The organism is Bacillus sp. FSL M7-0558, from assembly GCF_038003245.1.
In the GTDB taxonomy this organism is placed as follows: domain Bacteria; phylum Bacillota; class Bacilli; order Bacillales; family Bacillaceae; genus Bacillus; species Bacillus pumilus.
The window spans coordinates 2705188-2819007 of the sequence record NZ_JBBOOU010000001.1 but is presented as its reverse complement, the minus strand read 5'-3'; the positions used below and the strand labels follow the sequence as shown (position 1 = coordinate 2819007).

The following is a 113820-nucleotide window of genomic DNA, read 5'->3' as shown; positions in this document are numbered from 1 at the left end:
GTTTGTTCTCTTTTTACTCGTCCTGCTATTAATTGGATTGAATATCCTTGTTTTCATGAAAACATCCTTTATTTTCACACCGCTCATTGTACTCGTCAAAACCATCGCCTTACCGATTATTTTAACGGGGGTCGTGTATTATTTATTAAATCCAATTGTCAATTTGTTAGAGAAGTTTAGAGTCAAACGGATCTTTTCGATTTTGCTTTTATATATTGTCATTATTGGCATTATTACAGTGACGATTGTGTCTATTATTCCGTTTTTACAAGCGCAAATGATGAGTCTGTTTCATAACCTTCCGAAATATGTTGATACGGTAGAAGATCAGATTAGACAACTAACGGGAAGCAACTTCATTAATCAAGCGCAAAAAGCGATGAATTTTAACGTTTCTGAATTGGTGAGCAAAGCGTCAAGTCAAGCGACGAAAATTTTGGAAAGTACCTTTACCGGAGTGGGGACATTCCTAGGGGCGCTTACTGAAGTCATCATTTCAATCGTGACCGTTCCGTTCATTCTGTTTTATTTATTAAAAGACGGCAAAAAATTGCCTGACTATTTCCTGAAATTTATTCCGAATAAGTTTAGAGAACATACACATATCGTGCTTCACGAAATGAACCATCGCCTGAGCTCTTATATTCTCGGCCAGATCATTGTCAGCTTCTGTATCGGTTTTCTTCTCTTAATTGGATACATGATTATCGGGTTAGACTATGCCTTACTGCTGGCCATCATTGCTGCTTGTACAAGTATCGTGCCTTACCTTGGGCCAACGATTGCCATTACACCAGCGATTGTGATTGCCCTTGTCACGTCACCAATTATGCTGTTAAAATTGATCATTGTTTGGACGGTTGTCCAGCTGATTGAAGGGAAATTCATTTCTCCACAGGTCATGGGGAAAAATCTTCACATCCATCCAATCACCATCATTTTTGTTCTTTTAACAGCCGGTAAACTGTTCAGTGTGGTCGGCATCATTGTCGCTATTCCGACGTACGCCGTGCTGAAAGTCATCACGACTCACTTATTTGATTGGTTTAAAATGCGATCCAATTTGTATAAAGAAGAAAAGGTTTGATGTCATAATCTTTTTTTGAAAAAAATATAGTATCATAAAGACGAGCTTTCGAAATAGGAAGCTTGTCTTTATGTGGACATAGATGGTTGCCTGTTCAAAAGATCAGAATTGAAAGGAAAGAAAATCATGAATCTATGGGATTTATTCGTGGCACTGGTTTTAGGAATTGTCGAAGGATTAACAGAGTATGCACCTGTCTCGTCTACAGGTCACATGATCATTGTCGATGATCTATGGTTAAAATCAAAGGAAATCATTACGCCAGAGGCGGCAAACACATTTAAAGTCGTGATTCAGTTAGGCTCTATTTTAGCTGTCATGATTGTGTTCAAGGATCGAATTTTGAACTTGTTAGGCTTAAAGAAAAATATCACTGAAGAACAAAAGCGCAGCGGGCATAAACTGACCATTGCTCAAATTGCAGTAGGACTCGTCCCAGCCGTCATTTTAGGATTCTTATTTGAAGATTATATTGATAAATACTTGTTTGACGTGAGAACAGTTGCTGTCGGTTTGATTTTAGGCGCAGTGCTGATGCTTGTCGCTGACTGGATCAATAAACGTAAAACAGAAACAAGCTCTGTCGATAACATGACGTATAAACAGGCGCTTTATATCGGACTGTTTCAATGTTTGGCATTATGGCCAGGCTTCTCTCGCTCAGGTTCGACGATCGCAGGCGGGGTTATTCTTGGTTTGAATCACCGTGCGGCAGCTGACTTTACATTTATCATGGCGATGCCGATTATGGCGGGGGCAAGCTTGTTAACACTGGTGAAAAATGCCGAATATTTAACAACAGACATGCTGCCATTCTTTATCGTCGGCTTTGTGAGTGCATTTGTTGTGGCTCTCTTCGTTGTTCGATTCTTCCTAAAACTGATCAATAAAATCAAACTGGTGCCTTTTGCAATATATCGAATAATCCTAGGTGTGATTTTATTTATCCTATTCATGTAATGCTGAAAACTACTCTTATTAAAGAGTAGTTTTTTGTTGTTTCAACTATTTTAAACAGTAAAATCACCCTCTTATTTGGTAGAAAAAGAAGTTTTTTCATAAATTAGTGTTTAAGAGACAGGAGAAGGGGTAGTACATAAACATACCAATTAAAGGAGGAGTTAGAAATAATGAGAAAAACAAGCAAATTCTTTGTTAGTTCTGTGATCGCTATGTCAATGGTTGCTGCCCCTCTATCTCTTACGACTTTTGGTCAAACGGCTGAAGCTGCAACGACAACAGGTGTTGATGGAAGTGTCTCGATTGATCCAGTAGCCATTGCCGATAAAATTGAACAAGCAGTAAAATCATCTCAAAATCGTGATGGATTCGTTAAAAATGCGGCGTACAGCGCCTTCTATGAAGCAGGTCAAAACTATAACGTCGTTGTCCAAAACTTAAGCCAAGACCATGACTTTAGCGGACTGAACAATGTGGTTTACTATGATAGTGTTGAATATGATGGTATTACGTTTGGTATTTGGGTATTTGAAGATGGGACGTTCGTCAATAATGGTGACGGCGGCTATATTAACTGGACATTTGTTGGCAGCTTTGACCGTGAGGAAGGAAGCGGCACTGTCGACTTCCATAAAAGATTCTAATCTTATAGTTAAAAGTCTGCCGATTCACCGGCAGACTTTTTTTATAACGCACATTCTTCTATGTCAAAACCTAAATCTTCAATGATGTGATGATCCGTTTGAACCTGCTGACCTTTTGTTGTTAAATAATCGCCTACGAAAATGGAATTTGCGGCATAAAGGGCGAGCGGCTGAAGCGTCCGTAAATTGAACTCTCTGCCTCCAGATACTCGAATTTCCTTGGTTGGATTGACAAACCTCATGAGTGCCAGCATTTTCAATGCTTTGATCGGATGTGTTCGTTCTTGATGCTCAAGTGGTGTTCCTTCGATTGCATGAAGAAAGTTGACTGGAATGGAATCCGCATCAATGGCTCTGAGCGCAAAAGCCATTTCAACAATTTGCTGGTTGGTTTCACCCATTCCAATGATAACCCCTGAGCAAGGAGACATGCCTGACTGTTTGACCTCCTCAAGGGTCGACAAACGGTCATGATATGTATGAGTTGTCGTAATGTGAGCATGATGATCTTGATGTGTATTGATATTGTGATTGTACCGATGAACCCCTGCTTCCTTCAGCCGCTTTGCTTTTTCTTCATTTAATAACCCAAGACATGCACACACCTTCAAAGGCATGGTCTCAGTGATCTCTTTTACTGCTGCGGTCACCTCATCTAATTCTCTGTGAGAAGGTGCTCTGCCGCTCGCGACAATACAATAAGTCCCCGCTTTTCTCTTGAGCGCCTCACGCGCGCCAGCCACAATCGTTTTTTGATCAAGCATTGTATATCGTTCAACCGATGCTTTAGAAATGATCGACTGTGAACAATAACCACAGTTTTCAGGACAATAACCGCTTTTTGCGTTAAAAATCATATTTAATTTCACCTTATTTTGAAAAAAATGAAATCGTACTTGATAGGCTGCATGCATGATAGATAATAATTCTCTATCGTCAGCTTCAAGAAGATCTAGACCTTCTTGAAGAGTGATCCGTTCATTTTTCAGCGCTTTTTCTGCTATCGCTTCCCAAGACAAAGATATGTGTTTTCCCATCATAAGCTCCTCTCATTATGTTAACTTATTTTTATTAAAAGTTAACATAATGGATAGTCGTTGGCAAGCATTGGATAAATGAAGTCTACAAAAATACTTGAAGACACACAAAAAGGCGATGATCATGAAGTCATCGCCTTTTTATATGTAAAGCCTTATAGCTTATCGAACAGTAATATAGTTAATCACAAGCTCGCCTAGTGAATTATAGTAAGAAACTGTGACAGAACCACGTTGTACGGCACGAATCCAAGTGAAGTTCGGAGCTGTTTGATCTAATTGAATGGCATATGTTGCGCCTGACACAGAAATTTGACTTGCTGGAAGAGAGACGGCGATTGAAGAACCTACAGTAAGCGTACGGTTCACTGTAATCACTTTATTCATAATAGGAGCTTTTGCTATAACTGGTTCTTTTGGCTGTGCAGCTGCATGTGCACCTTCAGTTTGGAAGAACGTAAGAGCACCTAAAGCAGCTAAAGACAATGTACAAGCTTTCATTAATTTTTTCATCGGTAACACTCCTTTTTTTGGCATATACATATATTAATAATAATAGTATTATATGTCAATTAAAATATGTGGAAAAAAGAGTATTTATGGTGAAAATTGTCACATATTATTCATGAGCCTTCTCTTTTTTAGGGGAAAAAGAGGCATAAAAAAAAGCTGGGCGTATCCCAGCAATGTAAAGCTTTATGAAAAGAGATGCTCAATCGTCGTCTCGCTGTTTTGGCTGACGGCCTTTTTGCTTCTCTTTTTCTTTAATGTAGTGAATAAAATCGATGGTTTGTCTTCGTGCTTCTTCGGAAAAATCGGAGGCAGCCTTAAACGCAATTTGCAAATCAGGATCGTCTGCAAGGTCGCCACCAGTTCCGCCTTTGTCCTTACCTGTGAGAAGATAGTCCGTTGAAACTCCGTATAACTCGGCGATTTTCACAATCATTTCACCGTCGGGCTTTCTCAAGCCATATTCCCAATTTGCATAAGTGGACATCGCCTTTAATCCGAGTTTTTTAGCAACCGTTGACTTGCTCCATCCATGCTTCTCTCTTAATTCAGTTAAAATCTTCCCAGTCAAATTATCCATTGGAAACACCTTTTTTCATGTTATGAGTAAATTTTATCATGAATTACACGGAAAAGATAAATAATTACACAAAAAGAATAAAAAATGATTGACTTACTCGTTTTGTGTATATTATCATAATGAATATAACTTACACATATTGAGTAAGAGGTGAAAAGATGAAACTTGAAAATTTACGAGAAGAACGCATTTTACAAGGAAAAACACAAACCTATATGGCGAAAAAGTTAGGGTATAAGTATACGAGCGGCTATGCAAATATAGAAATGGGCAGAACGAAGCCCAGCTTAGAAATAGCAAAGCATATTGCAGATTTGCTGAATAGGGGTGTTCAAGAGCTTTTTTTGACCAAAAGTTACACGAAATGAGTAATTCTTTAAAGGAAGAGCACTTCTTTGAAAAGGGGAGACGAACAAAATGAATATTGAACATCCAATGGTAGCGCAGATGAATGACTTTGGATATCCAAAAAGCTATTGGTCATATGACATGACACGTTATGGGTATCAAGTTGAGATTGAAGAGAGTCTGGAGGGATTTGAAGAAGATGAAACATCAGATGACGTTTGATGCCAGAAAGGAAGCGCAGCTCTGTTTAGTCCAAGCTGGCGGCTGGATGACCTTTCATCACCAGAAACCGGTGTTTGTTTTTTCCACATCAGAAGACAAGCAAACATACATGACCCTCTTGGCGGAAAAGGTCGCTGAAGCAAAAAAGGAGGGATCAAGACGACATGAAACGATGGAAGAAAATCCTGACAATCCTCAAATGCTTGCTCAAAGCGAGTAAAAACGAACAAAACATTCGTCAGTGGGAAAAGGATGACGGGAGATCATAACATGGTCATCCATTTCATCATTGAGACAGAGTTATTGTTCACAAAAGATACATTGATAAAAAGAATACGAGCAGCTGCAAAAGCGCAATGCCCGCAGAAAATAAAAGACGCACTATCACTCGAGATTCGTTTATTTGACGACATGCCGCTTGACATAGCTGATTGTCAAATCAAGCGTACATACGCAGAGAAAGGTTTGATACGCCCAGTGAACGTCAGCATCTTTCAGCCGCGGCTGCACCATATTCAAGAAGCACTTCATTCTATTGCGGATAGGGCCTCTCTACAGATCGTTGATTTAAGAGTTTCCCAGTTTTATAGTATGCGTCCAAGAATTGAAATCATTTTAAATACGATAGGTGATGGCACGAAGTCCTCACCAATTAAGGAGACAAGCATATGAACGAGCCAAAACAATTATTCATTCAAGAAAACCAGACATTTGTCGGTGAGATGGAAACAGGAAAAATTCAAGTCATCGTGTTAGATGGGAATGTAGGAACAGCTTATCAGATAGATGTACCTGAACATGGAAAAACCATTATCCAAACGGCAAAAGGTCATTTTGCAAGAGTAGATCACGAGATTGGTTTTAAAATCAGCTAGATCACTGAACAGATCACACAACATCATACGTCCAAGACGGAAAGCCTGCGGACACTGATCAAGACCCTATGAAAAGGGGACTGATTGGTGTCCGTTTTTTATTTTCTTAAAAAAGGGAGAGAGCCAATATGCAAGATTTACTCATTGAATACAAACGAGCATTAAAGGATGCTAGAAAACAATATGAACCATTTAAAGAAAAAGACGAACATCAGCTGTCCGTTCAAGACAAGCATGATAAAAAAATGATCGCCAGTATGGTGAGCGATCTCGAATACGTAGTAGAGTGGCTTCAAATTGGAAGAGAGCCAGGCGCACGCAGAGGATTAGACAGACGTTCAGTCTATCAGCGCACCATTCTAGCAAATCCAGAAGTGTTAGAGGCTTTATCACATGAATATACAATCATCCAAGAAAATGAAAAAGAATTCAGTGAGCGGGACAAGAAACGAATTGATGAAGCCTTGTCCGTTTTAACGGACCGAGAAAAGGACGTATTTTTCATGCACACAACGCAAGGATTATCGTTTAGCGAGATTGCGATCATGCTGGATGTGAAGAAAGGAACTGTCCAAAAACATATGGAGAGAGCTCGGACAAAGATGGCCAAAAAAGTACAAGAACGCCTATTCGAAGTAGCTGAATAGGCGTTTTTTCTTTTACAAAATAAATGGAGCAACACTTGTCTTACAGTTGCCACCTATAGTTAGAAAGACCAAACGGATGTTTGCTAGCCCTACACAAATGATTCCTTCACAGGAAATCGTTCGAATTAAAAGGAGGCGGCAGGTGAATGTAAATGAAAGATAAACGGATAGAAGCCAAGCAAGATTATATGAAAGGGATGACGTACCAGCAAATTGCTGATCATTACAATGTCTCGATCCATACCGTGAAATCTTGGAAAAGACGATACGGATGGCAAAGGCAAAAAGGTTCGTCAAAGCAGGCACACTCGATCTTCAATCAGTTTCTTTCAGATGAAACAATTGAAATCATGGAGAAAATGGGCGGGCGTACATCGCTTGATTTAATCTGGGATCAAATTCAAATTCAATATGCTGCCATTATTCGGGCGCAGCGAATCATGTATGTGTCAGATCAAGATGACATGATCAAAGAGCTGAAAAAGGCAGCATACATGCCTTCTTCATTAGAAGAAACAGTAGAAGGCATTCAGCCAGAACAAGAAATCAGCACAGAAGAATATTCGTTTCAATTTTCATGGGATCGGCATGCCACCTTTTTAAATGCCCAATCCCGTGCAATGGGAGAGCTCAGGCGTCTCATTAAACAGTTTGAAGAGCTTGCACATGCGAAGGATGAACGAAGATTAAGGCTAAAGCAAATTGAACTGAACATCGAAAAAACAAAAAAAGCAGTGCGCGAAGAAAAAGAGGAAGATCTTCACATCATGATCAAGCGAAAAGAGGATAACTCATGACGCCATTGATTGAAAAAGAAGTCAATCCTCACTTTGAACACTTTCTATTCGATTGGAATCAAAAGTTTCAATTTTTAGTAGGCGGCTACGGCTCCTCGAAAAGCTATCACATTGCGTTAAAACTCATTTTAAAGCTGCTGGAAGAAAAACGGACAGCACTTGTCATTCGAGAAGTATATGATACGCACCGCGAATCAACATTTTCTCTCTTACAAGAGATCGTAAGCGATCTTGGCATCGATCATGTGGTGAAGTGCCGCAGTTCGCCGCTTGCCTTGACGTTTCGAAATGGCAGCAGCATCTTATTCAAAGGGCTGGACAAGCCTGAGAAATTGAAATCGATTAACAACATCTCGATGATTTGGATTGAGGAGTGTTCAGAGGTTTCTTATGAAGGCTTTAAAGAGCTGCTTGGAAGGCTGAGGCACCCGTCCTTACCGCTTTATATGATGTTATCGACCAATCCTGTTGGTCAAGATAATTGGACGTACAGACATTTCTTTCGAGATGAACATTTGAAGCGATTTGTCCTAGATGACGAAACCTTATACAAAAAACGCACCGTTGTGATCAAGGATACGTACTATCATCACTCCACAGCGGAAGATAACCTATTTCTCCCTAAAAGCTATGTGGAGCAGCTGGATGAGCTGAAAGAATACGACCCAGACCTCTATCGAATTGCGAGGAAGGGCTATTTCGGCATCAACGGCACAAAGGTTTTTCCTCAATTTGAGGTGAGAAGCCATTCTGATGTATTAGAAGCCATTCAGCAGATGGACCGGCCGCTAAAACGAGCAGGCATGGATTTTGGATTTGTTGAATCATACAATGCGCTCATTCGATTAGCCGTCGACCATGAAAAAAAGTACTTATATATTTACTGGGAATATTACGACCGCGGGAAAACAGATGATGAAACAGCTGTTGACCTAAAAGAGTTCATTGAATCAAAGGAACTCATCAAAGCCGATGCAGCCGAGCCTAAAACCATTCATTATTTTCGGCAGCGTGGATTTCAAATGGTGGCAGCACATAAGTTCCAAGGCTCTCGTTTGCAGTATACGAAAAAGATCAAACGGTTTAAAAAAATCATTTGCTCTGATGCTTGTCCATACACAATCTATGAACTTCAATCACTGACCTATAAGGCAGATAAGGATGGACGTTTAGAGGAAGATGCATTTCAAATCGATCCGCACACATTATCAGCGATCTGGTATGCGCTGGATGATTATGAAGTGACGGATTTGAAACAGACCGCCTCAGAGCGTGTCCGTCCAAACAGAGAGAGGAGGTCCATACAATGAAACAATTGAAAGCAACGATTATGAAGGCAAACATGTCTGATCATACAAAACAAATGTATGCAGATGAATTTTCCTATGAAAAAGATGACATTGTTCCCCCGCCTTACAACATCAATGAATTAAAAAGCATGGCAGAATATTCAACCATTCTTCAGCAATGTATTGATGCGTACAAAACGAATATTTTGGGTTTTGGGTTTGGGGTGGAATATGCCTTTGACTTTAATGCAGAAGGTGTAAAACCGGCAAAAAAGAAAGCCGCAGAAAAGGAATGGACAAGACTTGAAGAGTTTACGAAGTACATGAACTATGATGAGTCCGCTGATGTGATTCTTGGCTATGTCCTCGAAGACCGAGAGAAAACGGGTAATGGCTTTTTAGAGGTGCTGAGAGATGGACAAGGAAAGCCGGCCGGAATCGAGTATTTAGATGCGCTCCATATCCGCATTTGCAAGCTTAGTGAGCCAGTCGACGTTGAATTCAGTTACACAGAAAATGGCGAATTAAGAACAATGAATCGAAAGAAACGATTCCGCAAATATGTGCAGGTGATCAACGAAAAGAAAGTCTTCTTCAAGGAGTATGGTGATCCGCGCATTTTGCACTGTGAAACAGGCAAGTACGATGACACCACACCAGAGCCGCTTCGCGCAACAGAAGTAATTCATTTTAAAATTGGCAGCGGAACGTATGGGATTCCCCGCTGGATTGGCAACATCGTCAATATGTACGGAGCACGCAAGGCAGAGGAGCTGAACTATCTTTATTTTAAACAAGGGCGGCATGTACCAGGTGCCATCATTGTCGAAAATGGGATGCTGTCAGAATCCTCTTATCAGCAGCTTCAAGATTATATGGACGATATTGAAGGATCTGATCATGCACATAAATTTCTATTGCTTGAAGTTGAAGGTCTGCCGACAGAAAAAGGGTTAACGGGAGAAGAAGATGTCTCAAATGTCAAAGTAAACTTCAAATCTCTAGCCGAGATCCTGCAAGAAGATGCGCTCTTTTTAGAATACGATGAAAAAACAAGAAACAAAATCCGCTCTGCGTTTCGCCTTCCACCAATTTACACAGGTGAGTCTCAAGACTATAACAAAGCGACAGCAGATACAGCGCGTAAAACAACTGAAGAGCAAGTATTTCAGCCGGAACGGCATCTCATCACAGGAAAACTCAATACTCTTTTCCTGCCGGATCTTGAAATTTGGCATGTCCGTTTTCTATTAAATGGTCCTGATTTTAGAGATCCATTAGAGATTGCCAAAGTACTGACACCATTTATTCAGGCGGGGGCAGTGTCACCTAACGATTTGCGCGATTTAGCAGGAAGAATCCTCGGAAAAACGCTAGAGGAATGGCCTGAGGAACTGTATCACCGCCCTTTAGAAAGCCGCATGAAATCAGCTGAAGAAAAGCCTCAACCAGAGCCGGACCAGCTGACGAAATAAACAGAAGCGGGTGCGCTTTTTTGAAAGGGGGTGAACATATGCCAAGAGAACTAAAAAACGCTAAAATTACGCATGTTTCCTACGTGGACAAAGCAGCGAACAAGAAGAAATTCTTTTTGATGAAAGCAAAGAAAAAGCGGCCTGACTTTCAAAAGGAGGTCAGTGTCCTGACAAAGGCAGAAGATGCTCATCGCCTCGTGTACGGTGTCGTGTATGAGCCGAATACACCTGATGCACATCAAGACTTTATGACAGCCAAGGAAATTGAAAGAGCGGCACACGGCTTTATGAAGGATGCCCGTCATATTGACAAGCAGCATGATTTTCAGGATGGTGTTGGCGAAGTGGTTGAATCATATATTGCTCCGACTGATGTTGAAGTGGGCGGGGAGCTGATTCGCAAAGGATCTTGGGTGCTTGTGACAAAGGCTTCCCAAGAGATTTGGGATCAAATTCAAAAAGGCCACATTACAGGTTATTCAATGGCCGGAACGGCGGACATCGTCGCCATAGAAGAACAAGATCAGCTTCTATCTCAAGACACAAATGAGAGAGGTCTTTTTTCTTTGCTGAAAAATTTCTTTTTAAAAGAGGAAGGTGCAAACATGTCACAACCATTTTGGAACGTTTTAGACCATCTGCTGGAAACCTTACAGTCAAGTGATGGTGATGAGGCGGATGTAAGAGCTACCTTAGAACAGCTCATTCCAATCATGCAGGACATTCTGAAGACAGAGGATGTACTTCAAACGATTGGTGAAAGGCCAGCAGACGTACAAAAAGAAGAGGCCGCTTTGACGACGGATCAAGTGCGAGAGCTCGAAAAGGCAAAAAAGGCCATCGAAAACGTCTTGCAGCAGGCTGAAAAGCAGGAAACAGAACAAACAGGGGAAGAACCTGTCCAAAAAGTGCTCGAGCAAGTCGTTGCACCGATTCGTCATCAGCTCTCTTCCTTAGAGAAATCAGCCAGCAGAGAAAAAGCAGCGATGCAGGAAGTGCTTGAGCAGCAGCTTTTGCCTATTTCAGAGCGGATTCACATGCTCGAAAAGGCAAGGGGCATATCAAAACAAACAATCCACGATACACAAAACAACACGACAAAACCCATATGGGATGGCTTACTATAAGCCGAAATAAGGAGGAAACAGTGTGAGAAATCAAGAGTTGATTCGTAAGGCTGAAATGACACTTGCCAGCTTAAAAACCGGCGGTCTCATGAACGCAACCCAATCCAACACATTCATTAGAATGATGCAAAACACACCAACCGTTTTAAATGATGCACGCATCATTCCGATGGAAAGTGATTCACAAAAAATCGAAAAAATCGGCTTTGGCCAGCGTATTTTGCGCCCGGCAGAGGAAGGCAAAGCGCTTGATGCGAAAGACCGTGTTGTCCCAGCGACAAGCACTGTCCAGCTAAATGCAAAAGAGGTCATTGCAGAAATTCATATGACCTACGACAGCATTGAAAACAATATTGAAAAAGACGGAATTCAGCAGACGATTATGCAAATGCTTGCTGAACGAGCGGCAGTTGATATTGAAGAGCTCATCGTCAATGGGGATACGACTTCAGCAGATCCGTTTTTAGCCCAAATGGATGGCGTCAGAAAACAAGCGGTATCTCATATTGTAGATGCAAATGGAGCGGAAATTAGCCGTCAAATGTTTAAACAAGCCTATAAAGCGATGCCGTCAAAATATTTACGTGTACCTCAGGATTTCCGTTTCTACACATCCCCAAGTTTAGAGGTGGAATGGAAGGATCAAGTAGCAAACCGTCAGACAACTCTCGGAGATGCGGTTATTCAAGGCGGACTTTCTTCTGCATTCGGTGTGCCAGTCAAAGGCCTTGCCAATATGCAGCCATATGACGAAGCGGGAACAGACGTATCAGATATTTTGCTGACACACCCTAAAAATATTATCGTAGGTTTTTCTCGTCATATTCGAATTGAAGTAGAAAAAGATATTCGCAGACGTAAATTTATTATTGTCCTAACAGCGAAGCTAGACAGCAAATTTGAGGAAGAGGGTGCTGTAGCAAAAGTGATGAAAGTGAAAGAGTAGGTGACATCAGGCCATGATTATTTCTCCTGAAGAACTGCAAGCCTATTCTGTATTTGAGCGTGTGAAAAATCGATCTGTAGAAAGACTGACAGCAGATATTATCGAAGCAGAAGCTGCGGTATTTCAAATCGTAGGTCATGATTTCTCAAGCGAAAAATATCAGCCCCTCCCTGAAAAAGCAAGAATCGCATTATTAAAAATGGCCCAATATTTTGCCATGCTGAATGATGATGAATCTATGATGAAGGGCTTTACGTCAGAAAAAATGGGTGATTATTCATATGCGAAGGCAGCTGATCAAGTGAAAGGCAAACCTTATGTATATGCCCTGCTTGTCGATTACATTGAACCATCATTTACTGGCGGCAGTACCAAATTAAAGGTGAGATCATTATGAGTTATCAATCTCTCTTAACAGATCGCTGTGATCTTTTTCACCTTGAACATCAGGAGGCTTCCCGAGGAAAATTCGGGATTCCAGCTGATGACTTACAAATGACTCTTTCCTATCCCGATGCGCCTAGCCTGACAGATCTGGCTTGTTATGTCATAGAAAAGAATCAGTCGCTTGTGCAAGAAGAGCCGAATACAGTGATTTATCAGTCCTATCTTGTCCATTTTCCTTTAGCAAGTGATATTCGCCTGCATGACAAAATGGTGTGGAACGGCGTCTCACTTAAGTTGCAGCAGCCCAAAATAGTGAAGAATCATCACATTGAAGTGATGGCAGTCAGGAAGGAAAATCTATGAAAATTGATGGACTTGACCGGCTGCTTTCACAGCTGGAAACAGCGTGTGCCGGCGGCTTAAAAGCAGAATATCAAGATTGGCTAGAGGACATGGGCCTAGAGCTTTTGGACATCATTCAGGATGAGTTAATCAAGGAGAATACTGTCGATACAGGTCGGCTTCTAAGCTCCTTTACGCAAGGAGACAAGGAGAATCATTTTCTCATGTCAAAAGGTGGTCTCACACTTGAAGTGGGAACGAAGCTTGAATATGCCTCCTATGTCAATGACGGACATGCTACTTCTTCAAGTGGAGAGCGAAGATGGGTGCCTGGCAGATGGGCTGGCAGCCGCTTTGAATATGATCCGAATGCAAAGACAGGAATGATGCTTGCCTCTAAATGGGTAGATGGAAATGGCTACTGGGATCATGCTGTCATGCTCTATGAGCAAATGTTTGAACAGTCGCTGGATCGAAAGCTTCAAAGCTGGTTCGATCGACATTTTGGGAGGTGATGAAATGAATCAAGAAGTCGGGGCAATCATGCATTATATTTACACACACTTTCCTGTGACAATGTATGATCGACTTTTGCCAGAGCGTTTTCAAGTGCCATCCGTTTATGTGCCGCCCGTAACAGTCATCAGCGGTCCAGATACGGTATCTACATTTATGAAATCTTATTCGCTGCAAGTGAAAGTGTTTCATATGGATTCAGAAAAAGCACATGGCGCGGCAGAAATAATTGTTGATGCATTGCTTGCTGATCGTCAAATGATTCAGATGATGAGTGAAGATGGAGAGGTGCTTGATGATTATGTCCGCATAAAAAGAGTGGAAACCAGAATGTTAGATCAAGGCGTAGCAGCGATTGTCCTGACGTGGGATAGCAGTTATTGGTACAACCGAGACAAACAAGCGAGCCTTGAAGACATCAACTTTTCAGATGGGGTGATCAAACGTGAGCAAGACTAAAAAAGCAGAGCCTGCTCAAACAGCTGGCGAAGAAAAAGAATTTGGCTTTTCATTTGAAGCCTTAAAGGAGCACAGTAAGGATCTTTTTGGGGTTAAACCAGAAATCCTTGAAGGTGCTCTTTTTTATATCAAACATCAACCAATTACAAAAACAGAAGCGAAAAAGCACATTGATGCTTTTTTGTCCAAGGAGGTTTAAAGGATGAACGGAGGCACATTTACACCAGGTACAGAGAAAAAGCGTCCTGGCATTTACTTTAATTTTAAAACAACAGCAGAGCAGCGAATTACTTTAGGCGATCGAGGTACGGTGGCACTTCCTCTTGTGATGAGCTGGGGAGAACCAAAAACCTTTATTTCCGTTTCCAATATGGAAGACTTAAATAAAAAGGTTGGACTCAACATTGATGACAAGTCTCTTCTTCTTTTCCGTGAAGCAAAGAAAAAAGCGCAAACGGTCTTGCTTTACCGCCTAAACGAAGGGGTACAAGCCAAAGCGGAAATCGCAGAAAAATTTGTGGTCACAGCCAATTATGGCGGTCAAAAAGGAAATGAGATCACTATCCAAGTGGCAGAAAATGTACTCGACAGCACAAAACGTGACGTCATCACTTATCTTGGAACAGATATTGTCGATAAGCAGGTTGTCACGGATGTCAAAGATCTTGTAGAAAACAAATATGTTCAATTTTCTGGTGAAGGTGAAGCAGTTATCACGGCTGGTGTGGCACTAAGCGGCGGAAAAAACGGTGTGGCAAGTGTCGCAGATTATACAGCTTTCCTAGAAGCAGCTGAAACGGAATACTTTGATGTCATTGCTCTCCCAGTCGATAAAAGTGAGCAATTAAAAGCGACATTCGCTTCCTTTATCGAGCGTTTACGTGATAAGCAAGGACGTAAGGTGCAAGGCGTTGTGGCGAACTATGCAGCTGACCAAGAAGGCATCATTAATGTGACAAGTGGTGTTGTGCTGGAAGATGGAACAGAACTAACACCTGCTCAAACAACAGCTTGGGTCGCAGGGGCAAGTGCAGGTGCAAACTTCAATCAGTCACTCACCTTTGTTGAATACGAAGGAGCAGTAGATACATTAGAACGCCTTGATAATGATCAAGTAGAATACCGATTATCACAAGGGGAGTTCATCTTCACTTTTGATGCGAGAGACCGCACGGTGAGTGTTGAAAAAGATATTAACTCTTTAACAAGCTTCACAGCTGAAAAGAATCAGCAAATGGCGAAAAACAAAATCATTCGTGTGCTTGATGCCATCAACAATGATTTAACGTTCGAATTAAAAAATCTGATTAAATTACGCAAAGCCAATGGCAATGACATTCCAGCATCTGATGATGGAGTGCAGCTTGTGAAAACACTGATTACACAGTATCTCACACAGCTTCAAGATGGCAGCGGCATTACAGGCTTTAACTCAGAAACAGATATCGTCATCGGTCTCAATGAAGATCGTGATGGATTTATTATCGATCTAGCTGTTCAACCAGTAGATGCAGCAGAAAAATTCTATTTCAACGTGGAGGTGAAGTAAGATGGCTTTTAAAGCGCAAAATACAATTTCAGGTAAAGAGGGTCGTCTTTTCTTAGAAGGTGAGGAGCTTGCCTTTATCAAAACGTTTGAAGCAAACGTGGAGAAAAACAAATCAGAAGTCAACGTGATGGGCCGAAGAATGACTGGTCATAAAACAACTGGGGCAAACGGAACAGGAACGGCAACATTCTATAAAGTCACTTCACGTTTCGTACAACTCATGCTCAACTATGTGAAAAAAGGGGAAGATCCTTATTTCACTCTTCAAGCGGTGATTGATGATAAATCATCAGGCAGAGGCACAGAGCGTGTGACGTTATTCGATGTCAACTTTGATTCGGCTAAAATTGCTGGATTGGACGTCGATTCAGAGGCACTTGAAGAAGAAGTTCCGTTTACGTTCGAGGACTTTGATCTTCCTGAAAAGCTGAAGAATTCCTTTTAATGAACAAAAGGCATACAAATGACGAAAATATATGTTATTTTTATTTTATTCAACGATATGGTATAATTTTTCATAGTTACAGAGTAGCTACAAAAGTGTTACTGTGTAACCCCAAAAAGTTTTTTAGAAATATGTTTACATGCAAAGTACTTTGCATAAAATAAAAAGAAGCCAGGATGCGTCAACATCCCGGCAATGTACAATTTGGCCCTCAAGGGGCTGGCTTATCAATTAGATAGTTTTTAAGGATAGACTTTCCCTTCAACCGTCCAAAGCTCAAGGGGAGTCTATTTTTTGTCTATATACGTCAACAAAGTAAAGATAAACATCCCGAATAAAAGCATTAGGGAAATCGCTTCAAATGTTGACATTGGCATCACCCCCTTCCTATCGGGGATGAGCCAGACACCCTTGAGCAAGCCGTTCAATTGTACAATTTAGATTATACATGAAAAGATTGGAAAGCACATTCAAAAAATGGATGTGCTTTTTTGCATTCAAAAAAACATAACAAAGGGAGTTTTTATACATGAGCGAAAAACAAACATTTGATCTTTCATTTTTTATGCCAGGAAAAACAGTAGAAGCGGAAGAGGTCAAAGTACCAATTTCTAAGCGTTTTGTTGATAAAAAAGGGAATGTCATCCCTTTTGTCTTTAAAGCCATTACAACTGAACGCATTGATGAACTGGAAAAAGAAAATACGACCTTCAAGAATGTCAAAGGCAGAGGCCGCGTGAAGGACTTAGACAGCCAGCGTTTCTACGCACGAATTGCCATTGAATCGACTATTTATCCAGATTTCCGCTCGAAGGAATTAAGAGAAGCCTACAGCACACAAGATCCAGTTGAAGTCGCAAAACGTGTATTATCTGTCGGCGGTGAATACGCAAACTGGTTAAACAAAGCGATTGAAATCAACGGATTCGAAGACGAAATTGAAGATTTAGAAGACGCAGCAAAAAACTAATAAAAGATGGGGATAAGGAAGCCGTGTTTTTATATTACGCCATGCACGAGCTTCACTATTCCCCATCTGAACTCCTAGATTTATACGAATCACCAAGACCATTCAAAGCACTCCTATTTGGACTCATCAGCTACAAACTCGACATGCTAGAAAAAGAAGCAAAGAAAGGAGGGAAATAATTGGCGAAACTCACTGCACGATTTGAATTAGAAGACAAAGTATCGAAGAAGCTGCTGCGCATACAAAAACGATTTCAAACATTTGAGAAGCAGCTCAAACCATTTAGAAAACCGGTGAAAATAAACCTGGATATAGATGACAAGAAATTAAGAAACTTTAGTTTATCGCTTCGGAAAATGTCAGTGATTTCCATGAGACTGGATCAAGAAATCTATAGTGATCTTAAAGCATTAAACAATCAGTTAAATATGTTCCCGAATCAATTGGTCATATCCATTCAAGCGAAGGGATTAGATGTCATTAAATCGAGCATAAATCGTTTAAAGCAAGCGGGAACAAGCCCCATTATGCTGACGTTTAAACTAAACGATCAATTGTCAGGTAAAATGTCATCAATCAAAAAATCTATCTTTCAGCTCATGAACAGAACGTACTATATGAGATTAAACATGGTTGACCAAGCCACCGCTGCAATTCAACGAATCAAAAAGACGCTCAAAAGCTTGACGATGTCTAAACATGAAATCAGAGTGTCTGTTCAAGACAATGCAAAGAGTAAGTTGAAAAAACGAGATCAAGCAGAGTCGGTTGTGAAAGAACAAAACATAAAAAAAGAACCTGAGGCTGTTAGTCCGTCAGTGAAAACAGAAGATCCTAAACAGAGCTGGCTCCAGAACCTTGCCAATAAGGGATTAAGTGAAATTCAAAAATATGCAGGTGACGTTGCAGATAAAGTGAAGGAAAAATTGAGTCCTAGAAAGTTTTGGGATGAAAAAGCACTTCCTTGGGTTGAAAATAAAATAGAAGAGTACAAGCAAGATGTGATCGGAAGAATTAAAGAGAAAATTAAATTTAATCCTGAAAAAAAACTAGATCAATTGGTGACTAATGTATTAGATCGGTTCTTAGGTGCAAGTGATCAATCAAGTGAAAGTACCACTCAGGCACCAACAACAGCACCAACAACAGCACCAACAACAGCACCAACATCAACACCATCAAATCCAGCTCCCAAAACGAAACCTCAGTCGCGAGGTGGAAAAGGCTTGTTTCGCAATAGTTGTTGCCCCTGCTGTGCAAGAGGTTTAAGCAGGGGAGGATCTACTAAAACTAAAAATCGAAATGGTCGCTCACCAAGACAGACAAGAAATCCAAATGCTACTTCAAGGGCCGAAATGAATAGAAGACCTCCAAGTAGATTAGGGAAACTGAAAACAAATGCAGGTAAATTATTTGGAAAAATCCCTACTGGACTAAAGAAAGGTGCGGGTATCGCAGCTTCAGCTGGCGGACTTACGGGTTTAGTGAAAGGTAGCAAGGGGTTAAGTGGATTAGGGAATGCAATGAAAAGTATAGGTAAAGGGAGCGGAAAATTATTAAAGAAAGTACCTATTCTAGGAAGTGTACTTAGTGCAACAAATCTAATTGGTATGAACAAAGAGAATGCTGGTGAAAAGATTGGTACGACTGGAGGCGGCATCGCCGGTGGAATGGCAGGTGCTGCAGCAGGTGCAGCTATTGGAAGCGTAGTCCCAGGGATAGGTACAGCCATCGGCGGTCTAGTAGGCGGCATCGCTGGAAGTATGGGCGGAGAATCTATCGGTGAAACAATTGGAAAATGGTTTGATGGCGGCGGATTTGAAAAGATTGGCCAAAAAGCCATTGAAATCAAAAATCAAATTGTCGAAGTTTGGTCAACAGTCGCGGCTTGGTTCACAGAAAATGTATGGACGCCACTAAGTGATACAGTCGTTACAGTAGCAACGACCATCTGGACAAATCTAGTCAATGCCTGGACATGGATTCAAGAAACATTTAGTGCAGTTGCAGGCTGGTTTATCGAAAACGTATGGACGCCACTAAGTGATACAGTCGTTACAGTAGCAACGACCATCTGGACAAATCTAGTCAATGCCTGGACATGGATTCAAGAAACATTTAGTGCAGTTGCAAGCTGGTTTATCGAAAACGTATGGACACCGCTCAGCGACACAGTCGTTACGGTAGCAACAACCATCTGGACAAGTCTAGTCAATGCCTGGACATGGATACAAGAAACGTTCAGTGCAGTTGCAGGTTGGTTTATTGAAAACGTTTGGACACCACTGAGCAGTACAGTTGTTACAGTCGCTACAGGGATTTGGACAGCATTATCAAATGCATGGAAAAAGATACAATCAATCTTTGGAGCTGTATCGTCATGGTTTATGGAAAATGTGTGGAATCCACTTGTAGATACCGTAGGAACCATTAAAGACAGTTTCGGGAAAAAGTTCGAAGAAGCGTATAAAGTGGTGACAGATATATGGGATGGATTATCCAAATGGTTTGAGGACAACATTCAAAAGCCGATTGTAAAAGTAGCAGAAGCTATTGGTGATGGGTTTTCTAAAGCGTTTGGGTGGGTCAAAGATTTGTTTAATAAGGCTGGCGGTGGGGTTGATTTTGTATTGAAACATGTCTTTGGAGACCCTGATAAAAAAGCCACAGGCGGCTATATCACCCAGCCAACCTTATCATGGGTCGGTGAAGCAGGTAACGAATTTGTCATTCCAACTCAAAATAACCGAGGGCGCGGGAAGATGCTGCTTGCTCAGGCTGCTTCTCATCTTGGGATGTCTGTTATGCCAAGCGGAGCAGCTGGACATCAAGTATCAAGCTCTCCAGCTCCTACAGCAGTAGCTTCATCATCTTCTGTCGGTTCAATAGACGGATCGGTCTCGATGACTGGGAACATTCAAGCCTCCAGCATAGGCGAGCAATTTAATAAGGATTTTGAACAAGGATTAAATCAAAAAATGATTACACTTGATCAATGGAAACAAAAGAATATTCAGCTGCCTTTTGGTCAATTGACCTCAGACTCAAATAAGTACGGTCAGCAAACAGTTGCTGCTTTTGCGAATGGTCAGCAGATGACACCAACAGGAACAGATAGCTTTTTGCAAAGTCGTGTAAAAGCACCATACCAACAAGTGATGACAGCATCGCCAACTTGGGGTTCTGGAACGGTTAGTGGTTTTGCCACAGGTCAAAATGCCACATCAGTTGGTACTAGCCAATACGTAGATCAGCACATCAAACAACCATTTCTACAAGCAAAACAAGAATCACCAGGCTGGGGCTCAGGAATGATGGATGCCTTTAACAGTGGCATGCGTTCAAAAGCAAGTGAAGTCACACAAGCCGCCAAAGAAATGGCGAAGAAAGTAGAGCAGGCGTTTAGAGAGGAATTAGATATTCATTCCCCTTCACGCGTCATGATGAGTCTTGGGAAATTCGCATCGATCGGTGTCGTCAAAGGACTCGACTCAGTTGATGTGAAAAAGTTTGCTGAAAATCAGGCTGGTTCATTAATCGGTGCCTTCAGCGGTATGAGGGCTTCAGGTCTTAGTGTTCAGCAATGGCTCATGGCAGCTCTCATGGCAACTGGCACATCGATGAACTGGCTTCCAGGACTTATGACCATTGCGCAGCATGAATCGAATGGAAATCCGAGAGCAATCAACTTATGGGATTCTAACGCCAAGAAGGGAACGCCTTCTAAAGGCTTAATGCAAACCATTGGAACGACGTTTAACTCTAATAAAGGCAAGGGCATGAATGACATTTGGAACCCAATTCATAATGCCGTAGCAGCCATTAACTACATTAAGGGCAGATATGGAACAGTCTTCAATACACCGGGATTACGAAGTATGAGAAGAGGCGGGCCTTATAAAGGCTACGCAAATGGTGGACTGATTACTCAGGAGCAGGTTGCTAGAGTTGGTGAAGGAAACAAACGCGAATGGATCATTCCTGAAGAAAGAGGCATACGCGGAAGGTATTTATTAACCCAGGCAGCCAAGGCACTTGGAATGCAAGTATATGATCCAGCAAATGCGTCTGCTCCTTTACCAGAATCACAAATGCAGCAAGTCACCTCAGCTCAGTCTTCTAGTCGTACAGCATCGTCAAGTAATAAGCAAATCACCATTCAATTCAATGGGGACCAGCATTTCCATAATGGACAAGATCAGCAATCGCTTGTCGAAAAAATTAGACAAATGCTCGTAGATGAACTGGAAGTAGAGCTTCATACAGGAACGAAGGGGGTCGTGATTGATGGGTAAATCAGTGTATCAATTGTGGATTTCCCAAGGAAAGGACAAGTTGCGATTCCCTGTCCTTCCATCCGAACTTGAAATCACAAATAACGTACAAAATGAAACGGTAAAGGTTGCCTCTTTTGGAGAACTGACCTTTATTGATGTCCCATCGGCTAAGCAAGTATCATTCACTTCATTATTTCCTAAGAAATATTCGCCAATTGCTGAATATAAAAGCATTCCATCACCGGAGAATGCGATAGCGAAAATAGAACGAATGATGCGTTCAAAGAAGTCTGTGCGGCTGATTGTAACGGGGACAAAAATCAACATGACGTGCAGCATTGAAAGCTTCACCCATAAAGAAGGATCGTATGATATTGGCGATCGTGAATTTACGATCGAGTTAAAGGAATACAAAACCGCATCGCCTAGGAAAATTAAACGAAAGAAAAAAGCAAAACAAACGAAAAAGAAAAGGCCTTCAAAAACACCGCCAAAAATGTACACCGTCAAAAAAGGGGATACGCTATGGGCCATTTCAGGCAGGTTTTATGGCGACAGTACAAAATGGCGGCGTATTTGGAATGCCAATAAATTAGCGATGATTAAACGTAGCAAACGCAATATTAAGCAGCCGGGGCATTGGATTTTCCCTGGACAAAGGTTAAAAATACCACAATAGGGGGGCTGGCATTGATCGAGCTTTTTGCCATCAGAAGCGGCACCATGTATGAGCTTGTCACAGAGAGTGTGACACTTCAGGGGCAAAGGTATCAAGCCCCTCGCTCTATTCAAGCAAATATTATCACAAAGCAAGGGAGTCAAACATATTACCGTGTCTCAGAAGGGGACACGGTTCTTTTTAAATGGAAAGGAAAAGAGCTGTTCAGAGGCATTGTGTTTTCTAGGACGCCTGCTGAAGGGAAACTGACCTTTACCGCATACGACATGCTTCAATATTTGGTGAAAAACCAAGATGTCTATGTTTTTTCAAAACAAAGAGCAGATCAAATCTTGAGACGGATTGGAGCTGACTTTCAAATTCCCATGACCTCCATCGCCAATACAGGTCATGTCATAAAATCACTAGTGTTTAAAAACGATACGAGCCTATATGACATGATTCTGAAAGCATTAAAAGAGACAAAGCGGCAAACCGGCAGAAACTATCAAATCTATTCTGCTAAAGGAAAGATGGGGCTGAGAGCTTGGCCAGATCCAGAGGACGTATGGGTCATTGAATCAGGTGTCAATCTCATTGGCTATCAGTACAGCACCTCGATTGAAGAAACAGCCACTCGTGTCAAGCTGCGCACGTCTGCGGATGAACAGGGGAAAAATAAGAAAAAAGGTAGCAAATCAGAGATTGTAGTGGTCGAACAGGATAAAGCAGGTCAGAGTAAATACGGTATTTTACAGCATGTTGAGACGGTTACAGGGCAAATCAACCAGCCGCAGCTGCAAAAAAGAGCCAAAGTACGGCTGGCAGAGAAAAAAGGCGTGAAACAAGAAGTCAAAAGCATCCAAGCGCTAGGCATTCCTGAACTGCAAAGCGGGCTTCCAATCTATTTGAAAATCCCTGAAATCAACGTAAAAAAAACGTACTGGATCGATCAGGACAAACATGAATTCAGTGGGGTGAAACACACCATGACAATTGATGTCGTTGAGAAAAATTCCATTCCAAAGGGTGATCAAGCGTGAGGTTAAGTGAAGCGATTAAACGATTAGCAGTGAATGCTGTAGACGCCGCCTCTCCAATTGATCTGGTGATTGGAGAAGTCACGGCAGTTTCTCCTGTAAGCATCCGGTTAAATGAAAACCATAAGCTAATCATCCCGGAAGAATTACTGATTTGGCCAAAGCGCCTAAATAAGGGTGAGGATGATGAACTGAAAAGGGGAGACAGCATTATGGTGCTGGCAATGGCAGGAGGGCAATCCTTCTACATCATCGACAAATTGTAAGGGAGGTGATGAACGTGGCACTTTCACCAGAGGAAGAAATTGAGGAAACAGAAGAAGACGAAGAGGTGGAAACCTCGACGACGTATCGAATAGATGTTGAAACTGGCAGATTGACAGGTGAAACCATTTCAGGCATTGAAGCAATTCGTCAATTCGTTTATATGACACTTAGGACAGAGCGGTATGCACATCCTATTTACAGCCACGACATTGGCACTGAAATTCAGGAGCTCTTGACGGATACAGAAGCCACGGATGAATACAAAGAAATGGAGATTCCGAGGCTGCTAGAGGAAGCATTGATTGTGGACGAACGGATTGATCATATTGAAGAGATAGAGGTCACAAAGGAAAATGACTCGTTTCATGTCAAGCTAGCTATTGTCACAGATGAAGGCACATTAGAAATAGAGGAGGTGATGGAGAGCGATGTTTGAGGAACAAACGTATGAAGCATTAATGGAAAGAATGCTAGACAGACTGCCAGATGATATAGATAAAAGAGAAAACAGCGTCATTTGGAATGCCTTGGCACCTGCTGCCGCTGAACTGGCCCAGTCCTATATTTGGCTTGATCAAGTATTCGAGCTGGTCTTTGCAGATACAGCACAAGGAGAGTTTCTAGATCGACGGGCCGCTGAAGTAGGAATTGAAAGAAAACCAGCGACTAAAGCGGTTTGGTCCGCAGCTATTCAGCCGGAGGATATCAACATCCCAGCTGGCTCACGGTTTTTTATTGAAGACGTCTATTTCCAATATTCGAACGATGGCACGCTAGAATGCGAGACACCTGGCAGGATCGGCAATGGTCAATTAACAGATCAGCCGCTACTATCTCTTGATACAATCCCGGGGCTTGAATCAATTATCATGAAAGATTTGGTAATACCCGGACAAGAGGAAGAAGATGACGCTTCGTTATATGATCGCTACTTAATACGTGCTAGGCGAGAGGCTGTCAGTGCCAACAAGGCGCATTATAAAAAATGGGCTGAGGAAGTGACAGGGGTTGGCAGAGCGAAGGTATTCCCGCTTTGGAATGGAGAAGGAACAGTCAAGATTGTCATCACAGACGGCAATCTAGATGTTGCATCAGATCTGCTTGTTAAAAGAGTACAGGAATATATCGACCCAGTACCAGGCGAAGGAGAAGGACAAGCGCCTATTGGTTCAAAAGCGACCGTCGAAAGCGCCAAATGGCTGGACATTGACATAGAAGTAGCCGTCGAACTTCAAATGGACTGGACCCTTGAAGGAGCGCAGAAAGAAATAGAAGAAAAGGTCAAAGCGCTGTTGAAATCAATTGCATTTGAAAAGAGTACCATTCGAATGTCCGCATTAAATGACATTCTGTACCATTCAGAAAGTGTATCAGATTATGCAAACGTGTTATTGAATGGGGAGTCAAAAAACTTAGTATTACAGGACATTGAGATACCGCGTCTGAGGCAGGTGAAGGTTATTGAGCAAACAGGATGAAATGAAAAACTACTTGCCGCCATATTTTACAGAGATTTATGAAGTTGATCACCTGCTCAAAACAGAAGCGCCAGAGTTTGAGCAATTGGATGAATCCATTTTCGATTTAACGGATCAGCTCTTCCCTTTGACAGCGACATGGGGATTGAATAGATGGGAAAGAATGCTGAAGGTGCAGCGAGAATCAGATGATTCCATTGAACTTCGCAGAGCACGCTTACTCAATATGATGTCAAACATTCCACCGATCACGTATCTTTCTTTAGAGAAATCGGTGAATCGCTTTCTCAAAAATCCAAGTGCCATCATCCGTCTGACCACCAATCGCTACCATTTCGCCTTACGTGTGAATCTAGATGATCTGCAAAACACTAGATATATTGTAGAAATACTTGAAACGTTAAAGCCAGCTCATTTGGCTTATACGTTCACTGCATTTCATCATACCGATGTACATGAAATAAATGATCATCACGGGAGGCTCACACTGCGAAGCAGAGTGGGTTTTTTCGATCATATCCCGATTTTACTCAATGGTGAATTTGTATTAAATGGGTCGTTTTATTTGAGCGGAACTCGAGGGACAACCGATGTACCTGCTCGTTTTCGGCATTCGTTGAAGATGAGAATGCCGCTTCAGCATAAGTCAGAGAACACATACCGAATGAATTATGTCATGACTGGAGCGGTACATGAAACGAAGCAAGGAGCGGCATTGACTTTACGCACTAAAAATCAGCTCCAGCATCAAACCAAGAAGAAGATGACGTTCCGTATGCCAGTACATGTTCAAACTGAGCAGGGTGGAAGCTTACTGATCAAGGATCATTACTGGATTCTAGATGGATCTATTCCGCTCGACGGATCAAAAATGCTAGCAGCTACTTCTCAAAAAATAGAACTATAAGGAGGATCACAATGGCTGATCAATTAACCGTAACAACATTATATGCACGTCAACAAATGGCAAAGGCAAGAGCCGAAGGAACAAAACTCACAAAAGTCGTCAAAATGGCATTTGGAAATGGTGGGACGAAGGATGGGAAACCGATCTCACTAGACGGCACTGAACAAAAACTCAAAAAAGAACTCGTCCAAAAAGAGATTGATTCATTTACCTTCATGGAACCAGCAAAAATCCGCTACATCTGCACGATTGCCGAAGGAGAACTTGCAGGAGAAGTCATCAACGAACTAGCACTTGTCGACGAAGCCGGCAAATTCACCGCCATCCGCACTATGACAGACAAACAAAAAGACGGCGACATCGAATTTGTTTTTGAGATTGATGATATTTATTAATGGAGGGGAATGAAATGGACATCAAATCACCTTTACCGTTTGAAACCTCTGACAAAGCACATGCCAGCTTATTTAACCGGATGGTCGACACTCTAGTAGAGAATGACAATGCGCTCAGGCTACAAATAGAAGGAATCACAAATGAAAGCTTATTTAAACTAACAGGCGATCAAGCCATTCAAGATGCATCAGTCAGCGGTGAGGAATATCCTAATGGCATTACGTTCATGGATATTGGACAAGCGAATGATACCGGATATCCTACGAGATTTGGCTTTGTGAAAAATGAAAAATATAGTAACTTTCGATTTGTTCAATATTACTATGGGACTGGAAACGAAGCGGGCAGTTATTTTGATAGCACAGGTACGTGGTGCCGTCATTGGTGGACTGGATCTGGTTGGACCGACTGGCATAAGCTCTCTGGATTCTGTCATGCCAATATAGGTACAACTGGAAAACAGTTATTAACCAAAGGTGAGTATCAAAAAATCCTTTTTAATCGAAAGATAAAAGACAGTCATAACAATTTTGATATCAAAAATAATCGCTTCATCTGCCCTGAAAACGGAATGTATTCAGTGAATGCAGGTGTTTATATTGAAACCTTTCAACGATACGCAAACTTTGAATTATCGATCTATTTAAATGGAAAAAGGTATAAAAATATTGCACATCAAAGACAGAGCCCGACCAGCCCATCTGATACGTTGAGCTTTAGTATGGGACTTTATGGTGCTGCGAATGTACCGGCTAATAAAGGGGATTATTTAGAAATTTACATGTATGCAGGATATGACGGAGATGTTAGTCGTTATGTATCTGAAAATTCAGGCTGGTACAACTATTTTGATATTACAGAAGTAGGCGGCAGAAATTTCCTGAGAGGATAGGAGGATTCTATGATTTTATATGAAGCCATTAAGTATAAATACCCCGATGCGGATCCGCAAAAGGACTTTGAACTTAGAAATGATGGAGACGGTTCTTACATTAACGAGTGGCATCTAGATGTGCCAAAGCCAACGGCAAAAGAATTGAAAGAATGGTGGGACGAATCTCAAATCAATCCAAGGTATCAACCGCCTCTTCCGCTAGATTATCTAGCACAAGAAGTAGCCAAAGAAAAGCTCATGAGAAAACAGCTTGAACATCAATGTGATCATCTAACAAACGAAATAAAAGCGCTAAAAAATGAGATCCTTTTATATAAAGGAGAGCGTGAATCATGAATTATTGGGTGATGGCGTTGTATTTTAAATGGGTGACTCCTGAATTGGTCAAGCAAGCGGTGGAACTAGGCGATTGTTCAATGGAAGATTTAAAAACAGGATATGAGCAAAGGATGCTCACTCTAGAGCAGCTACAAGAAATGGAACCAAGCATCAAAGCAAGGGAGTGAAAACTGAATGGAAATAAAACAACCAAAACCTTTTGAAGTAAATGATAAAGCACATGCTGATTTGTTTAATGACATGGTCAAAGTACTTCTTGAAAATGATCATGGATTAATAGAGCAGTTCTTAAAACATACAAATGATGCGAGAGTACATGCATCTGAAACAGAAAAGAAGAAATGGAATAATTCACAGAACTATAAGATCACAGCAGATAGTGGAAGACAGCTGATTAATGTATCTGCTGATGGCAGAATATTTGATGCGATAAAAGATAAAGGAACATGTACTTTTTATGCAGCTGCTGGTGTGGAGGATTCTCCGGCCTCATCGAATATGTCAATTAGAGGGCTGCAGACAGTAGGTCAAGAAAATATTGGCTCTGGTTTTGCGATGGATAGTTCAGGTAATGCTTATTTTTTCTATTACGAAGCCGGACATACGTCGATTAAATGGACAAAGCTGCCTACAGAAAGCGATAGAAAAAGATGGGATAACGGTCAATTAGTAAAAATCACACAAGATGATGGAAAGCCCTTTTATCATGGATTTGCTAGTGAAACAGACTACAATACCCTTACGGAGACAGGGATGTATCTTATATATAATACTGGAGTGAATGGTCCATCGCCTTCCCATGATCGAGTGTTTTTGTTGGTCATGAGTTATGGCAGTACATTAGTACAAATAGCATATGAATCTGTTTATGGGAAGAACACATACTTTAGAGTTCTTAGACACAAAGCACAATCATGGACACCATGGGAGAAGCAAATCACGCTATCAGATCTATTAGAAGGTTCATGGGAAACACCTAAAGAGATTAATGGCAATTGGAAGGAATATGACCCTATTAATTTGCCAGTGAAATATCGAAAGAATCTCTTGGGGGAAGTTGAGATGGTAGGTGCTATAAAAGGTGGGATTTTAGGAAATAACCCTGTGTTTATTTTGCCTGAAGGATATCGGCCACAGCAGGCGATCCATTTTGTAGGTATCGCTTCGAGTATAGGGACACCTGGAGTACCTCAATTCCATCGAACCTTAATAGATAAGAATGGGAATGTATGTGTGCAATCATCTTCAAATAATGCTAATCCAACTGAGTTTATTACATTTGGTTTTAAGTTCAGTACAAGATAATTCCATAAACAATGTGAAAGGAGAATCACATGGAGATAAAGACACCACGTACTTTCAAAACAAGTGATAAAGCCCATGCAGATCTGTTTAATGACATGGTAAAGGTTATTATTGAAAATGATGCTGAACTATTAAATCATATCAATCAACACGAAAATGATGTAACATCTCATGCATCTAAAACAGAAAAGCAGAAATGGAATCAATCTCAGCTATATAAAATGACGAATGATAACGGATCCCAGTTGATCAATATCCCATCTGGCAGCAGTATTTATAACGGGATAAAATCGTTAGGTGCCTGCTCATTTTATGCTCCAGGCGGTTCTGGGGTAGTTGATTCTCCTGCTATAGGTAATGCTGCATTAAGAGGCTTTCAGCTTGTTGGTCAAAATAATATTGGTGTAGGAATGGCGATTGACACATCAGGCAATGCATTTTGTTTTTCCTATCATGTGAATGACCTTGCGATCAATTGGCTGCAAATACCTAGTCAAAATGAAAAAAACAAATGGGACGCAGGACAACTATCTAAAATTACCGCTGACGATGGAAGAGCATACGAAAGAATTAATGCAAACGATCCTAGTATTTTGGATAAACTCATCAAATTACCAGGCGTGCATTCTTGGTATATCCACGAAGCACATCCTGATTTGCCGACAAGAAGTTCTATGAGAGCCTTATCAGTCTTTAGTGAAAATACCTATGGCTGGATTATTGGGGCAAATAATACAGGTGATGTGTACATCAATCGTTCCACGACAGATGTTTCGGGTACTCAGCAAGAATGGAGCGGATGGAAGAGGTTGAACGAGCATCCGTTATTGAAGGCGAATGGAAATAGAATGCTTATCCCTACTGGTACAGATATATTAACGCTGCCATCTGGCTTTTATTATGTCTCTGGAACGAACGCAGTGAATATGCCATCAACGACCGATGCTTCTTGGTTTAATGTAGATATTATAGAAACGGGAAATAACCGCAAAACATTTCATGTGAGTCGAAGCTATGATAATAGTCATTGGTACGGAACGACTCATACAGATGGGGGGTTCAGAGGCTGGAAACAGCTAATGACAAATACTGAGTTTGAAAATGTCACGTGGCAGAGTGTGACCTTAGACAAAAGTTCATCTATAGGGGATAGACCAGTTGAATATGTAAAATGGGGAAATTTATTATTGCTAAGAGGCCACCTAAAAGCAAATAGAGAAATCATCTGTGGATGGATTCCAGCCGCGGGTTTATCAGAGAAAGGTCTTGTAGTGTCAGTGCCTGTATCAGGTACAACGGGTCATAGTAAATTACTTATATATAAGACAGGAGAGCTAAAGCTAACTGGTTTACTGGCAGCGAATGAAAGTGCCGTAACTGGCTACTATTTAGACACGGTCGTCCCATTAAATTAAGGAAGTGATAAAAATGATACTAGCTTATGAATACAATCATCAAAATGAATTGGTCAGACCTATCGAAGTGTTCGAAAGAGATGATGAAGGCAATTATGTCATTCCAGATCAATGCACAACAATTGCACCACCCAATCATCCTTCTTTTTATAAAGCTGCATTTGATGTGGAAAAACAACACTGGTATGAATCAGCGACACAGGAGTATATAGATAGCCTAAAGCCAGCCCCTCTCCCGCCAAGTGATATAGAACTTTTAAAGAAACAAAATGCTTTGTTATCAAAACAATTAACGCAGTTATTGGCTATGCAGAAAGGGGGAAATTCAGAATGATGTTTCCAACTGTAGCAGATATCAAACAATTCTGGGACTGGCAATGTTACGGACCAGAGGACATTGCATTTTATGTAAGCATTGGCTGGATCTCGGCAGATGACTATCAAGACATAACAGGAGAAAAATACGAAGCCTAATGGCTTTATTTTTTTGCTGTTCTCTTTAGCTGGATTCTATCTTAATCTCATTGAAACAACTTATGCAATGGTAGAAAGGTGAGAATACATTGGATCTAAAAATTCCTCGTTCTTTTGAAACGAGTGATAAAGCTCATGCTGATCTATTCAACGATATGCTGAAAACATTGCTTCATAACGACACTGGTATATCAGAACAATTGACGAATCATATTGATGATTCGAGACAACACTCTTCAGAAGTAGAAAAAAAGAAATGGAATGAGTCGCAGCTGTATAAAATTACAGGTGACAATGGAGTCCATCTTTTAAATATTCCTGTCAACTCAAAAATCTTTGACTCAATTAAAGACAAAGGGACTTGTACATTTTATGCGCCCAGTGGAATAGAGGATAGCCCTTCACAATTTGCAATGCGAGGGATGCAGACGGTGGGACAAAATAATATTGGAACAGGTTTTGCGATAGATACATCAGGTAATGCATATTACTTCCACTATAATGCTAGCCATATATCTATCAATTGGACACAGCTTCCGACAGCAGCTGAAAAAGATAAATGGAACAATGGACAGCTGTATAAATTAACCCAAAACAATGGTAAGCCTATTTATAAAGGGGTAAGTGAGACCACCGACTATAACGAAATGACAGAAACAGGAATGTACCTCATTTATAATGCCGGTCTTAATGGTCCAAAAGAGATCAGACGGGCATTTATGATAGTGATAAGTTATGGGAATACCCTATTATAAACTATATATGATGCAGTCAACGGTCTTAATTCTTTTTATAGAATTAGGAAGACTGATTTTACATGGACTGAATGGGAAAGGCAGCTCACAACGACAGATTTAAAAGTAATTCAAGCATTTCCTATTACTGATATCAATGGGCAAGGTAAGTTTTACATTAGTAATGCAGACGATTTCCATGAAGTATTACAAAAGTATCAAGGTTTAGTTCATTTTGTATCTGCAAATGCACCGACCAATGGACCTGGTACTGCGTTAAGAGGGATTTGGACTTGTAATAGCACAGGTACGTATGGGCAGGCAATAGGCTTTGACAACTTAAACCGAACGTGGCGTAAGACAATGGCGAATGGCGTGTGGTCAAAATGGGAACGTTTGTTAACCAGTGCAGAGCAAATAGAATGGAAGTTTCCGACAACAATAATAAACGGATGGAAACAATATGGCACTCAAAAAGTGCAATTTTATAAGAATCCATTTGGAGAGGTAGAGTTAATTGGTTCTATTACAGGGGGTACTATCGGTTTTGCAGTACCTGTTTTTACATTGCCTAGTGGTTATCGTCCTATACAGGATATGCATTTTATAGGGGTAGCATCTAGTATCGGCACTGGTTCAACACCACAAACACACAGAACACATATTGATACTAAAGGTAATGTGTATATACAAAGCGTCTCCAATTCAACAAACCCAAATGAATTTATCACGTTCGGCTTTAAATTCATGGCGGCTCAGGAGGGATGAAAGTGAAATGGATATATAAATACGATGAAAAATTCAATTACCTTCCAGGAGAAGAAATAGAAATTGAAGAGCACGAAGACATCCCAAAAGGATATACAGATGTAAGACCTCAAGATGGTTTGTACAAAGGTAAATACAATGAAGAGAAAAGGGCATGGTATGAGTCGGCAACACAAGAATACATCGATAGTTTGCAGGCAAAGCCGCTGCCGCCATCAGCTATTGATTTATTAAAACAGCAAAATGCTGATCTGCTTCAGCAACTGGCAGAGTCAGAAAAGAGAGCAGAAAATCAATCGAAAAATATATCAGAACTTATCATGCTGCTGACGGAAAAGGAGGTAATTTAATTGGATTGGTTCCGTAGTATTTCATTGTTCTATCAATGGAAATGTTATGAAAATGAGGACGTAGCAAAATTTGTTCGTTTCGAGAAGATTACGCCGAAACAATACAAAGAAATAACAAACGAAGAATATCCAACTAACGCTGAATAGGCGTTTTTATTTTGCCTTCTTTCAGGGTGTGCAAAGTGAGGGAGTAGGTGAGTGTAGTGGAAATGGATTTGACACAATATTTAATGACACAAGGGCCGTTTGCGGTGTTGTTCTGTTGGGTGCTGTTTTATGTATTAAACACAACAAAGGAAAGAGAAAACAAGCTCAATGAACAAATCGAGGCGCAAAATGATGTGTTAGCAAAGTTTAGTGAGAAGTATGATGTTGTGATCGACAAACTCGACAAAATTGAACGGAATTTAAAATAGGAGGAGAAATCATGAAAACATTCGACAAAGGCACTGTGATTCGCACAGTGCTTCTTTTTATTGCGCTCATCAATCAAACACTTGTCATGTTTGGACAGACGGTGCTACCGATTAGTGAGGAGCAAGTACAAACCGCTGGTGAGGCACTATATGTAGCAGGTTCCACCATTTTTACGATGGTGACAGCCATTATCGCTTGGTTTAAAAACAATTATGTGACCTACAAAGGTCAATTACAAAAAGATACCCTGAAACAAAGAGGGCTAACAAAATAATCGTTGAAGGAGAAACAATATGGTCAATATCATTCAAGCCTACATTCCAAAACACAACCGCAACAGACCAGGAAATACGATGAAGCCGCTCTATATTACGGTGCATAATACCTCTAACACGGCAAAAGGTGCAAATGCGGGGAGTCACGCTGCGTTTGTTGCCCGTTCAAGTACCGGAGTCAGCTGGCATTACACTGTCGACGATCAGGTGATTTATCAGCATTTACCGTTAAACGAGAACGGCTGGCATGCAGGAGACGGCAGAGGCAATGGCAATATGAAATCAATCGGAATTGAAATTTGCGAAAATACAGACGGCAACTTTGAACAAGCAGTCGAAAATGCCCAATGGCTCATTCGAAAGCTAATGGGCGATTTGGGAATTCCTTTATCAAATGTAGTGCCTCATAAACATTGGAGCGGGAAAGAATGTCCAAGGAAATTGCTCGGACGGTGGGATCAATTTAAAGCTGGAATAGCCACAGCTCGTACCGGCAGCAAAAGCACAAGAAAGCCAGTTCGAACAGAGAGCTTGAGTCACAAAGCACCAGTTACCAAACAGAAATCGTCAAATCTGCCATCTGGCATCTTAAAAATAACCAAGCCCTTAACAAAAGGATCACAAGTCATAGCCGTGCAAAAAGCCTTATCCTCACTCTATTTCTACCCGGACAAAGGGGCAAAAAACAACGGAGTTGATGGCTATTATGGACCAAAAACAGCGAATGCGGTCAAGCGGTTCCAGCTCATGAATGGTCTAGCGGCAGACGGGATTTACGGTCCGAAGACGAAGAACAAAATGGAACAATTGCTAAAAAAGTAATCATTCATAAAGGGCTATCAGCAGGTGAATGGAATTTCCCTTGCTGATAGCTAGCAAAAAATGACATCATTTGTGATATAATCGACCGAATCACTATCATGAGGGGAGAGTAAAATGAAAAAGGAACTGTTCCAAGTCATCATGCTGTCAGTGCTGCTCATCTATTTCTTTTATCACGGAATGACGAGTGATTATCCTGTGTCTTACACAATCATTCTCATCACGGCTTATGTCTCTGTGATCGCGTACCGCATCATAAAGATATTAGGCTCAAGAAAAAACAAAGAACAAACAGAGCTGTAAGAAATAAATACATAAAAAAACCATCCTTGATTTCTCAAGAATGGTTTTTCGTATGGAGCATAGCGGGATCGAACCGCTGACCTCTACGCTGCCAGCGTAGCGCTCTCCCAGCTGAGCTAATGCCCCGATGTGTTACGACATAATTTATTATAATCAATCCTCCTGTAAAATTCAAGCTTTAAAACGCACACACATCGTCTATTTATCTTTCAGTTCAATCGGGATATAGTCAAAGATTTCCCCTGAATGAACAGAGTCTGCTAAGCGTCTCAGCCAGTCATAGTAGGCTTTTGAGCTTTCAAGCTGCTCTATGAGCTGCTGCGCCTCCTCTCTTATATGTTCCTCCAGCTGATCATCACGAGCCACCTCTTGAAGCCGGACTTGCGCTTCTTCTATCGCCGCTAAATTGACCTCGACCTCTCGTTCCCACTTTTGTGGAAAGAAGTTCATGAAAAACTTAAAAAAGTCTTTTTCAGCAACAAAGCTATGTTTTCTTCGTCCTCGGTGAAAGGTCTTTTTGACAATATTCATGTCTTGCAGTTTTTTCACACCCGTACTCATACTTGGCTTGCTCATTTGTAGCTCTTCACGCATTTCATCCAGCGTCATTTCCTCATTTAAATACATGGTCCCATAAAGAATACCAGCACTTCGTGTAATTCCATAGAGATCCATCGTTTCAGCTATGGAATCAATGACTAGATCTTTAGCAGCTAAAATACGCTCTTCTGCTTGCAGCTGTTCCTGCTTTTTCATCTTGTCCCTGCTTTCTATTAAGAGAATTCAATACGTTCAAAAAAATCTTTATGGACTATATGTTAACGAAAGAATGCAAAATGTCAAAAGAAAATGAAGCATATCTCCCTTTGACAGAAAAATTTGAACATGATACGTTAATTATGTTCAAAACGTTAAATTTTTATTTAACAAACTTACCAAAGAGAATCAGAGGAGGTTCCTTCTATGAGTCAAACACTATTTATAGATGGACAATGGGTTGGCGCCAAAAGTGGCGACACGCGGGATATCATTAATCCATTTAATCAAGAAGTGATCGCGACAGTCAGTGAAGGATCAAGAAATGACGCGCAGCTCGCCATTAAAGCAGCGAGAAAAGCCTTCGATCAAGGTGACTGGGCAAACTTGCCTGGACTTGAAAGAGGAAATATGGTGTTTAAGATTGCTGAATTGATTAGACGTGATCTTGATGAACTAGCCAAATTAGAATCGCTTGATACTGGTAAAACAGTAGAGGAAAGCAAAGCAGACATGGACGATATTGCGAACGTGTTCCAATATTACGCCGGTCTTGCCGACAAAGATGGCGGGGAAATCATTGCATCGCCAATTCCGAACTCTAAAAGCGAATTGGTCAGAGAGCCTGTCGGTGTATGCGGGCAAATTACTCCATGGAACTATCCATTGCTTCAAGCAAGCTGGAAAATCGCTCCTGCTCTAGCGGCGGGGAATACAATCGTATTAAAGCCAAGTGAAATCACACCACTTACCACGATCAAAGTATTTAAACTCATGGAAGAAGCAGGCATTCCAGCAGGGGTTGCGAACCTAGTCCTTGGGCCAGGTGCAACGGTTGGTGATGAGCTTGCTGTAAATGATCAAGTCGATTTGATTTCATTTACAGGCGGTATTGAAACAGGTAAGAAAATCATGCAGGGAGCCAGTGGGAATGTGAAGAAAATCGCCCTTGAGCTCGGCGGGAAAAATCCGAATATTGTGTTTCAAGATGCTGATTTAGACGTAGCGGTTGACCAGGCAATGAATGCTGTGTTTTTCCATGCGGGGCAAGTGTGTTCAGCAGGTTCACGTTTGCTAGTGGAAGAATCCATTCATGCTGAATTTTTAGAAGAACTGGTGAAGCGCACGAAAAAAATCAAGCTAGGCAACGGCTTTGATGAAGAAACCCAGAGCGGACCGCTCATCTCAGCTGAGCATCGAGAAAAAGTAGAAAAATACGTCAGCATTGGGTTAGATGAAGGCGCCAAATTAGAAACAGGCGGAAAAAGACCTGACGCAGAGGAGCTTTCAAATGGGTTCTTCTACTTGCCAACGATTTTCTCAGGCTGCACGTCAGAGATGCGGATTGTCCAGGAAGAAGTCTTTGGCCCAGTATTGACAGTTGAATCCTTCCGTACAGAGGAAGAAGTGATTGGGCTGGCAAACGATACGATTTATGGATTAGCAGGAGCCGTGTGGTCTACTGATATCAGCAAGGCCGAAAGAGTCGCTCGTCAATTAAGATTAGGCACAGTTTGGATCAATGACTTCCATCCTTATTTCGCTCAAGCACCTTGGGGTGGATATAAGCAATCAGGTCTAGGACGTGAATTAGGACGCACCGGTCTTGAGGAATATACGGAACTGAAGCATGTATATCGTAATACAAAACCTGAAGCGATTCGTTGGTTTCAATAAAAATCACACATTTGGAGGAGATTCTATATGACATTAAATATGAAAATTGAAAGCATGCAGAAATTCCATACATTTGAAATTCCGACTGTCATCAAACATGGCATCGGTGCAGTGAAACATGTTGGGGAAGAAGTAAAAGCATACGGTGTCTCAAAGGTATTACTTGTAACAGACCCAGGTATTTACCTGGCGGGCGTGGTAGATCCAGTGATTGCTTCATTAAAAGAAGCACAAATCGATGTGGTGCTATTTGATAAAGTAGAGCCAAACCCGCCAGTCCGTTTAGTGAATGAAGGCTCTGCGTTATATGAAAAAGAAGGCTGTAATGGATTAGTCGCAGTAGGCGGCGGAAGCTCAATGGATACAGCGAAGGCGATCGGTGTAGAAGCGACGCATGAAGGCTCAGTCCTTGATTACGAAGCGGCAGAGGGGAAAAAACCGCTTGAAAACAGAATCCCGCCTTTAACCACTATTCCGACAACAGCTGGTACAGGTTCAGAAGTCACGCAGTGGGCAGTGATTACAGATGAAGAAAGAGAATTCAAATTCAACACAGGTGGCCCGCTCATTGCAGCTCACCTCACAGTCATTGATCCAAAGCTACATGTATCCATGCCGCCTCATGTGACGGCAATGACTGGAATTGATGCACTTGCACACGCCATTGAATGCTATACAATGAAATTTGCTCAGCCTATTACAGATGCGGTCGCGCTCATGGCCATTGAATATGCAGCTCATTATATTCGCCGTGCCTTTGCCGATGGTGAGGACTTAGAAGCCAGGTATGGAATGGCACAAGCTGCAATGCTTGCCGGGCTTTCTTATGGAAGCGAATCAGCTGGAGCTGCACATGCGATGAGTCAAACACTCGGAGGCATTATTCCTGTAGCGCATGGTCAGTGTGTCGCAGCAATGATGGGACCGGTGATGGAGTATAACTGGAAAGGGTATCCCGAAAAATTTGCTCGTATTGCGCAAGCATTTGGAATTGATATTAGCCGAATGTCAACAGAGGAAGCCGCAAAAGCAGCAGTGAACTGGATGTATGATTTAGTGGAAGACCTAGAAGTTCCTTCATTAGAAGAACAAGGTGTATCAAAAGATATGATTGACCGTTTATCTAAAGAAGCAATGAAAGATCCGCAAACAATTGGAAACCCAAGAGATCTAAACGAAAAAGCGTACAACTGGATTTATGCTCGCTGTTTTGATCTAACACCTAAAACAGTGTAACAATGAAAAAAGGCTCCCAAAAGGGAGTCTTTTTTATGTCTTATAGCTGTTCTTTAATTTCTTTGATTTGATGGATATGGCGTTTTTCGTGTGCGCCGATAAAATCAAGATATTGCTTAAGCGATAACTCTTCAAACACAGGGTGTGCAATGACGCGTTTGAAATCATCCTCAGTAAACGTTGATAGAATTTGATTGAGCTGCTCACGGGCTGTATCGAGCTCATCTTTTAAATGTGTAGGTGTCACATGCTTGCGCTCAGGCTCAACAATACTAGGCGCAGTCGCTTTTCTAGAACGATCCTCTGCCATTTCCACCGGCTTTGGCTCATATTCTTTGATCGGTGCTTTTTTTCCCTCAGCAGCTAGATGTTTTGCTGCCACGAGGTCCATCTTCTTTAAATGATCTGTCACCTCTTGAATACTCCAAGTATCATCAGATAATTTTTGATTCAATTGCTCTTCGTTCAAACCTTGTAGCTCTTGCCACAATTCTTGTCTTGCATCATGTAATAAACTCATTTTCATCACCTCAAGATCAAATTTTAACATACTGGTACATGACAATCATTCTTGAGCTATCGGTGAATTCCTGTGAAGAATTGTGAGGAAATTTGAAACCTTTACAAAAGTGGTTCGTATTACCTGTTAGAAGGAATACATTGGAGGTGAGCATGGTCTAAATGAAACAAAGGCTGTTCATTTCATGAAGAAAGGGTGAGGAAGATGGATGTGTTCGGGCTGCCACTTCAGACGCTGTATTTATACATATTGATGATATCAGGAATCCTGACACTTGTTTTCGTCTTTTTCGGCGATGTATTTGATGGATTGTTTGAAGCGATTCCTGTTCCATTCCTTCAACCAACATTAATCCTCGCATTTCTTACCTTTTTCTCGGCTGGAGGGTTTATCTCTGAAAAAACAGCAATTGTAGGAAGTGGACTTGGCGCAGTCTTATCTGCCATCCTCGCAGTGGTTCTTGTGACCTGTTTGAATGTATTTGTCTTAGTCCCGCTTTCCTCTGCTGAAGAATCTCTCTCATATACGGAGGCCGACTTAAAAGGAAGAACTGGAGAGATCATTGTATCTGTTCCAAAAGACGGGTTTGGAGAAGTGCTGTTAATTAGTAATAGCGGGAAAATCTCAAAGCCTGCCGTCAGCTTCGACGAAGAGGAGATTCCATATGGAACTCGGGTACTGGTCGTCGAAGTGAACAAAGGCGTCTTATCAGTTATACCAAATGAAGAAATCTAGGAGGGAATGCTATGCCAGGAACAACCATTTTGATAATCATTGGAATTGTGCTTGTGATTCTGATTGCACTTATTGGTGTATTTGTTTCGAAATACCGGACTGCAGGTCCAGATGAAGCGTTAATCGTCACAGGAAGTTACCTCGGAAGTAAAAATGTCCACGTGGATGAAGGTGGAAACAAGATTAAGATTGTAAGAGGCGGAGGTACCTTTGTACTCCCTGTTTTTCAACAAGCAGAGCCGCTCAGCTTACTATCTAGCAAGCTAGATGTTTCAACACCTGAAGTCTATACTGAACAAGGTGTACCAGTCATGGCGGACGGAACAGCCATCATTAAAATCGGCGGATCGATTGAAGAAATTGCTACTGCTGCAGAGCAATTTTTAGGTAAAACAAAAGAAGACCGCGAAAACGAAGCGAGAGAAGTACTAGAAGGACACCTTCGCTCCATTTTAGGGTCAATGACAGTTGAAGAGATTTATAAAAACAGAGAGAAATTTTCTCAAGAAGTACAGCGTGTCGCTTCTCAAGATCTAGCGAAAATGGGTCTTGTCATTGTATCGTTTACCATCAAAGATGTCCGTGATAAAAATGGCTATTTAGAATCACTAGGTAAACCTAGAATTGCCCAAGTGAAACGCGATGCAGATATCGCAACAGCAGAAGCAGATAAAGAAACACGTATCAAACGTGCAGAAGCAGATAAAGATGCGAAGAAATCTGAGCTTGAGCGTGCCACTGAAATCGCTGAAGCAGAAAAGATCAATGAACTGAAAAGAGCAGAATTCAGACGTGAACAAGATACAGCAAAAGCAAGTGCCGACCAAGCGTACGATCTTGAAACAGCTCGTAATCGTCAGCACGTAACTGAACAAGAAATGCAAGTAAAAATCATTGAACGTCAGAAGCAAATTGAATTAGAAGAAAAAGAGATCCAGCGTCGTGAGCGTCAATACGATTCTGAAGTGAAAAAGAAAGCAGATGCGGACCGTTATGCGGTTGAGCAGTCAGCTGCAGCGGAAAAAGCGAAACGCCTCGCAGAAGCAGATGCCAAGAAATACAGCATTGAAGCAATGGCAAAAGCAGAAGCTGAGAAAGTCCGAATTGACGGGCTTGCTAAAGCGGAAGCTGATCGTGCAAAAGGGGAAACGGAAGCCGAAGTCATTAGACTGAAAGGACTTGCGGAAGCCGAAGCGAAAGAGAAAATCGCTGAAGCATTCGAACAGTATGGTCAGGCAGCGATCCTTGATATGATTGTGAAAATGCTTCCTGAATATGCGAAGCAAGTATCTGCACCACTTTCTAACATTGATAAAATTACGGTTGTGGATACGGGAGGTAACGGAGAAGGCAGCGGTGCCAATAAAGTCACTGGCTATGCTACAAACCTCATGTCTAGTCTGCAAGAAAGTCTGAAAGCATCCTCTGGAATTGATGTCAAAGAAATTATTGAGAACTTTTCCGGCAAAGGCAATGTGAAGCAAAGCATTCAGGAACTAACGAATGAAATCAAACAGCCAAGAAAAAAAGAGATCGCTGATACTCAAATAGAAGAATAAAATCAATTCAGCGTGATAGAAAACCTTTGAAGTCTAGGAAGGGTCGAGCACTGGCGCGGAGCGAATTGAACATTCGTGAGCACCAGCGCGCAGACCTGACAACGAATGCGAGGGTTTGTCTACACGCTGAGACACCTTCCATCAGAAGGTGTCTATTTGGCATGTGCCCGATATGGATTCCTTTTTACATATGAAGAAAGATTTACGAGAATACCAGCAGATATCATCATGAACACTAGGGAGGAGCCACCATAACTAATGAAAGGAAGCGGAATGCCTGTGATCGGAAGAAGACCAAAGACAGCGCCTAAATTAAAGACTGCTTGGAGCATGATTTGAAACGTAAGCCCAATCGTTAACAGTTTTCCAAAAGGGTCATGTAAAGCCTGCACAATTCGCATTGCGCGATACATGATGAATAGATATGCACCTATCACAATCAAAATCCCCATAATGCCCAGCTCTTCACTGATAATGGCCATAATAAAATCCGTATGCGCTTCGGGAAGAAAGCCTAGCTTTTGAATACTCCCGCCTAAGCCATTCCCTATCAGCCCGCCGGAATTCATTGCGAGATACGAATGAATCAGCTGATAGCCATCCCCATCTTCATACTGAAAAGGATCACGAAAAGAAGTCAGCCGCTTCAAACGGTAAGGAGCAGTCACTGCAAAAAAAGTGATACATGCTACGGCAGTCGATCCTAGCAAAATGAGATGGCGCGTTTTCAACCCAGCGCATAATAAAATGATGCCACAGCTTAATAAAATAGACACAGCTGTGCCTAAATCAGGCTGCTTTAAGATTAATAAAAAAACAAGACTTAAAAGGATGAGTGGCGGCAGTACGCCTTTTTTAAAAGATGTAATGTACGCCTGTTTATTCGCGTACACATAGGCAAAATAGATCACCATCACTAGTTTCACAGCTTCAGAAGGTTGGAGCATAAGAGAGCCCAGCTGAATCCACCGCTGTGAATTGTTTTTGACAACACCAATTCCAGGAATCAGGACTAGGATGAGACATAGCAATGACAGCATGACAAGCCATTTCATCCATTTACGATAAATCTGATAAGGGAAAAGAGCAGCAATGAAAAAAAAGAATCCCCCAATCAGGAGCCATTGCCATTGTTTGATAAAGAAATAGCTGCCCTTCTCATACTTCACTTCTCCTAAAGGATAACTTGCACTGTACACCATCAGTAAACCAAATAAGCAGAGGAACACAATTGTTCCAACAAGAACGAGGTCGACTCTTTTGAGATGAGATAGAAGAAATGCCACCATCCTCAATTCCAGTTGTCTCCAAACATATAGGATGATGACCTGATATTGACACTAAACACGAGACCAATGGCGATCATGTTAGTGAGTAGCGCACTGCCTCCATAGCTGATAAAAGGAAGCGCGAGTCCCGTTACAGGCATTAAACCGATTGTCATCCCTACGTTTTGGAAAACTTGAAACACGATCAGCCCAACGACTCCTGCACATATGTACAAACCATAAAGCGTATTAGCATGCATAGCCACATGAATGATTCGGTAAATCATCATTAAGTACAAACACATCAAAAGGGAGGCGCCGATAAAACCAAACTCCTCACCAATGACGGCAAAGATAAAATCCGTATGCGCTTCGGGGATATTACCGCCTTGTACTTGATGCCCCTTTGTAAAACCGCTTCCTGATAATTGACCTGATCCAATACCGAGCATCGATTGTTTCAGCTGATACCCGTATGTTGAATCAAATTCATCGGGGGAGAGCCAGCCATAAATGCGATCAAGCTGATGTGGCTTAATGATTTTTGTGAAATGCTCAAAGTGTTCGTTGTGTAAGTAGACCAAAAATGAAAGAAGTGCAAGAAAAGAAGCCATTAATGCGGTCATCATCTTGCTGGAAATTCCTGACACGAGCATCAGTGTAAAGGCGATAGATAATATCACGAGCGCTGTCCCTAAATCAGGCTGAATTAAGATGAGGAAAAAAGGGACAACGGTCCAGCAAACGACTTTACTTGTAGGAATGATGCTTTCTTTAAACGAAAATCGCTGATGCTTGTATTGGTTCAAGACAGCCGCTAGCAGCAGGATCACAAAAATTTTCATGAACTCTGATGGCTGAATTTTGATTGAACCGAAGCTGATCCATCTTTGGGATCCATTTTGACTCGTTCCGAAAAAGTGCACAAGAATAATGAGAAAAATACCACCTGTAAATAACCGAAAAGATAAACGCTCAAGAAGTTCATAATCAAAGTATGCAGCAGCAGCCATAAGACCGAAACCTACGATATACCAGAAAATTTGTCTTTTGACGAAATAAAACATATCCTGCGATTCATACTGTCCTGATCCGCTATATACAGCTATTAGGCTGATGACAAATAAACAAATCACAGTGAGTAAAAGTACGAAGTCAATGTTGTACTGTTTTTTCATAGCTTCTTGTCCTGTTACCTATTTGTCAGCTGGTCTATGACGATTTTCACAGCCGCAGCATCATCAATATAGCCGATCGGAAAAATAAAATCTGGTATTAAGTCAACAGGCATAATGAAATAAAGGAGTGCGCTCCCCATCATCATTAATTCTCGAGAAGTACCTCGTCCGGTCATAAATAAGCTGTACATGTCTTTCAAATGCTGAAGGAATGGCCCGGCGCCGTTTACCGCCTCCATCTTTTTCTCAAACTTTGCTGAGATCGTTTCTTTTCCCTCGTTTGTTTGGCTATAGGTCTCATATTCGTTTAGCTTTTGTTTCAATTTGGTCTGACTAAATGTACCGTCGTAGACCTTCTCATCTTTCAGTGTTTTTTCGATCTCTACGACCGTTTGTATGAACGTATCACTATGTACCTTTTCGTTTTTGATTGGAAACCCTGCAGCAGCTAATAGTTGATCTAATGATAGGTTCAGAGAATCTGAAAGCCGCTGCAGGTGATTCAAAGTTGGGTTTCTTTTTCCATTTATGATTCGAGACAGTGTCGCTTTATCAATTTCTGTGTATGTGCTGAGCTCTCTTAAAGATAAAGAACGTTGTTGCAATCTTTCCTTTAAGAGAGACCCAAGCTCAGTTGTTTTAGAATCCATTTTACGCCATCCTTTGTATGATGTATCAACTCTTCTATAGAAGAAGTCGTACCCAATATAAAGGTGTGTTGACAAAATGTCAACGAATATCCTTTATTGATTGAATTTTAGGAAATAGGAATTTATCATAATAAAGATAGGATGAAAACAGTGAGAAGGAGTGGCGCGGATGAAGGTGAGACATGCTGTACAAAAAGATATTCCTAAAATTGCCGAAATACATGTGAAGAGCTGGCAGACGACTTATCAAGGCATTATTAATCAGGATTATTTGGATGGTTTAAATATAGAAGATCGAGAAGAGAGCTGGAGAAGAAGGTCACTTGAAGGGACGTTTGTCGCAGAAGATGACGAGGGGGTATTTGGTTTTGCTTCTTTTGGAAAACAACGTGATGAGCGCTATCCAACATATGATGGAGAACTTTATGCGATCTATTTATTGCAAGAGAAACAGAAATCAGGAGCAGGTATCGCTTTAATTACAGAAGGAGTGAGCTATTTAATAGAGAAAGGGTATCAGAATATCATGCTGTGGGTATTTGAACAAAATTCGGCAAAGCATTTTTATCAAAAGCTTCAACCTCATTTTGTCGTTACCAGCCAGTTCGAGCTGGCTGGCGAGAAGCATGATGAAATAGGGTATGGGTGGGAGCTGCCTGTATTAAATGACCATCTACACCGAATTAAATCGTCAGCTTCCAATAATAATGAGAGAAAAAAGTGAAAAGCATAGCTAAAAGCATATAAGAGATAAGAGGAGAAGCTTCTACTTTTCCTTTTATTCCTGCTATCTTTAAAGCTTCATAGAAACCTGCCAAAAAATAAGCAAGACTGAGAATATAACAGCACAGCATAATGGAGTAAGGGTTCATTGGCGTACCTCCAACATGAAATCTTCTACTATTAATAGATTCCATAGAGCGGCAATTTATGCATAAAAAAATAACCAGCTGAAATCAGCCAGTTATTTTTTGTGAGGAAAAACCAAACGAGATGCACTTGGTATGAGTATGCAAAGAACGATACTGCAAATAATAAATGAAGGAACCATATATGTGCTGTTATAAATTAAAGAGTAAACCCAACCTGGAGTTCCTTTTGGTGCATAATGAGAAAAGAAAACAACACCAGAGATAAAGAACGTCAACAGTCTGAAGAAACTTGCAACAAATACGGATAGGATAATATAGAAGAATTGCTGCTTTCGCTTTTGGTCCTGAATGGCTTTTTTAATCAATCCAGAAAAGAGGCCGCTTAGGGAAATGACAACAGATGCGACGAAATAATCGAGAAATCCTTGAACTGGTGTAGCGATAATAGGGCCATTCATCAGCTGAAGGCCTGCAATAAGCACACCAATGATAAACCCGGTTGATATTCCCCATCTAATAGACATAAGAATGACGGGTATCATAATCAGCGCAAGAGATCCGCCGTTCGGCATTCTTAAAAAGAGACCTGATAAGTAATCTAATACTAGTGCAAGTGAAGTCATAATTGCGATTTCCATCAGTCGTACCAATTGATTTGATTGCTGCATAAAAAAATCTCCCTTTTCATGAATTGAGCAAGGAGAGACCGTGTAAGGATGAGTATGTTATTCATAGAAAAACATATCGAGTTGAATACACCACATGTATTCAATTGAATCCACATTCCTACTTCAGTATTAACTGACAGGTTCAAAGGGTCAGAACAACGAGTGTTCACTCTCAGCACAAAGCTCCCCCTGCGGTTATTTAGTTTTCTTCTATTATAAATATACTAAAGACCTTCAGGATCAACAATAGAGAATTCCTGTGACAATCAATTTTTGTATGGTTATATAGGAAGAGATAAGAAAAAATAAATTATTTAGAAAAAATACTTGTTTCCTCTCTCAAAAGGTGTTATATTTGTATTCGCCGCTAAAACAGCGCGGTTATTAAATAACATAAAGAAAAAAGTTATTGACTTTATCTTGATAGAATGTTATATTAATAAAGTCGCCTCTGAGAGACGACGAAGATGATCTTTGAAAACTAAACAAGACAAAACGTACCTGTTAATTCGAGTTTTTATAAAAAAATCCTATGAAACATCATAGGTAGTCAGTCAAACGCTGACGAGGCAGGAAATGATCACATGCTAAGTTCGCTACATCGTGTAGCAACGCATGTGTGATATGCATCCTGCATACCTCGGAGAGTTTGATCCTGGCTCAGGACGAACGCTGGCGGCGTGCCTAATACATGCAAGTCGAGCGGACAGAAGGGAGCTTGCTCCCGGATGTTAGCGGCGGACGGGTGAGTAACACGTGGGTAACCTGCCTGTAAGACTGGGATAACTCCGGGAAACCGGAGCTAATACCGGATAGTTCCTTGAACCGCATGGTTCAAGGATGAAAGACGGTTTCGGCTGTCACTTACAGATGGACCCGCGGCGCATTAGCTAGTTGGTGGGGTAATGGCTCACCAAGGCGACGATGCGTAGCCGACCTGAGAGGGTGATCGGCCACACTGGGACTGAGACACGGCCCAGACTCCTACGGGAGGCAGCAGTAGGGAATCTTCCGCAATGGACGAAAGTCTGACGGAGCAACGCCGCGTGAGTGATGAAGGTTTTCGGATCGTAAAGCTCTGTTGTTAGGGAAGAACAAGTGCGAGAGTAACTGCTCGCACCTTGACGGTACCTAACCAGAAAGCCACGGCTAACTACGTGCCAGCAGCCGCGGTAATACGTAGGTGGCAAGCGTTGTCCGGAATTATTGGGCGTAAAGGGCTCGCAGGCGGTTTCTTAAGTCTGATGTGAAAGCCCCCGGCTCAACCGGGGAGGGTCATTGGAAACTGGGAAACTTGAGTGCAGAAGAGGAGAGTGGAATTCCACGTGTAGCGGTGAAATGCGTAGAGATGTGGAGGAACACCAGTGGCGAAGGCGACTCTCTGGTCTGTAACTGACGCTGAGGAGCGAAAGCGTGGGGAGCGAACAGGATTAGATACCCTGGTAGTCCACGCCGTAAACGATGAGTGCTAAGTGTTAGGGGGTTTCCGCCCCTTAGTGCTGCAGCTAACGCATTAAGCACTCCGCCTGGGGAGTACGGTCGCAAGACTGAAACTCAAAGGAATTGACGGGGGCCCGCACAAGCGGTGGAGCATGTGGTTTAATTCGAAGCAACGCGAAGAACCTTACCAGGTCTTGACATCCTCTGACAACCCTAGAGATAGGGCTTTCCCTTCGGGGACAGAGTGACAGGTGGTGCATGGTTGTCGTCAGCTCGTGTCGTGAGATGTTGGGTTAAGTCCCGCAACGAGCGCAACCCTTGATCTTAGTTGCCAGCATTTAGTTGGGCACTCTAAGGTGACTGCCGGTGACAAACCGGAGGAAGGTGGGGATGACGTCAAATCATCATGCCCCTTATGACCTGGGCTACACACGTGCTACAATGGACAGAACAAAGGGCTGCGAGACCGCAAGGTTTAGCCAATCCCATAAATCTGTTCTCAGTTCGGATCGCAGTCTGCAACTCGACTGCGTGAAGCTGGAATCGCTAGTAATCGCGGATCAGCATGCCGCGGTGAATACGTTCCCGGGCCTTGTACACACCGCCCGTCACACCACGAGAGTTTGCAACACCCGAAGTCGGTGAGGTAACCTTTATGGAGCCAGCCGCCGAAGGTGGGGCAGATGATTGGGGTGAAGTCGTAACAAGGTAGCCGTATCGGAAGGTGCGGCTGGATCACCTCCTTTCTAAGGATATATGGAGCAGCGTGCGTTTTCGTCTTGTTTAGTTTTGAAGGATCATTCCTTCAAGACATGTCTCTAGCGAGACAGGATTGTTCTTTGAAAACTAGATAACAATAAGTAATACATTCACATTGAATGCAATGCAAAGTTCATCACACATAGTGATTCTTTCTAAAGTAAGAAATGGTTAAGTTAGAAAGGGCGCACGGTGGATGCCTTGGCACTAGGAGCCGATGAAGGACGGGACGAACACCGATATGCTTCGGGGAGCTGTAAGCAAGCTTTGATCCGGAGATTTCCGAATGGGGAAACCCACTGCTCGTAATGGAGTAGTATCCATACTTGAATACATAGAGTATGAGAAGGCATACCCGGGGAACTGAAACATCTAAGTACCCGGAGGAAGAGAAAGCAAATGCGATTCCCTGAGTAGCGGCGAGCGAAACGGGAACAGCCCAAACCAAGAGGCTTGCCTCTTGGGGTTGTAGGACACTCTATACGGAGTTACAAAGGAACGATATAAGCGAAGAGGTCTGGAAAGGCCCGCCAAAGAAGGTAACAGCCCTGTAACTGAAATGTTGTTCTCTCCAGAGTGGATCCTGAGTACGGCGGAACACGTGAAATTCCGTCGGAATCCGGGAGGACCATCTCCCAAGGCTAAATACTCCCTAGTGACCGATAGTGAACCAGTACCGTGAGGGAAAGGTGAAAAGCACCCCGGAAGGGGAGTGAAATAGATCCTGAAACCGTGTGCCTACAAGTAGTCAGAGCCCGTTAAAGGGTGATGGCGTGCCTTTTGTAGAATGAACCGGCGAGTTACGATCCCGTGCAAGGTTAAGCAGAAGATGCGGAGCCGCAGCGAAAGCGAGTCTGAATAGGGCGCATGAGTACGTGGTCGTAGACCCGAAACCAGGTGATCTACCCATGTCCAGGGTGAAGTTCAGGTAACACTGAATGGAGGCCCGAACCCACGCACGTTGAAAAGTGCGGGGATGAGGTGTGGGTAGGGGTGAAATGCCAATCGAACCTGGAGATAGCTGGTTCTCTCCGAAATAGCTTTAGGGCTAGCCTCAAGGTAAGAGTCTCGGAGGTAGAGCACTGATTGGACTAGGGGCCCCTACCGGGTTACCGAATTCAGTCAAACTCCGAATGCCGATGACTTATCCTTGGGAGTCAGACTGCGAGTGATAAGATCCGTAGTCGAAAGGGAAACAGCCCAGACCGCCAGCTAAGGTCCCAAAGTATACGTTAAGTGGAAAAGGATGTGGAGTTGCTTAGACAACCAGGATGTTGGCTTAGAAGCAGCCACCATTTAAAGAGTGCGTAATAGCTCACTGGTCGAGTGACTCTGCGCCGAAAATGTACCGGGGCTAAACGTATCACCGAAGCTGCGGACTGTTCTTACGAACAGTGGTAGGAGAGCGTTCTAAGTGCTGTGAAGTCAGACCGGAAGGACTGGTGGAGCGCTTAGAAGTGAGAATGCCGGTATGAGTAGCGAAAGACGGGTGAGAATCCCGTCCACCGAATGCCTAAGGTTTCCTGAGGAAGGCTCGTCCGCTCAGGGTTAGTCGGGACCTAAGCCGAGGCCGAAAGGCGTAGGCGATGGACAACAGGTTGATATTCCTGTACCACCTCCTCACCATTTGAGCAATGGGGGGACGCAGGAGGATAGGGTAAGCGCGGTATTGGATATCCGCGTCCAAGCAGTTAGGCTGGGAAATAGGCAAATCCGTTTCCCGTGAAGGCTGAGCTGTGATGGCGAGCGAAATTTAGTAGCGAAGTTCCTGATTCCACACTGCCAAGAAAAGCCTCTAGCGAGGTGAGAGGTGCCCGTACCGCAAACCGACACAGGTAGGCGAGGAGAGAATCCTAAGGTGATCGAGAGAACTCTCGTTAAGGAACTCGGCAAAATGACCCCGTAACTTCGGGAGAAGGGGTGCTTCTTAGGGTGTTAAAGCCCCGAGAAGCCGCAGTGAATAGGCCCAGGCGACTGTTTAGCAAAAACACAGGTCTCTGCGAAGCCGTAAGGCGAAGTATAGGGGCTGACGCCTGCCCGGTGCTGGAAGGTTAAGAGGAGCGCTTAGCGTAAGCGAAGGTGCGAATTGAAGCCCCAGTAAACGGCGGCCGTAACTATAACGGTCCTAAGGTAGCGAAATTCCTTGTCGGGTAAGTTCCGACCCGCACGAAAGGCGCAACGATCTGGGCACTGTCTCAACGAGAGACTCGGTGAAATTATAGTACCTGTGAAGATGCAGGTTACCCGCGACAGGACGGAAAGACCCCGTGGAGCTTTACTGCAGCCTGATATTGAATGTTGGTACAGCTTGTACAGGATAGGTAGGAGCCTTGGAAACCGGAGCGCTAGCTTCGGTGGAGGCATCGGTGGGATACTACCCTGGCTGTATTGACCTTCTAACCCGCTGCCCTTATCGGGCAGGGAGACAGTGTCAGGTGGGCAGTTTGACTGGGGCGGTCGCCTCCTAAAATGTAACGGAGGCGCCCAAAGGTTCCCTCAGAATGGTTGGAAATCATTCGCAGAGTGTAAAGGCACAAGGGAGCTTGACTGCGAGACCTACAAGTCGAGCAGGGACGAAAGTCGGGCTTAGTGATCCGGTGGTTCCGCATGGAAGGGCCATCGCTCAACGGATAAAAGCTACCCCGGGGATAACAGGCTTATCTCCCCCAAGAGTCCACATCGACGGGGAGGTTTGGCACCTCGATGTCGGCTCATCGCATCCTGGGGCTGTAGTCGGTCCCAAGGGTTGGGCTGTTCGCCCATTAAAGCGGTACGCGAGCTGGGTTCAGAACGTCGTGAGACAGTTCGGTCCCTATCCGTCGCGGGCGCAGGAAATTTGAGAGGAGCTGTCCTTAGTACGAGAGGACCGGGATGGACGCACCGCTGGTGTACCAGTTGTTCTGCCAAGGGCATCGCTGGGTAGCTATGTGCGGACGGGATAAGTGCTGAAAGCATCTAAGCATGAAGCCCCCCTCAAGATGAGATTTCCCATTCCGCAAGGAAGTAAGATCCCTGAAAGATGATCAGGTTGATAGGTCTGAGGTGGAAGCGTGGTGACACGTGGAGCTGACAGATACTAATAGATCGAGGACTTAACCTATATTCTAATGTGAAGTTTGAACATTGTTATCTAGTTTTGAGAGAACATTCTCTCCATCAGGTTTGGTGGCGATAGCGAAGAGGTCACACCCGTTCCCATACCGAACACGGAAGTTAAGCTCTTCAGCGCCGATGGTAGTTGGGGGTCTCCCCCTGTGAGAGTAGGACGCCGCCAAGCTTTTCTAAGGATCAGTTCCATACGGAGCTGGTCTTTTTTGTGCTTCTTGAGAAAATATGCTGCTGATTGCACTTGTTTGATGAACGTTTCGACACTCTAACTCATTTACAAGCATGTGAAACACATTAAAACAAAAGAGATCGAGCGTTTCAGTTAAACCAGTAGAGAGTTAGATTAATAAATGATAGAAGAGCTCTATATCGTTATTAGTAGATAATTCCATTTCGGACATACTGTATCTAATGTGAGATGTTCATATTTATAAAGGAATTGTCCGTTTTTAAAGAGAATATAGAGTGGAGAAGTTTAAGTGATGAACGTTAGATCACGCTGTTTGAATAGAGGAAATAAAGGTCATTTGTTAAAAGAAATACGTAATGAAAATTGAAATAAAATTTTTTTAATATAGCCTTTACAAATGATGAAAACCTGTATATAATAATCTTTGTCGGATCGAGAGATTCCTACATAGTGGAGGATTAGCTCAGCTGGGAGAGCATCTGCCTTACAAGCAGAGGGTCGGCGGTTCGAGCCCGTCATCCTCCACCATATTTATTCTTACATAATGTTAGGATAGATAAAGCCGGTGTAGCTCAACTGGTAGAGCAACTGACTTGTAATCAGTAGGTTGGGGGTTCAAGTCCTCTTGCCGGCACCAGTTTCATATGGTAAGATAGACAAGTCGCTTTTAAAGCGAGCCATTAGCTCAGTTGGTAGAGCATCTGACTTTTAATCAGAGGGTCGAAGGTTCGAGTCCTTCATGGCTCACCATGTTTCATGCGGGTGTGGCGGAATTGGCAGACGCGCTAGACTTAGGATCTAGTGTCTTTATGACGTGGGGGTTCAAGTCCCTTCACCCGCATTGCCAAATAAAATAAAGAAATCCTGTAATGCGGAAGTAGTTCAGTGGTAGAACACCACCTTGCCAAGGTGGGGGTCGCGGGTTCGAATCCCGTCTTCCGCTTATACCATCCACGCCGGGGTGGTGGAATTGGCAGACACACAGGACTTAAAATCCTGCGGTAGGTGACTACCGTGCCGGTTCAAGTCCGGCCCTCGGCATTATACAATAAGCGCCCGTAGCTCAATTGGATAGAGCGTTTGACTACGGATCAAAAGGTTAGGGGTTCGACTCCTCTCGGGCGCGCCATTAAGATCGGGAAGTAGCTCAGCTTGGTAGAGCACTTGGTTTGGGACCAAGGGGTCGCAGGTTCGAATCCTGTCTTCCCGACCATCTTTTATGGGGCCTTAGCTCAGCTGGGAGAGCGCCTGCCTTGCACGCAGGAGGTCAGCGGTTCGATCCCGCTAGGCTCCACTTTTAAAAGATTATTTTGATCATGGCGGTGTAGCTCAGCTGGCTAGAGCGTACGGTTCATACCCGTGAGGTCGGGGGTTCGATCCCCTCCGCCGCTATAAAGGACCTTTAGCTCAGTTGGTTAGAGCAGACGGCTCATAACCGTCCGGTCGTAGGTTCGAGTCCTACAAGGTCCACCATCTATACGGAGGAATACCCAAGTCCGGCTGAAGGGATCGGTCTTGAAAACCGACAGGGGTGTCAAAGCCCGCGGGGGTTCGAATCCCTCTTCCTCCGCCATATTTTTCGAAAACTTATATCATCGCGGGGTGGAGCAGTTCGGTAGCTCGTCGGGCTCATAACCCGAAGGTCGCAGGTTCAAATCCTGCCCCCGCAACCAAATTATTTTATATACCAATGGTGAGTGCTCAATGAGTGCAACCAAAATGGTCCGGTAGTTCAGTTGGTTAGAATGCCTGCCTGTCACGCAGGAGGTCGCGGGTTCGAGTCCCGTCCGGACCGCCATTTTTAAAATGAAAACTTGGCTCGGTAGCTCAGTTGGTAGAGCAACGGACTGAAAATCCGTGTGTCGGCGGTTCGATTCCGTCCCGAGCCACTTTTATAAAAAAATATTGATAGTATGGCGGTTGTGGCGAAGTGGTTAACGCACCAGATTGTGGCTCTGGCACTCGTGGGTTCGATTCCCATCAATCGCCCCATACATATATTTGCGGGTGTAGTTTAGTGGTAAAACCTCAGCCTTCCAAGCTGATGTCGTGGGTTCGATTCCCATCACCCGCTCCATTTGTATATCCAATCATGGGCCTGTAGCTCAGCTGGTTAGAGCGCACGCCTGATAAGCGTGAGGTCGGTGGTTCGAGTCCACTCAGGCCCACCATGATATTCCGCAGTAGCTCAGTGGTAGAGCTATCGGCTGTTAACCGATCGGTCGTAGGTTCGAGTCCTACCTGCGGAGCCAAATGGAGAAGTACTCAAGTGGCTGAAGAGGCGCCCCTGCTAAGGGTGTAGGTCGCGCGAGCGGCGCGAGGGTTCAAATCCCTCCTTCTCCGCCATTTATCTGGCCCGTTGGTCAAGCGGTTAAGACACCGCCCTTTCACGGCGGTAACACGGGTTCGAATCCCGTACGGGTCATATTTAAAAGAGGTCTTGTCAAAGATCTCTTTTTTATTTTCTTCAAAAAAGAAAGACCGCCATTATAGCGGTCTTTTTTTACATGTTCATGGAATAGATCGTATAAGACAAGTATGTTGCAAAGAAGCCCCATAAGACATAAGGAATTAGTAAAATTGGAACGACTTTGCTTAGTTTACGCGAGACGATGACAAGAGCAAGTGCTGTCAGTGCTACAAGAAGGCAATCGATCGTAGCGGCAAATAGATCTTTTTGTGTAAATTGAAAAAAACTAAAGGCTTGATTAAATACGTAATTTAAAAGAAAAAGAATCCAAAAGGGTAAAGTGATTTTTTGAAATCCATATTTTCCATAAATGATCGCTGCGGACAACGAGATGAGAGCAAATAAGACAGCCCACACAGCGCCAATTACTCCACCACTCGGTGTCCATTCCGGTTTATTTAATGCATCATACCACTCTCTGTCAATCGGAAACAAGAATCCGGCAATAGAGAATAATGCGTATGTAATAAAGAAGACAACCACTGCCCAAATGATACTTTTTCTCGCCATTAAGAATCTCCTCCAATCAAATTCACTCTTAAAGTGATTTCCCAATCATTACATGATATAAACATTAAGCCCCCATTATGAGGGGACTAATGATTTTCTTCTGTATAAGGTTCTTCTTCGTACGGCTTCAAGTCACCAAATACGGTCATGACGCCTTCGTCATCCAATGCCTCTTCATAGGCTTCGTGGGCTTTATTTGGATATACTTTGCTTGCTTTGCCCTCAATATCAGCAGCTGCGAATCCTTCATAGTCTTCGACATAATCTTCATCTTCTGATTGTGTATACACATCATCGTATGTCAATGGAGGAATTTCCATATCGGACGGAGTATCAGAGTTTCCGTAGCGTTCTACGTCTTGATATGCATCCTCTCCATCATAGGCTACACTTTCTTCATTTTCGAATTGCCCTGATGGCGGACTTAATAAATCCTCTTCAATCGGACGGTTTTGTGAAACGGTTTGTTCTTTTGAATGCTCTGTGCATGTGACGGCACTAGGTAAGGCCTCTAAGCGTTCCTTTGGGATAGGGGATTTACAGACCTTGCATAGCCCATAAGAGCCGTCTGTGATGGCTTGAAGTGCTTCATTAACGTCTAACAGATGTTCATGTTCCAAACTGTTTAACGCAATATCTTTCCCGCGTTCGAACAGCTCTGTCCCTTGATCACCTGGGTGATTATCATAGGCTGACAGGTCTCCGACCGAATCATAAGGAAATGATACTTTTTGTTCATCGTCATGGCTTTTGGCTTCGAGTTCGTGCTTTTCATCGAGAAGTCGCTGCTTCAAATGATGTAATTCGTCTTTAGACAACAAAGCGATCATCCTTTCATATTAAACATAATATTAGTATGAGCAATTTTGTCTGTAAGACTAGTTCCAAATTGAAGCAATTCCTCATGAAAAAACGCCTGCGGCTGCAGGCGTTCTTTGTTACGCGATATAGTATTGTAAGATCAAAGCGATTGTCAGCAGGAAACCGAAAAATGTATTGGTTTGAGCTGTAGATTTCATGGCATTCATTAATTCAATTGGTTTTTCTTTTTGCTTAAATTCTTTGATAGCTGTATATGCTTTTGGGACACTGAGTAAAACAAGAAGACTCCAAAGGCCGACAATATCTGTGAAGATATAAACAAAAATAAGTACATAAGAGATCAAAAACATGGAAAGTAAAATGTTCACAGCAGCCTTTCGCCCAGCAAGAATAGCAAGTGTTTTTCGTCCATTTTCTTTATCGCCGTCTAAATCGCGGATATTGTTCGATAGTAAGATGGCACCAACTAAAATAGAAATTGGTAATGAGACGAGAACAGCTTTAGACGTCAGTGTGCCTGTTTGAATATAGAAACTGATCAGGATGATTCCTAGTCCCATAAAAGCACCTGACACAACTTCTCCAAACGGTGTATATGCAATAGGAACAGGACCGCCTGTATAGAAATAGCCTGCTGCCATACATATGAGTCCTATCAGTGCAATCCACCAGCTAGACATCATGCAAATGTACACCCCTAGTAGTAAAGAAAGCGCAAATAGTGCATAAGCAAGGCTGAGAACGGTTTTAGGTTTCACACCATTTCTGACAATGGCGCCGCCGATGCCGACAGATTTCTCGTTGTCCAATCCGCGAACATAATCAAAGTACTCATTAAACATGTTCGTTGCGATTTGGATAAACATAGATGCAAACAGCATAGCTAAAAATAGCCCAACATGTATTTGACCACTTGGAAGTGCGAGAACAGTTCCTAAAGTAACGGGAATAAATGCTGCTGTTAATGTATGCGGTCGTAGTAAATTCCACCAAATCCGCCAGTTCTTATCAGGCTTAATCGGTGAAAGCTGATCTGATATCGATTGATGCTGCATAAAATATACTCCTTTAAATAAAAAAATACGTGCACGTCCAAATTCCAGTTTAGCAAAGTTCAAAAAGGTGTCAATATATTGATGCGATGAAACCTGAAAAAGATGTTTGCTAATCGTTGCCATATCGAGAGAAAGCTTGATCTTAGAACAAGATTTTCCATTTTTCTTATAGATGCTCTCGTTTCAAGAAGCAGGAGCGAAAAAATCTAGAAAGCGTGATATAATAAGGATTCGAGGTTTAAAAAGCTGTTTTCTTTACTAAGTTCATCTGTTAAGGTTTATAATAGAAAAGCAGGTCATTCGACATACTCGAATGTTCACGTATTTGTTCATTATGGTTTTATTTTTTTATGTTATTTCATGGATTTTGGAGGAATGTATCATGGTGACAACAGTGCAAAGTACTTTCCGGCAGGAAGCGCTTGCGACATTAGAAGAAGCGAATAACGTCAACCATGCTGTTTTGATAAGCTACTCCAGAAGAGTTGACGATCTGGATCCTCTTGCCTTTTTCCAAAGCGGCGAAGCGGATTTTTTAGGCGAGCGGTTTTTTTGGTCTGATCCAGAAAGCCAAATGATATTTTCTGGACTTGGCAGAGCGGCCGTTATTAAATCATCTGAGCAAGGCAAGGAACGATTTGATACAGTCCATCAAGAATGGGAACAGCTGAAGCAGCACATGTTCCATTTTCATGATGAGAAGGAGTTAAGGCAAGCGGCTGTTGGTCCGCTTTTATTTGGAGGATTCTCATTTGATCCGTATGAAGAGAAGGCGCGTCACTGGGAAGCTTTTGGCGAGGCTCATTTTTTTGTGCCATCGATGATGCTCACTGTCTCGAAAGAAGGCACGTTTCTGACGATCAATGAATGGAAGCAGGTGGACGGTAATGTTCATCAGCTCATTCAAGAATTAGAACAAAAAGCCTCTCATTACGCAACATTACCGCTCAGACATGGTGGACAAGCTGAACTTGTTCATATGGAAGAACGAGATGTGAAGGAATGGATGAAGGCGATCCAAGAAGCGACAGACCACATTCGTGCAAACGAATATGAAAAGGTTGTTTTAGCAAGAGAAGTCTTGCTTCACTATAAAAATCAAATTGAACTCGCTCCACTGTTATCAGAATTATTAAAGCATCAAACAACGAGTTATGTATTTGCGGTTGAACAGGGGAAACAAGCATTTGTCGGAGCTACGCCGGAACGCTTAGTGAAAAAAAGCGGCGGAGAGGTCTTTTCATCTTGTTTAGCAGGTTCGATTGTTCGTGGAAAAGATGAAGCGGAAGATCGAGCATTAGGCGAGGAACTGCTGCATGATGAAAAGAATTTGATTGAACATCAAATTGTTGTCAATATGATTGAGCAAGCATTTGAGGCTAATTGCCTTCGCGTGCATAAACCAAATCAACCTAGTCTTTATAAAACAAAAAACATTCAGCATTTGTTTACACCGATTGTAGGAGAAATTAAAAGCAGCTGTTCTCTCTTTTCATTAATTGAACAGCTCCATCCGACGCCAGCATTAGGCGGATATCCGAAGGAAAAGGCGGTTGAGGTCATTCGTGAAATCGAACCGTTGAAACGTGGCTGGTACGCAGCGCCGGTAGGGTGGATTGACTCTCAGGATAATGGAGAATTTGCTGTCGCCATTCGGTCAGGTCTTATTGAGGAAGACTATGTTCGTTTGTTCGCTGGCTGCGGCATTGTAGAGGATTCCCTTGCAAAGCAGGAGTACGAGGAAACGCAAGTGAAATTAAGACCAATGCTATCTGCCCTTGGAGGTCGTCCTATTGAATAATCAAATCATGACAACATATATTGGCAGATTGATGGATGAATTTGTCCAAGGTGGCGTACAAGAGGCAGTTGTCTGTCCAGGTTCTCGTTCGACCCCGCTTGCAATGCTGGCTCTAGCCCACCAAGACATCAATGTCCATGTATTAGTGGATGAACGGTCTGCTGCTTTTTATGCGCTTGGTCTTGCAAAAGCAAGTCAAACACCAGTGCTGCTTATTTGTACGTCAGGTACAGCAGCAGCTAACTTTTACCCAGCCATTGTAGAGGCACATTATTCCCGTGTCCCACTTATTGTTTTAACTGCTGATCGGCCGCACGAATTGAGGGAAGTTGGAGCACCTCAAGCGATTGATCAGCAATTCTTATTCGGTAAGTTTGTTAAATGGTTCACAGACTTAGCATTGCCAGAAGAAAGTCAGACGATGTTACGCTATGTTCAGACGGCTGCGGCAAGAGCAAATCATATGTCGATGCAAGAGCCGAAGGGACCTGTACAAATCAATGTCCCTCTGAGAGAACCATTGCTTCCTGATTTGTCTATTGATCCTTTCGAGCGAGAAGAAACAGACCTGAAAAAGGTATTAGCTACAGGACAGGCTTTCCCAAATGATGATGCGATATCTGAAATTGTGACGGTTATGAACCGTTCCAAAAAGGGACTTATTGTGTGTGGCGAGCTTCATACGGAGGAAGAGATAGAGGCAGTATTACGTCTTTCAAAAGCCTTGCATATGCCGATTTTAGCGGACCCGCTTTCTCATTTACGAAATGGTCATGAGCATGCAGATCTTATTATTGATGCGTATGATTCTTTATTGAAAGATGAAGCATTGCAGCTGCACCTATTGCCGGATATGGTCATTCGTTTTGGACCAATGCCTGTGTCTAAGCCTTTATTCAAGTGGCTGGAAAAACATGCGGAAGTGAATCAGATTGTTGTTGATGCTGCCGGAGGTTTTCGAGATCCTGGGCTGAGTGCTTCATATGTCTTTGAAAGTGATGTGGCAGCTTTTGTAGATGAAGTAGTCAATAGATCGGATCAACGTGAGGATACAAGTTTTCTAAAGCGCTGGCAGGATGCAAATTCATCATTCAGAACGCATGCTTCCCATTATTCTGATGAGGATCTGTCATTTGAGGGGAATGTGTACCGTCAGCTTCAGCATCTTTTGCCGAAGGAGAGTGTCCTTTTTATCGGGAATAGTATGCCGATTCGTGATGTGGATACATTTTTTGAAGCGCAATCGAAGCCTTTTCGAATGATGGCGAATCGAGGAGCAAATGGTATTGATGGTGTTGTGTCTACAGCACTTGGCACGTATGCAGCTTTGAAACAGCCGGTCACCTTAGTGATTGGAGATTTATCATTTTACCATGATATGAATGGTCTCCTTGCAGCGAAGTTGATGGACATTCCACTGACGGTTGTGTTGTTAAACAATGATGGAGGAGGCATCTTTTCTTTCCTTCCACAGGCGTCTGAGGAACCGTATTATGAAAAACTCTTTGGTACACCGACTGGACTGAATTTTGAGTATGCTTCGAAGTTGTATGGGGGAACCTATTCGAAACCGTCAACGAAACAAGAATTACATGATGTCTACAAGGCGCATATAGAAGAGCCTGGACTTCATTTAATTGAAATTGAAACAGATCGGCATTCTCGTGTAAGCAAGCATCGTCAAATGATGGATGACATATTGGAAGAAGTGAAAAAAGAATGTCTTCTTTCATAATACGGATGCGTGATGGTGTGGCGTACGAGGTGGTGGATCAGAATCCATCAGGTGAGAATGCCACGCTATGCTTACACGGCTTCACTGGAAGCGCGGCTTCTTGGACATTCTTGAATGCTTATATGGGAAATACAAGATTGATTCAAGTCAGCCTGCTTGGACATGGCCGCACGGACTCACCAGAAAGTATAAGAAGATATGCGATGTCGCATCAGCTAGCAGATCTTGCAGAGATTTTAAACCAATTAAAGCTTCACAAAGTGAATATTCTCGGATATTCTATGGGAGGACGTATTGCTTTATCATTTGCCTCTCGTTATTCAGAGCGAGTCAACAAGTTGATTCTAGAGAGTACCTCTCCAGGGCTTCGCACGTTTAAAGAGCGGATGGCAAGACTCAAACATGATCATCAGCTGGCTCAGAAAATGAGACATGAAGGTTTAGTGAAGTTTGTGGATTTTTGGGAGAGTATTCCACTGTTTGCTTCTCAGAAAACTTTATCAGCTGACACGCAGGCTCAACTACGAGAGGAAAGGCTAAAAGCCAATCCACTTGGACTGGCTCGCAGCTTAGAAGGCATAGGAACAGGTTCGCAGCCCTCTGTTTGGAAGGGGTTAAAGCATATGAATTTACCTGTTTTGTTGATGTGCGGAGCGCTTGATGAAAAGTTCTGCAAGATCGCCACACGTATGCAGCAGGAGCTTGAAGGCAGTCAATTCATATTGGCTGAGCAGGCTGGGCATACAGTTCATGTGGAACAACCACATTTTTTTGGTAAAATAGTAAGTGAGTTTATTACGCAAGATTAGAGGAGGAACTATTGATGGCTATTGAATGGCAAACTGAGCGTCAATATGACGAAATTTTATATGAAACATGCAATGGAATTGCAAAGATCACGATTAATCGTCCACATGTACATAACGCGTTTACACCAAAGACTGTGAGTGAATTGATTGATGCATTTTCACGTGCTCGTGATAATTCGAATGTTGGTGTGATCGTACTTGCAGGTGCTGGCGGCAAAGCATTCTGTTCTGGTGGAGATCAAAAAGTACGCGGTCATGGCGGTTATGTAGGAGACGATCAAATTCCGCGTCTAAATGTACTCGACTTACAGCGTTTAATTCGTGTGATTCCAAAACCTGTTGTTGCGATGGTTGCTGGTTATGCAATCGGCGGCGGACACGTTCTTCATATTGTATGTGACCTGACAATTGCAGCAGATAATGCGATTTTTGGACAAACTGGTCCAAAAGTAGGCAGCTTTGATGCTGGTTATGGCTCAGGCTACCTTGCACGTATTGTTGGTCATAAGAAAGCGAGAGAAATCTGGTACTTATGCCGTCAATACAATGCACAAGAAGCGCTTGATATGGGACTTGTTAATACTGTTGTACCATTAGAGCAGCTTGAAGAGGAAACAGTGAAGTGGTGCGAGGAGATGCTAGAAAAGAGCCCGACTGCTTTACGATTCTTGAAGGCTGCATTTAATGCAGATACGGATGGATTAGCTGGAATTCAACAATTTGCAGGAGATGCGACACTTCTTTATTACACAACAGATGAAGCAAAAGAAGGACGCGATTCCTTTAAGGAAAAACGCAAGCCGGACTTCGGTCAGTTCCCGCGTTTCCCTTGATTCAATCATAGCGATGAAAAACAGCTTAGTGCATCAGACTAAGCTGTTTTCTTTTACAAAAAGGAGGTGTCATGATGAAGCAACCGAATTGGCTGCTGCACCGTGCTTATTTAACACCAGAAAGAGTCGCACTCATTTATCAGGATAAACAGTGGACATTTCGCGATTTAGCTGATGAAGTCAATGAGCTTTCAAATAGATTTGCACAAGCATCATTAAAAAAAGGGGAAACGGTCGGGCTTTTGATGAACAACCAGCCTCAAATGGTGATGCTTGTTCATGCTTGTTTTTCATTAGGATTCAAAATCGTGCTATTGAACAATAAGTTAACAAAAGCTGAAAGGCGCTATCAACTTGAAGATGCAAAAGCAGCCGCTTTATTTACTGAACCTGTTTATGCAAGTGATCATAAGGGTGATCTACCCGTTTATACAATGGAGACTTTACCAGAAGCAGGTCACGACAATGGAAAGAAAATCGAAAGCGAATTTGATTTGAATGAAACAGCAACGATCATGTATACGTCTGGCACAACAGGACAACCAAAAGGGGTCGAGCAAACGTTTGGTAATCATTTTTATAGTGCTGTTTCCTCTGCACTCAATATGGGCCTCAGAGAGGATGACCGCTGGCTTATTGCACTGCCTCTTTTTCATATTAGCGGGTTATCCGCTTTATTTAAGTCTGTGATTTATGGGATGACTGTCGTACTTCATCAAAAGTTTGATGTCGATGAAGTAAAGGGTTCGATTGAACAGCATCGTGTGACGATGATATCTGTTGTTCAAACGATGTTATCCCGTTTATTAAGCAGGCTGGAAGAATGTCCGTCTTCTTTGCGCTGTCTGTTATTAGGCGGAGGACCTGCGCCTTTTGCGATGCTTCAAGAAAGCAAAGAGAAAGGCTTCCCTGTGTTTCAATCGTACGGCATGACAGAAACCTGTTCACAAATTGTGACCCTTGCGCCTGAATTTAGTGTAGAGAAGCTTGGATCAGCGGGAAAACCCCTTTTTGGATGTGAGCTGAAAATTCAAGATGGTACATCCATTTGTCGTCCTTTTGAGCATGGCGAAATTATGGTGAAAGGGGCAAATGTCATGAAAGGGTACCTTTACCGCGAAGAGGCGACCGCGGCTGCTTTTGATCAAGGCTGGCTGAAAACGGGTGATATCGGCTATGTGGATGAGGAAGGATTTTTATTTGTGCTTGACCGCCGTTCAGATTTAATTATTTCTGGCGGTGAGAATATTTATCCTGCTGAAATTGAAGCGATCCTGTTAACACATCCGCATGTAAAGGAAGCCGGAGTGACGGGTATGTATGATGATAGATGGGGAGAGGTACCAGCTGCCTTTCTTGTCACAGACCATAAAATACCGGAGAACGAGCTCTATGCTTTATGTGAGTCGCATCTAGCAAAATATAAATGGCCTGCCGCTTTTCACTTTGTGGACCAGCTGCCAAGAAATGCGTCAAATAAATTGCAGAGGCACAGACTCAAGTCAAAGGGGTTTTTAGATGATTCAAATTGAACGAGTGATTTTATATCATGTCACGATGAAGCTCAAGCAGCCATTTACCACAAGTCTTGGGACCATCTCAGAGCGTGAGTTTATTATTGTCGAGGTAAAAGATCAAACGGGATTGACTGGATGGGGAGAGGTGTCAGCCTTTTCTTCTCCTTGGTATACAGAAGAAACCATTGAGACTTGTTACCATATGCTGAGAGCTTTTTTTATACCAAATGTGCTGACACGCACCTTTACACACCCTTCAGAAATACCAGACAGCCTGTACCAATTTAAAGGTAATAGGATGGCGAAAGCGGGAATTGAAGCGGCTGTTTGGGATATTTATGCGAAGCGTGAGAATAAGTCGTTACGAGATGTATTAGGCGGCACCAAGGATAGAATACCTTCTGGTGTTGTGGCGGGGTTAGGACCCATTGATGACATGCTGAAGCAAATACAGCAATTTGTGGACCAAGGTTATCAGCGGGTGAAGGTGAAAATTAAGCCGGGGCAGGATATCGGACTCCTTAAAAAAATTAGAGAGTCTTTCCCTCACCTTCCACTAATGGCGGATGCAAACTCTGCTTATGAATTAAAGGATATTAGCAAGCTCAAACAGCTCGATGACATTCGTTTATTAATGATTGAACAGCCATTAGCTGCAGATGATATCGTCGATCATCGCCATTTGCAAAAGCATTTAAAAACACCGATATGTTTGGATGAAAGTATTTGTTCCTTAGATGATGCTAGAAAAGCTGTAGAGCTTGGCAGCTGTCAAATTATTAATGTGAAGCCTTCACGAGTTGGAGGGCTGACAGAAGCCCTCAAAATCCATACATTCAGTAAGGAGCATCAAATTCCGTTATGGTGCGGAGGAATGATTGAAACAGGCATTTCCCGCGCGCAGAACGTGGCACTTGCTTCGCTTCCGCAATTTACAATTCCAGGTGATATTTCCGCTTCGTCAAAATATTGGGAGCAGGATATCATTTATCCTGAAATCAAGGTTGAAAATGGTTTTATTGAGGTGCCTCGTTCCCCAGGAATGGGCGTAGAAGTGGATTATCAAGCGCTTCGTTCCTTTTCAGATAAAATTGACGTCTTTACAAAACATGATTTTGTGATGTGAAAATGAAGTATTCACCTTTTGCATATCCAATAAAATCTATATATAGTGAGTGAAAGTTTTTCCTTCCTGTCTCAACTAAAAAGAAAGAGCGGTGACCCGCTCTTTCTTACTCTTCTACCAGTTCGCTGTCATAAGCAAGCTGTCCAATATAGTGATTCATTTCACTGGGCATGTCTGCTGCATGGCCATATTCATAATCCCAAAGGTTTAAAAAGGAGTGAGCAGCCTGATAAAATGCGGCTTCGTCCGCGTCGTGAATTTCATAAAAAAACGTTTGAAGCAGCCGATCGTGTTTCAATGCGAAGCGCCTCCTTAAATGAGACTTAAAGATCTTGTGGTTTAAACGTTTTACAATCCGTTTCTTCACTTTTTTCAGCCGTATTTCCTGTGTGGCTGACGACATAGATTGCATCTGCCCCACAGCGGTTTCCAGCATTCCAATAGGAACAGTTATTGACTTCACAAAGGATTTTTTGACTCATACAGATGACCTCCTTTTGAGTATGTCTTTCTTCTATAATGTAACCGAAATGAACCTCATCCATTCACGTTAATCTTCCTGGCGAATATAGCGCTTATCCTTCATAAACAATTTCCAGAAGAAATAGAACCCAGGGAATAAGATGATAAAACCTACAATATACGTGATAAATAATGCTCTAAATGTCACAGGGTCTGTAAATCCAGACATGATTGTAATATCCGGATAGGCCATATAAGGCAAATGGGCACGTCCGTACACATAGCTTGCTAAAAAATATTGAATGGTAATCGCAATGACAGCTAAACGAGGCCGGCCTTTTCTATGCTTAAACCGACTATTTGGTAAAAATAGAGCCAGCCCTGCTAGCAAAAACATCAGGAGTGATACAAGAAGAATAGGGATGTTCTGCATCATTTTTGTGAACAGCCAATTTGCCTCGCTTCTTAATGTCAGCATGATGAAAAAGGCCATCATGAGTGAAAGCGGACCCGTAATGAGCGCTCCTCTTCTATAAATGCTGTAAGCTTCATCTTCATCAGCCACATTCGAGAAATCAGCTAAAAGCAATGACGAAAGAAAAAGGGTGCTGAAAATGGCAAAGCCGACAAAAGAATAGACATTTGCACTCGTAAAGACCAGTCCAAGATCTAATGAGTAGTTGTTGTTCTCCTCAAAGATAAATCCACCATGAGTAATCGGAAGAACCATGATCAGGATCGATGGAATGATAAAGCCGCTAATCCCTGAAATGTAAGTCACTGCTTTTCTGTATTTTTTAGGAAGAGAATGAGAAAACACGAGAAACCCGCTTCGCAGTGCAAGAAGCAATAATATAATGCTGCCGGGTATTAATAAAACAGTACCAAGGACAAAGGTCGCACCTGGAAACATACTAAACAATGCGACAACAATTGCCACAATGAATACGTTAGTTACTTCCCATGTTGGAGAAAGGTACTTATTTGCGATATTAGCGGCCTTTGTTTGTTCTTTATTCATATAAATCATGGACCAAAATCCTGCGCCGAAATCCATTGATGCCATCACTGCATAGATAAAAACGAACCCCCATAAGATGGTGATTGCAATGAGTGCATCAGTTGTCACATCCATTTGCATCTTGATCGCTCCTTTTTAAGATTCTGTTAACCGTAGGTCTTCTTCAATCGAATGTTTTCTAAAGTAGTACGTCAGCACAATCACAGTTGCTATGCCTAAGATGAGATAGACAATGGCAAAAAGGATAAAGAGCGTACCGATCGAGCCTGATGATGTGACGACCTCTGAGGTTTTGAGCATTCGATAAATGACCCATGGCTGACGGCCTGTACATGCAAAGATCCAGCCGAACTCAATGGCCAAAAGACTAAGGGGCCCGCCGAATAAGTAAAGAAAAAGGAGCCACTTCGGATAATGCTCGCGTTTTAAAATTTTACGGTAAAGCAGTGCTAACACCGCAAACAAAATGAGAACTGAGCCAATAATGACCATGCCGTTAAATAACGTGTGAATAAATAAAGGCGGCCACTCGTCACGAGGGAAATCATTTAATCCTTTGACCACCGTATCAAAGCTATTTCCTGCCAGAAAGCTAAGCGCCCAAGGGATTTCAATTGCTCCTTTAATTTCCTTTGAATCAGCATCAGTAAAACCACCTATTGCGAGCGGTGCATGTGATTGTGTTTCAAATAAACCTTCAGCACCAGCTAATTTTTCTGGCTGATATTCATACAGAAGCTGAGCAGACTCATGACCATTTATGGCCGTAAGAAATGAGAAGAGGCCGCCTACAATAAGTCCAAGAAAAAGGGCTTTTCGATGAAACGTATAGAGTTTCTCATTCTTTCTTGTTTTAAGCATTTTAAAAGCTGCCACTGATGCAATCACAAAAGCACCTGTTGTAAAAGCAGACAGCACGACATGTGTCGCAGTTACGACAAAGCTTGGATTGAAAAAGGCCTTCCAGGGCTCGATATTCGTAATTTCTCCATTGACCATTTGAAAGCCAGCAGGAGTACCTTCAAACGCATGTACGTTTGTGATCAGAATCGCTGAAGCGGCTGCACCAATCACGACAAAAATAACAGTAATGATGCGCATAGCAGGTGATAGGCGATCCGCTGCGTACACATAAATAGACATAAATAATGCTTCAATAAAGAACGCATAAATTTCAATCTGAAATGGCAGTGACATGACCTTTCCGATGACCTCCATAAAACCTGGCCATAGAAGAGCGAGCTGGGTACCAGCAATCGTGCCTGTTGGAATGGCGACACCTAACAAGACAGCCTGCGCTTTCGTCCACCGTTTCGCCATGACAGCATAGTGAGGGTCCTTCGTTTTTTGGAAGATGAGTTCAGCTAACAAAATCATTAGCGGGATGCCGACACCAAGCGAGGCATAAATAATGTGAAAGCCCATGGTTGTGCCGAACAGGCTTCTAGCTAAAACGAGATCAGTCAATTTTTTTCTCCGCCTTTCTTATCGCTTCTCTTTTTCATGATGTTATTATTCTCCACCATTTTTAGATTATTCTTCCTGACTAAGAAAGCTTGATTTTTGACAAGTTGTAAGAGAGGGAGTAGAATATAAATATAAAACGTAATAATTACGTTTTGATAACGAAAGGAGTTTTGACATTGAAAAGAGATATTCATCCAACCTCACATGAAGTTGTATTTATGGACGTAAACAGCGGTTACCGCTTTTTGAGTAAATCGACAAAGTCATCCAATGAGACAGTAGAATGGGAAGATGGGAAAACGTATCCTGTCATTAAAGTAGAAACAAGCTCTGATACGCATCCTTTTTATACAGGACGCCAAAAGTTCGGAGAAAAAGGCGGAAGAGCCGAGTTGTTTAAGAAAAAGTATCAAATGTAATATAAAAAGCACACCCTACAATGGTGTGCTTTTTTTACAGCAAAAAACCCCGAATAATCATCCGGGATTTTAACAATTAATCATTTAAAGCGGTTTTTAAGGTCTTTAGATTTTGTTTCATTAAGCTGACGTAGCTTTCTCCATTTTTGGCATCATCTTCAGTAATAGATTCTAGATTTTTAAGTGTGAGGCTTTTTGCCCCAATTTCACTGCGGATCGTATCTGAGACTTTGCTGCTGACGTTGTTTTCAAAAATCACATATTGAATGTGATGCTTTTCAGCTTTTTGTACAATGCTTTCGAGCTGCTTTTGTGAAGGCTCTTCAGAAGCGGATAACCCTAATACACTGATTTGTTCAATGCCGTAGCGCTTTTCCCAATAACCGTAGGCTGCGTGGGAAACAAGGATTTCTTTATGTTTTGCTTTAGATAACGTTGTGTTGAACTCTTGATCTAGCGATTGCAAATCCTTTTTTAGTTTTTCATAGTTTTTTGTGTATTCGTCTTTATGATCTGGATCTAATGAAACGAGTGTATCTTTAATGTTTTTTGCCATTTGCTGTGCATAAACAGGGTCTAACCATGCATGAGGATCTTTATCTCCGTGATCGTGTCCATCATGGTCATGATCTTCCCCTTCATGATCGTGATCATGGTCTTCGCCTTCTTCATGTGAATGCTCTTCTTTTGTCGATAACAATTTGATGCCTTCGGCTGCTTTGACTGTTTTCACGCCTTGGTCTTTTAACGTAGAAGCGGTTTTGTCAGCGAATGCTTCAGCGCCTGTGCCGCTGTAGATGAAGGCGTCTCCTTCAGCCATTTCAACCATCGTTTTTGAACTTGGTTCAAAGCTGTGTGCATCTGCATTGGCAGGGTACACGCTTTGCGCATGAACATGAGAACCACCAATTTTTTCAGTGAAATCTTGAATCGGGAAAATTGTGGTGTAAACGGTTAGTTTTCCGTCTGCTTTCCCTTTTGAAGCATTTGTCCCCGCACTGCTTGAGCAAGCGGCAAGACCGATCGCAAATAAAGCAGCTGTTAACATATAAAAGATTTTTTTCATGTGAAAAATGTCTCCTCTCAATCTATTAGATAGAAATGATTACGATTTAATGTCCTGAGTTATTGTATCGTAATAATTACGATTTGAAAAGAGGAAAATAAAAAATTTTCAACAGCAGATGTTTCCTTTTAAAAAAATGCGCTGCAAAACGTGACGAAATTTCTCACATTGTGCTATATTTATTTTTAAAAAAAGATAAAGGAATGGACAACGTATGAAACTTTTAGAAGAAATCATCGAATATAATCAACAATTTATTGAAGAAAAGAAATACGAAGAATTTACAACAACGAAGTTTCCACAGAAAAAATCTGTCATTCTGTCATGTATGGATACAAGACTTGTCGAGTTGCTTCCACGTGCAATGAACATGAGAAATGGAGATATCAAGATCGTTAAAAGTGCTGGTGCTCTTGTGTCTCATCCATTTGGAAGTATTATGCGAAGCATTTTAGTGGCTGTTTATGAATTAAATGCTGACGAGGTTTATGTCATTGGGCATCATGATTGCGGTATGAGCAAAATAGACAGCCAAACACTTTTAAACAAAGCCATTGAGCGTGGTATCCCAGAAAAACGTATTGAAGTACTGGAATACTCAGGAATCGATTTTAAACAGTGGCTCAAAAGCTTTAGTTCGGTTGAAGAGAGCGTGAAGGACAGTGTGTCCGTTGTCAAAAATCACCCGCTTCTCCCATCAAATGTGCCTGTGCACGGTCTTGTCATTGATCCAGGAACTGGCAAGCTTGACGTAGTCGTCAACGGATATGAAGAAAAATAATTTATTTTTCCTTTTTCGGCGGGACAGGATCGATGCCGCCAGGATGGAGCGGATGACATTTTAAAATCCGTTTGATGGTGAGCCAGCCGCCTTTTAAAGCGCCATGCGTTTTGATCGCTTCTAGCCCGTAGTTTGAGCATGTTGGGTAAAACCGGCAGCTAGGCGGTGTAAGAGGGGAAATACACTTTTGATAAAAGCGTATGATGCCGATAAAAATTTGTTTCATAGAAGTTCCTCCTTGTCTGTCTTCCACAGTATAAGAAAAAAGGACAAGGAAGGAAAGTTTTATAAACTAAACTGGTCGGAGAAATATGTTATAATATAGGAAATTGCAATTATAGGAGTGGTGATTATGCCTTCAGTTGAAAGCTTTGAACTTGATCATAATGCTGTAAAAGCGCCATACGTTCGTCATTGTGGCGTTCATAAAGTGGGATCAGATGGAGAAGTCAATAAATTTGATATTCGTTTTTGTCAGCCAAACAAACAAGCAATGAAACCTGATACGATTCATACATTAGAGCATTTACTTGCGTTTAACATTAGAACACACTCAGAGAAATACGACCATTTTGATATCATTGATATTTCTCCAATGGGCTGCCAGACAGGCTACTATTTAGTGGTCAGTGGTGCACCAACTCCAAAAGAAATCGTTGAACTTCTTGATGCAACATTCAAGGATGCAGTTGAGGTAACAGAGATTCCTGCTGCAAACGAAGAGCAATGCGGTCAAGCGAAGCTTCATGACCTTGAAGGGGCAAAACGTTTGATGCGTTTCTGGCTTTCTCAAGATCAAGAAGAGCTTCTAAAAGTATTTGGTTAATCGATCATAAACCGGACATGATGATGTCCGGTTTTTTTGTATTCGATCATGAGATGTCAAAATAGGGGATATTTGTTAAAATGGACATGTCAGTAAAAGAAGGGGGAACTCGGGATGCGAAAAATGTTGGGAATGATATTGATGCTCTTGTTACTAAGTGCATGTGGGAACTCTGCAGCAAATAGTGGCAAAGGGGAGGTACCTGAGCTATTAGAAGTGAAGCTTACAGGACCTGAACAAGTGGAGAAAAATGAAAGCGTTATAGTAAAAGCAGCTGTCACATATGGTGATACGCCTGTTGATGATGCAGACGAAGTTCAATTTGAAGTGTGGAAAGATGGCGATAAGGATAACAGCAAGATGATTCAGCCAAAGAAAGAGAACAAAGGTGTATATGAATTGCATACAGCCTTTAAAAAAGATGGCCTTTATATCATACAAGTCCATGTGACAGCTAAACAGCAGCATAATATGCCAAAGACAAATATCCATGTAGGTGATGTGAAAAAAGAGAGTTCATCTACTGAAGAAGAAACCTCACATCATTAAGTGTCATTTTATTTCGGGTTAGGACGTTGGTTTGGTTCAGCATCCTGTGGTGAATCGACTTTATGCTTATATTCATAAGCCTTCGATGTTGTCCATAGTGATAAAAAGACAACGATTGAGATAATGATAAAGCTGATAATCCCAAGTAGCAGCATCTAACTCCCTCCTTATTTCCATATTAACATATATTTCATGCAGTCAAAATAGAAGAAATTCATGGCAGGTTTCAGTATAATAGGAAAAGGGTATTCTCATACTAAACGCAATTACATAAGGAGGAATAAACATGTCTGAAAAATTATTAAACGTCGTTAATAAACAAGTAGCTGATTGGACTGTGCTTTACGTAAAATTACATAACTATCACTGGTACGTAAAGGGAAAAGACTTCTTTACACTCCATGAGAAATTTGAGGAACTTTATACAGAAACAGCGACGTACATTGATGATTTGGCTGAGCGTATGCTTGCGTTAAATGGACAGCCTGTTGCGACAATGAAAGAATGCTTAGAAATTTCTAGCATTCAAGAAGCTGAAGGTAATGAATCAGCGGAGCAAATGGTGAAAAATCTATATGATGATTTCTCCAATATCGCTGAGGAATTAAAGCAAGGAATGGAGCTGGCTGGAGAAGTTGGCGATGAAACAACAGGTGATATGCTGCTTGCGATTCATCAATCTATTGAGAAACACAACTGGATGCTTAAAGCATTTTTAGGATAATACGTATGTGGAAGGAATGTCGATCATGAAGAGATCGACATTCCTTTTTTGTTGGAATCGGGACAGACAGCCCATTGAAATCATAGGGCTTTCAGCCGAAGAGAAAAGAGAAGGGAGGGGAGAAGATGTCTTCTATTGCAGGAATGATGAGTCAGCAAGTCGCGAGCATTCAAAAAACACTTAATATTAGTTTGTTGAATTCACAGCTTGCTACGAATACAGCACAAGCCATGGTCATGCTGGATCAAGTTCAGCAGCAGCCTCAAGCTGTTCAACCAAAGGATTCAGACGCTCGCTTTATTGATGTGAGAGTCTAAAGATGGAAGCCGCCGCACAAGGCGGCTTTTTTTCTTGTCATCACTCTCTCTGATTTAAAAGGCGACGCCTTTATTTTTTGTCGTCCAAGCTATTGCGAGGAGCTGGCATATACTATTGAGGTAAGGAGTTCCACTCTGAAAGGATGTTGATGCCAAGTGAGCAAAGATTTAGGCATCTTTTCGTTGTTTACAGTCAGTTTGTCAGCGATGGGCTTTCTGTTTGGTGGAGCAGGATATTTACTGATGATATTAGTAACACTCATGGCCATTGAATTAATTTGTTCAAGCCTAAGAGAATCTTTGACAGGACAGCTCACAATGAAACGTTTTTCTACACGGCTTGTTCGAAAGATTGTGACGGTCTCCTTAATATCCATGGCGCATTTCTTCGATGTCATGCTGAAGACAAATGGGATGATTAAGGATTTAGCGATCATCTTCTATATTATTTATGAATCTTACCAAATCGTCTCGACAGCCAATGCCCTCGGAATTCCCATTCCACAGTTGTTTATTGATGTGTTGGACATGTTAAAAAATAAATTGCGCAAAAAGCCGTAATTTCTTCATATCTGGTCATACTAAAGGAAAAAGGATGAATCAGATGACGAGACACACATATTATGTATCCGTACAGGATGGGTCGATATCTCAGCATAGAGATGCGGCGGCTTGGCAATTTCAAATAGAAGCAGACGATGATCAAATTTTGCAGCTGAGAGACTATTTCGATGAACAGTATATGACAGATTGGAAAGGCTTCTTTCGAGCGCATGTTCCGTATCTTGAATATCATTATGACAGTCCGAATGATGAAATGGATCGAAAAAGAAAAGAGATATACTCAATGATTTTCGAGCTCGGGAATGAAGAGACAAAGAACTTTATTGAAACAAATGGATTAATGAATTGAAAAAGCATGTAGAGATTTTCTACATGCTTTTATTTTCGCGGTTGTAAGATGCCTCCGATCAGATCACTAAGCCCGCCTCTATTCTCTTGCTGAGATGTCTGTGAATTAGTGAATTCATGGGAGGAGTTCTGGCTCTGAGGCTTATAACGGTTATCATCTAAACCAACCCGTAAGCCGGATGTACGCTCAGATGGCTGGATAATGACAATTTGGTCTTGTTCTTGGAACTCAAATAAGTAGGATTCACCAGATGTTTGTCCGATGAGGGTCTTCCAGTTCACATCTAATTTGACCTTCGGTGCTTTACCTGTCCAAGCGACGATGGCGTCAGGGTCTACACGGCAAGGGGCTTTTAAAATGAGCGGGTTTCCATTTGTTTTAATGGCGACCTGCGCCCCGTGGCCTTGATAGGAGAGCTTTGATGTAAACAGTCCTTTCTGTGATAAAATCCCTACGCCTACTGGTGTCACGCCGTAATGACATTCCTCAGTAAAGGCAAGTAAATCCTCACTTTCTACACTTACATGCTGCCAAGGACCGCTCGGCTCAAGGTTAATCACTGTCACGTGCTCGCTGGAATCAGCCAAATAACAAGTACCTTGTCCACTTACTTCCATCACCTCAAGGTTTTCACCTGTCAATTTTCTGCTGATATGGTTAAATACTTGACTGACCATATTTCCTTTGTTCGTACCGAGTAGTCGTTTGCGGTATTGAAACGTACCTTGATCGGCAATCATTGCGCCTTTTTTCGCAAAAAAGATTCCGCTGCCTTCTGCTTGTAAAGTGAGTTCTTCTATTGTGTTGAATTGAAATCCCATTGGTGCCGGCTCCTTTCCTGCGTCAAGATGTGAATCCATAGATGCGGCATAAATCATTTAAATCTAGCGTAGTTCCTTGTCCGGTGGCGATAATTTTCCATTCTTCCTCATCTCTTATGAGTTGGGCGCAAATGATGGAGGTACAATACGAATAATCTTCTGTTAATTGAAAGGTACAAATCTCTTGTTGTGATATTTGATCAGTCAGATGCACATAAGCGTTCGTCACTTGTCCAAAATGATGCTTGTGCTCGTGTGCATCATGTATCGTGGCTGTTACAACGATTTTATGAATATCAGGAGAGACTCTGCTTAATTGCATAATGATCATTTCATTGTCTCGATTTCCGCCGCCAACTTGATGATCACCAAGATGGCGAACAGCTCCGTCTAAGCTCTGCTGCTGATGATAATAGATCAGATGGCTTGGAGACAACAGTTTGTCCTCTTCATTTAAGAGAAACACTTGCGTATCTAAATCAATTGGCTGGCCAGCCAAATCCCAGCCAAGCCCGATTTGAATTTGGTCGATATTTGGATTGTCTTTAGTTAAATCTAGCTTTTGCCCTTTGATGAGGTGTTTCTTGATCACCTCATGAGGGGCGTCATCTTTTTCAATTTTACTGGGCGTAAGCGATTGATCTTTTTCTTGTTTTGACCCATTTGTTATCCTCATGCTGTTTTCCTCCTTGTCGTAATAGGACAAACACTAATTGATTTACGTCATCAAGGGATAAAAGGTTTCATGATTAAAATAGGGTGAAGTTGGGGATGATAAAAAGGTTTTAGCAACTAGACCTCATTTTAAATACAGACGAAATGAAACCACTCGTTTGTTTCACTTTTGATAAAAATTCTTCAGAGAAATGTGATCTGTGGTATGATGTTTTACAAGAAGCAAGGACAGGATATGAGGGATTTCACATGCATGTATTTAAAGACTATTATCATAATACGGTCAAGCTCTCCTTTGAAGAGAAGCCTTTTTCAAGTCATCCAAAGCATGTTTGGGCTATCTGCCGTTACCAGGGGAAATGGCTGCTCACTGAACATGAGGATCGGGGCTATGAGTTTCCAGGAGGGAAAGTTGAGCCAAATGAAGAAGCAGACCAAGCCGCTATACGTGAGATTCAAGAAGAGACGGGTGCTGTTGTTCGTGAATTAACGTATATTGGTCAGTATCAGGTGCTAGGCAGAGAAAAGGTCATCGTAAAAAATATTTATTTCGCTGATATTGAAAGGCTAGTGAAGCAAGACACGTATTTTGAAACGAAAGGACCTGTTCTTTTCGCAGACTTGCCAAGATCCATCGCAAAAAATAAGAATTTCAGTTTTATTATGAAAGATGATGTGTTAAGACAAAGTCTTGCTTATTTAGAAAAGAACGGTTTGATTCGTTAAAAAAAGCGCAGGGAGATCTCCCTGTGCTTTTTATTTTTGGAGAAAACGGCGTTCGAGCCATTCCACAAGCTGGTACATGATGGTCGCAAACACAGCAATAATGAAAAGACTTAAGAACACGAGTGTAAAGTTGAAGACTTGAAAGCCGTAAATGATCATGTAGCCGAGCCCTTTTGAGGATACAAGAAATTCCCCTACAATGACCCCAACCCAAGAAAGACCAACATTCACTTTGATGGCAGAAATCATCGTTGGAATACTAGCTGGCAAAATGACCTCACGAAAGACGACGCTTTTTTTTGCGCCAAAGGTTTTCATCACCTTTAAATAATTCTCATCGACCTCTTGAAAGGCAGTGTAAATGACGATCGTCGTAATGATCACACTAATGATCGCACCCATGGCGACGATGCTGATCATACCAGGTCCAAGGGCAACAATTAAAATGGGGGCGAGGGCAACTTTCGGCATGGCATTTAAAATGACTAAATAAGGATCAAGAACGTTTGCTAATCGGGTGGACCACCATAAGGCGGCAGCGAGCAAAATGCCGCAAAAGGTACCAAGTAGAAAACCGAGCACCGTTTCAAATAATGTAATACTCATATGATTCATTAGAGAACCATCTTGAATTTTTTGCACAAACAATTGGCAGACCGCAGAGGGTGAACTGAAAATAAGCGGATCAATGAACCTGAAATGACTGGCAAGCTCCCAAAGCGAAAAGAAGCTGGCGAATATGATGAGCTGATAGATACGTGTGATCCGTTTTTCCATTCGGTATTTTTTGCGATAGGCTTCATGTAAAAGGTCACTGTGTTTCAACTGTTTTCAGCTCCTTCCAAATCGTTTGAAAGAGCTCTTGGAAATGCGGGGTCTGTCTCGCTTCAAAAGGAGAGAGAGCCCTTATGTCGTCTGGAACGGTAAAGATTCGCTGGATAGAGCCTGGATGCTTTGAGAATAAGAAAATGCGGTCACTCATCGCAATGGCTTCGCCAATGTCATGTGTCACAAGAACCGCTGTTTTTTGATAGTCTTTTAATGTGTGAAAGACGAGATCTTCTAATGTGAGTTTGGTTTGGTAGTCTAGCGCTGAAAATGGCTCATCTAGTAAAAGCAGACCGGGATCAACTGCAAGCGTTCGGGCGAGAGCCGCACGCTGCCTCATTCCGCCAGACAGCTCCTTCGGATATTTTTCCTCTACTTCAGGCAGTCCAAACTTTGGCAGTAAATCAAGGGCAGCTGAGACGGACTCATGTGAATCTTGTTTCGCAATTTTTAACCCGAGAATGACATTTTCCTTGATGGTCTTCCAAGGAAACAAATAATCTTGCTGGAGCATATAGCCGATTTGATGCTCCTGTTGATTTGGTTCTTTTCCTTCGATTAAAATTCGACCTTCAGAGGGCGGCGTAATTCCTGCGATGATAGACAGCAAGGTGGTTTTTCCGCAGCCGCTGGGACCAATAAATGAGATGAATTCACCTTGGTCTATCTCCATATTGATGTGCTGTATAGCTGTTGTTTTTTCTTTTAAAGAGAAGTACGTATGGGTCACATGGTCAATTTGAAGGAAAGACATGTGCTACCTCCTATTCTATTTGTGATCTGTGACCTTCTTTGCAATGGATGAATCGACAAGTTGTTTGTACGGAATAAATTCCGGCAATTCACCGCTCTCCTTCATGATTTCCTGCAATTTGTTCCATTCTTCTTCATTTAGAAGGGGATCTGTTGCATAGGAATCTTGCTGTTTGTAGCGTTTGATGGCAGTTGATAAGACATCAAGGTCTGTATCAGGAAAATGAGCTTGAATGGCCTTTGCAATCTCCTCAGGCTGCTTGGCTTCTACCCATTTCTGCGCTTTGTAAATGGCTCGGGTGAAGGCTTCAGCGGTCTCTTTGTTTTCCTCTAAGTAACTCTTCTTTGCCATGAAGGTGGTATATGGCACCTTGCCAGAAGCTTCTCCAAAGGAGGCGGTAATGTACCCTTTACCTTCTTTTTCGAGTAAGGAAGCGGTCGGTTCGAATAACTGTACAAAATCGCCAGTTCCAGAGGAGAACGCACCTGAAATGTTGGCAAAATCAATATTTTGAATCATACGAAGATCCTTTTTTACATCAATGCCTTCTTTTTTCAAGACATATTCACCGACCATTTGCGGCATGCCGCCTTTCCGCTGTCCTAAGAAATCTTTACCTTTTAATTGATCCCAAGAGAATTGGTTTACTTTCTCCCTTGAAACAAGAAATGTGCCGTCTGTTTGCGTCAGCTGTGCAAAGTTTATGACAGAATCCTTTGTGTCTTGAGCCTCTACATAGATAGAGGATTCAGACCCGGTCAGTGCGATATCAGCACCGCCTGATAAGAGAGCTGTCATCGTTTTATCGCCGCCCCAAGTGGTTTTTAGTTCAACCTCCAGGCCTTCTTCTTTGAAGAAATCCTCTGATAAGGCGACATATAGCGGAGCATAAAAGACCGAATGGGTCACCTCGGCTACTTGTACGGTCTGCTCCTGTTCTTTTTTACAGGCGACAAATGGAATAAAGAGCAGGACGACGACGATGAATGCCAGTCTGACTTTGATGGAACGATTCAAGAGTAATTCGCCTCCTTTGTTCTAGATCACTATTAAAGTATGTGAAAAGGGATTTTTGGTGAGTGCCTAGATGAAAATAAGAAGCGCATTGTTTATTTATAGAACGCGTCTTTTTTTCTATACTAGAGGCATGAAGGCTTTCTTGAATTTGGCAGAAATAAAGGAGCGGTTTCGTGTATAGATTGAGTTTGGTATTTATTGGATGGTATTTAGTAGGTCTGATCTTAATGGTCTTTTTTGAAGTGCCAGCATGGCTTCAGTTTGCAAACGGAATCTTTCTTGTGCTGTATGCTTGCTGCGTCATAGAGATTGGGCGACAGATTTATGGCTCATGGGGATTTGTCATCAAAAGGGCAGTCATTGTCGGGGTGCTTACATTTACGGTGGAGTGGGTAGGGATCACAACGGGGTTCCCATTTGGGGCCTATGACTATTATCCGACGCTAGGTTTTCTAGTGGCGGGGGTGCCGTTAACCATTGCATTTGCTTGGGTTGGCGTGTTTTTAAACAGCCTTTTTTTATCCAATCAGCAGTCAAAGTGGAGACGAGCCGTCGAAACGGGGATATGGATTGTGTTGCTTGACCTCATATTAGATCCAGTAGCAGCTGAGCGGAAGTTTTGGGTGTGGTATGACGGCGGTGGGTTTTATGGTATTCCTTTTGAGAATTTTGTGAGCTGGGGTATGATTGGAGCAGGACTTTCATTTCTTTTCCCGCTTGTCTCAATTGATCAAAAGGCACTCAGCTGGACGAGTCGTATTTATCAGGCGATGGTGTTCTTTTTTGGTCTTTTGGCATTAAAGGGTGGACTCGATGTCATTTTTTATTTAGCACTGATCATTGTCATTTTGTGTGAAGGAAGGGTTCGATTTGAAAGAAAGCGACAAAAGCCGATCGTTTAGACGTCTATTTTCACTTTATCTAGAGCGATATTTGCTCCATAAGCATTTCCGCTGTGTGATGATGAAAGGCTCGGTGGACCCGAAGGAAAACCTGCCTGTTCTTTATCTCGCCAATCATAGCTCATGGTGGGATGGACTGATCATTTTTCTTTTAACAGAAAAAGCGTCTGAACTTGATCACTACATGATGATGGAAGAGAAGCAGCTGAAGCAATATGCTTTTTTCCGTAAGCTTGGGGCGTTTCCGGTTCATAAAGAGAACCTGAGAAGCGTGAAACAAGCTTTAATGACAGCAAAAGAGAACATGCAGGACGGCGGAGCGGTATGGCTTTTTCCACAGGGGAAAATTATGCATCAGGATGTGCGGCCGCTTGAACTGGAAGGCGGGGCTTCTTTTTTAGTGAGGCAATTTGAGCAAGTCGTGGTGAAGCCTGTAACCTTGCAGTATACATTTAATCAATATCAAAAGCCGATAGTTTCTGTTGTGTTCGGTGATGATGCCATCGTATCTGGAAGCTCCCTGCGAAGCAAGGATATGACGCGTATGCTTGGCGATCTGCTTGAAACGCAGTTAAACAGGCATCAAGCACAGGTCATTGCGGATCCTGATTTTTCAATAAACGAAGAATTTAAACAGATCACAAGGACAAGTCAGTCAACAAGTGATGCGTTTGATTCTTTTAAAAAGTGGGTGAGAACATGGCGCTCTTCTTAACCGTAATCAGTGTGCTGCTGCTTTGCCAGTTTCTATTCACCATATGGAATATGAAGCAGTTTCCCGTGTTAAAGCCCGCTTCCTTTTCATCAGATGAACCCATTTCGTTATCGATACTGATTCCGGCTAGAAATGAGGAGAAACGGATAGAAGCCTGTCTTCAGTCGATCGTTAATCAGCGTCTTTATCCGAAAGAGGTGATTGTACTTGATGATCATTCGACCGATCAGACAAGAGCGATTGTGGAGCGCTTCTCACAAACATATCCATGGATTCGTGTGCAGTCAGGTCAGGTATTAAAGCCAGGATGGCTAGGAAAATCATACGCCTGTTCTCAGCTCGCTGAGGTGGCGGCTTCTGATTGGCTGCTTTTTTTAGATGCGGATGTCCGGTTGAAACGGGGAGCAATTGAAGCTGTGTACGAGCAGTTATGCGCGCAAAAAACGGGCATGCTGTCAGGCTTCCCCGAACAAAAAACAGGTACATTCTTTGAGCATCTTGTCGTTCCCATGATGATGTTTACGATTGGCTGTCATCTGCCTGTGAAGTGGGTTAGAAAATCAAAGAATCCGGCTTTTGCCGCCGCGCATGGAGGCTTTATTGCCATTGAAAAGAGTTGCTATCACAATATCGGCGGGCATGAAGCGATTAAGGATTCGCTAGTGGATGATATGGCATTGGCTAGACGGGTGAAGGAACAAGGCTTACCGTTCACACTAGCAAGCATTCATTCATTTGTGTATATGAGAATGTATGAGAGTGGACAAGAGGTTTGGAAAGGCTACCGGAAAAATTTGTTTCCAGGTGTGAATCGAAGCATTGCTTTGTTAAGCAGTGTCTTTTGTTTATACACCCTGCTTTATTTGGCTCCTGTCATTTGCTTGATGATGGCTTTGCTGCAGCTGAATGTGCTCAGTATATGCTTAGCCATTCTTTGCTACGGACTGGGTGTGTCGATCAAAGCGGCAATTGATATTGAGAACGGAAGAACATCTGCAATGGCCTTTTTATTACCGATCAGCATTTTAAGTCTGATCGCCATTGGCCTTGCTTCTATGAAAATCGGGCTGAAAAAAGAAGGGTATGAATGGAAAGGGAGAAGGTACGAATGAAAAAAGTGATCATCATCGGCGGCGGTCTTGGCGGATTATCAGCAGCGATCCGCTTACAGTCACGCGGAGTTCAGGTCACCATATTAGAAAAAGAAGCGGCTTTAGGCGGGAAATTGCAGCGTCATCAGGGGGCTGGCTACTCTTTTGATCTAGGACCGAGTACCATTACAATGAAGTCATACTTTGAGGAAGTATTTGCTTCCTGTCATAGACGGATGGAGGATTACGTCACATTTTATCCGATTTCTCCTCTGACCAAAAATGTTTTTTCAGATGGACATACGGTCGAATTTACGCCGAATATTGAGCAGATGGAATCACAAATTGCAGCATTCAGTCCTGAAGATGCGAAGCAATACCGTGCATTTTTACAGGAATCAAAGATGCTTTTTCAAAAGGCTGAGGATCAGTTTTTAAATCGTTTGTTATTGACGTGGAAGGATAAGGCGGATGTAAAGCTCGTGAAAGCCCTTCTCTCTGTCAAACCGTTTACAACCGTTCAACGCTTGCTGCGTCAATATTTCCGTCATCCGCATACATTGGCGATGTTTGGACGGTATGCTACATACATCGGCTCTTCTCCCTATGAGGCTCCGGCTATTTTTAATATGATGGCGTATTTAGAAGGGGAGAAAGGGATATATGGCATAAAGGGCGGTACATATCGTTTAGTTGAAGCATTTGAGACTTTGGCAAAGGAATTAGGCGTACAGATTCACCTGAATGAACAAGTCAACAAGATTCATGTGAAGGACCGGCGAATCAAAGGAGTAGAAACGGCTCACCAGATGTATGAAGCAGATCAAGTCATTGCCGGAGCGGACGCGCTGACTGTCTACCGCCATCTGATTGATGAAAAAGACCGCCCAAGCTTTTTAAATCAAAAGCTTACTGCCATTGAACCGTCACTATCTGGCTTTGTTCTCTTATTAGGTGTACCTAAAGTCTATGAACAGCTGTCCCATCACAATGTGTTTTTCCCAGAGAATTATGAGCAAGAATTCAAGGATATTTTTCAGAAAAAACAACTGCCTCAGGATCCAACGCTTTACATCTGTTATTCAGGTCATTCAGAACCAGCTTTAAGCGGAGGACCGGGAAGAAGCAACTTGTTTGTACTGGCGAATGCGCCTTATGTGACAAATGAGCACGATTGGGACATGCTAAAGGAGACATACCCGCAGCATATGAAAACAAAATTAAAGAAAAAGGGTCTCTTTGATCTGGATAAGGTGGCCGAATATGAAGCGGTTCAAACTCCGCTTGATCTGCAGCAGAAAACGGGCGCATATCATGGAGCCATTTATGGTATGTCTTCCAACTCGTTCAAGCAGGCGTTCTTCCGCATCAATAATCAGTCAAAGGACATTGAAGGGCTATGGTTTGTTGGAGGAACGAGTCATCCAGGCGGCGGCACGCCGATGGTGACTAAATCAGGCCAGCTCGTTGCAGAAGCGATCATCAAGCATTTGACGTAAGAACAGATGAAAAGGAGAGAAATCAAGTGATTGTGGAAAAAAGAAGGTTTCCGTCCCCCCATCCGCATATTCACTTATTTACAGTGACCTATGAGGCAGATGGACTTCGGATCAAAGGGCTGCTCGCAGAACCGGCCGGAGAAGGTTTCTATGACGGCTTTTTGTATTTAAGAGGCGGCATAAAAAATGTGGGAATGGTCAGACCAGGCCGGATTGTGCAATTTGCCGCGCAGGGATTTGTTGTATTTGCGCCCTTTTACCGAGGAAATCAGGGAGGCGAAGGGAACGAAGACTTTGCCGGAGAGGACCGGAAAGATGCTTTTGCTGCCTTTCAATTGTTAAAGCATCATAAAAAGGTGAAGCAGGAGCGTATTCATATCTTTGGTTTTTCGCGCGGAGGTATTATGGGCATTTGGACCGCTGTTGAAATGAAACAGGAGGCCGCTTCCTTTGTGACATGGGGAGGCGTCAGTGATATGAAGCTCACCTATGAAGAGCGTGTGGATATGAGAAGGATGATGAAACGTGTGATTGGCGGTCCCCCGCACAAAGTGCCAGAGGCCTATGAGGATAGAACGCCTTTAAATGATGTAGACAAAATTGAAGCGCCTGTTCTCATCATCCACGGAGAAGAGGATCAGAATGTATCCATTGAGCATGCGTATTTATTAGAAGATGCGCTGCGCCAGCACGGAAAGTCAGTGGAGACTTGGTATTTCCATGGATACAACCATTATTTTCCGCCGCAGCATAATCGGGAAATTGTCAGAAGGCTGACGACGTGGATGCACAGCCGGAAAAGCGGAAATGTGGTAAAATAAGCAGTATAACGAATTTTAGAAAGTAGGGGGATTTTCAATATGGGAATGCCTGTTGAATTTAATACAATGATTGTCACGAAGGGAAAAGAGACAAGAATTGAAGAGAATGTATTTGAACTCATGAAGGAAGGGTACCGCATTTATCCATTAAATATTCCGCTTGAGGTGCGTAAAACGAAAGACGGAGAAAAAACAGGGACAGCACACGTTGAAAAGCTAGAGCTTACAGACAATGTGACAAAGGTCACTTACCGTCTCGTCTCATTACATTCAACGAACTAACAAAAAAAGCTGAGGGAATGATTCCCCTCAGCTTTTGTCATTTGATTATACGAGTGGTCCGCCTTTGGCTTCAATGTCACTTGCTGCGTGGCTGAATTTTTGGAAGTTCTTTTTAAATTCATTGGCAAGGAAGTGTGCTTTTTCTTGATAAGCCTCTTGGTCATCCCATGTTTTAGAAGGTTGAAGCACTTCATCTGGAACGCCAGGAATATGAAGCGGGATGTGTAATCCAAAGATGTCATCAGTGATCATTTCGGCGTTGTCGAGGTCGCCTTCGATCGCTGCTTGCACCATTGCTCTTGTATGCGCTAGGTTCATACGTTTGCCTGTACCATAGCCTCCGCCAGTCCAACCTGTATTCACAAGGAATACTTTTGCGCCGTGCTCATCAATTTTCTTGCCAAGCATTTCAGCATAGACGTGAGCTGGAAGCGGCAAGAATGGTGAACCGAAGCAAGTAGAGAATGTCGTTTCTGGTGATGTGACACCGCGCTCAGTTCCTGCTAATTTACTTGTGTAACCGCTCAAGAAATGGTACATCGCCTGTTCTTTTGTTAAACGGCTGATTGGAGGTAAAACGCCAAATGCATCAGCTGTTAAGAAGACAATGGCAGATGGGTGTCCTGCGATACTTGGCGTCACGATGTTATCAATCATTTCGATTGGGTAAGCAGCGCGTGTGTTTTCAGTAAAGAACGTGTCATCATAATCCGCTTCACGTGTTTCTTCATCAAGCACAACATTTTCAAGAACTGATCCGAAGCTGATGGCTTTGTAGATTTGCGGTTCTTTTTCTTCGCTTAAGTTCACACATTTCGCATAGCATCCGCCCTCAATATTGAAGACTCCTGAGCCAGACCAGCCGTGTTCATCGTCACCGATCAGCTTGCGGCTTGCGCTTGCAGAAAGCGTAGTTTTCCCTGTACCTGAAAGGCCGAAGAATAGTGCGACATCGCCTTCTTGACCGACGTTTGCTGAGCAGTGCATGGATAAAATATCTTGCTCAGGAAGCAGGTAGTTCATGACAGAGAAGATGGACTTTTTCATCTCTCCTGCATACTCTGTTCCACCGATCAGAATGGTACGTTTTTCAAAAGAAACGATAATAAACGTTTCAGAGTTTGTGCCATCTGTTTCAGGATCTGCTTTAAAATGCGGTGCAGATAAGATGGTAAACGGTTTTTCGTTTGAAGAAGGTGTTGATCCGTCAGGTCTGATGAATAGCTGCTTTGCAAAGAGATTGTGCCATGCAAATTCGTTTACCACTGTAATTGGCATACGGTATCTTTCATCTGCACCGGCAAATCCTTCAAAGACGAATAGTTCATCACGTTCTTTTAAGTATGACACAACCTTTGTATATAAACGGTCAAATGCTTCTTTAGAAATCGGCTGGTTGACTTGACCCCAATCAATTTTATGTTCAGAGCTTTCTTCTTTCACGATAAATTTATCTTTAGGCGAACGTCCTGTGTAGGCACCCGTTGTAGCACGGACAGCTCCTGTTGATGTTAAAACGCCTTCATCACGTGCCAAAATCTTTTCAACAAGTTTCGGAACAGATAAATTTTGGTGCGTATTTTCTAATGAGAGCAATGACTGCAAATCTTCTTTTAAATCCACTGAGTTCATAAAAAAACCCTTCCTTTACCGTTGAATTTGTTTTGTTTCGATTAGTATAACACATTCGTAATAATAGTCTATACTATTTAAATATTTTTGTGTGTGTTTTTTCATTTCTGCTATGAAAATATGCTTTTTGGTGATGCTAATAACGTGGTGAAAAAAAGGGAAGATAATTCTGATGAAGCATTGACATGATGCAAGTATTTAAGATAAGATATCTTATTGAACGGATACTCTTATCCCGAGTTGGTGGAGGGACAGGCCCGATGAAGCCCAGCAACCGGTTTCTTATGAAAAGGCATGAATATGCTGAGAAACCAAGGTGCTAACCTGATGCAAGGTACAAGAACACCTTGAGCGATAAGAGTGAAAGGCATGCGATCTCAGACCCTTTCCTCGCAATGAAGGAAATGGTTTTTTTATTTTTGGGATATCATATGAACAAATTGCCAATAACATCTCTAATAGAAACGTTTTCAAATATAAGAGGGAACGAGTTCCGTATCATATTGGAGACCTCATCTTGGGATGATGTGGTCTTGTACAGGAGGAAATAGCCATTATGAGTCAAAATCGTCGTTTATTTACTTCAGAATCAGTGACGGAAGGACATCCGGATAAAATCTGTGATCAAATTTCAGACAGCATTTTGGATGAAATTTTAAAGAAAGATCCAAATGCACGTGTTGCCTGTGAAACTTCTGTTACAACGGGTCTCGTATTAGTAAGCGGAGAAATTACAACGTCTACTTATGTCGATATTCCAAAGACGGTGCGTGACACGATTAAGGAAATTGGCTACACGCGTGCGAAATATGGTTTTGATGCGGAAACATGTGCAGTGCTCACATCTATTGATGAACAGTCTGCTGATATTGCGCAAGGTGTAGACAAAGCGCTTGAAGCACGTGAAGGCACAATGACTGAAGAAGAACTTGATGCGATTGGTGCAGGTGACCAAGGATTGATGTTTGGTTTTGCCAACAACGAAACCGAAGAACTTATGCCGCTGCCGATTTCACTAGCGCATAAATTATCTCTCCGTTTAACTGAAGTACGCAAGGATCAAACACTTGCTTATCTACGTCCAGATGGAAAAACACAAGTAACAGTAGAATATGATGACCAAAATAAACCTGTTCGTATTGATACAGTGGTTATTTCAACGCAGCATGCACCAGAAGTAACGCTTGAACAAATTCAAAGCGACTTAAAAGAGCATGTCATCCGCCCTGTCGTTCCAAGTGAACTAATTGATGAACAGACAAAATACTTTATTAACCCAACTGGCCGTTTCGTGATCGGTGGACCTCAAGGGGATGCTGGTTTAACTGGACGTAAAATCATCGTTGATACGTATGGCGGATACGCTCGTCATGGCGGCGGTGCTTTCTCTGGGAAGGACGCAACAAAGGTTGACCGTTCTGCGGCATACGCTGCTCGTTACGTAGCGAAAAACATCGTAGCTGCTGGCCTTGCAGATTCTTGTGAAGTACAGCTTGCTTATGCAATTGGTGTTGCACAGCCTGTATCGATTTCAATTGATACTTTCGGAACAGGAAAAGCTTCTGAAGAAAAATTAATTGAAGTGGTTCGTGCGAACTTCGATCTTCGTCCAGCTGGCATTATTAAAATGCTTGACCTGCGTCGTCCGATCTACAAACAAACAGCTGCATACGGACATTTCGGCCGTCATGATTTAGATCTTCCGTGGGAAAAAACGGATAAAGCCGATACGCTTCGCAAGGAAGCATTAGGACAATAACAACATATAAAACCGCTTATTTTAAGCGGTTTTCCTTTTGATTAAAAAAAATTCTACAAAAAGCGAAAAAATGTGAAACAAAATCGGACAAATAACTGTCTAATTATAGGTCTACTTTTAAGAAATAACATAACGTGGAGGCAATAATATGTGTGGGTTTGTTGGTGTGTTTAATCACCGTCCATTGTCCGAAACTACTGAGCAGGAAGAGTTAATTAAACAAATGAATCGTCTCATCGTTCACCGTGGTCCGGATGATGAGGGGTACTTTCATGATGAGCATGTAGGATTTGGATTTAGACGTTTAAGTATTATAGATGTTGAACACGGAAAGCAGCCGCTTTCTTATGAAGATGAAAAGTACTGGATTATTTTTAACGGGGAAATTTATAACTATGTGGAGCTGAAGGAAGAGCTTGTGAAAAAGGGCTATACGTTCAGCACAGATTCTGATACGGAAGTACTGCTTGCCACATACCGTCATTATAAAGAAGAAGCGGCTTCTAAGCTTCGCGGCATGTTTGCATTTTTAATTTGGGATAAAGAAGCGCAGCAATTATATGGCGCAAGAGATCCTTTTGGCATCAAACCGCTTTATTTCACACAAATGGATGAGCAAGTGTACTTTGCGTCTGAGCGCAAAAGCTTGATGGCTGTGAACGAGAACATTTTATTTGATGAGACTTCATTGCAGCAGTACATGTCGTTCCAATTCGTTCCTGAGCCAAATACGCTTGATCAAAAGGTGCATAAAGTTGAGCCTGGTCATCAGTTTATTTTACGCCCAGGACAGGAGATCGAATTTAAGACATACTGGAAAGTTCAATTTAAGCCTGAGCAAACACAAGAACAGAAGCTGATTGAAGAAGTACGCGATGCAATCTATGATTCTGTGAAAGTTCACATGAGAAGTGATGTACCTGTTGGTTCATTCCTATCAGGTGGTATTGATTCTTCCTTCATCGTGTCTGTCGCAAAGGAATTACACCCTGAGCTAAAGACATTCTCTGTTGGCTTCCAGCAGGATGGCTTTAGTGAAGTCGATGTCGCGAAGGAAACAGCTGACAAGCTAGGCTTACAAAACTTCAGCGCCGTCATTTCTCCAGAGGAATATATGAACGAGCTTCCGAAGATTGTCTGGCATTTAGACGATCCTTTAGCTGATCCGGCAGCAATTCCATTGTATTTCGTGGCAAAAGAAGCGAAGAAACAAGTGACGGTTGTTCTTTCAGGTGAAGGAGCGGACGAGCTGTTCGGTGGATATAATATTTACCGTGAGCCTCTTTCTCTTAAACCATTTGAATCTGTACCATCTATGCTGAAAAAGCTTCTTCTTCGTCTGGCTCGTTTAATGCCAGAAGGAATGAAAGGGAAGAGCTTTATCGTTCGCGGCTGTACGCCATTAGAGGAACGTTATATCGGTAATGCGAAAATCTTTGAAGAGCCAGTGAAGAAAAATCTCCTCAAACATTATGATCCAAGCATCACATATCGTGACATAACGAAGACATACTTCGAGGAAAGCGCAGGCTACAGTGATATTAACAAAATGCAATATGTTGATATCCATACGTGGATGCGCGGAGACATCTTATTGAAAGCAGACAAGATGACGATGGCGAATTCTCTTGAGCTTCGTGTTCCATTCCTTGATAAGGTCGTTTTTGAAGCGGCTTCTAAAATTCCAGAAGAGCTGAAAACAAAAGATGGCACAACGAAATATTTATTGCGTAAAGCAGCAGAAGGCATTGTGCCTGACCATGTGTTAAACCGTAAAAAGCTTGGTTTCCCTGTGCCAATTCGTCATTGGTTGAAAAATGAGATGAATGCTTGGGCAAAAGACATCATCAAAAACAGTCAAACAGATGAATACATTAACAAAGAGTATGTGCTTGATTTATTAAATGAGCATTGTGCTGGTAAAGCAGATCATAGCCGTAAGATTTGGACCGTCCTTATCTTTATGATTTGGCACAGCATTTATGTGGAGCGCAGCATTGATCCAGAGCAGTTGAATCATCAACCGAAAGAAGTTATCTTTAGTTAATGAAAAAAGGTTTTCAGCACAAAGCTGAAAACCTTTTTTGTTATGATAGAAAGTGGCGGAAAAGGGTAAAATAACAAGCGGTTCATAGTTATTGCTTAATATCCTGAAAAAAACATGATAAAGTGAAGATAACGCGTATGATGTTAACGGGGTATAAGGGAACGATAGTATTGTCCTTTTTCTACATATTCTCTACGGATTCTGTCCATGTCTTGGATATCTTCATCTGTTAACTGCCGGACGACCTTGGCTGGACGGCCGTAAGCGAGTGATCCTTTTGGAATGATCTTTCCTTGAGGGACAAGACTACCTGCACCGATAAAGGCACCTTCGCCAATTTCTGCACCATCGAGAATGATAGACCCCATACCAATGAGGGCATTTTTTCGAATGATTGAGCTATGTAATGTGACTTGGTGTCCAATGGTAGCACCATCTTCTATTAGAAGTGTTTTTCCAGGACTTTGATGCAGACAGGATAAATCTTGAATATTGACGTTTTTTCCAATTCTCACAGGAGCGACATCGCCTCTTATGACGGTTTGGAACCACACGCTCGAATATTCTCCAATCGTGACATCTCCTGTAATGGTGGCGTTATCTGCGACAAAGACCGATTCATGAATCTCAGGTGTAAACTGATGATATGGATAAATCACTTTTTCGACTTCCTTTCTTAATACAACATTTGTGAGGTGTTTACTTTGTGGACTTGGCATGCTGAAAGACCAGTTGGTACAATTGTGATAGTACATGGTGCGAGTGAATATCACGGCCGATATAAATGGCTGATCGAAATGTGGCGAAATGCCGGCTATCACGTCGTCATGGGTGACCTGCCTGGGCAAGGGACGTCGACACGTGCGCGCGGCCACATTCGTTCGTTTCAAGAATACATTGATACAGTAGATGAATGGATCGAACATGCGAAATCATTCAGGCTTCCTACTTTTTTACTTGGACACAGTATGGGCGGACTCATTTCAATTGAGTGGGTCAAGCAGTATACCCATACGAAGATTGATGGCCTTATTTTATCATCACCTTGTTTAGGTCTGCAATTTAAACCGAAGAAGCTAATGGATTTTGCATCAAAAGGTCTAAATGTGCTGGCACCGTCCTTTAAAGTCGAGTCAGGGCTGTCGATTGAACTAGCCACACGAAATCAGGCTGTGATTGAGGCAGACTCAAATGATTCCCTTTACGTAACAAAAGTGTCGGTTCGCTGGTACCGAGAGCTGATCAAAAATATTGATGCGGCCATGCAGCCTACGAATGTCTTTAAATCGATTCCGCTCCTTTTAATGCAGGCGGGCGATGATAAGATCGTCGATAAAACGAGGGTGATCAAATGGTTCAATGGCATTGAATCAACCAATAAATCATATCGTGAATGGGAAGAGCTGTATCACGAAATTTTTAATGAACCGGAAAGAGAAGATGTGTTTAAGGCAGCAAGAGCCTTTACAGATCAATATATTTGATGGTGAGCTTTAAGTTAGGGGTGGATTGATTTGTCAGTACCAGAGCGTCCTTTTGCACTGATGACAAAGGTGTATAAAGATATTTTTCCGCTTGTTCATCAGGAGCTAAAAAAGTGGCGGGCTCATGCAGAAATGATTGAAAATGAAGAACTGCGTACGCAGGCGTTAGCGAGCATATCGAGTAAAACCTTCCACTGCGAAGGTGGAGGTATCTTATCTCTTCTAGCAGGTGAGGCGAAAGAAACGTGTATTGAATTCATTGTGGCGTATCAAACCATCAGTGATTACTTAGATAACCTGTGTGACCGCAGTACGTCGCTTGATCCAAAAGATTTTCATATGTTGCATCAAGCGATGAGAGATGCGCTTGATATTCATGCTGAGCTCAAGCCTTACTACCAATTCCGTGATGATCAAGAGGATCATGGGTATTTACACTCGCTTGTCCGCACATGCCAAGACGTGCTGTCGCGTCTTAAGCATTATCCGATCATTCAGCCATATTTACACACGCTGTGCGATTACTACAGTGATTTGCAAGTACATAAACACGTCGTTCCTCATGAGCGGGTTCCGCGGCTAGAATCGTGGTTCCGCCAATATGAAAAGGATTTGCCTAAGATGGAATGGTATGAATTTTCAGCTTGTGCAGGATCAACGTTAGGAATTTTCTGTCTTGTGGCGTATGCGTTGCAGCCGGACTTTACAGAAAAGCAGGCGAAGCAAATATACGAAAGCTATTTCCCTTATATTCAAGGTCTGCACATTTTACTTGATTATTTAATTGACCAAGAAGAAGACCGGCTTGGGGGAGATCTGAACTTTTGCTCCTACTATGCCTCTCATCATGAGATGATGGATAGACTTCAGCATTTTATTGAAAAAGCGGATGAGCAGCTGAAAGGCATTCCGCACGAAAACTTTCACAAATTAATTAACAGAGGATTATTGGCAGTCTATTTGTCCGATGAAAAAGTGACAGCCCAAAAAGAGATGAATAAGCTGGCAAAACGGCTGATCAAATCAAGCGGGAAAACATCGTTCTTTTTCTATATCAACGGAAGAGCTTACCGGACCTATCAGAAAATGCCTTGGATGAAATCCTCATAAAAAAGCTCAAATCCATTAGGATTTGAGCTTTAGCTTTTTTTCAATGGCGACCACAAAAGGCGGGTCGTTTTGAATATTCATGTATTGATATGATAAAACTTGTACCTCTTCATGAGGAAGTGATCTGCAATAGTCGAGAAGCACTTCTTTTTCTTTTTTCCCTTCGGGGTGTCCATGATAAATCACAAGGACGATCAGACCTCCGGGTTTAAGCCAGTCGAGGAGCTGCTCAATGGCTTCAATGGTTGTATCGGCCTGAGTAGTGACGGCTTTATCGCCTCCGGGCAAGTACCCAAGGTTAAACACCGCGCCAGAGATATGTCCATAAACATCCCTTGGCAGGTGTTGAGCCAGTTTTTCATGACCATCGTGAATGAGATGAACATATGGATATCCCTCACCAAGTCTTTTACGCGTCTGCTGTATGGCTTCTTCTTGTACGTCGAATGCGAAAACTTGTCCATCATGACCAACAAGATCAGCTAAATAGAGTGTATCGTGGCCATTTCCCATCGTTGCATCAATGACGATGTCGCCTTTTTGACAAGCCCGTTCTAACAGCTCTTTACTAAAAGGGAGCATGCGTTTCAAGATCATTTTGCTGCTTCTTCCAATCTGACGAAACGTTTGCCTTGGTAGCTGTTACGTCTTTCAAGCTCAGCATTAATGGCATTTAATACTTCCCATTTGTTTACACTCCACATTGGACCAACCATTAATTCAATCGGGCCATCGCCTGTAATACGATGAATAATCATTTCTGGCGGCAGGATCTCCAGCTGATCACAAACAAGCTGGACATATTCTTCCTGGCTTAGAAACTCCAATTTGCCTTTTTCATATTGCTTGACCATTGGGGTTCCTTTTAAAAGGTGAAGCAAATGAATTTTAATTCCTTGCACATCTAAATCAGCAACAGCTTTTGCTGTCTCCATCATCATGTCCCGGTTTTCAAGAGGCAAGCCGTTGATGATATGCGAGCAGACACGAATGCCGTGTTTTCGCAGTTTTTCTACACCTTCTACGTAGCATTCATAATCATGGGCACGGTTAATGAGCATCGCTGTCCGTTCATGAACCGTTTGAAGACCAAGCTCTACCCAGAGATAAGTGCGCTCATTTAATTCAGCTAAATACTCCACCACGTCATCTGGCAGGCAGTCAGGTCTTGTCGCAATAGATAAACCAACTACACCATCCAAATTCATCACGGTTTCAAATTTTTCCTTTAAAACAGGAAGCGGGGCGTGTGTGTTTGTATACGCCTGAAAATACGCCATATATTTTCCGTCTTTCCATTTTGTATGCATCCGGTCTTTGATTTCGTTAAATTGAGTGACGAGATCATCCGCCCGGTTTCCTGCAAAGTCACCAGATCCTGCGGCACTGCAAAATGTACAGCCTCCATGGGCTACAGTACCATCACGGTTTGGGCAGTCAAAGCCACCGTCTAAGGCCACTTTAAAAACTTTATGACCAAAGTGCTCTCGCAAATGATAGTTCCATGTGTGATAGCGTTTTTCGCTGTTTGAATATAAAAAAGGGTTATGCTGATCCAAGTCAGTAACCTCCTTGCGTAATAATAGGCATCCTTAAAGTTTAACAAAAATCATGAAGGAGGACAATTGAATCTGTCCAACATTTTCTTTAGTGAAAAAGCTTTACGTGGGCAAAATAGGCGGGAGCAATGATGAAATGGAGGGAATGCAAGATGGCAACAAGGCAGTCAATCGATGAATTTATCCAAAAAAGTACTGAAACCCTTGAGTTTGCAAATGAGCAATTTGATTTGAACTTACGCCAAGAGCATTATAATGAGGACGAATTTTCTAAGGCACAGCTTATGCTTGAAGATGCGGTGAACGAATTAGAAAAATTAAAAGATGTCGCCAATGACCAGCAAAGAGAGCGGTTAGACAGGGCACGTGTTCAAATGCAAAGCTTGCAAAATCAAATGATTTTAGGCATTTCTTACGACAACGAATGATGAACAGATCCTTTTTTAAAGGGTCTGTTTTTTATTTTTTGAAAGGCTATTGACTTTTTATTTAAGTGTCTATATTGTATTAAGTGTACTACATCAACTAATACACTAAAGACACTTAAAAAGTGAAGAAAGGTGTTTAACCATGAAAAAAGAAAAAAAACCAATCAATTTGAAGTGGATGGTGCTGGCTGTTGTGTTAGCATGTACATTTTTTTTCGTTCTCGTTTTCATTGGTTTTGAAGTTCAAAAAGATTTGATACTTAATTCAATCCCTTTAATGCAAGGGCATGAACAAGCAATAGGACTGCAAAAGCATGAATGAGGAAAGAGGGAGCCATCATGATTCAAATAGATCCACGAAGCGCTGCGCCAATATATGAACAAATCATTGAGCAACTCAAAATTTTATGTCTAAAAGGTGTAATGAAACCTGGTGACAAACTGCCCTCTGTCAGAGAGCTCGCCACTATTATCATCGCCAATCCAAACACCGTCAGTAAAGCATATAAGGAGCTTGAGCGGGAAGGGATTATTGAAACACTAAGAGGGCGCGGTACGTATGTAACAGAAGAGGCTCGGTTAAAGCTGAATGAAGGGAAGGTATTGGAGATGAAGGAGCAATTAAGACAACTCATTATAGAAGCTCATTATGCCGGTATTGATATTCAACAACTGAAGGAATGGATAGAAGAGATTGGCTCAAGTCTCGAGGGAGGAAATAAAGTTGATTGAGGTTAGAAATGTATCGAAGACATTAAATGGACGTGAAGTACTCAGTAACGTTTCCTTCAAAATAGGCGAAGGTGAGATCTTTGGTTTGCTTGGCAGGAATGGCTCTGGTAAAACAACACTTCTCCGCTTGATTCAGCAAATTCTTCTTCCAGATGAAGGAGAGATTTATTTTAAAGACGTGCTTGTGAAAGACCACCCGTTAGTAAAGCAAAATATTGTGTATATGCCAGTCGTCAATCCCTACTTTGACAGATACAATTACGGGCAGCTTGTCCAGCTGTTAAAGCATATTTACCCGAAGTTTGACGTGACATATGCCAATGAGCTTGTGAATCGCTATGAAATTCCGGAAAAAGTGAAATATCGTGAACTATCGACAGGGTTAAAAAAACAGCTCTCATTAATTTTAAGCTTTGCGATCAAGCCAGCCGTGATTCTGTTAGATGAACCAACAGATGGTATTGATGCCGTCACAAGAAATGATGTTCTTCAGCTCATGATCGACGAGGTAGCGGAACGTGAAACGTCGATTCTCATCACATCGCACCGATTAGAGGATATTGAGCGTATGTGTAACCGAATCGGGTTTTTAGAAGGAAATCAACTCACAAGTGTCATGGATCTAGATGAATTAAAGAATGATTATGTCAAAATCCAGATGGCTTTTGAAGAAGATATGAACTTGAGTATACGAAAAAATGGCGTTGCTATATTAGATCAAGCGGGCATTTTTTATACAGCACTTATTCTTAAAACCGATGTAGAGGCCAAAGAGTACTTGAAGTCGCTGCAGCCAAAAGTATGGCATGAACTGCCTGTGAATTTAGAAGAAGTATTCATTGCAAAGTTTGGAGGGAAACGGAGATGGTAAAGCGGCAATTATTATATAAGGAATGGAAGCAATCAGAGCTGACATTTATTTTAGTGATGCTGGTTGCAGTCTTTACGACGCCATTATCCTTTTTACTGGGATACTCGTCCTTTCAAACTTGTGTAAACGACCCCACATGTACAATCGGAGATCAATACTTTTATTATAATTTCAGTTCTGATATTTTTATCGCCCTTTCATGGCTTATGGGCTTGCTTTTTGCGATTATCCAGCTGGGATATGAAAGAAATAAAGGACAAATTGATTTTACTTTATCCTTGCCGTTTAGCAGAAGTACCATTTATCATACAAAGTTTTTCTTAGGTGCCGGAATCATAACGCTTGTTCATGTGTTGTCATATGCTTTCACTTACTTACTCATATTAGGCACTCAACCAAAAGAGACGTTTGACTTTAATAGTGGTTACTTCATTGCACTCGTATCAACCTTAATGATATATAGTTTGTGTCTTGCAGCAGGTGCGTTAACAGGAAGCGCAATTAGTCAAGCCATTGTTACATTCAGTACAGCGATATTGCCATATTTATTAATTTGGCTTCCGATGTTTCATTTGGATTTTATTTTAAGAACGAATAGGCATTGGGTCGATGTCAGTTATGACTACTTTATTATGCCTATCGCCCCAATTACTTATATAACAGACCGTTTTCAATTTCGAGATATAGATAAATATCCACTTTGGTTCACTGGTGAAGAATTCATCATACCTATTGTGATGATGATTGTATTCTATCTTATTGGTTTGTTTAGCTTTATGAAGCATCCTATTGAACGAAATGGCCGTTTCTTCCTTTACTCAAAAATGGATAGACCGATTCAGATTTTGGTCATTGTCTTCGGTGTTCTAGGATTTGGATGGGTTGGATTTTCTTCTGACACTTCCATATTGGGTTATATTGTGGGCATGATCATCGGCGGCGTTGTAGGTGCACTAACAAGTTATTTCTTAATATATCGAAAAAGATAAACAGAGAGTAGGGGAGTAGAGATGATTCAAGTTCAAGCGTTAGATCATGTGTTTACAATTGGTAAAAAAGGCAGAGAGAATGAGATTCCTGTGCTGAAAGGGATTGACCTATCCATCAAAAGAGGCGATATTGCTTGTATAGTGGGGCGAAGTGGTTCGGGGAAATCTACCCTATTGAACTTAATTTCAGGATATATTACGCCAACGAGCGGACAAATTGTCATTGATGGTACCGATGTGACTGGGTTTAATGAAAAAGAATGGGCGGATTTCCGCTTAGATCACTTTGGTTTTATCTTTCAAAGCTTTCAATTGATCGGGAGCTTAACGACGTATGAAAATGTTGAACTTCCGCTCACTTTAAAAGGTGTGAAGCCGTCTGAACGAAAGGCGAAAGTAGAAGAAATGCTGAAACGAGTAGGTTTAGAACATCATGCAGGGCATTACCCGAATGAGTTGTCAGGCGGGCAGCAGCAGCGTGTGAGTATTGCAAGAGCCTTGATTTTAAATCCATCTATTATTTTAGCGGATGAACCAACAGGCAGTCTAGATTCAGAAACCGAAGGAGAAATCTTAGCCTTTATCCAGCAGCTTAATCGTGAAAAAGGAATCACGTTTGTCATTATTACACATGACGATGAAGTCGCTTCAATCGCAGATACAACGTTCCAGCTTCATGATGGTGTATTAAAGAAAGGGGAACAATCCATTGAAATTTAGAGATCAGGTCAAATTTATTAGAAGAAACATGAAGAAAAATAGATTGCGTGTGTTTATGACCATTCTTGCGACGACAATGGCATGCTCTTTCTTAATCGTTTTAGCATCTGTCGGTTTTGGTCTGCAAAAATCGGCGCAAGATGAAATCATGAAACAGCAAATCATCACAGAAGTGAAAGTGTTAGGCAAGGAAAAAGGTGACGTCAAGACAGATGATTTAAAGAAATATGATCATGTGAAATCTGTCGTCTCAAGAACGGCGCTCATTCCATTGGTAAACGTCGAGCTCGATGATCGCTCAGGTGAAACGCAGGCTGCTCTAACCGATATGAAAGAAGAAAAAGAAGCAGGGCTTGAGCTAGACCGAGGAAAAGTCCCAACATCAGCGAACGAAATTGTGGTCGGGTATCATATGGCTGAACAACTGTGGACAAAAAAAGAACGCCAAGCCTATGAAAAAAAATTAAATCAGACATCAAATGGTGAAGAAACACCAAAAGAGCCTAAGGGCTACACGAAAGATATTTTAAATAAAGTGATTCAAGTCAAAGTACCAAAACTCAACGAAGAAAATGAAGTCGTCAAAGAAAAAACATTTGATTTCCGTGTAGTAGGTGTGTTGAAAAAGCCGAATCTGGAGTGGCAAGAGGATCATAAAATTTTTATTCCGAATGCGTATGAAAAGGAATTTGGTCAAATACTCGATCTATCTCCTGAAGCAGGAAATGTCGAGAAAATGACTTCTGTTTATGCAGATAAATTCGACAACGTCGGTGCACTCACGAATAAGCTGACAGATGAGGGCTATCAAGTCATCTCTGTGACGAATCAGCTCGAAGGAATGGATATGTTCTTTACAGTCTTCAAAATTGGACTTATTTTTGTTGGATGTATTGCGGTCATTATTTCTGCGATCGGGATTTTCAATACGATGACAATGGCTGTAACAGAGCGGACACAAGAAATTGGGATTATGAAAGCCATTGGCGCGAATCCATCGATTATTAAGCGAATGTTCCTCATGGAAAGTGCTTATATTGGGGTGATTGGGTCGATCATCGGAATTATCATCTCATATATCATTAGTTTCGCGGTCAATTTAATCATTCCAGCTATTTTGGCGTCCATGTCAGAGGGAGGGTCAAGTGATCAATTCTCGATCACCTTCTCCTATATTCCGCTCAGCCTTGTGATTACAGCAACAGTGATTAGCGCAGGGGTAGCAATCCTTTCAGGGCTTAACCCAGCACGTAAAGCAACAAAAACGAATGTATTAGCAGCATTAAGAAGAGAAATCTAAAAAAAGAACCTCCTAAGGCACCCAATTGGGCTGACAGGAGGTTCTTTTTTCGTGATACATAGCTATTGCTTAGGTGCCCGGTACCCTGCACGCTCTGCCTCTTCTACAGAGCAGAATAGCTTGGTTACATTCTTTGTTCTAGAGTAGTATCTGCTGCTTGGTGTGTGATAAATACCGTTGACACTTCCTTTGATGTTACAGGCTGCAGATTCTTTTTTTGTTTCCTTCTGTGACTCATGACCGCCTGTGCTTTTTCCTTCATCTTTAGGAGCGGACCGCTGAACGGTAGAAGACTCCGTATCGCTGCTGCTTTTCTTGTTCTCTTTTTTGAGTGTTTCGTTGCTTGAGGCAAGCTTGTCTATTTTCTCTTCAAGCGCTTGAATGGTCTTTTCTTGCTTTTTGATTGTTTCTTTTTCTGAGGTGATGGTTTCTAGCTTTTTCGCTAGTTTTTCTTTATCCTTTGTTGCGTCCTCTAAAGAAGCGGTAAGCTCCTCTTTATCAGCTTTTAAGCGCGTTATGTCAGATGTGAGCTGCTTTTGATCCTTTAACAGCTGTTCTGAAGATGGATCTGCTTGTGCCTTCGGTGCATCTGTGGCAGCAAACGGTAATGACATAATGGAAAAGATGAGACCCAAGATCAAGAAAGGATAAAATAGTTTCTTTGAAAAGATCTGCGCATTCTGGTGTTTGAGTAATAAGAAATTGACGGCATATCCTATGGCAAAACAAACACATAAAAGACCTATGATGAGTAACATCATCATCTAGTAGCCCCCCTACATCCTTTATTACACCTATCATACCTCATTTTCCCATTTTTAGGGGGCGTTTCAACTAAAAAAACCCTGTTTTATACAGGGCTTTCAGCTAATGGTAATCCTTTGATTGCTTCCTTAACCGTCAAATAAGTGATTGTATCCTGAAAATCTGTATCCAAGTCTTTCATTTTCATTGCAAGCTGCGGTTTGATCCCTGTGATGATCAGTTCGGTTCCGGTTAGATTAAGAAGACGATGCAGCTTGAAAATGCGTGCTGCAACGGAATCATCGACATCGATTAAACCAGAAAGATCGACAATTAAATAATCATCCTTTGAATCATCTAATATACAAGTTAACTTCGCGACAATGGCATCAAAGCGTTCTTCAGATAGTTTTCCAATGAGTGGCAGAGCAGATACACCATTTTTGATTGGGACGATTGGCGTCGAAAGAGAGGTGACTTCCTGTAAGGAATCTTCTAGGAGCTGTTCATATTCTTTCTGTTTCGTAATATCCTTTTGAAAGCCAATGAAAAATGTTTTATCATCTTGTTCAATGTATAGAGGATCTATATTGAGTTCATTCCAAAAAAAAGTACCGTCTTTTTTATAATTTTTTAGCTGTGTGGTAATAGGTGTTTTATTCTGTATTCCATGACGTATTAAATCAAGCTGCTTTTGATCTGTGTCTTTCCCTTGAAGGAATCGACAGTTACGCCCAAGAATCTCATCTGGTTTGTATCCAGTCATGTGTGTAAAGCCATGATTCACATAAACGATAGGGTTATCCTCTAAAGAAGGGTCTGTAATGACAACACCGATCCGCGCATGATCTAGCGCTTTTTTTATGAGTTCAAGCTGTTTTTGTAAGCCGAAGATGTTCGAGCTGACCATATTACCCTCCTTTGTTGCTGCTATCAGACATATCAAATGGTTGTCTTTTCAACCAAAGGTATTCCTTACTAACGTAACATAACATATGTTCTGTTTCAACGATTGCAATGGCTTTGTTAAATTTGTCATCATAGTTTGTCCTCCATTAGAATATAGTAAGTAAGGAGACTTTTCTTTAGAAAAAGAAGGAATCAATTGCTCATAATTCATAAAATGACAAAAATAGTCAATATGGATTAGGTAAAAATGATTCCAATGCATCAAGATTGTTTTGGGTCATTCACATATAATGGAAGAAACAAGCTTTTTTTCTTCGTTAGAGAGAATAGACCTTTTACATGGATTATGACGGAACAGCAGAATGGCATTACAGGGGGCTGGACAGCCTGAAGTCGCTTTACTATTCTAAGGGCTTTAGGAAGGTGATGAAAATGCTGCAACAAGTCATTATTGCTTGCGCCATTGGAGGGGTCATGGGCATTCTCGGTCACGTAAAGAAAAAAGGCAGGCTAGAGAAGCCCAGAATGACAAAAAAGTTTATTTATTTAGGGTTTATTGAAGATTGGCTCGTTGGGATGATTGCCGCTACACTGCTTGTCTTATCCTCAAATCCCGATTCTAGTCTGCACTTGGTCATCTTATCAATTATTTCAGGTTACGGAGGAGAAGCAGTTCTGCGAAGCTTTGATTTTGTAAGAGAACAGCATTCACAGAATGCAGACTCCAACCGTCATAACCGATCTCCACACGAATAATATCCTCTACTTTACCCTGATCTAGGGTACATTCCCATTGTATACAAACCTGCTTGCACTTATGATCATAATTCTATAAAATACTACTTAGATGACGGTTACGATAAGAACAGTGAAGAGGAGTAGTAGGAAAGCAGTATTTGTCTTTAGAGAATTGACGGCTGGTGAAAGTCAATCAAATCTGCTTCTGAACTCGCCTCAGAGTTGCAGTTGCGTTAAAGCTTCTGTCGCATGTCTGCGTTAAAGATATTAAGTGAGCGTACAAACAGAAAGTTACGCTAACAAGGGTGGTACCGCGGGAACCAAAAAATCTCTCGTCCCTTTCCAGGGATGAGGGTTTTTTGTTGATTTTAGAAAAATCTGAATTCTCGCAGTGGTCATCTGAGCAGATACAGCCGTACATATTAAAGGAGGTTTTCACATTGAGTTTTCAGCATCGGGAAATTGAAAAGAAGTGGCAGGATTATTGGCTGACACATAAAACATTCGCCACATCTGACTCGGAAGATAAACCAAAGTTCTATGCACTTGATATGTTTCCATATCCATCAGGAGCAGGACTTCATGTCGGGCACCCTGAGGGCTACACAGCAACGGATATTTTATCACGCATGAAACGTATGCAGGGATATGATGTTCTTCATCCAATGGGATGGGACGCATTTGGTCTTCCAGCAGAACAGTATGCGCTAGATACAGGGAATGATCCGGCGGTCTTTACAGAAGAGAACATCAATAACTTCCGCCGCCAAATTCAATCACTAGGGTTCTCATATGATTGGGATCGAGAAATCAACACGACTGATCCAAATTATTATAAATGGACACAATGGATTTTCTTGAAATTGTACGAAAAGGGATTGGCGTATATCGATGAAGTACCAGTGAACTGGTGCCCAGCGCTTGGCACAGTCCTTGCAAACGAAGAAGTCATTGATGGAAAAAGTGAACGCGGAGGGCATCCGGTTGAAAGACGTCCGATGAAGCAATGGATGCTAAAGATTACGGCATATGCGGACAGGCTGTTAGAAGATTTAGAAGACATTGATTGGCCTGAAAGCATTAAAGATATGCAGCGTAACTGGATCGGACGTTCAGAAGGTGCACATGTTCATTTCGAAGTAGAAGGACATGATGAACAGTTTACTGTTTTCACAACGCGTCCTGATACATTGTTTGGGGCAACCTATGCGGTACTTGCACCAGAACATGCACTTGTTGAAAAAATGACAACAGCTGCTCAAAAAGAAGCAGTCGAAGCATATATGAAAGAAATTCAATCTAAGAGCGACTTAGAGCGGACAGATCTTGCAAAAACGAAGACGGGTATTTTCACAGGCGCTTATGCCATCAATCCATTAAATGGTGAAAAGATGCCGATCTGGATTGCAGATTACGTGCTGGCTACTTATGGAACAGGCGCGATTATGGCGGTACCTGCCCATGATGAGCGTGACTATGAATTTGCCAAAACATTTGATCTTCCAATCAAGGAAGTTGTTGAAGGCGGAGACATTGAAAAAGAAGCTTACACAGGTGATGGAAAACACATTAACTCTGATTTCCTCGATGGATTAGGAAAAGAAGAAGCGATTGAAAAAGTCATTGCATGGCTGGAAGAACATCAAAAAGGCGAAAAGAAAGTCACTTACCGTTTAAGAGACTGGCTATTTAGCCGCCAGCGTTATTGGGGTGAGCCAATTCCAATTATTCATTGGGAGGACGGAACGTCTTCAGCTGTTTCAGAGGAAGAGCTTCCACTCATTTTGCCTAAAACGACTGAGATCAAGCCAAGTGGCACAGGTGAATCACCTTTAGCCAATATTAAAGATTGGGTTGAGGTTGTCGATCCTGTCACAGGTAAAAAAGGACGCCGTGAAACCAATACAATGCCGCAATGGGCAGGCAGCTGCTGGTATTTCTTACGTTATATTGACCCGCATAACTCAGAAGAGCTTGCATCTCCTGAAAAGCTGAAGAAATGGCTTCCTGTTGATGTATATATTGGCGGAGCAGAACATGCTGTACTTCATCTTCTATATGCGCGCTTCTGGCATAAGTTCTTGTATGATATCGGCGTTGTTCCGACAAAAGAACCTTTCATGAAATTGTTCAACCAAGGAATGATTCTTGGGGAAAATAATGAAAAAATGAGTAAATCAAAAGGAAATGTTGTCAATCCAGATGATATCGTAGAATCTCATGGTGCGGATACATTGCGCCTTTATGAAATGTTCATGGGACCTTTAGATGCATCAATCGCTTGGTCTGAAACAGGACTTGATGGTGCTCGCCGCTTCCTTGATCGTGTATGGCGTCTATTCACAAACGAAGATGGCACAATCAGTGATAAAATAACAGAGCAAACTGGAGGCGCATTAGAACGCAGCTATCATGAAACCGTGATGAAGGTAACAGACCATTATGAAGGTCTGCGCTTCAATACAGGGATTTCACAATTAATGGTGTTTATCAATGATGCCTACAAGGCTGATACACTGCCGAAAGAATATGCAGAAGGCTTTGTGAAACTACTTTCTCCAATTGCACCGCATGTAGCGGAAGAGCTTTGGAATAAACTTGGTCATGAAGGGTCTATCTCTTATGAAGCATGGCCGCAATATGACGAGTCAAAGCTTGTCGACGATGAAGTAGAAATTGTCGTACAATTGAATGGGAAAGTGAAAGCAAAATTAACTGTTCCTGCTGATGCAACTAAAGAACAGTTAGAAGAGCTTGCAAAAAATGATGCACGTGTAAAAGAACAGCTTGAAGGGAAAACCATTCGCAAAGTGATTGCGGTTCCTGGGAAGCTTGTCAATATTGTTGCGAATTAATGATGACACCCATCGGTATGAACCGGTGGGTGTTCTTTATTTCCCGGGACATAATTTTGTCGAAAACAAGGTGATTGCACGATCGATCTCGTATGTTAACAGATGATCAACAAAAGGAGGAGTGACATCAATGGAAAAGGAAAGCAAACGTGAACAACTGCTCAGTCTGTTAGGAGAAATGCCAGAACGCCATCGCGTGGAGGCATATACGTTAAAGGTCGAGGATCGTGAATCGTACGTCATCGAAACACTCATTCTTTCAATCCATGGTGTGGAGGAAGTGCCCGCTTATTTTGTGAAGCCGAAGGATACGGTGAAAAAAAGACCCGTTGTGCTCTTTCAGCACTCTCATGGCGGGAACTACGTCGATGGGAAGGAAGAGCTCATCAAGGGTGCTCATTATTTGCAAGCGCCTTCATATGCGAAAGAGTTCACCTCAAAAGGCTATAGTGTTCTGGCTATTGATCATGCAGGATTTGGTGAGAGAAGAGGAAGAACCGAAAGTGAAATTTTTAAGGAAATGCTTTTAACAGGGAAAGTGATGTGGGGCATGATGCTGTATGAAAGCATGTGTGCAATTGATTATGTGCTGTCTCGACCTGATGTGCTGCCGGACCGGTTAGCTATTTTTGGAATGTCAATGGGCGGGCTTCTTTCCTGGTGGACGGCTGCGCTTGATGAGAGGGTCAGTGTGTGTATTGATCTTTGCGCACAGGTCGATCACCACACATTAATTGAAACGAACAATTTAGACAGGCATGGCTTTTATTACTATGTACCAAGCTTAGCAAAGCACTTTACGGCAGCTGATATTCAGGAAATGATTTTTCCAAGGCCGCATTTAAGCTTAGTTGGAAAACTTGATCCACTCACGCCTGCTGAAGGCGTCGCTCGCATTCAAAAGGGATTGAGCCAAACTTATCAAGCGGCTTCATTGAAAGAACGGTATCAGCTTGTTGGTCTTCATGCAGGTCATTTTGAAACAGCCGCTATGCGTCACGAGGCCACTCGATTCTTAAAAAAATGGCTGTAATCTATAAAGGCTTGGACATACTACGTCATTAGAAAGGAGGAGACACATGAAGAAGATCACGATCATTGGCGGGTGCGGTGTGATTGGCCGTATTTTAACAAAAACGCTCTCTTCTGAGTATGAGATCACCATTATTGATCAAACGGGCTGTGTAAAAGGAGACATTTTAGCAGATGCAACGAATGAACAGGAATTATATGAGGCGATTCCGCGAGATACAGATGTCATCATACACCTTTTAAACATGGAGATGACGCATGATGTGATGAATCATGAGGAGTTTGAAAAAATGAATGATATTTTTTGGAGGAGCTCTTATTCTATGTTTCGATCAGCTGCAAGCCTCGGCATACGAAAAGTCATTTTTGCAAGCAGCAATCACGTGACCGATCGTTATGAAAAAGATGGACGCTCCTTACTAGGGAGACATATTACAACAAACGATGTACCTGCGACTCAAAATGTCTATGGCATTTTAAAATTTGCTTCTGAACAGCTAGGCCGTTTGTTCCACGATCAAACGGGAATGTCTGTTATCAATTTACGGATTGGAACGGTTGTGACAGATGAGATGGAGGCATTACACGAGAAAGAACGGACGAAACGAACACTTCTTTCACACGAGGATCTAGCATGGATGATAAAGGCAGCGATTGAAACGACCGTTCCCTTTGGGACATATTATGCCGTATCAGAAAACGAAGAAAAGCCTTGGTCTACGGAAAACACGAAGCAGGAGTTAGGCTATAGACCCGATGTGAATACGACGGAAATCCTTGAAGAAAACGATCAGGCATAGGGCATAATCATGTCATTAGCTGATGATCTTATTCTTTTGTTTCATGAGCATAAAAGCACGACTGACAGGATCGACCCAGTTGGACTGTCAAGATGATTATAGACGCTTTCTTCCCCCATTTGTTACATTTTAATCACGATATCGTCACAGGCTGCAGCTTATTTTCGGATAAAATGATAACGCTTACAAAGAAAGGGCGTGATGAACATAGATCGTTCTATTAAAGGCCGATTGTTCAACTTATTTAATTACTCTTTTCTACTCATGTTCGCATTAATATGTGTGCTTCCGTTCATCCATGTCATTGCAGCCTCTTTTGCTACAGTAGAAGAGGTCATCACGAAGAAGTTTATCTTGTTCCCGACCACGTTTTCTTTAGAGGCCTATCGGTATATTTTCTCTACGGATATTGTGTACCGCAGCCTTATCGTGTCCATTCTTGTGACACTCGTTGGAACAGCTGTCAGCATGTTTTTGTCCTCACTCATGGCATATGGGCTGTCTCGTCAGGAGTTAAAAGGCCGGAGAACATTGATGTTTCTCGTTGTCTTCACGATGCTATTTAGCGGAGGTATGATTCCGACGTTTATTGTGGTGAAAACACTTGGTCTACTTGATACCTATTGGTCACTAATTCTACCGGTTGCGATCAATGCGTTCAATTTGATCATCTTGAAAAACTTCTTTCAAAACATTCCCGCAAGCCTTGAGGAATCAGCGAAGATGGATGGCTGTAACGATTTAGGGATTTTCTTTAAAATTGTGCTGCCACTTTCTTTGCCAGCTATTGCGACCATTTCACTTTTTTATGCCGTGACGTATTGGAATACGTACATGACCGCCATCCTGTATTTAAATGATTCAGTGAAATGGCCGATTCAGGTACTTCTAAGGCAGATTGTCATTGTTTCGAGCGGAATGCAGGGAGATATGTCGGATATGGGATCATCCACACCACCGCCAGACCAAACGATTAAAATGGCTGTCATTGTGGTAGCCACCATTCCCGTTCTGCTTGTCTATCCATTTATTCAAAAGCATTTCAACAAAGGGGCATTACTAGGTTCTGTAAAAGGTTAAAAAGAAGGAACAACGGAGGGATCTTATGGGGAGAAAGAAATTATGGTTGATTGCGTTTGTTCTGTTATTTGCAGCAAGCGGTATTTTATCCGCATGTTCAAGCAAAGGAAGTTCATCGAATGAAAAGGTTGATTTAGACAAAAAAGTGAAGCTGACATGGATGGCGATTTTGTATCATCAGCAGCCGCCGAAAGATTCGGTTTTAAAAGAGATTGAGAAGCTCACAAATACAGAACTTGATATTACGTGGGTGCCTGATGCTGTGAAGGAAGACCGGTTAAATTCTGCCCTTGCAGCTGGGAATCTGCCGCAGATTGTGACGATTCAAGACATTAAGAATTCGTCTGCTATTAATGCATTCAGATCAGGTATGTTCTGGGAAGTCGGTCCGTATTTAAAGGATTATCCAAATTTAAGTAAGATGAACGAACTGATCAATAAAAACGCCTCTATAGACGGTAAGCTTTATGGCATTTATAGAGAGAGACCACTTTCAAGACAAGGAATTGTCATTCGAAAGGATTGGCTTGAAAATTTAAATTTGGATACACCAAAAACGTTGGATGATCTTTATGAGGTAGCGAAAGCCTTTACTGAAAAAGATCCGAATCAAAACGGAAAAGCGGATACAATGGGCTTTACGGATCGGAACGATTTGATTTATGGGGCATTTAAAACACTTGGTTCATATGAGGGAATGCCAACAGACTGGAAAGAAGAAAACGGCAAATTCACACCAGACTTTATGACAGATGAGTACATGAATACGATGAAGTACATGAAGAAACTGCGTGATAATGGCTATATCAACAAAGACTTCCCTGTGACAAGCAAAACACAGCAGCAGGAATTATTCTCACAAGGAAAAGCAGGAATCTATGTTGGAAATATGGTAGATGCTGTGAACTTGAGAGATGACGCGACAGATAAAAACATGAAAGTCGATATCTTGAACCGAATCAAAGGTCCAGATGGCAAAGAACGGGTGTGGGCATCAGGTGGTCATAATGGCATCTTCGCATTCCCTAAAACAAGCGTGAAATCAGAGGCAGAATTAAAGCGAATTTTGGCCTTCTTTGATCGCATTGCAGAAGAAGATGTCTATGGTCTCATGACGTACGGTATAGATGGTGAGCATTATAAGAAAGAAGAAGGGAATACATTTGTCAGGGAAGAAAGCCAAGTGAAAAGCTGGCAGACAGATGTACAGCCGCTTGTCAGTCTAGTAGGCATTGATAAACGCTACTTGAAAAATAAAGGGGATGCGGTTCGTACAAAATATGAAGAGCTGGAAGAAGACAATCAAAAGATCATCGTCGCCAACCCTGCTGAAAGCCTGTATTCAGAAACAGCCTCAGAACGAGGAAATGAATTGAAAAAAATCATCGATGATGCGACCTATAAGTTCATTCTTGGAGACATCAGTGAAGATCAATTTAAGAAAGATGTAGAGAAGTGGAAATCAAATGGTGGCAATAAAATCATAGAAGAATATGAAGCTTCCTTTAAAAAATCAAAATAATCAACATCAACACCCCCGCCTAGTTAAAGAGCGGGGGTGTTTCTATTAAAAGTCAAAGTTGTCTGGGTCTGGACCGATCCGTTTGTTTTCATTTAAATCAGACAGGCGTTTCATATCCTCATCAGATAAAGCAAAATCAAATATATCTGCATTTTCTTTTAAACGATGCGCTTTCGTTGATTTTGGAATGGTGATGACGCCTTTTTGCACATCCCAGCGCAAAATAATTTGAGCAGGTGTTTTGCCGTATGTGTCCGAGAGTTCTTTGATCACCGGATGATGAAGCAGTTCCCCCTGCATGAGCGGTGACCATGCTTCCATTTGAATGCCATGTGTGTTCAAATACGTATAGAGTGCTTCCTGCGTTAGTTTTGGGTGAAACTCGACTTGATTGATAGCTGGTATGATGTCTGCATCTTTTAATAGTTCGTCTAGATGATGCGGCTGGAAGTTGCTCACACCGATTGCTCTCACCTTTCCTTCACGATACAAGGTTTCAAGCGCACGCCAAGCGTCTTTATATTTGCCCTCAACCGGCCAATGGATTAAATATAGATCCAAGTAGTCAAGCTGAAGTTTTTTCAAGCTTTCCTCATATGCTTGTAGAGTGGATTCATATCCTAAATCGGCATTCCACACTTTTGATGTCACAAAGAGGTCTTCGCGGCACAGTCCTGTTTCTGCAAGACCAAGTTGTATGCCTCGTCCAACCCCTTCCTCATTGCCATAAATAGCCGCTGTATCAATACTGCGATAGCCTATTTGAATGGCTGTTTTGACGGCGTCTATTAATTCTGCACCATCTTCAACCTTGAATACACCGAGACCAAATCCTGGCATGTGGACTCCATTGTTTAATGTTTTTGTACTTTGTAAATGATTCATATTGAACACTCCTTAGATGGTTTGATTTTGTTCTTGTTGTTCGATTCGAAAACTAATCATCGTGAGAATCGCAGCGATGAGGACCATGATACCGCCGACCCAGCCTGTATGCACAAGCCCAAGAGTATCTGTCACGATGCCGCCTAAAAATGAGCCGATGGCGATACCAGCATTAAAGGCAGCGATATTCATAGCGGAAGCGACGTCGACTGCTCCTGGTGTGTATCTTTCTGCAAAATCAACGACAGCTACTTGAAGCCCTGGGACATTCATGAAAGCAAACAGTCCCATCAGCATGACGGTTGCGATGCCTAGCACCGTAAATCCAGCAGTCAAGCTAAGGATAAACAAAATGATGCTTTGGATGATAAACATGTAAATGAGTGCTTTCATTGGCTTCTCATTTGCAGCCTTTCCGCCAATGACATTTCCAGCTGCGATCGTGATCCCGTATAAAAGCAGGATCAATGCCACCGCCCCAGGCGCAAGACCTGTCACATGCTGTAAGAGAGGGGATAAATACGTAAAGACGACAAAGGTTCCTCCGTATCCTGTTGCTGTAATGACAAATAGAAGCAAGATTCTTTTTGTTTTTAATAAAACAGCTTGATCCTTAAATGATGTTTTCACGCCTTGCTTTAATTGAGATGGAACAAGAAAATAGTTAGATATTAGTGCGATCAGACCAATAATGACAATCACACCGAATGATGTCCGCCAGCCGAACTCATGGCCAAGAAATGTCCCAAAAGGCACGCCCGTCACAGTCGCTACTGTTAAACCAGTGAACATAAAAGCAATCGCGCTTGCCCGTTTTTCTTTCACTACAAGGCTTGCAGCGATCGTAGAGCCGATGGACATAAAGATTCCATGGGATAAGGCTGAAATGACCCGGCCGATTAATAGCACTGAAAAGGTCGGAGCCATCGTGGCGAGTGTATTTCCAATCAAAAAGACGAGCATAATGAGCAAAAGCAATGTTTTTCTTTTCATCGCTGAAGTCAGAGAAGTCAAAATAGGGGCGCCGAATGTCACACCAAGTGCATATAAAGAGACGGTCCAGCCCGCCTGGCTGACGCTCACTCCAAAGTCCTCTGAAATCATCGGCAAAAGACCGACACTAATAAACTCAGTGGTTCCTATAGCAAAAGCACTAATAGCTAGTGCGAGAAGGGCAAATTGGTTTTGTTTTTTCTTCATGAATCAGTTCACATCCTTCTGAGATGACATTTTGATAGACGAAGCCGATCGGCAAGAGTTATTATCTAACATGGATGACGAAAAAAAAAGTACGTACTTTTTTGTAATATAGGTACTAAAAAGTGCCTGTTCGTATAATGAGGAGTGAGGATTTAATGGAAAAGAAAAAATATAATATCTCCGTGGAAGCGACCCTTGAGGTCATTGGCGGGAAGTGGAAGTGCGTGATTTTATGTCATTTAACACATGGAAAAAAACGCACAAGTGAATTGAAGAGACTCATGCCAAACATCACACAAAAAATGCTCACGCAGCAGCTGAGAGAGCTTGAAAGTGATGGGGTGATTAACCGGATTGTGTATGAGCAAGTACCGCCTAAAGTGGAATATGAATTAAGTGAATACGGTCAGTCGCTCGAAAGAATTCTGAATGCGCTATGTGATTGGGGAGCAGCTCATATTGAACGTGTGTACGGAGAGCCGCTTTCAGTGCTAGAAGACAGCATTTTAAATGAACAATTTAAATAAAAAAGTCCCGCTTCCTCCTATGAGAGCGGGACTTTTTGTCTTATATGCCTTTTTTCTGGTCGCGGTATTTGCCAGGGGTCGTGCCTTCTAGTTTTTTGAAGGAACGGATGAAGTTTTGCGGGTTTTTATATTTCAGTTTTTCCGAAATTTCTTTGACGGACATATCGGTCTCCACGAGCCAGTTTTTGGCGACATGGTGTCTGTAGGATGAGAGATATTCACTAAAGGAGATATCCATTTCCTTTCTAAAGATACTGCTTAAATAATTTGGGTTGTAATGCAGGCGTGTGGAAATTTCATCCAATGTGAGATCTGAGTCGAATTCTTGATGAATGATATGGATGATCTTTTCTGAGATGTTTTTGTATTGTGATTCCTCGCGTGCACCTAGCTGGTCAATAATCGGCCGAATGATCTCATGTTTCAGCCATGCTTCGGTATCTTCAAACGTTTTAAATTCAAAAATCGTATCATACAGCATTTTATTGTCTTCGACCTCAAATAATTCAATGCCAAGCAAATGCATCAGCTCAATCAAATTGTTTAAAAAACGGGCGAGGGCGATATGGTACTCGTGCGGTCCTGCATTTTTAGAGAAAATGGATTGAAGGAGCACATGTAAATAGTGATCTGCCTTGCCTTGATCACCTGCTTTCATCGCATCAAATAAATCATGTTGAAGCTGCTTTGGAAAATGAGTTTTAAACGTTTTTCCTTGCTGGATATGTTCATATAAGATAATGGACTTTTTCTCTGCTTTGAGTCTGTATTTTAAGGCCTCTTTTCCTTCAATGTAAGCCTGTTTTGCCATCGTGAGCTCCTGAAACTGACGGCTGATTCCGATGCTGATCGATAAACCAAGCTCTTCCTCGATACGCAGCTGAGTCGTTTCCGCTAATTGGTTTAAATATTCAGTAAACTCTTCATCTGACTTTGAGTGATTTAGGATAATCGTCGTTTGATGCTGATTGACAACTGTTGGCTGAAGGTGCTCCTCTTGCGGAATAATCTGCTCAATGAGTCCATTGATCGCAAATAAAAGTAAGTCAGCATCCTTTTTTTCATAAGGTGTTCCTTTTAGCGTATCAATTTGGGTCACAAGCATGGATAAGTGAGACCAGTCCTGAGGGAATCCTAAACTTTGGAACCGGTTGTTAATTTCTTCTTCTGTCAGCTTTCCGAGCAATAGCCGCACCATAAAGTATTGCTGGAGGTGCGTGACTTGCTGCTCAATACGTTCCTCTAAATCATTGTTTTGATCCTTCATTTGTTTAATACTCGACTCAATCAACTCAAATTCATTTTGAAAAGGCTGCTTTTGCAAAAAGGATTCATTGCGTGCAAAGGACTCGTATAACAAGCGGATTGGTTTATAAAAATGTCTGGACCCAAACCATGAAAATAACAATGAAAGCGCTAACAAAATAAAGCAGATAATAAAGGTGATCCACCCAATTGATTTCGTTTGTGCCTTGAGTTCTGGTATGGAAACAAAGGATAGGTACGTCCATTCGTTATAGTCTGATTTTTGAAACGTAATTTGATAGTTTAGTTCCTCGATCTTCATGTTAAATTGACCTGATCGTTTTTCACGCGATAGGACATGCTTGACGAACTCTTGATTTTTCAAGGATTCACCAATTTGTTCTTTGCGGTTATGTAACAGCACTTTTCCGTTAGTATCAATGACAAACATACTGTCAGATTGAGAGAAGTCAGGCATATTGTCAGCAATCGTGCAGCTGGGAATGCTGGCGACAGCGATCCCTTTTTTCTGGACACTGTTCATAGGGAGTTGTTTGATTAAGTTCACATTGTATTTGCAAAAGGAGGCCTTTCCTTCCTTTGTCGCAACAAGTGCATTATTCTCTTCAAGTGCCCAGCTGGAATGACTCGGAATATTGAGGTAAGAGGTGAGCGCTTTCTCTTGGTCCCTGCTTGTGACATGATAAAGCCCCGAATTGTTCATGTACCAGTCTTCCATTTTACTGACGAGCGTAATATTGGAAAGATCGGTGTCAAAGGTTTGCAGGTAGTTCAGTTCCTGCTGTACTTGATTATAAAGCTGGAATTGGTCTGGATTTAAAGGTTCTGCCAGTGTTTGAAGGAGAGGCGGCGAACTGACATAGTGAGTGAGAGAGTGATCAACTGTCTTTAAAATATGCTCAATATTGGATTGCGTTTGTTTAACGCTGTCCAGCTTTTCATTTGAGATATTTTCGAGTGCTGTTTTTTGTGAATGCTGATAAGAAAAAATACCGACAATGATGACAGGAATCGTACTAAGCATGAAAAAAAACGTGACGAGCTTGTAATAAAATTTATATTGCCTTCTTTTCATAAAACCCCCCATTTCAAACGGAACAATCTTTTCCTCTTTATTTATTAATCCAAAAATTTGGTAGGTTTGTCAATAATCATTTTCTGAGATTAGGATCATTTTCTCATGTTTTATGTAACGTTTTGAGTAGCTTCCCCTAAGTAAATATGATCTGATGATATGATTGTAGACGGATTTTTCATCCTTAAGATACAGTTAACACATGCATCAGCATGAGGGGAGGCTTTATCTATGAAAACAGAGGATGTCACTGCCAAGGGTGTGCCTGCGGCAGCTTTGAAAAAAGAAAGAAGAAAGCGCTTACTTAATCAAATGCTTAGTCAAAAGTTTTTGTATGTCATGATTTTGCCAGGGCTCATTTATTTTCTTGTCTTTAAATATGTGCCGATGTGGGGGCTGATCATTGCCTTTCAAGATTACCAGCCGTTTCTCGGTATTCTCGGCAGTGAGTGGGTTGGCTTCAAACACTTTATTCGATTGTTTACAGAACCAACATTTTTCATCTTATTAAAAAATACACTGATTTTATTTGCCATGAATGTCGTGATTTTCTTTCCAATTCCGATCTTATTGGCCCTGCTTTTAAACGAGGTCAGATTGGCATTGTTTAAGAAATTTGTGCAGACGATGATATACATTCCTCACTTCATGTCATGGGTGATTGTCGTGTCCTTATCCTTTGTTTTGTTAACAGTAGATGGTGGGTTAATCAATGAATTAATTGCTTTCTTTGGAGGGGAAAAGATTAACTTCCTTCTTAGTCAGGAATGGTTCAGGCCGATGTACATTTTACAAGTAATCTGGCGGGAAGCAGGCTGGTCGACGATCATTTACCTTGCGGCGATTACAGCGGTAGATCCGCAGCTATATGAAGCAGCGAAAATGGATGGAGCCGGCAGACTGAGACAAATGTGGCACATTACGCTCCCTGCCATTAAAAGTGTGATTGTCGTTCTGCTTATTTTAAAAATTGGTGACACATTAGAGCTTGGCTTTGAGCATGTCTATTTATTACTCAATGCAACGAACCGGGAAGTAGCAGAAATCTTTGATACGTACGTTTATACAGCTGGTCTTAAGCAAGGGCAATTCAGCTATAGTACCGCTGTTGGTCTATTTAAAGCAGCCGTTGGACTCATTTTGGTTATGCTGGCGAACCGTTTAGCGAAGAAATTTGGGGAAGAAGGTATTTACTAAAAAGGGAGATGAAAAAGAATGACATTATCGACTAAAAAGGGATCACCACTTGAGCATGCAGAGAAATTAGCACAAACAATTATGAAAGCGCATACACCAATCGAGCTACCTCCAGCTGGAAGATGGCATTATCATCAAGGCGTTTTTCTTTGCGGTGTGATGAAGCTATATGAGTCAACGGGGAACGAGACGTATTTCAATTATGTGAAAAGCTACGCAGATTCGCTCATTGATGAGTATGGAAACCTGTTATTTCGAAGAGATGAGCTTGATGCGATCCAAGCTGGGCTCATTTTATTCCCTCTTTATGAACGAACAGGAGAGAAGCGGTATGTGCTGGCAGCGGAGAAGCTCCGCGGGCTTTATCGCACATTGAATCGCACATCTGAGGGCGGATTTTGGCATAAAGACAATTATGCTTATCAAATGTGGCTGGATGGTCTCTACATGGGCGGACCTTTTGCCTTAAAGTTTGCAAAGCTGAAAGATGAAGAGGAACTGGTGGATATGGTGATCCAGCAAGAGCATCTCATGAGAAAGCATACAAAAGATGAAAAAACAGGTCTGTATTATCACGCGTGGGACGAACGAAAAGTGATGCCATGGGCTGATCAAAAGACAGGCTGTTCTCCCGAGTTTTGGGCAAGGTCATTTGGCTGGTATGTCCTTGCATTAGCAGATATGATCGAGGATCTGCCAGAGCAGCATGAAGGGCGAAAGATGTGGAAGGAAACGCTGACAGACATGCTGGAGAGTGTAGCTAGGTACCAGGATCAAGACACAGGTCTCTGGCATCAAATCATTGATAAAGGTACTCATAGCGACAATTGGCTTGAAAGCTCTGGATCGTGTTTATTCATGTACGCCATGGCAAAAGCCATGAACGAAGGGTATGTCAGCCCCCGCTACACAGATCATGTGGTGAAAGCTTACCAAGGCTTAATTCAGCATAAGACGGCTGTGACAGAAAACGGTGATCTTACCATCAATGATATATGTATCGGAACATCCGCTGGATTTTATGATTACTACGTCGGTAGAGAAAGAAGCACAAATG

General features: G+C 42.1%; 126 protein-coding genes, 22 tRNA genes, 3 rRNA genes, 2 riboswitches and 1 other annotated feature (2 of these 154 cut by a window edge). Of the genes, 116 read left to right on the top strand and 35 right to left on the bottom strand.

Annotation, left to right across the window (positions count from 1 at the left end; translation table 11 throughout):
* From MHB79_RS14390 to MHB79_RS14380, 3 genes are all read left to right on the top strand, one after another.
* On the top strand, positions 1–1087 hold the 3' portion of the coding sequence (locus MHB79_RS14390) for an AI-2E family transporter (protein ID WP_050944018.1). Its footprint begins 56 nt before the window's first position; the window shows 1087 of its 1143 coding nt (coding positions 57–1143); the start codon falls outside the window, past its left edge; its stop codon occupies positions 1085–1087.
* A 126-nt stretch (positions 1088–1213) separates the two neighbouring features.
* On the top strand, positions 1214–2047 hold the full coding sequence (locus MHB79_RS14385; protein WP_050944681.1) for an undecaprenyl-diphosphate phosphatase: 834 nt from the start codon (positions 1214–1216) through the stop codon (positions 2045–2047).
* 170 nt (positions 2048–2217) lie between these two features.
* A complete protein-coding gene (locus tag MHB79_RS14380) occupies positions 2218–2691 on the top strand; it encodes a stress protein (protein WP_340990039.1) in 474 nt (157 codons plus the stop codon).
* Positions 2692–2732: 41 nt separating this feature from the next.
* Here MHB79_RS14380 and bioB read toward each other — a convergent pair whose 3' ends face one another.
* From bioB to MHB79_RS14365, 3 genes are all read right to left on the bottom strand, one after another.
* Positions 2733–3728 (bottom strand): biotin synthase BioB, encoded by a 996-nt coding sequence (bioB, locus tag MHB79_RS14375; protein WP_340990037.1) that lies wholly within the window; start codon positions 3726–3728, stop codon positions 2733–2735.
* A 162-nt stretch (positions 3729–3890) separates the two neighbouring features.
* Entirely contained in the window at positions 3891–4241 is a 351-nt protein-coding gene (locus MHB79_RS14370; protein WP_003213146.1) for a hypothetical protein, read from the bottom strand.
* A gap of 199 nt (positions 4242–4440) precedes the next feature.
* Positions 4441–4818 carry a helix-turn-helix domain-containing protein gene (locus tag MHB79_RS14365; protein ID WP_340990035.1) on the bottom strand — a complete coding sequence of 126 codons (378 nt, stop codon included), beginning with the start codon at positions 4816–4818 and terminating at the stop codon, positions 4441–4443.
* Positions 4819–4976: 158 nt separating this feature from the next.
* Here MHB79_RS14365 and MHB79_RS14360 point away from each other — a divergent pair, with 158 nt between their 5' ends.
* The 18 genes from MHB79_RS14360 (at position 4977) to MHB79_RS14275 (ending at position 16242) form a co-directional block, all read left to right on the top strand.
* Positions 4977–5186 carry a helix-turn-helix transcriptional regulator gene (locus MHB79_RS14360; protein WP_340990033.1) on the top strand — a complete coding sequence of 70 codons (210 nt, stop codon included), beginning with the start codon at positions 4977–4979 and terminating at the stop codon, positions 5184–5186.
* 49 nt (positions 5187–5235) lie between these two features.
* Positions 5236–5388 (top strand): hypothetical protein, encoded by a 153-nt coding sequence (locus MHB79_RS14355; RefSeq protein ID WP_170965973.1) that lies wholly within the window; start codon positions 5236–5238, stop codon positions 5386–5388.
* Entirely contained in the window at positions 5366–5608 is a 243-nt protein-coding gene (locus MHB79_RS14350; protein ID WP_310025092.1) for a hypothetical protein, read from the top strand. The genes MHB79_RS14355 and MHB79_RS14350 overlap by 23 nt, the downstream gene beginning before the upstream one ends.
* A gap of 50 nt (positions 5609–5658) precedes the next feature.
* Positions 5659–6060, top strand: coding sequence for a holliday junction resolvase (locus tag MHB79_RS14345; RefSeq protein WP_106029240.1), 402 nt, complete (start codon positions 5659–5661; stop codon positions 6058–6060).
* Complete coding sequence (locus MHB79_RS14340; RefSeq protein ID WP_012011053.1) at positions 6057–6263, top strand: XtrA/YqaO family protein; 207 nt, start codon at positions 6057–6059, stop codon at positions 6261–6263. The genes MHB79_RS14345 and MHB79_RS14340 overlap by 4 nt, the downstream gene beginning before the upstream one ends.
* Before the next feature lie 128 nt (positions 6264–6391).
* On the top strand, positions 6392–6910 hold the full coding sequence (locus tag MHB79_RS14335) for a sigma-70 family RNA polymerase sigma factor (protein WP_226803951.1): 519 nt from the start codon (positions 6392–6394) through the stop codon (positions 6908–6910).
* 152 nt (positions 6911–7062) lie between these two features.
* Entirely contained in the window at positions 7063–7707 is a 645-nt protein-coding gene (gene terS, locus MHB79_RS14330) for a phage terminase small subunit (protein ID WP_226803949.1), read from the top strand.
* Complete coding sequence (locus MHB79_RS14325) at positions 7704–9017, top strand: PBSX family phage terminase large subunit (protein WP_445661255.1); 1314 nt, start codon at positions 7704–7706, stop codon at positions 9015–9017. The genes terS and MHB79_RS14325 overlap by 4 nt, the downstream gene beginning before the upstream one ends.
* Positions 9014–10471, top strand: a complete 1458-nt coding sequence (locus MHB79_RS14320; protein ID WP_044140773.1) for a phage portal protein — start codon at positions 9014–9016, stop codon at positions 10469–10471. The genes MHB79_RS14325 and MHB79_RS14320 overlap by 4 nt, the downstream gene beginning before the upstream one ends.
* A gap of 38 nt (positions 10472–10509) precedes the next feature.
* Positions 10510–11598: an XkdF-like putative serine protease domain-containing protein gene (locus MHB79_RS14315; RefSeq protein WP_212045469.1), complete on the top strand. Its 1089-nt coding sequence runs from the start codon at positions 10510–10512 to the stop codon at positions 11596–11598.
* Between the two features lie 22 nt (positions 11599–11620).
* Positions 11621–12544, top strand: coding sequence for a phage major capsid protein (locus tag MHB79_RS14310; protein WP_340990029.1), 924 nt, complete (start codon positions 11621–11623; stop codon positions 12542–12544).
* 13 nt (positions 12545–12557) lie between these two features.
* Complete coding sequence (gene yqbG, locus MHB79_RS14305; protein WP_050944009.1) at positions 12558–12941, top strand: protein YqbG; 384 nt, start codon at positions 12558–12560, stop codon at positions 12939–12941.
* Positions 12938–13294, top strand: coding sequence for a YqbH/XkdH family protein (locus tag MHB79_RS14300; RefSeq protein ID WP_058013843.1), 357 nt, complete (start codon positions 12938–12940; stop codon positions 13292–13294). Before yqbG ends, MHB79_RS14300 begins: the two co-directional genes overlap by 4 nt.
* Complete coding sequence (locus tag MHB79_RS14295; RefSeq protein WP_340990027.1) at positions 13291–13788, top strand: HK97 gp10 family phage protein; 498 nt, start codon at positions 13291–13293, stop codon at positions 13786–13788. The genes MHB79_RS14300 and MHB79_RS14295 overlap by 4 nt, the downstream gene beginning before the upstream one ends.
* A gap of 4 nt (positions 13789–13792) precedes the next feature.
* On the top strand, positions 13793–14248 hold the full coding sequence (locus MHB79_RS14290) for a phage portal protein (RefSeq protein WP_284907273.1): 456 nt from the start codon (positions 13793–13795) through the stop codon (positions 14246–14248).
* The gene (locus MHB79_RS14285; RefSeq protein WP_003212736.1) at positions 14235–14447 is read left to right on the top strand and encodes a hypothetical protein; all 213 of its coding nucleotides are present in this window, start codon (positions 14235–14237) and stop codon (positions 14445–14447) included. The genes MHB79_RS14290 and MHB79_RS14285 overlap by 14 nt, the downstream gene beginning before the upstream one ends.
* Before the next feature lie 3 nt (positions 14448–14450).
* Positions 14451–15797, top strand: a complete 1347-nt coding sequence (locus tag MHB79_RS14280; protein ID WP_212045467.1) for a phage tail sheath family protein — start codon at positions 14451–14453, stop codon at positions 15795–15797.
* A gap of 1 nt (position 15798) precedes the next feature.
* Positions 15799–16242, top strand: a complete 444-nt coding sequence (locus MHB79_RS14275; RefSeq protein WP_003213309.1) for a phage tail tube protein — start codon at positions 15799–15801, stop codon at positions 16240–16242.
* A 287-nt stretch (positions 16243–16529) separates the two neighbouring features.
* Here the strand turns inward: MHB79_RS14275 and MHB79_RS19045 are convergent, their stop codons facing one another.
* Positions 16530–16586 carry a putative holin-like toxin gene (locus MHB79_RS19045; protein ID WP_350223447.1) on the bottom strand — a complete coding sequence of 19 codons (57 nt, stop codon included), beginning with the start codon at positions 16584–16586 and terminating at the stop codon, positions 16530–16532.
* 185 nt (positions 16587–16771) lie between these two features.
* Here MHB79_RS19045 and MHB79_RS14270 point away from each other — a divergent pair, with 185 nt between their 5' ends.
* The 25 genes from MHB79_RS14270 to MHB79_RS14150 all read left to right on the top strand — a co-directional run bounded on the left by MHB79_RS14270 (position 16772) and on the right by MHB79_RS14150 (position 34332).
* Complete coding sequence (locus MHB79_RS14270) at positions 16772–17212, top strand: phage tail assembly chaperone (RefSeq protein ID WP_050944005.1); 441 nt, start codon at positions 16772–16774, stop codon at positions 17210–17212.
* A 41-nt stretch (positions 17213–17253) separates the two neighbouring features.
* Positions 17254–17391 carry a hypothetical protein gene (locus tag MHB79_RS14265; RefSeq protein WP_088002055.1) on the top strand — a complete coding sequence of 46 codons (138 nt, stop codon included), beginning with the start codon at positions 17254–17256 and terminating at the stop codon, positions 17389–17391.
* On the top strand, positions 17392–21507 hold the full coding sequence (locus MHB79_RS14260) for a transglycosylase SLT domain-containing protein (protein ID WP_340990024.1): 4116 nt from the start codon (positions 17392–17394) through the stop codon (positions 21505–21507). It abuts the gene before it with no gap.
* Positions 21500–22168, top strand: coding sequence for a LysM peptidoglycan-binding domain-containing protein (locus MHB79_RS14255; RefSeq protein WP_003213616.1), 669 nt, complete (start codon positions 21500–21502; stop codon positions 22166–22168). Before MHB79_RS14260 ends, MHB79_RS14255 begins: the two co-directional genes overlap by 8 nt.
* Before the next feature lie 11 nt (positions 22169–22179).
* Positions 22180–23190 (top strand): XkdQ/YqbQ family protein, encoded by a 1011-nt coding sequence (locus tag MHB79_RS14250; RefSeq protein ID WP_253622290.1) that lies wholly within the window; start codon positions 22180–22182, stop codon positions 23188–23190.
* Positions 23187–23453 (top strand): DUF2577 family protein, encoded by a 267-nt coding sequence (locus MHB79_RS14245; protein WP_106029232.1) that lies wholly within the window; start codon positions 23187–23189, stop codon positions 23451–23453. The genes MHB79_RS14250 and MHB79_RS14245 overlap by 4 nt, the downstream gene beginning before the upstream one ends.
* Positions 23454–23467: 14 nt before the next feature.
* Entirely contained in the window at positions 23468–23890 is a 423-nt protein-coding gene (locus tag MHB79_RS14240; RefSeq protein ID WP_012011034.1) for a DUF2634 domain-containing protein, read from the top strand.
* The gene (locus tag MHB79_RS14235) at positions 23883–24932 is read left to right on the top strand and encodes a baseplate J/gp47 family protein (protein WP_050944003.1); all 1050 of its coding nucleotides are present in this window, start codon (positions 23883–23885) and stop codon (positions 24930–24932) included. The genes MHB79_RS14240 and MHB79_RS14235 overlap by 8 nt, the downstream gene beginning before the upstream one ends.
* A complete protein-coding gene (locus tag MHB79_RS14230) occupies positions 24916–25839 on the top strand; it encodes a YmfQ family protein (RefSeq protein WP_340990022.1) in 924 nt (307 codons plus the stop codon). Before MHB79_RS14235 ends, MHB79_RS14230 begins: the two co-directional genes overlap by 17 nt.
* An 11-nt stretch (positions 25840–25850) precedes the next feature.
* The gene (locus MHB79_RS14225; RefSeq protein WP_340990019.1) at positions 25851–26234 is read left to right on the top strand and encodes a phage tail-collar fiber domain-containing protein; all 384 of its coding nucleotides are present in this window, start codon (positions 25851–25853) and stop codon (positions 26232–26234) included.
* 14 nt (positions 26235–26248) lie between these two features.
* Positions 26249–27127, top strand: a complete 879-nt coding sequence (locus tag MHB79_RS14220) for a hypothetical protein (protein WP_050944001.1) — start codon at positions 26249–26251, stop codon at positions 27125–27127.
* A 9-nt stretch (positions 27128–27136) separates the two neighbouring features.
* Complete coding sequence (locus MHB79_RS14215) at positions 27137–27466, top strand: XkdW family protein (protein ID WP_003213655.1); 330 nt, start codon at positions 27137–27139, stop codon at positions 27464–27466.
* The gene (locus MHB79_RS14210) at positions 27463–27636 is read left to right on the top strand and encodes a hypothetical protein (protein ID WP_003212881.1); all 174 of its coding nucleotides are present in this window, start codon (positions 27463–27465) and stop codon (positions 27634–27636) included. The genes MHB79_RS14215 and MHB79_RS14210 overlap by 4 nt, the downstream gene beginning before the upstream one ends.
* Before the next feature lie 7 nt (positions 27637–27643).
* On the top strand, positions 27644–28774 hold the full coding sequence (locus MHB79_RS14205; protein ID WP_339205967.1) for a pyocin knob domain-containing protein: 1131 nt from the start codon (positions 27644–27646) through the stop codon (positions 28772–28774).
* Positions 28775–28803: 29 nt separating this feature from the next.
* Positions 28804–30189, top strand: a complete 1386-nt coding sequence (locus MHB79_RS14200; protein ID WP_050943998.1) for a hypothetical protein — start codon at positions 28804–28806, stop codon at positions 30187–30189.
* A gap of 13 nt (positions 30190–30202) precedes the next feature.
* Positions 30203–30523 carry a hypothetical protein gene (locus tag MHB79_RS14195; RefSeq protein ID WP_044140756.1) on the top strand — a complete coding sequence of 107 codons (321 nt, stop codon included), beginning with the start codon at positions 30203–30205 and terminating at the stop codon, positions 30521–30523.
* A complete protein-coding gene (locus MHB79_RS14190) occupies positions 30520–30663 on the top strand; it encodes an XkdX family protein (protein WP_170965974.1) in 144 nt (47 codons plus the stop codon). The genes MHB79_RS14195 and MHB79_RS14190 overlap by 4 nt, the downstream gene beginning before the upstream one ends.
* An 89-nt stretch (positions 30664–30752) precedes the next feature.
* Entirely contained in the window at positions 30753–31418 is a 666-nt protein-coding gene (locus MHB79_RS14185; protein ID WP_340990017.1) for a hypothetical protein, read from the top strand.
* 342 nt (positions 31419–31760) lie between these two features.
* On the top strand, positions 31761–32165 hold the full coding sequence (locus MHB79_RS14180; RefSeq protein ID WP_340990015.1) for a hypothetical protein: 405 nt from the start codon (positions 31761–31763) through the stop codon (positions 32163–32165).
* A 2-nt stretch (positions 32166–32167) separates the two neighbouring features.
* Positions 32168–32515: a hypothetical protein gene (locus MHB79_RS14175; protein ID WP_340990013.1), complete on the top strand. Its 348-nt coding sequence runs from the start codon at positions 32168–32170 to the stop codon at positions 32513–32515.
* Positions 32516–32662, top strand: coding sequence for an XkdX family protein (locus MHB79_RS14170; RefSeq protein ID WP_081311384.1), 147 nt, complete (start codon positions 32516–32518; stop codon positions 32660–32662).
* A 56-nt stretch (positions 32663–32718) separates the two neighbouring features.
* Positions 32719–32931, top strand: a complete 213-nt coding sequence (locus MHB79_RS14165) for a BhlA/UviB family holin-like peptide (protein WP_008344062.1) — start codon at positions 32719–32721, stop codon at positions 32929–32931.
* A gap of 11 nt (positions 32932–32942) precedes the next feature.
* The gene (locus MHB79_RS14160; RefSeq protein WP_003212734.1) at positions 32943–33206 is read left to right on the top strand and encodes a phage holin; all 264 of its coding nucleotides are present in this window, start codon (positions 32943–32945) and stop codon (positions 33204–33206) included.
* A gap of 19 nt (positions 33207–33225) precedes the next feature.
* On the top strand, positions 33226–34029 hold the full coding sequence (locus MHB79_RS14155; protein ID WP_106032268.1) for a peptidoglycan recognition protein family protein: 804 nt from the start codon (positions 33226–33228) through the stop codon (positions 34027–34029).
* A gap of 114 nt (positions 34030–34143) precedes the next feature.
* A complete protein-coding gene (locus MHB79_RS14150) occupies positions 34144–34332 on the top strand; it encodes a hypothetical protein (RefSeq protein WP_106029225.1) in 189 nt (62 codons plus the stop codon).
* Positions 34333–34385: 53 nt separating this feature from the next.
* Here MHB79_RS14150 and MHB79_RS14145 read toward each other — a convergent pair.
* Positions 34386–34458 (bottom strand) — tRNA-Ala (locus MHB79_RS14145).
* 72 nt (positions 34459–34530) lie between these two features.
* Positions 34531–35088, bottom strand: coding sequence for a choline uptake/conversion transcriptional regulator CudC (gene cudC / locus MHB79_RS14140; protein WP_253622296.1), 558 nt, complete (start codon positions 35086–35088; stop codon positions 34531–34533).
* A gap of 207 nt (positions 35089–35295) precedes the next feature.
* Here cudC and betB point away from each other — a divergent pair, with 207 nt between their 5' ends.
* Together betB and MHB79_RS14130 are read left to right on the top strand one after the other, a co-directional pair.
* A complete protein-coding gene (betB, locus tag MHB79_RS14135) occupies positions 35296–36765 on the top strand; it encodes a betaine-aldehyde dehydrogenase (RefSeq protein WP_137054496.1) in 1470 nt (489 codons plus the stop codon).
* A 27-nt stretch (positions 36766–36792) separates the two neighbouring features.
* Positions 36793–38001, top strand: coding sequence for an iron-containing alcohol dehydrogenase (locus tag MHB79_RS14130; RefSeq protein ID WP_003213555.1), 1209 nt, complete (start codon positions 36793–36795; stop codon positions 37999–38001).
* Between the two features lie 40 nt (positions 38002–38041).
* Here MHB79_RS14130 and MHB79_RS14125 read toward each other — a convergent pair whose 3' ends face one another.
* Positions 38042–38521: a DinB family protein gene (locus tag MHB79_RS14125; protein WP_212045464.1), complete on the bottom strand. Its 480-nt coding sequence runs from the start codon at positions 38519–38521 to the stop codon at positions 38042–38044.
* Between the two features lie 204 nt (positions 38522–38725).
* Here MHB79_RS14125 and MHB79_RS14120 point away from each other — a divergent pair, with 204 nt between their 5' ends.
* Complete coding sequence (locus MHB79_RS14120; RefSeq protein WP_034620073.1) at positions 38726–39256, top strand: hypothetical protein; 531 nt, start codon at positions 38726–38728, stop codon at positions 39254–39256.
* A gap of 11 nt (positions 39257–39267) precedes the next feature.
* Positions 39268–40815, top strand: a complete 1548-nt coding sequence (locus MHB79_RS14115) for a flotillin family protein (protein WP_003213366.1) — start codon at positions 39268–39270, stop codon at positions 40813–40815.
* 152 nt (positions 40816–40967) lie between these two features.
* Here the strand turns inward: MHB79_RS14115 and ftsW are convergent, their stop codons facing one another.
* From ftsW to MHB79_RS14100, 3 genes are read right to left on the bottom strand one after another with little or no spacing between them, the layout of a single operon-like run.
* The gene (ftsW, locus tag MHB79_RS14110; protein ID WP_408732773.1) at positions 40968–42104 is read right to left on the bottom strand and encodes a putative lipid II flippase FtsW; all 1137 of its coding nucleotides are present in this window, start codon (positions 42102–42104) and stop codon (positions 40968–40970) included.
* 2 nt (positions 42105–42106) lie between these two features.
* The gene (gene rodA / locus MHB79_RS14105) at positions 42107–43261 is read right to left on the bottom strand and encodes a rod shape-determining protein RodA (RefSeq protein ID WP_050943986.1); all 1155 of its coding nucleotides are present in this window, start codon (positions 43259–43261) and stop codon (positions 42107–42109) included.
* A 14-nt stretch (positions 43262–43275) separates the two neighbouring features.
* On the bottom strand, positions 43276–43911 hold the full coding sequence (locus MHB79_RS14100; RefSeq protein WP_340990008.1) for a DUF1232 domain-containing protein: 636 nt from the start codon (positions 43909–43911) through the stop codon (positions 43276–43278).
* A 169-nt stretch (positions 43912–44080) separates the two neighbouring features.
* Between MHB79_RS14100 and MHB79_RS14095 the strand changes: the two genes are divergently transcribed.
* Positions 44081–44635, top strand: a complete 555-nt coding sequence (locus MHB79_RS14095; protein WP_003212763.1) for a GNAT family N-acetyltransferase — start codon at positions 44081–44083, stop codon at positions 44633–44635.
* Between the two features lie 240 nt (positions 44636–44875).
* Here MHB79_RS14095 and thiT read toward each other — a convergent pair whose 3' ends face one another.
* Positions 44876–45451 carry an energy-coupled thiamine transporter ThiT gene (gene thiT / locus MHB79_RS14090; protein ID WP_050943983.1) on the bottom strand — a complete coding sequence of 192 codons (576 nt, stop codon included), beginning with the start codon at positions 45449–45451 and terminating at the stop codon, positions 44876–44878.
* Positions 45452–45549: 98 nt separating this feature from the next.
* Positions 45550–45651: riboswitch (TPP riboswitch) on the bottom strand.
* A 437-nt stretch (positions 45652–46088) separates the two neighbouring features.
* On the opposite strand from thiT, the gene MHB79_RS14085 reads away from it, so the two are divergent.
* From MHB79_RS14085 to MHB79_RS13970, 24 genes are all read left to right on the top strand, one after another.
* Positions 46089–47637: ribosomal RNA gene (locus MHB79_RS14085) — 16S ribosomal RNA — on the top strand.
* A gap of 182 nt (positions 47638–47819) precedes the next feature.
* Positions 47820–50750: ribosomal RNA gene (locus MHB79_RS14080) — 23S ribosomal RNA — on the top strand.
* A gap of 61 nt (positions 50751–50811) precedes the next feature.
* A 5S ribosomal RNA gene (gene rrf / locus MHB79_RS14075) occupies positions 50812–50927 on the top strand.
* Together the 16S, 23S and 5S rRNA genes with 21 tRNA genes alongside form the textbook arrangement of a ribosomal RNA operon.
* A 473-nt stretch (positions 50928–51400) precedes the next feature.
* Positions 51401–51476 (top strand) — tRNA-Val (locus tag MHB79_RS14070).
* 33 nt (positions 51477–51509) lie between these two features.
* A tRNA-Thr gene (locus MHB79_RS14065) sits at positions 51510–51585 on the top strand.
* Between the two features lie 37 nt (positions 51586–51622).
* Positions 51623–51698 (top strand) — tRNA-Lys (locus MHB79_RS14060).
* Between the two features lie 8 nt (positions 51699–51706).
* Positions 51707–51789 (top strand) — tRNA-Leu (locus MHB79_RS14055).
* A gap of 30 nt (positions 51790–51819) precedes the next feature.
* A tRNA-Gly gene (locus MHB79_RS14050) sits at positions 51820–51891 on the top strand.
* Between the two features lie 12 nt (positions 51892–51903).
* Positions 51904–51989: transfer RNA gene (locus MHB79_RS14045), tRNA-Leu, on the top strand.
* An 11-nt stretch (positions 51990–52000) separates the two neighbouring features.
* Positions 52001–52077: transfer RNA gene (locus tag MHB79_RS14040), tRNA-Arg, on the top strand.
* A 7-nt stretch (positions 52078–52084) separates the two neighbouring features.
* Positions 52085–52161, top strand: a tRNA-Pro gene (locus MHB79_RS14035).
* An 8-nt stretch (positions 52162–52169) separates the two neighbouring features.
* Positions 52170–52242 (top strand) — tRNA-Ala (locus MHB79_RS14030).
* 24 nt (positions 52243–52266) lie between these two features.
* A tRNA-Met gene (locus MHB79_RS14025) sits at positions 52267–52340 on the top strand.
* Positions 52341–52344: 4 nt separating this feature from the next.
* Positions 52345–52421 (top strand) — tRNA-Ile (locus MHB79_RS14020).
* A 7-nt stretch (positions 52422–52428) separates the two neighbouring features.
* Positions 52429–52521 (top strand) — tRNA-Ser (locus MHB79_RS14015).
* Between the two features lie 23 nt (positions 52522–52544).
* A tRNA-Met gene (locus MHB79_RS14010) sits at positions 52545–52621 on the top strand.
* Between the two features lie 48 nt (positions 52622–52669).
* Positions 52670–52746, top strand: a tRNA-Asp gene (locus MHB79_RS14005).
* Between the two features lie 18 nt (positions 52747–52764).
* Positions 52765–52837 (top strand) — tRNA-Phe (locus tag MHB79_RS14000).
* 27 nt (positions 52838–52864) lie between these two features.
* Positions 52865–52940, top strand: a tRNA-His gene (locus MHB79_RS13995).
* Positions 52941–52951: 11 nt separating this feature from the next.
* Positions 52952–53025, top strand: a tRNA-Gly gene (locus MHB79_RS13990).
* Positions 53026–53042: 17 nt separating this feature from the next.
* Positions 53043–53119: transfer RNA gene (locus MHB79_RS13985), tRNA-Ile, on the top strand.
* A gap of 6 nt (positions 53120–53125) precedes the next feature.
* Positions 53126–53200: transfer RNA gene (locus MHB79_RS13980), tRNA-Asn, on the top strand.
* Positions 53201–53203: 3 nt separating this feature from the next.
* Positions 53204–53294 (top strand) — tRNA-Ser (locus MHB79_RS13975).
* A 7-nt stretch (positions 53295–53301) separates the two neighbouring features.
* Positions 53302–53373, top strand: a tRNA-Glu gene (locus MHB79_RS13970).
* 78 nt (positions 53374–53451) lie between these two features.
* Here MHB79_RS13970 and MHB79_RS13965 read toward each other — a convergent pair.
* The 3 genes from MHB79_RS13965 to MHB79_RS13955 form a co-directional block, all read right to left on the bottom strand.
* Positions 53452–53928, bottom strand: coding sequence for a TspO/MBR family protein (locus MHB79_RS13965; RefSeq protein ID WP_034620862.1), 477 nt, complete (start codon positions 53926–53928; stop codon positions 53452–53454).
* Positions 53929–54014: 86 nt separating this feature from the next.
* A complete protein-coding gene (locus MHB79_RS13960) occupies positions 54015–54749 on the bottom strand; it encodes a TraR/DksA C4-type zinc finger protein (RefSeq protein WP_340990006.1) in 735 nt (244 codons plus the stop codon).
* A 117-nt stretch (positions 54750–54866) separates the two neighbouring features.
* Positions 54867–55805, bottom strand: a complete 939-nt coding sequence (locus tag MHB79_RS13955) for a 1,4-dihydroxy-2-naphthoate polyprenyltransferase (protein WP_003217744.1) — start codon at positions 55803–55805, stop codon at positions 54867–54869.
* A 382-nt stretch (positions 55806–56187) separates the two neighbouring features.
* Here MHB79_RS13955 and MHB79_RS13950 point away from each other — a divergent pair, with 382 nt between their 5' ends.
* The 6 genes from MHB79_RS13950 (at position 56188) to menC (ending at position 63626) form a co-directional block, all read left to right on the top strand.
* Positions 56188–57606 carry an isochorismate synthase gene (locus tag MHB79_RS13950; protein ID WP_340990004.1) on the top strand — a complete coding sequence of 473 codons (1419 nt, stop codon included), beginning with the start codon at positions 56188–56190 and terminating at the stop codon, positions 57604–57606.
* Entirely contained in the window at positions 57599–59341 is a 1743-nt protein-coding gene (gene menD / locus MHB79_RS13945; RefSeq protein ID WP_340990002.1) for a 2-succinyl-5-enolpyruvyl-6-hydroxy-3-cyclohexene-1-carboxylic-acid synthase, read from the top strand. Before MHB79_RS13950 ends, menD begins: the two co-directional genes overlap by 8 nt.
* Complete coding sequence (menH, locus tag MHB79_RS13940; RefSeq protein WP_106028993.1) at positions 59326–60150, top strand: 2-succinyl-6-hydroxy-2,4-cyclohexadiene-1-carboxylate synthase; 825 nt, start codon at positions 59326–59328, stop codon at positions 60148–60150. Before menD ends, menH begins: the two co-directional genes overlap by 16 nt.
* Positions 60151–60164: 14 nt before the next feature.
* Positions 60165–60983, top strand: coding sequence for a 1,4-dihydroxy-2-naphthoyl-CoA synthase (menB, locus tag MHB79_RS13935; protein ID WP_003217719.1), 819 nt, complete (start codon positions 60165–60167; stop codon positions 60981–60983).
* A gap of 71 nt (positions 60984–61054) precedes the next feature.
* A complete protein-coding gene (locus tag MHB79_RS13930; RefSeq protein ID WP_340989999.1) occupies positions 61055–62515 on the top strand; it encodes an o-succinylbenzoate--CoA ligase in 1461 nt (486 codons plus the stop codon).
* A complete protein-coding gene (gene menC / locus MHB79_RS13925) occupies positions 62502–63626 on the top strand; it encodes an o-succinylbenzoate synthase (protein WP_050943486.1) in 1125 nt (374 codons plus the stop codon). The genes MHB79_RS13930 and menC overlap by 14 nt, the downstream gene beginning before the upstream one ends.
* A gap of 106 nt (positions 63627–63732) precedes the next feature.
* Here the strand turns inward: menC and MHB79_RS13920 are convergent, their stop codons facing one another.
* The 4 genes from MHB79_RS13920 to MHB79_RS13905 all read right to left on the bottom strand — a co-directional run bounded on the left by MHB79_RS13920 (position 63733) and on the right by MHB79_RS13905 (position 66576).
* A complete protein-coding gene (locus MHB79_RS13920; RefSeq protein WP_050943488.1) occupies positions 63733–63924 on the bottom strand; it encodes a hypothetical protein in 192 nt (63 codons plus the stop codon).
* Positions 63925–63949: 25 nt separating this feature from the next.
* Entirely contained in the window at positions 63950–64108 is a 159-nt protein-coding gene (locus MHB79_RS13915) for a DUF1540 domain-containing protein (protein ID WP_008360682.1), read from the bottom strand.
* Positions 64109–64176: 68 nt separating this feature from the next.
* The gene (locus MHB79_RS13910) at positions 64177–65223 is read right to left on the bottom strand and encodes a cytochrome d ubiquinol oxidase subunit II (RefSeq protein WP_170966031.1); all 1047 of its coding nucleotides are present in this window, start codon (positions 65221–65223) and stop codon (positions 64177–64179) included.
* A gap of 21 nt (positions 65224–65244) precedes the next feature.
* Positions 65245–66576, bottom strand: a complete 1332-nt coding sequence (locus MHB79_RS13905; protein WP_003217550.1) for a cytochrome ubiquinol oxidase subunit I — start codon at positions 66574–66576, stop codon at positions 65245–65247.
* Positions 66577–66752: 176 nt separating this feature from the next.
* On the opposite strand from MHB79_RS13905, the gene MHB79_RS13900 reads away from it, so the two are divergent.
* Positions 66753–66995, top strand: coding sequence for a type B 50S ribosomal protein L31 (locus tag MHB79_RS13900; RefSeq protein ID WP_003217579.1), 243 nt, complete (start codon positions 66753–66755; stop codon positions 66993–66995).
* Between the two features lie 76 nt (positions 66996–67071).
* Here MHB79_RS13900 and MHB79_RS13895 read toward each other — a convergent pair whose 3' ends face one another.
* Positions 67072–68061 (bottom strand): metal ABC transporter solute-binding protein, Zn/Mn family, encoded by a 990-nt coding sequence (locus tag MHB79_RS13895; protein ID WP_003217657.1) that lies wholly within the window; start codon positions 68059–68061, stop codon positions 67072–67074.
* A 214-nt stretch (positions 68062–68275) separates the two neighbouring features.
* Between MHB79_RS13895 and MHB79_RS13890 the strand changes: the two genes are divergently transcribed.
* Positions 68276–68842, top strand: coding sequence for a beta-class carbonic anhydrase (locus tag MHB79_RS13890; protein WP_050943492.1), 567 nt, complete (start codon positions 68276–68278; stop codon positions 68840–68842).
* Position 68843: 1 nt separating this feature from the next.
* Here MHB79_RS13890 and yidD read toward each other — a convergent pair whose 3' ends face one another.
* Complete coding sequence (gene yidD, locus MHB79_RS13885) at positions 68844–69068, bottom strand: membrane protein insertion efficiency factor YidD (RefSeq protein WP_003217666.1); 225 nt, start codon at positions 69066–69068, stop codon at positions 68844–68846.
* A gap of 126 nt (positions 69069–69194) precedes the next feature.
* Between yidD and MHB79_RS13880 the strand changes: the two genes are divergently transcribed.
* Both MHB79_RS13880 and MHB79_RS13875 read left to right on the top strand, forming a co-directional pair.
* Positions 69195–69668, top strand: coding sequence for an S-ribosylhomocysteine lyase (locus MHB79_RS13880; protein WP_003217624.1), 474 nt, complete (start codon positions 69195–69197; stop codon positions 69666–69668).
* A gap of 114 nt (positions 69669–69782) precedes the next feature.
* Complete coding sequence (locus tag MHB79_RS13875; RefSeq protein WP_044142137.1) at positions 69783–70217, top strand: FixH family protein; 435 nt, start codon at positions 69783–69785, stop codon at positions 70215–70217.
* A gap of 8 nt (positions 70218–70225) precedes the next feature.
* Here MHB79_RS13875 and ytzI read toward each other — a convergent pair whose 3' ends face one another.
* A complete protein-coding gene (gene ytzI / locus MHB79_RS13870) occupies positions 70226–70372 on the bottom strand; it encodes a YtzI protein (RefSeq protein ID WP_003217544.1) in 147 nt (48 codons plus the stop codon).
* 131 nt (positions 70373–70503) lie between these two features.
* On the opposite strand from ytzI, the gene MHB79_RS13865 reads away from it, so the two are divergent.
* From MHB79_RS13865 to MHB79_RS13850, 4 genes are all read left to right on the top strand, one after another.
* Positions 70504–70941, top strand: coding sequence for a Dps family protein (locus MHB79_RS13865; RefSeq protein ID WP_003217576.1), 438 nt, complete (start codon positions 70504–70506; stop codon positions 70939–70941).
* A 125-nt stretch (positions 70942–71066) separates the two neighbouring features.
* Positions 71067–71258 (top strand): hypothetical protein, encoded by a 192-nt coding sequence (locus tag MHB79_RS13860; protein ID WP_003217712.1) that lies wholly within the window; start codon positions 71067–71069, stop codon positions 71256–71258.
* A 156-nt stretch (positions 71259–71414) separates the two neighbouring features.
* The gene (locus MHB79_RS13855; RefSeq protein WP_003217754.1) at positions 71415–71819 is read left to right on the top strand and encodes a phage holin family protein; all 405 of its coding nucleotides are present in this window, start codon (positions 71415–71417) and stop codon (positions 71817–71819) included.
* A gap of 43 nt (positions 71820–71862) precedes the next feature.
* Positions 71863–72171 carry a hypothetical protein gene (locus tag MHB79_RS13850; RefSeq protein WP_003217683.1) on the top strand — a complete coding sequence of 103 codons (309 nt, stop codon included), beginning with the start codon at positions 71863–71865 and terminating at the stop codon, positions 72169–72171.
* Between the two features lie 29 nt (positions 72172–72200).
* On the opposite strand, the gene MHB79_RS13845 is transcribed toward MHB79_RS13850, so the two are convergent.
* On the bottom strand, positions 72201–72992 hold the full coding sequence (locus MHB79_RS13845) for an AIM24 family protein (protein WP_003217675.1): 792 nt from the start codon (positions 72990–72992) through the stop codon (positions 72201–72203).
* A 22-nt stretch (positions 72993–73014) separates the two neighbouring features.
* Positions 73015–73668 carry a TerD family protein gene (locus MHB79_RS13840; protein ID WP_284906010.1) on the bottom strand — a complete coding sequence of 218 codons (654 nt, stop codon included), beginning with the start codon at positions 73666–73668 and terminating at the stop codon, positions 73015–73017.
* A gap of 248 nt (positions 73669–73916) precedes the next feature.
* Here MHB79_RS13840 and ytkD point away from each other — a divergent pair, with 248 nt between their 5' ends.
* Entirely contained in the window at positions 73917–74393 is a 477-nt protein-coding gene (ytkD, locus tag MHB79_RS13835; protein ID WP_034665337.1) for an RNA deprotection pyrophosphohydrolase, read from the top strand.
* Positions 74394–74423: 30 nt separating this feature from the next.
* Here the strand turns inward: ytkD and MHB79_RS13830 are convergent, their stop codons facing one another.
* The 3 genes from MHB79_RS13830 to MHB79_RS13820 are packed head-to-tail and all read right to left on the bottom strand — an operon-like array spanning position 74424 to position 76992.
* On the bottom strand, positions 74424–75170 hold the full coding sequence (locus MHB79_RS13830) for an ABC transporter permease (protein ID WP_371475125.1): 747 nt from the start codon (positions 75168–75170) through the stop codon (positions 74424–74426).
* Positions 75171–75204: 34 nt separating this feature from the next.
* On the bottom strand, positions 75205–75975 hold the full coding sequence (locus MHB79_RS13825; protein ID WP_340989996.1) for an ABC transporter ATP-binding protein: 771 nt from the start codon (positions 75973–75975) through the stop codon (positions 75205–75207).
* A gap of 15 nt (positions 75976–75990) precedes the next feature.
* The gene (locus MHB79_RS13820) at positions 75991–76992 is read right to left on the bottom strand and encodes an ABC transporter substrate-binding protein (RefSeq protein WP_003217688.1); all 1002 of its coding nucleotides are present in this window, start codon (positions 76990–76992) and stop codon (positions 75991–75993) included.
* Positions 76993–77165: 173 nt separating this feature from the next.
* Here MHB79_RS13820 and MHB79_RS13815 point away from each other — a divergent pair, with 173 nt between their 5' ends.
* The 6 genes from MHB79_RS13815 to MHB79_RS13790 are packed head-to-tail and all read left to right on the top strand — an operon-like array spanning position 77166 to position 82302.
* Positions 77166–77894 (top strand): carotenoid biosynthesis protein, encoded by a 729-nt coding sequence (locus MHB79_RS13815; RefSeq protein ID WP_340989994.1) that lies wholly within the window; start codon positions 77166–77168, stop codon positions 77892–77894.
* A complete protein-coding gene (locus MHB79_RS13810; protein WP_106035200.1) occupies positions 77863–78609 on the top strand; it encodes a lysophospholipid acyltransferase family protein in 747 nt (248 codons plus the stop codon). Before MHB79_RS13815 ends, MHB79_RS13810 begins: the two co-directional genes overlap by 32 nt.
* On the top strand, positions 78594–79721 hold the full coding sequence (locus MHB79_RS13805; protein ID WP_340989993.1) for a glycosyltransferase: 1128 nt from the start codon (positions 78594–78596) through the stop codon (positions 79719–79721). The genes MHB79_RS13810 and MHB79_RS13805 overlap by 16 nt, the downstream gene beginning before the upstream one ends.
* Complete coding sequence (locus MHB79_RS13800; protein ID WP_340989992.1) at positions 79718–81199, top strand: phytoene desaturase family protein; 1482 nt, start codon at positions 79718–79720, stop codon at positions 81197–81199. Before MHB79_RS13805 ends, MHB79_RS13800 begins: the two co-directional genes overlap by 4 nt.
* A 26-nt stretch (positions 81200–81225) precedes the next feature.
* Positions 81226–82020 (top strand): alpha/beta hydrolase family protein, encoded by a 795-nt coding sequence (locus MHB79_RS13795; protein WP_137055392.1) that lies wholly within the window; start codon positions 81226–81228, stop codon positions 82018–82020.
* A gap of 39 nt (positions 82021–82059) precedes the next feature.
* Positions 82060–82302, top strand: a complete 243-nt coding sequence (locus MHB79_RS13790) for a DUF2584 domain-containing protein (RefSeq protein ID WP_003217584.1) — start codon at positions 82060–82062, stop codon at positions 82300–82302.
* 45 nt (positions 82303–82347) lie between these two features.
* Here the strand turns inward: MHB79_RS13790 and pckA are convergent, their stop codons facing one another.
* Positions 82348–83934, bottom strand: coding sequence for a phosphoenolpyruvate carboxykinase (ATP) (gene pckA, locus MHB79_RS13785; protein WP_003217554.1), 1587 nt, complete (start codon positions 83932–83934; stop codon positions 82348–82350).
* A 227-nt stretch (positions 83935–84161) separates the two neighbouring features.
* Positions 84162–84295: riboswitch (SAM riboswitch) on the top strand.
* Positions 84296–84490: 195 nt separating this feature from the next.
* On the opposite strand from pckA, the gene metK reads away from it, so the two are divergent.
* Both metK and asnB read left to right on the top strand, forming a co-directional pair.
* Entirely contained in the window at positions 84491–85693 is a 1203-nt protein-coding gene (gene metK / locus MHB79_RS13780) for a methionine adenosyltransferase (RefSeq protein ID WP_050943510.1), read from the top strand.
* A gap of 148 nt (positions 85694–85841) precedes the next feature.
* Positions 85842–87740 (top strand): asparagine synthase (glutamine-hydrolyzing), encoded by a 1899-nt coding sequence (gene asnB / locus MHB79_RS13775; protein WP_106028996.1) that lies wholly within the window; start codon positions 85842–85844, stop codon positions 87738–87740.
* A 143-nt stretch (positions 87741–87883) separates the two neighbouring features.
* Here the strand turns inward: asnB and MHB79_RS13770 are convergent, their stop codons facing one another.
* The gene (locus tag MHB79_RS13770; RefSeq protein ID WP_310024086.1) at positions 87884–88399 is read right to left on the bottom strand and encodes a gamma carbonic anhydrase; all 516 of its coding nucleotides are present in this window, start codon (positions 88397–88399) and stop codon (positions 87884–87886) included.
* A 45-nt stretch (positions 88400–88444) separates the two neighbouring features.
* Here MHB79_RS13770 and MHB79_RS13765 point away from each other — a divergent pair, with 45 nt between their 5' ends.
* Complete coding sequence (locus tag MHB79_RS13765; RefSeq protein WP_003217757.1) at positions 88445–89224, top strand: alpha/beta hydrolase; 780 nt, start codon at positions 88445–88447, stop codon at positions 89222–89224.
* Positions 89225–89254: 30 nt separating this feature from the next.
* Positions 89255–90334: a tetraprenyl-beta-curcumene synthase family protein gene (locus tag MHB79_RS13760; protein ID WP_003217575.1), complete on the top strand. Its 1080-nt coding sequence runs from the start codon at positions 89255–89257 to the stop codon at positions 90332–90334.
* A 15-nt stretch (positions 90335–90349) separates the two neighbouring features.
* On the opposite strand, the gene MHB79_RS13755 is transcribed toward MHB79_RS13760, so the two are convergent.
* Together MHB79_RS13755 and MHB79_RS13750 are read right to left on the bottom strand one after the other, a co-directional pair.
* The gene (locus MHB79_RS13755) at positions 90350–90931 is read right to left on the bottom strand and encodes a class I SAM-dependent methyltransferase (protein ID WP_310024090.1); all 582 of its coding nucleotides are present in this window, start codon (positions 90929–90931) and stop codon (positions 90350–90352) included.
* A complete protein-coding gene (locus tag MHB79_RS13750; RefSeq protein ID WP_012010971.1) occupies positions 90928–91893 on the bottom strand; it encodes a TIGR01212 family radical SAM protein in 966 nt (321 codons plus the stop codon). Before MHB79_RS13750 ends, MHB79_RS13755 begins: the two co-directional genes overlap by 4 nt.
* A gap of 152 nt (positions 91894–92045) precedes the next feature.
* Here MHB79_RS13750 and MHB79_RS13745 point away from each other — a divergent pair, with 152 nt between their 5' ends.
* The 7 genes from MHB79_RS13745 (at position 92046) to MHB79_RS13715 (ending at position 96933) form a co-directional block, all read left to right on the top strand.
* Entirely contained in the window at positions 92046–92321 is a 276-nt protein-coding gene (locus MHB79_RS13745; RefSeq protein ID WP_003217632.1) for a YtzC family protein, read from the top strand.
* A gap of 142 nt (positions 92322–92463) precedes the next feature.
* The gene (locus MHB79_RS13740; protein WP_003217546.1) at positions 92464–92643 is read left to right on the top strand and encodes a hypothetical protein; all 180 of its coding nucleotides are present in this window, start codon (positions 92464–92466) and stop codon (positions 92641–92643) included.
* A gap of 17 nt (positions 92644–92660) precedes the next feature.
* Complete coding sequence (locus MHB79_RS13735; RefSeq protein ID WP_003217551.1) at positions 92661–93053, top strand: GntR family transcriptional regulator; 393 nt, start codon at positions 92661–92663, stop codon at positions 93051–93053.
* Entirely contained in the window at positions 93046–93924 is an 879-nt protein-coding gene (locus tag MHB79_RS13730; RefSeq protein ID WP_050943515.1) for an ATP-binding cassette domain-containing protein, read from the top strand. Before MHB79_RS13735 ends, MHB79_RS13730 begins: the two co-directional genes overlap by 8 nt.
* Positions 93918–94913, top strand: coding sequence for an ABC transporter permease subunit (locus MHB79_RS13725; protein WP_335364906.1), 996 nt, complete (start codon positions 93918–93920; stop codon positions 94911–94913). The genes MHB79_RS13730 and MHB79_RS13725 overlap by 7 nt, the downstream gene beginning before the upstream one ends.
* A 21-nt stretch (positions 94914–94934) precedes the next feature.
* Entirely contained in the window at positions 94935–95633 is a 699-nt protein-coding gene (locus MHB79_RS13720; protein WP_044142163.1) for an ABC transporter ATP-binding protein, read from the top strand.
* On the top strand, positions 95623–96933 hold the full coding sequence (locus tag MHB79_RS13715; protein WP_340989988.1) for an ABC transporter permease: 1311 nt from the start codon (positions 95623–95625) through the stop codon (positions 96931–96933). The genes MHB79_RS13720 and MHB79_RS13715 overlap by 11 nt, the downstream gene beginning before the upstream one ends.
* 62 nt (positions 96934–96995) lie before the next feature.
* Here MHB79_RS13715 and MHB79_RS13710 read toward each other — a convergent pair whose 3' ends face one another.
* The gene (locus tag MHB79_RS13710; protein ID WP_106033025.1) at positions 96996–97697 is read right to left on the bottom strand and encodes a coiled-coil domain-containing protein; all 702 of its coding nucleotides are present in this window, start codon (positions 97695–97697) and stop codon (positions 96996–96998) included.
* Between the two features lie 86 nt (positions 97698–97783).
* Complete coding sequence (locus MHB79_RS13705; protein ID WP_321999471.1) at positions 97784–98587, bottom strand: PAS domain-containing protein; 804 nt, start codon at positions 98585–98587, stop codon at positions 97784–97786.
* Between the two features lie 425 nt (positions 98588–99012).
* On the opposite strand from MHB79_RS13705, the gene MHB79_RS13700 reads away from it, so the two are divergent.
* From MHB79_RS13700 to MHB79_RS13675, 6 genes are all read left to right on the top strand, one after another.
* On the top strand, positions 99013–99342 hold the full coding sequence (locus MHB79_RS13700; RefSeq protein WP_223250657.1) for a DUF4257 domain-containing protein: 330 nt from the start codon (positions 99013–99015) through the stop codon (positions 99340–99342).
* A gap of 103 nt (positions 99343–99445) precedes the next feature.
* Positions 99446–99667 (top strand) — a binding site (T-box leader).
* 97 nt (positions 99668–99764) lie between these two features.
* On the top strand, positions 99765–102179 hold the full coding sequence (gene leuS, locus MHB79_RS13695) for a leucine--tRNA ligase (RefSeq protein WP_050943523.1): 2415 nt from the start codon (positions 99765–99767) through the stop codon (positions 102177–102179).
* Positions 102180–102309: 130 nt separating this feature from the next.
* Positions 102310–103212 carry a dienelactone hydrolase family protein gene (locus MHB79_RS13690; protein WP_050943525.1) on the top strand — a complete coding sequence of 301 codons (903 nt, stop codon included), beginning with the start codon at positions 102310–102312 and terminating at the stop codon, positions 103210–103212.
* Positions 103213–103258: 46 nt separating this feature from the next.
* Positions 103259–104011 (top strand): NAD-dependent epimerase/dehydratase family protein, encoded by a 753-nt coding sequence (locus tag MHB79_RS13685; RefSeq protein ID WP_340989987.1) that lies wholly within the window; start codon positions 103259–103261, stop codon positions 104009–104011.
* 219 nt (positions 104012–104230) lie between these two features.
* The gene (locus MHB79_RS13680) at positions 104231–105091 is read left to right on the top strand and encodes a carbohydrate ABC transporter permease (RefSeq protein ID WP_087976618.1); all 861 of its coding nucleotides are present in this window, start codon (positions 104231–104233) and stop codon (positions 105089–105091) included.
* Between the two features lie 25 nt (positions 105092–105116).
* On the top strand, positions 105117–106613 hold the full coding sequence (locus MHB79_RS13675; protein ID WP_340989985.1) for an extracellular solute-binding protein: 1497 nt from the start codon (positions 105117–105119) through the stop codon (positions 106611–106613).
* Positions 106614–106658: 45 nt separating this feature from the next.
* Here the strand turns inward: MHB79_RS13675 and MHB79_RS13670 are convergent, their stop codons facing one another.
* Together MHB79_RS13670 and MHB79_RS13665 are read right to left on the bottom strand one after the other, a co-directional pair.
* A complete protein-coding gene (locus MHB79_RS13670; protein ID WP_340989983.1) occupies positions 106659–107498 on the bottom strand; it encodes an aldo/keto reductase in 840 nt (279 codons plus the stop codon).
* A gap of 12 nt (positions 107499–107510) precedes the next feature.
* Positions 107511–108698 carry an MFS transporter gene (locus MHB79_RS13665; RefSeq protein WP_268458510.1) on the bottom strand — a complete coding sequence of 396 codons (1188 nt, stop codon included), beginning with the start codon at positions 108696–108698 and terminating at the stop codon, positions 107511–107513.
* A gap of 155 nt (positions 108699–108853) precedes the next feature.
* Here MHB79_RS13665 and MHB79_RS13660 point away from each other — a divergent pair, with 155 nt between their 5' ends.
* A complete protein-coding gene (locus MHB79_RS13660; protein WP_003217763.1) occupies positions 108854–109225 on the top strand; it encodes a winged helix-turn-helix transcriptional regulator in 372 nt (123 codons plus the stop codon).
* A 40-nt stretch (positions 109226–109265) separates the two neighbouring features.
* Here MHB79_RS13660 and MHB79_RS13655 read toward each other — a convergent pair whose 3' ends face one another.
* The gene (locus tag MHB79_RS13655; protein WP_340989981.1) at positions 109266–111566 is read right to left on the bottom strand and encodes a helix-turn-helix domain-containing protein; all 2301 of its coding nucleotides are present in this window, start codon (positions 111564–111566) and stop codon (positions 109266–109268) included.
* 231 nt (positions 111567–111797) lie between these two features.
* Between MHB79_RS13655 and MHB79_RS13650 the strand changes: the two genes are divergently transcribed.
* Together MHB79_RS13650 and MHB79_RS13645 are read left to right on the top strand one after the other, a co-directional pair.
* The gene (locus MHB79_RS13650; RefSeq protein WP_003217645.1) at positions 111798–112763 is read left to right on the top strand and encodes an ABC transporter permease; all 966 of its coding nucleotides are present in this window, start codon (positions 111798–111800) and stop codon (positions 112761–112763) included.
* Positions 112764–112781: 18 nt separating this feature from the next.
* Positions 112782–113820: the 5' portion of a glycoside hydrolase family 88/105 protein gene (locus MHB79_RS13645; protein WP_339160363.1), read on the top strand. The gene runs 74 nt beyond the window's last position; the window shows 1039 of its 1113 coding nt (coding positions 1–1039); the start codon lies at positions 112782–112784; its stop codon lies beyond the right edge, outside the window.

Coding starts and splice junctions, on each gene's coding strand:
- MHB79_RS14385 (WP_050944681.1), top strand. CDS start 1,214: ATGAATCTATGGGATTTATTCGTGGCACTGGTTTTAGGAATTGTCGAA.
- MHB79_RS14380 (WP_340990039.1), top strand. CDS start 2,218: ATGAGAAAAACAAGCAAATTCTTTGTTAGTTCTGTGATCGCTATGTCA.
- bioB (WP_340990037.1), bottom strand. CDS start 3,728: ATGGGAAAACACATATCTTTGTCTTGGGAAGCGATAGCAGAAAAAGCG.
- MHB79_RS14370 (WP_003213146.1), bottom strand. CDS start 4,241: ATGAAAAAATTAATGAAAGCTTGTACATTGTCTTTAGCTGCTTTAGGT.
- MHB79_RS14365 (WP_340990035.1), bottom strand. CDS start 4,818: ATGGATAATTTGACTGGGAAGATTTTAACTGAATTAAGAGAGAAGCAT.
- MHB79_RS14360 (WP_340990033.1), top strand. CDS start 4,977: ATGAAACTTGAAAATTTACGAGAAGAACGCATTTTACAAGGAAAAACA.
- MHB79_RS14355 (WP_170965973.1), top strand. CDS start 5,236: ATGAATATTGAACATCCAATGGTAGCGCAGATGAATGACTTTGGATAT.
- MHB79_RS14350 (WP_310025092.1), top strand. CDS start 5,366: ATGAAACATCAGATGACGTTTGATGCCAGAAAGGAAGCGCAGCTCTGT.
- MHB79_RS14345 (WP_106029240.1), top strand. CDS start 5,659: ATGGTCATCCATTTCATCATTGAGACAGAGTTATTGTTCACAAAAGAT.
- MHB79_RS14340 (WP_012011053.1), top strand. CDS start 6,057: ATGAACGAGCCAAAACAATTATTCATTCAAGAAAACCAGACATTTGTC.
- MHB79_RS14335 (WP_226803951.1), top strand. CDS start 6,392: ATGCAAGATTTACTCATTGAATACAAACGAGCATTAAAGGATGCTAGA.
- terS (WP_226803949.1), top strand. CDS start 7,063: ATGAAAGATAAACGGATAGAAGCCAAGCAAGATTATATGAAAGGGATG.
- MHB79_RS14325 (WP_445661255.1), top strand. CDS start 7,704: ATGACGCCATTGATTGAAAAAGAAGTCAATCCTCACTTTGAACACTTT.
- MHB79_RS14320 (WP_044140773.1), top strand. CDS start 9,014: ATGAAACAATTGAAAGCAACGATTATGAAGGCAAACATGTCTGATCAT.
- MHB79_RS14315 (WP_212045469.1), top strand. CDS start 10,510: ATGCCAAGAGAACTAAAAAACGCTAAAATTACGCATGTTTCCTACGTG.
- yqbG (WP_050944009.1), top strand. CDS start 12,558: ATGATTATTTCTCCTGAAGAACTGCAAGCCTATTCTGTATTTGAGCGT.
- MHB79_RS14300 (WP_058013843.1), top strand. CDS start 12,938: ATGAGTTATCAATCTCTCTTAACAGATCGCTGTGATCTTTTTCACCTT.
- MHB79_RS14295 (WP_340990027.1), top strand. CDS start 13,291: ATGAAAATTGATGGACTTGACCGGCTGCTTTCACAGCTGGAAACAGCG.
- MHB79_RS14290 (WP_284907273.1), top strand. CDS start 13,793: ATGAATCAAGAAGTCGGGGCAATCATGCATTATATTTACACACACTTT.
- MHB79_RS14280 (WP_212045467.1), top strand. CDS start 14,451: ATGAACGGAGGCACATTTACACCAGGTACAGAGAAAAAGCGTCCTGGC.
- MHB79_RS14275 (WP_003213309.1), top strand. CDS start 15,799: ATGGCTTTTAAAGCGCAAAATACAATTTCAGGTAAAGAGGGTCGTCTT.
- MHB79_RS14270 (WP_050944005.1), top strand. CDS start 16,772: ATGAGCGAAAAACAAACATTTGATCTTTCATTTTTTATGCCAGGAAAA.
- MHB79_RS14265 (WP_088002055.1), top strand. CDS start 17,254: ATGCACGAGCTTCACTATTCCCCATCTGAACTCCTAGATTTATACGAA.
- MHB79_RS14255 (WP_003213616.1), top strand. CDS start 21,500: ATGGGTAAATCAGTGTATCAATTGTGGATTTCCCAAGGAAAGGACAAG.
- MHB79_RS14235 (WP_050944003.1), top strand. CDS start 23,883: ATGTTTGAGGAACAAACGTATGAAGCATTAATGGAAAGAATGCTAGAC.
- MHB79_RS14225 (WP_340990019.1), top strand. CDS start 25,851: ATGGCTGATCAATTAACCGTAACAACATTATATGCACGTCAACAAATG.
- MHB79_RS14220 (WP_050944001.1), top strand. CDS start 26,249: ATGGACATCAAATCACCTTTACCGTTTGAAACCTCTGACAAAGCACAT.
- MHB79_RS14215 (WP_003213655.1), top strand. CDS start 27,137: ATGATTTTATATGAAGCCATTAAGTATAAATACCCCGATGCGGATCCG.
- MHB79_RS14210 (WP_003212881.1), top strand. CDS start 27,463: ATGAATTATTGGGTGATGGCGTTGTATTTTAAATGGGTGACTCCTGAA.
- MHB79_RS14205 (WP_339205967.1), top strand. CDS start 27,644: ATGGAAATAAAACAACCAAAACCTTTTGAAGTAAATGATAAAGCACAT.
- MHB79_RS14200 (WP_050943998.1), top strand. CDS start 28,804: ATGGAGATAAAGACACCACGTACTTTCAAAACAAGTGATAAAGCCCAT.
- MHB79_RS14195 (WP_044140756.1), top strand. CDS start 30,203: ATGATACTAGCTTATGAATACAATCATCAAAATGAATTGGTCAGACCT.
- MHB79_RS14190 (WP_170965974.1), top strand. CDS start 30,520: ATGATGTTTCCAACTGTAGCAGATATCAAACAATTCTGGGACTGGCAA.
- MHB79_RS14180 (WP_340990015.1), top strand. CDS start 31,761: ATGGCGAATGGCGTGTGGTCAAAATGGGAACGTTTGTTAACCAGTGCA.
- MHB79_RS14160 (WP_003212734.1), top strand. CDS start 32,943: ATGAAAACATTCGACAAAGGCACTGTGATTCGCACAGTGCTTCTTTTT.
- MHB79_RS14155 (WP_106032268.1), top strand. CDS start 33,226: ATGGTCAATATCATTCAAGCCTACATTCCAAAACACAACCGCAACAGA.
- MHB79_RS14150 (WP_106029225.1), top strand. CDS start 34,144: ATGAAAAAGGAACTGTTCCAAGTCATCATGCTGTCAGTGCTGCTCATC.
- cudC (WP_253622296.1), bottom strand. CDS start 35,088: ATGAAAAAGCAGGAACAGCTGCAAGCAGAAGAGCGTATTTTAGCTGCT.
- betB (WP_137054496.1), top strand. CDS start 35,296: ATGAGTCAAACACTATTTATAGATGGACAATGGGTTGGCGCCAAAAGT.
- MHB79_RS14130 (WP_003213555.1), top strand. CDS start 36,793: ATGACATTAAATATGAAAATTGAAAGCATGCAGAAATTCCATACATTT.
- MHB79_RS14125 (WP_212045464.1), bottom strand. CDS start 38,521: ATGAGTTTATTACATGATGCAAGACAAGAATTGTGGCAAGAGCTACAA.
- MHB79_RS14120 (WP_034620073.1), top strand. CDS start 38,726: ATGGATGTGTTCGGGCTGCCACTTCAGACGCTGTATTTATACATATTG.
- MHB79_RS14115 (WP_003213366.1), top strand. CDS start 39,268: ATGCCAGGAACAACCATTTTGATAATCATTGGAATTGTGCTTGTGATT.
- ftsW (WP_408732773.1), bottom strand. CDS start 42,104: ATGGTGGCATTTCTTCTATCTCATCTCAAAAGAGTCGACCTCGTTCTT.
- rodA (WP_050943986.1), bottom strand. CDS start 43,261: ATGAAAAAACAGTACAACATTGACTTCGTACTTTTACTCACTGTGATT.
- MHB79_RS14100 (WP_340990008.1), bottom strand. CDS start 43,911: ATGGATTCTAAAACAACTGAGCTTGGGTCTCTCTTAAAGGAAAGATTG.
- MHB79_RS14095 (WP_003212763.1), top strand. CDS start 44,081: ATGAAGGTGAGACATGCTGTACAAAAAGATATTCCTAAAATTGCCGAA.
- thiT (WP_050943983.1), bottom strand. CDS start 45,451: ATGCAGCAATCAAATCAATTGGTACGACTGATGGAAATCGCAATTATG.
- MHB79_RS13965 (WP_034620862.1), bottom strand. CDS start 53,928: ATGGCGAGAAAAAGTATCATTTGGGCAGTGGTTGTCTTCTTTATTACA.
- MHB79_RS13955 (WP_003217744.1), bottom strand. CDS start 55,805: ATGCAGCATCAATCGATATCAGATCAGCTTTCACCGATTAAGCCTGAT.
- MHB79_RS13950 (WP_340990004.1), top strand. CDS start 56,188: ATGGTGACAACAGTGCAAAGTACTTTCCGGCAGGAAGCGCTTGCGACA.
- menH (WP_106028993.1), top strand. CDS start 59,326: ATGTCTTCTTTCATAATACGGATGCGTGATGGTGTGGCGTACGAGGTG.
- menB (WP_003217719.1), top strand. CDS start 60,165: ATGGCTATTGAATGGCAAACTGAGCGTCAATATGACGAAATTTTATAT.
- MHB79_RS13930 (WP_340989999.1), top strand. CDS start 61,055: ATGATGAAGCAACCGAATTGGCTGCTGCACCGTGCTTATTTAACACCA.
- menC (WP_050943486.1), top strand. CDS start 62,502: ATGATTCAAATTGAACGAGTGATTTTATATCATGTCACGATGAAGCTC.
- MHB79_RS13915 (WP_008360682.1), bottom strand. CDS start 64,108: ATGAGTCAAAAAATCCTTTGTGAAGTCAATAACTGTTCCTATTGGAAT.
- MHB79_RS13910 (WP_170966031.1), bottom strand. CDS start 65,223: ATGGATGTGACAACTGATGCACTCATTGCAATCACCATCTTATGGGGG.
- MHB79_RS13895 (WP_003217657.1), bottom strand. CDS start 68,061: ATGAAAAAAATCTTTTATATGTTAACAGCTGCTTTATTTGCGATCGGT.
- MHB79_RS13890 (WP_050943492.1), top strand. CDS start 68,276: ATGAAACTTTTAGAAGAAATCATCGAATATAATCAACAATTTATTGAA.
- yidD (WP_003217666.1), bottom strand. CDS start 69,068: ATGAAACAAATTTTTATCGGCATCATACGCTTTTATCAAAAGTGTATT.
- MHB79_RS13880 (WP_003217624.1), top strand. CDS start 69,195: ATGCCTTCAGTTGAAAGCTTTGAACTTGATCATAATGCTGTAAAAGCG.
- MHB79_RS13875 (WP_044142137.1), top strand. CDS start 69,783: ATGCGAAAAATGTTGGGAATGATATTGATGCTCTTGTTACTAAGTGCA.
- ytzI (WP_003217544.1), bottom strand. CDS start 70,372: ATGCTGCTACTTGGGATTATCAGCTTTATCATTATCTCAATCGTTGTC.
- MHB79_RS13865 (WP_003217576.1), top strand. CDS start 70,504: ATGTCTGAAAAATTATTAAACGTCGTTAATAAACAAGTAGCTGATTGG.
- MHB79_RS13860 (WP_003217712.1), top strand. CDS start 71,067: ATGTCTTCTATTGCAGGAATGATGAGTCAGCAAGTCGCGAGCATTCAA.
- MHB79_RS13850 (WP_003217683.1), top strand. CDS start 71,863: ATGACGAGACACACATATTATGTATCCGTACAGGATGGGTCGATATCT.
- MHB79_RS13845 (WP_003217675.1), bottom strand. CDS start 72,992: ATGGGATTTCAATTCAACACAATAGAAGAACTCACTTTACAAGCAGAA.
- MHB79_RS13840 (WP_284906010.1), bottom strand. CDS start 73,668: ATGAGGATAACAAATGGGTCAAAACAAGAAAAAGATCAATCGCTTACG.
- ytkD (WP_034665337.1), top strand. CDS start 73,917: ATGCATGTATTTAAAGACTATTATCATAATACGGTCAAGCTCTCCTTT.
- MHB79_RS13830 (WP_371475125.1), bottom strand. CDS start 75,170: ATGGAAAAACGGATCACACGTATCTATCAGCTCATCATATTCGCCAGC.
- MHB79_RS13825 (WP_340989996.1), bottom strand. CDS start 75,975: ATGTCTTTCCTTCAAATTGACCATGTGACCCATACGTACTTCTCTTTA.
- MHB79_RS13805 (WP_340989993.1), top strand. CDS start 78,594: ATGGCGCTCTTCTTAACCGTAATCAGTGTGCTGCTGCTTTGCCAGTTT.
- MHB79_RS13800 (WP_340989992.1), top strand. CDS start 79,718: ATGAAAAAAGTGATCATCATCGGCGGCGGTCTTGGCGGATTATCAGCA.
- MHB79_RS13790 (WP_003217584.1), top strand. CDS start 82,060: ATGGGAATGCCTGTTGAATTTAATACAATGATTGTCACGAAGGGAAAA.
- pckA (WP_003217554.1), bottom strand. CDS start 83,934: ATGAACTCAGTGGATTTAAAAGAAGATTTGCAGTCATTGCTCTCATTA.
- metK (WP_050943510.1), top strand. CDS start 84,491: ATGAGTCAAAATCGTCGTTTATTTACTTCAGAATCAGTGACGGAAGGA.
- asnB (WP_106028996.1), top strand. CDS start 85,842: ATGTGTGGGTTTGTTGGTGTGTTTAATCACCGTCCATTGTCCGAAACT.
- MHB79_RS13755 (WP_310024090.1), bottom strand. CDS start 90,931: ATGATCTTGAAACGCATGCTCCCTTTTAGTAAAGAGCTGTTAGAACGG.
- MHB79_RS13745 (WP_003217632.1), top strand. CDS start 92,046: ATGGCAACAAGGCAGTCAATCGATGAATTTATCCAAAAAAGTACTGAA.
- MHB79_RS13740 (WP_003217546.1), top strand. CDS start 92,464: ATGAAAAAAGAAAAAAAACCAATCAATTTGAAGTGGATGGTGCTGGCT.
- MHB79_RS13735 (WP_003217551.1), top strand. CDS start 92,661: ATGATTCAAATAGATCCACGAAGCGCTGCGCCAATATATGAACAAATC.
- MHB79_RS13725 (WP_335364906.1), top strand. CDS start 93,918: ATGGTAAAGCGGCAATTATTATATAAGGAATGGAAGCAATCAGAGCTG.
- MHB79_RS13720 (WP_044142163.1), top strand. CDS start 94,935: ATGATTCAAGTTCAAGCGTTAGATCATGTGTTTACAATTGGTAAAAAA.
- MHB79_RS13710 (WP_106033025.1), bottom strand. CDS start 97,697: ATGATGATGTTACTCATCATAGGTCTTTTATGTGTTTGTTTTGCCATA.
- MHB79_RS13705 (WP_321999471.1), bottom strand. CDS start 98,587: ATGGTCAGCTCGAACATCTTCGGCTTACAAAAACAGCTTGAACTCATA.
- MHB79_RS13700 (WP_223250657.1), top strand. CDS start 99,013: ATGAAAATGCTGCAACAAGTCATTATTGCTTGCGCCATTGGAGGGGTC.
- MHB79_RS13690 (WP_050943525.1), top strand. CDS start 102,310: ATGGAAAAGGAAAGCAAACGTGAACAACTGCTCAGTCTGTTAGGAGAA.
- MHB79_RS13685 (WP_340989987.1), top strand. CDS start 103,259: ATGAAGAAGATCACGATCATTGGCGGGTGCGGTGTGATTGGCCGTATT.
- MHB79_RS13675 (WP_340989985.1), top strand. CDS start 105,117: ATGGGGAGAAAGAAATTATGGTTGATTGCGTTTGTTCTGTTATTTGCA.
- MHB79_RS13670 (WP_340989983.1), bottom strand. CDS start 107,498: ATGAATCATTTACAAAGTACAAAAACATTAAACAATGGAGTCCACATG.
- MHB79_RS13665 (WP_268458510.1), bottom strand. CDS start 108,698: ATGAAGAAAAAACAAAACCAATTTGCCCTTCTCGCACTAGCTATTAGT.
- MHB79_RS13660 (WP_003217763.1), top strand. CDS start 108,854: ATGGAAAAGAAAAAATATAATATCTCCGTGGAAGCGACCCTTGAGGTC.
- MHB79_RS13655 (WP_340989981.1), bottom strand. CDS start 111,566: ATGAAAAGAAGGCAATATAAATTTTATTACAAGCTCGTCACGTTTTTT.
- MHB79_RS13650 (WP_003217645.1), top strand. CDS start 111,798: ATGAAAACAGAGGATGTCACTGCCAAGGGTGTGCCTGCGGCAGCTTTG.